This window comes from Streptomyces sp. NPDC001222, from assembly GCF_042896945.1.
GTDB lineage: Bacteria > Actinomycetota > Actinomycetes > Streptomycetales > Streptomycetaceae > Streptomyces > Streptomyces gibsoniae.
In genome coordinates this window covers 226,434-307,715 of record NZ_JBIAXT010000004.1, presented here as the reverse complement: position 1 = coordinate 307,715, position 81,282 = coordinate 226,434, and the positions used below count along the sequence as shown (strand labels likewise).

The 81,282-nt window shown below is 72.3% G+C and carries 71 protein-coding genes and 1 pseudogene; 33 read left to right on the top strand and 39 right to left on the bottom strand.

Features of this window, described 5'->3' with window-relative positions; all coding sequences use genetic code 11:
* Window positions 1–322: 322 nt before the first annotated feature.
* A complete protein-coding gene (locus tag ACFY2Z_RS08830) occupies window positions 323–1,120 on the bottom strand; it encodes an IclR family transcriptional regulator (RefSeq protein ID WP_390743466.1) in 798 nt (265 codons plus the stop codon).
* 223 nt (window positions 1,121–1,343) lie between these two features.
* On the opposite strand from ACFY2Z_RS08830, the gene fae reads away from it, so the two are divergent.
* The 5 genes from fae to ACFY2Z_RS08805 all read left to right on the top strand — a co-directional run bounded on the left by fae (window position 1,344) and on the right by ACFY2Z_RS08805 (window position 6,750).
* On the top strand, window positions 1,344–1,907 hold the full coding sequence (gene fae, locus ACFY2Z_RS08825; protein WP_390743465.1) for a formaldehyde-activating enzyme: 564 nt from the start codon (window positions 1,344–1,346) through the stop codon (window positions 1,905–1,907).
* Window positions 1,904–3,016, top strand: coding sequence for a mandelate racemase/muconate lactonizing enzyme family protein (locus tag ACFY2Z_RS08820; RefSeq protein ID WP_390743464.1), 1,113 nt, complete (start codon window positions 1,904–1,906; stop codon window positions 3,014–3,016). The genes fae and ACFY2Z_RS08820 overlap by 4 nt, the downstream gene beginning before the upstream one ends.
* Entirely contained in the window at window positions 3,013–4,533 is a 1,521-nt protein-coding gene (locus ACFY2Z_RS08815; RefSeq protein WP_390743463.1) for an aldehyde dehydrogenase family protein, read from the top strand. The genes ACFY2Z_RS08820 and ACFY2Z_RS08815 overlap by 4 nt, the downstream gene beginning before the upstream one ends.
* Before the next feature lie 62 nt (window positions 4,534–4,595).
* A complete protein-coding gene (locus ACFY2Z_RS08810) occupies window positions 4,596–5,534 on the top strand; it encodes an NAD(P)-dependent oxidoreductase (protein WP_390743462.1) in 939 nt (312 codons plus the stop codon).
* A gap of 31 nt (window positions 5,535–5,565) precedes the next feature.
* Window positions 5,566–6,750, top strand: a complete 1,185-nt coding sequence (locus ACFY2Z_RS08805) for an iron-containing alcohol dehydrogenase family protein (RefSeq protein WP_390743461.1) — start codon at window positions 5,566–5,568, stop codon at window positions 6,748–6,750.
* A 67-nt stretch (window positions 6,751–6,817) separates the two neighbouring features.
* Here ACFY2Z_RS08805 and ACFY2Z_RS08800 read toward each other — a convergent pair whose 3' ends face one another.
* From ACFY2Z_RS08800 to ACFY2Z_RS08790, 3 genes are all read right to left on the bottom strand, one after another.
* Window positions 6,818–8,197 carry a M1 family metallopeptidase gene (locus tag ACFY2Z_RS08800; RefSeq protein WP_390743460.1) on the bottom strand — a complete coding sequence of 460 codons (1,380 nt, stop codon included), beginning with the start codon at window positions 8,195–8,197 and terminating at the stop codon, window positions 6,818–6,820.
* Window positions 8,198–8,265: 68 nt separating this feature from the next.
* On the bottom strand, window positions 8,266–12,150 hold the full coding sequence (locus ACFY2Z_RS08795; RefSeq protein WP_390743459.1) for a Pls/PosA family non-ribosomal peptide synthetase: 3,885 nt from the start codon (window positions 12,148–12,150) through the stop codon (window positions 8,266–8,268).
* A gap of 308 nt (window positions 12,151–12,458) precedes the next feature.
* Window positions 12,459–12,830 (bottom strand): winged helix-turn-helix transcriptional regulator, encoded by a 372-nt coding sequence (locus tag ACFY2Z_RS08790; RefSeq protein WP_390743458.1) that lies wholly within the window; start codon window positions 12,828–12,830, stop codon window positions 12,459–12,461.
* Window positions 12,831–12,969: 139 nt separating this feature from the next.
* Between ACFY2Z_RS08790 and ACFY2Z_RS08785 the strand changes: the two genes are divergently transcribed.
* Window positions 12,970–13,620 carry an FMN-dependent NADH-azoreductase gene (locus ACFY2Z_RS08785; protein WP_390743457.1) on the top strand — a complete coding sequence of 217 codons (651 nt, stop codon included), beginning with the start codon at window positions 12,970–12,972 and terminating at the stop codon, window positions 13,618–13,620.
* A 31-nt stretch (window positions 13,621–13,651) separates the two neighbouring features.
* Here the strand turns inward: ACFY2Z_RS08785 and ACFY2Z_RS08780 are convergent, their stop codons facing one another.
* Window positions 13,652–14,575, bottom strand: a complete 924-nt coding sequence (locus ACFY2Z_RS08780; protein ID WP_390743456.1) for a DMT family transporter — start codon at window positions 14,573–14,575, stop codon at window positions 13,652–13,654.
* A gap of 221 nt (window positions 14,576–14,796) precedes the next feature.
* Window positions 14,797–18,174, bottom strand: a complete 3,378-nt coding sequence (locus ACFY2Z_RS08775; protein ID WP_390743455.1) for a pyruvate carboxylase — start codon at window positions 18,172–18,174, stop codon at window positions 14,797–14,799.
* Window positions 18,175–18,779: 605 nt separating this feature from the next.
* Here ACFY2Z_RS08775 and ACFY2Z_RS08770 point away from each other — a divergent pair.
* Window positions 18,780–19,385 carry a hypothetical protein gene (locus tag ACFY2Z_RS08770; RefSeq protein WP_390743454.1) on the top strand — a complete coding sequence of 202 codons (606 nt, stop codon included), beginning with the start codon at window positions 18,780–18,782 and terminating at the stop codon, window positions 19,383–19,385.
* 17 nt (window positions 19,386–19,402) lie between these two features.
* On the opposite strand, the gene ACFY2Z_RS08765 is transcribed toward ACFY2Z_RS08770, so the two are convergent.
* From ACFY2Z_RS08765 to ACFY2Z_RS08750, 4 genes are all read right to left on the bottom strand, one after another.
* Complete coding sequence (locus ACFY2Z_RS08765; protein WP_390743453.1) at window positions 19,403–20,908, bottom strand: glycosyltransferase 87 family protein; 1,506 nt, start codon at window positions 20,906–20,908, stop codon at window positions 19,403–19,405.
* Window positions 20,905–21,672 (bottom strand): class I SAM-dependent methyltransferase, encoded by a 768-nt coding sequence (locus ACFY2Z_RS08760; protein ID WP_390743534.1) that lies wholly within the window; start codon window positions 21,670–21,672, stop codon window positions 20,905–20,907. Before ACFY2Z_RS08760 ends, ACFY2Z_RS08765 begins: the two co-directional genes overlap by 4 nt.
* 95 nt (window positions 21,673–21,767) lie before the next feature.
* On the bottom strand, window positions 21,768–22,424 hold the full coding sequence (locus ACFY2Z_RS08755) for a DUF2064 domain-containing protein (protein ID WP_390743452.1): 657 nt from the start codon (window positions 22,422–22,424) through the stop codon (window positions 21,768–21,770).
* Complete coding sequence (locus tag ACFY2Z_RS08750; RefSeq protein WP_390743451.1) at window positions 22,421–23,191, bottom strand: glycosyltransferase family 2 protein; 771 nt, start codon at window positions 23,189–23,191, stop codon at window positions 22,421–22,423. Before ACFY2Z_RS08750 ends, ACFY2Z_RS08755 begins: the two co-directional genes overlap by 4 nt.
* 167 nt (window positions 23,192–23,358) lie before the next feature.
* Between ACFY2Z_RS08750 and ACFY2Z_RS08745 the strand changes: the two genes are divergently transcribed.
* Both ACFY2Z_RS08745 and ACFY2Z_RS08740 read left to right on the top strand, forming a co-directional pair.
* A complete protein-coding gene (locus ACFY2Z_RS08745; protein WP_390743450.1) occupies window positions 23,359–24,093 on the top strand; it encodes a response regulator transcription factor in 735 nt (244 codons plus the stop codon).
* Entirely contained in the window at window positions 24,083–25,195 is a 1,113-nt protein-coding gene (locus tag ACFY2Z_RS08740; protein WP_390743449.1) for a sensor histidine kinase, read from the top strand. The genes ACFY2Z_RS08745 and ACFY2Z_RS08740 overlap by 11 nt, the downstream gene beginning before the upstream one ends.
* A 23-nt stretch (window positions 25,196–25,218) precedes the next feature.
* Here ACFY2Z_RS08740 and ACFY2Z_RS08735 read toward each other — a convergent pair whose 3' ends face one another.
* From ACFY2Z_RS08735 to ACFY2Z_RS08720, 4 genes are all read right to left on the bottom strand, one after another.
* Window positions 25,219–26,271: an NAD-dependent epimerase/dehydratase family protein gene (locus tag ACFY2Z_RS08735; protein ID WP_390743448.1), complete on the bottom strand. Its 1,053-nt coding sequence runs from the start codon at window positions 26,269–26,271 to the stop codon at window positions 25,219–25,221.
* Window positions 26,272–26,400: 129 nt separating this feature from the next.
* On the bottom strand, window positions 26,401–26,805 hold the full coding sequence (locus ACFY2Z_RS08730; RefSeq protein WP_390743447.1) for a hypothetical protein: 405 nt from the start codon (window positions 26,803–26,805) through the stop codon (window positions 26,401–26,403).
* Window positions 26,802–27,938 (bottom strand): molybdopterin-dependent oxidoreductase, encoded by a 1,137-nt coding sequence (locus ACFY2Z_RS08725; RefSeq protein ID WP_390743446.1) that lies wholly within the window; start codon window positions 27,936–27,938, stop codon window positions 26,802–26,804. Before ACFY2Z_RS08725 ends, ACFY2Z_RS08730 begins: the two co-directional genes overlap by 4 nt.
* A gap of 105 nt (window positions 27,939–28,043) precedes the next feature.
* A complete protein-coding gene (locus ACFY2Z_RS08720; protein WP_390743445.1) occupies window positions 28,044–28,988 on the bottom strand; it encodes a LysR family transcriptional regulator in 945 nt (314 codons plus the stop codon).
* A 105-nt stretch (window positions 28,989–29,093) separates the two neighbouring features.
* On the opposite strand from ACFY2Z_RS08720, the gene ACFY2Z_RS08715 reads away from it, so the two are divergent.
* A complete protein-coding gene (locus tag ACFY2Z_RS08715) occupies window positions 29,094–29,741 on the top strand; it encodes a LysE family translocator (protein ID WP_390743444.1) in 648 nt (215 codons plus the stop codon).
* 92 nt (window positions 29,742–29,833) lie between these two features.
* Here the strand turns inward: ACFY2Z_RS08715 and ACFY2Z_RS08710 are convergent, their stop codons facing one another.
* The 6 genes and pseudogenes from ACFY2Z_RS08710 to ACFY2Z_RS08685 all read right to left on the bottom strand — a co-directional run bounded on the left by ACFY2Z_RS08710 (window position 29,834) and on the right by ACFY2Z_RS08685 (window position 34,813).
* Window positions 29,834–30,283, bottom strand: coding sequence for a DUF6114 domain-containing protein (locus ACFY2Z_RS08710; RefSeq protein WP_390743443.1), 450 nt, complete (start codon window positions 30,281–30,283; stop codon window positions 29,834–29,836).
* A gap of 83 nt (window positions 30,284–30,366) precedes the next feature.
* Window positions 30,367–30,990 (bottom strand): DUF6230 family protein, encoded by a 624-nt coding sequence (locus ACFY2Z_RS08705; RefSeq protein ID WP_390743442.1) that lies wholly within the window; start codon window positions 30,988–30,990, stop codon window positions 30,367–30,369.
* Window positions 30,991–31,676: 686 nt separating this feature from the next.
* Entirely contained in the window at window positions 31,677–32,753 is a 1,077-nt protein-coding gene (locus tag ACFY2Z_RS08700; protein ID WP_390743441.1) for an enoyl-CoA hydratase/isomerase family protein, read from the bottom strand.
* Between the two features lie 110 nt (window positions 32,754–32,863).
* A complete protein-coding gene (locus ACFY2Z_RS08695; RefSeq protein ID WP_390743440.1) occupies window positions 32,864–33,253 on the bottom strand; it encodes a hypothetical protein in 390 nt (129 codons plus the stop codon).
* A 168-nt stretch (window positions 33,254–33,421) separates the two neighbouring features.
* Window positions 33,422–33,538 (bottom strand): annotated as a pseudogene (locus ACFY2Z_RS08690) (deaminase); the annotation flags it as partial.
* Between the two features lie 417 nt (window positions 33,539–33,955).
* Window positions 33,956–34,813 carry a GNAT family N-acetyltransferase gene (locus ACFY2Z_RS08685; protein WP_390743439.1) on the bottom strand — a complete coding sequence of 286 codons (858 nt, stop codon included), beginning with the start codon at window positions 34,811–34,813 and terminating at the stop codon, window positions 33,956–33,958.
* Between the two features lie 431 nt (window positions 34,814–35,244).
* Between ACFY2Z_RS08685 and ACFY2Z_RS08680 the strand changes: the two genes are divergently transcribed.
* The 5 genes from ACFY2Z_RS08680 (at window position 35,245) to ACFY2Z_RS08660 (ending at window position 41,397) form a co-directional block, all read left to right on the top strand.
* Window positions 35,245–36,513: an SGNH/GDSL hydrolase family protein gene (locus ACFY2Z_RS08680; protein ID WP_390743438.1), complete on the top strand. Its 1,269-nt coding sequence runs from the start codon at window positions 35,245–35,247 to the stop codon at window positions 36,511–36,513.
* A 284-nt stretch (window positions 36,514–36,797) separates the two neighbouring features.
* Window positions 36,798–37,214 carry a DUF3224 domain-containing protein gene (locus ACFY2Z_RS08675; RefSeq protein ID WP_390743437.1) on the top strand — a complete coding sequence of 139 codons (417 nt, stop codon included), beginning with the start codon at window positions 36,798–36,800 and terminating at the stop codon, window positions 37,212–37,214.
* Between the two features lie 722 nt (window positions 37,215–37,936).
* Window positions 37,937–39,010 carry an alkene reductase gene (locus ACFY2Z_RS08670; RefSeq protein WP_390743436.1) on the top strand — a complete coding sequence of 358 codons (1,074 nt, stop codon included), beginning with the start codon at window positions 37,937–37,939 and terminating at the stop codon, window positions 39,008–39,010.
* Window positions 39,011–39,423: 413 nt separating this feature from the next.
* Window positions 39,424–39,702 (top strand): hypothetical protein, encoded by a 279-nt coding sequence (locus ACFY2Z_RS08665; protein WP_390743435.1) that lies wholly within the window; start codon window positions 39,424–39,426, stop codon window positions 39,700–39,702.
* 309 nt (window positions 39,703–40,011) lie between these two features.
* Window positions 40,012–41,397: an MFS transporter gene (locus ACFY2Z_RS08660; protein WP_390743434.1), complete on the top strand. Its 1,386-nt coding sequence runs from the start codon at window positions 40,012–40,014 to the stop codon at window positions 41,395–41,397.
* A gap of 117 nt (window positions 41,398–41,514) precedes the next feature.
* Here the strand turns inward: ACFY2Z_RS08660 and ACFY2Z_RS08655 are convergent, their stop codons facing one another.
* The 4 genes from ACFY2Z_RS08655 to lnt form a co-directional block, all read right to left on the bottom strand.
* Window positions 41,515–43,440 carry a helix-turn-helix domain-containing protein gene (locus ACFY2Z_RS08655; protein WP_390743433.1) on the bottom strand — a complete coding sequence of 642 codons (1,926 nt, stop codon included), beginning with the start codon at window positions 43,438–43,440 and terminating at the stop codon, window positions 41,515–41,517.
* A 68-nt stretch (window positions 43,441–43,508) separates the two neighbouring features.
* Complete coding sequence (locus ACFY2Z_RS08650; protein ID WP_390743432.1) at window positions 43,509–44,309, bottom strand: 3-hydroxybutyrate dehydrogenase; 801 nt, start codon at window positions 44,307–44,309, stop codon at window positions 43,509–43,511.
* Window positions 44,310–44,363: 54 nt separating this feature from the next.
* Complete coding sequence (locus ACFY2Z_RS08645; RefSeq protein WP_390743431.1) at window positions 44,364–44,843, bottom strand: NUDIX domain-containing protein; 480 nt, start codon at window positions 44,841–44,843, stop codon at window positions 44,364–44,366.
* A 9-nt stretch (window positions 44,844–44,852) separates the two neighbouring features.
* Window positions 44,853–46,514, bottom strand: a complete 1,662-nt coding sequence (gene lnt, locus ACFY2Z_RS08640; RefSeq protein WP_390743430.1) for an apolipoprotein N-acyltransferase — start codon at window positions 46,512–46,514, stop codon at window positions 44,853–44,855.
* A 308-nt stretch (window positions 46,515–46,822) separates the two neighbouring features.
* Between lnt and ACFY2Z_RS08635 the strand changes: the two genes are divergently transcribed.
* The gene (locus tag ACFY2Z_RS08635; protein ID WP_390743429.1) at window positions 46,823–47,812 is read left to right on the top strand and encodes an O-antigen ligase family protein; all 990 of its coding nucleotides are present in this window, start codon (window positions 46,823–46,825) and stop codon (window positions 47,810–47,812) included.
* A gap of 73 nt (window positions 47,813–47,885) precedes the next feature.
* Here the strand turns inward: ACFY2Z_RS08635 and ACFY2Z_RS08630 are convergent, their stop codons facing one another.
* Together ACFY2Z_RS08630 and ACFY2Z_RS08625 are read right to left on the bottom strand one after the other, a co-directional pair.
* A complete protein-coding gene (locus ACFY2Z_RS08630; protein ID WP_390743428.1) occupies window positions 47,886–48,431 on the bottom strand; it encodes a hypothetical protein in 546 nt (181 codons plus the stop codon).
* Between the two features lie 98 nt (window positions 48,432–48,529).
* Window positions 48,530–49,315, bottom strand: a complete 786-nt coding sequence (locus ACFY2Z_RS08625) for a glutamate racemase (RefSeq protein ID WP_390743427.1) — start codon at window positions 49,313–49,315, stop codon at window positions 48,530–48,532.
* Between the two features lie 57 nt (window positions 49,316–49,372).
* On the opposite strand from ACFY2Z_RS08625, the gene ACFY2Z_RS08620 reads away from it, so the two are divergent.
* Window positions 49,373–50,548: a glycosyltransferase gene (locus ACFY2Z_RS08620; protein WP_390743426.1), complete on the top strand. Its 1,176-nt coding sequence runs from the start codon at window positions 49,373–49,375 to the stop codon at window positions 50,546–50,548.
* Window positions 50,549–50,578: 30 nt separating this feature from the next.
* Here the strand turns inward: ACFY2Z_RS08620 and ACFY2Z_RS08615 are convergent, their stop codons facing one another.
* Window positions 50,579–51,901: a TerD family protein gene (locus ACFY2Z_RS08615; protein WP_390743425.1), complete on the bottom strand. Its 1,323-nt coding sequence runs from the start codon at window positions 51,899–51,901 to the stop codon at window positions 50,579–50,581.
* Window positions 51,902–52,190: 289 nt separating this feature from the next.
* Here ACFY2Z_RS08615 and ACFY2Z_RS08610 point away from each other — a divergent pair, with 289 nt between their 5' ends.
* From ACFY2Z_RS08610 to ACFY2Z_RS08595, 4 genes are all read left to right on the top strand, one after another.
* Entirely contained in the window at window positions 52,191–52,631 is a 441-nt protein-coding gene (locus ACFY2Z_RS08610; protein WP_390743424.1) for a DUF6643 family protein, read from the top strand.
* A 48-nt stretch (window positions 52,632–52,679) separates the two neighbouring features.
* Window positions 52,680–53,504, top strand: coding sequence for an MOSC domain-containing protein (locus ACFY2Z_RS08605; RefSeq protein ID WP_390743423.1), 825 nt, complete (start codon window positions 52,680–52,682; stop codon window positions 53,502–53,504).
* Window positions 53,505–53,780: 276 nt separating this feature from the next.
* Window positions 53,781–54,386 carry a hypothetical protein gene (locus ACFY2Z_RS08600; RefSeq protein ID WP_390743533.1) on the top strand — a complete coding sequence of 202 codons (606 nt, stop codon included), beginning with the start codon at window positions 53,781–53,783 and terminating at the stop codon, window positions 54,384–54,386.
* Window positions 54,387–54,509: 123 nt separating this feature from the next.
* The gene (locus ACFY2Z_RS08595; RefSeq protein WP_390743422.1) at window positions 54,510–56,948 is read left to right on the top strand and encodes a right-handed parallel beta-helix repeat-containing protein; all 2,439 of its coding nucleotides are present in this window, start codon (window positions 54,510–54,512) and stop codon (window positions 56,946–56,948) included.
* Here ACFY2Z_RS08595 and ACFY2Z_RS08590 read toward each other — a convergent pair.
* Window positions 56,918–59,305, bottom strand: a complete 2,388-nt coding sequence (locus ACFY2Z_RS08590) for a hypothetical protein (RefSeq protein ID WP_390743421.1) — start codon at window positions 59,303–59,305, stop codon at window positions 56,918–56,920. The genes ACFY2Z_RS08595 and ACFY2Z_RS08590 overlap by 31 nt on opposite strands.
* A 294-nt stretch (window positions 59,306–59,599) precedes the next feature.
* Between ACFY2Z_RS08590 and ACFY2Z_RS08585 the strand changes: the two genes are divergently transcribed.
* Entirely contained in the window at window positions 59,600–60,427 is an 828-nt protein-coding gene (locus ACFY2Z_RS08585; RefSeq protein ID WP_390743420.1) for a DeoR/GlpR family DNA-binding transcription regulator, read from the top strand.
* An 82-nt stretch (window positions 60,428–60,509) separates the two neighbouring features.
* Complete coding sequence (locus ACFY2Z_RS08580) at window positions 60,510–61,028, top strand: SRPBCC family protein (protein WP_390743419.1); 519 nt, start codon at window positions 60,510–60,512, stop codon at window positions 61,026–61,028.
* Here the strand turns inward: ACFY2Z_RS08580 and ACFY2Z_RS08575 are convergent.
* Window positions 60,996–62,120 carry a PLP-dependent cysteine synthase family protein gene (locus tag ACFY2Z_RS08575; protein WP_390743418.1) on the bottom strand — a complete coding sequence of 375 codons (1,125 nt, stop codon included), beginning with the start codon at window positions 62,118–62,120 and terminating at the stop codon, window positions 60,996–60,998. The two genes, ACFY2Z_RS08580 and ACFY2Z_RS08575, sit on opposite strands and share 33 nt — an antisense overlap.
* A gap of 403 nt (window positions 62,121–62,523) precedes the next feature.
* Here ACFY2Z_RS08575 and ACFY2Z_RS08570 point away from each other — a divergent pair, with 403 nt between their 5' ends.
* The gene (locus tag ACFY2Z_RS08570) at window positions 62,524–62,847 is read left to right on the top strand and encodes a hypothetical protein (RefSeq protein ID WP_390743532.1); all 324 of its coding nucleotides are present in this window, start codon (window positions 62,524–62,526) and stop codon (window positions 62,845–62,847) included.
* Window positions 62,848–63,089: 242 nt separating this feature from the next.
* Complete coding sequence (locus tag ACFY2Z_RS08565) at window positions 63,090–63,614, top strand: ATP-binding protein (protein WP_390743417.1); 525 nt, start codon at window positions 63,090–63,092, stop codon at window positions 63,612–63,614.
* 74 nt (window positions 63,615–63,688) lie between these two features.
* Here the strand turns inward: ACFY2Z_RS08565 and ACFY2Z_RS08560 are convergent, their stop codons facing one another.
* Window positions 63,689–63,976, bottom strand: coding sequence for an SHOCT domain-containing protein (locus tag ACFY2Z_RS08560; protein WP_390743416.1), 288 nt, complete (start codon window positions 63,974–63,976; stop codon window positions 63,689–63,691).
* 171 nt (window positions 63,977–64,147) lie between these two features.
* Here ACFY2Z_RS08560 and ACFY2Z_RS08555 point away from each other — a divergent pair, with 171 nt between their 5' ends.
* Window positions 64,148–64,723: a TetR/AcrR family transcriptional regulator gene (locus tag ACFY2Z_RS08555; protein WP_390743415.1), complete on the top strand. Its 576-nt coding sequence runs from the start codon at window positions 64,148–64,150 to the stop codon at window positions 64,721–64,723.
* A gap of 190 nt (window positions 64,724–64,913) precedes the next feature.
* Here ACFY2Z_RS08555 and ACFY2Z_RS08550 read toward each other — a convergent pair whose 3' ends face one another.
* Window positions 64,914–66,158, bottom strand: a complete 1,245-nt coding sequence (locus ACFY2Z_RS08550; protein ID WP_390743414.1) for an ROK family protein — start codon at window positions 66,156–66,158, stop codon at window positions 64,914–64,916.
* Window positions 66,155–66,844: an alpha-ketoglutarate-dependent dioxygenase AlkB family protein gene (locus ACFY2Z_RS08545; protein WP_390743413.1), complete on the bottom strand. Its 690-nt coding sequence runs from the start codon at window positions 66,842–66,844 to the stop codon at window positions 66,155–66,157. Before ACFY2Z_RS08545 ends, ACFY2Z_RS08550 begins: the two co-directional genes overlap by 4 nt.
* 154 nt (window positions 66,845–66,998) lie before the next feature.
* On the opposite strand from ACFY2Z_RS08545, the gene ACFY2Z_RS08540 reads away from it, so the two are divergent.
* Window positions 66,999–68,135 (top strand): methyltransferase, encoded by a 1,137-nt coding sequence (locus tag ACFY2Z_RS08540; protein ID WP_390743412.1) that lies wholly within the window; start codon window positions 66,999–67,001, stop codon window positions 68,133–68,135.
* A gap of 46 nt (window positions 68,136–68,181) precedes the next feature.
* On the opposite strand, the gene ACFY2Z_RS08535 is transcribed toward ACFY2Z_RS08540, so the two are convergent.
* Together ACFY2Z_RS08535 and ACFY2Z_RS08530 are read right to left on the bottom strand one after the other, a co-directional pair.
* On the bottom strand, window positions 68,182–69,054 hold the full coding sequence (locus ACFY2Z_RS08535) for a ketose-bisphosphate aldolase (RefSeq protein ID WP_390743411.1): 873 nt from the start codon (window positions 69,052–69,054) through the stop codon (window positions 68,182–68,184).
* Window positions 69,055–69,066: 12 nt separating this feature from the next.
* The gene (locus ACFY2Z_RS08530; RefSeq protein ID WP_390743410.1) at window positions 69,067–70,041 is read right to left on the bottom strand and encodes an SIS domain-containing protein; all 975 of its coding nucleotides are present in this window, start codon (window positions 70,039–70,041) and stop codon (window positions 69,067–69,069) included.
* Window positions 70,042–70,178: 137 nt separating this feature from the next.
* Between ACFY2Z_RS08530 and ACFY2Z_RS08525 the strand changes: the two genes are divergently transcribed.
* Together ACFY2Z_RS08525 and ACFY2Z_RS08520 are read left to right on the top strand one after the other, a co-directional pair.
* Window positions 70,179–70,958, top strand: coding sequence for a DeoR/GlpR family DNA-binding transcription regulator (locus ACFY2Z_RS08525; protein WP_390743409.1), 780 nt, complete (start codon window positions 70,179–70,181; stop codon window positions 70,956–70,958).
* 240 nt (window positions 70,959–71,198) lie between these two features.
* The gene (locus ACFY2Z_RS08520) at window positions 71,199–73,034 is read left to right on the top strand and encodes a glycoside hydrolase family 15 protein (protein ID WP_390743408.1); all 1,836 of its coding nucleotides are present in this window, start codon (window positions 71,199–71,201) and stop codon (window positions 73,032–73,034) included.
* A 58-nt stretch (window positions 73,035–73,092) separates the two neighbouring features.
* Here the strand turns inward: ACFY2Z_RS08520 and ACFY2Z_RS08515 are convergent, their stop codons facing one another.
* Window positions 73,093–73,824, bottom strand: a complete 732-nt coding sequence (locus ACFY2Z_RS08515) for a CBS domain-containing protein (protein WP_390743407.1) — start codon at window positions 73,822–73,824, stop codon at window positions 73,093–73,095.
* Between the two features lie 295 nt (window positions 73,825–74,119).
* Between ACFY2Z_RS08515 and ACFY2Z_RS08510 the strand changes: the two genes are divergently transcribed.
* Entirely contained in the window at window positions 74,120–75,406 is a 1,287-nt protein-coding gene (locus tag ACFY2Z_RS08510; RefSeq protein ID WP_390743406.1) for a cytochrome P450, read from the top strand.
* Window positions 75,407–75,458: 52 nt separating this feature from the next.
* On the top strand, window positions 75,459–76,199 hold the full coding sequence (locus tag ACFY2Z_RS08505; RefSeq protein WP_390743405.1) for a maleylpyruvate isomerase family mycothiol-dependent enzyme: 741 nt from the start codon (window positions 75,459–75,461) through the stop codon (window positions 76,197–76,199).
* Window positions 76,200–76,211: 12 nt separating this feature from the next.
* Here the strand turns inward: ACFY2Z_RS08505 and ACFY2Z_RS08500 are convergent, their stop codons facing one another.
* Window positions 76,212–76,607, bottom strand: a complete 396-nt coding sequence (locus tag ACFY2Z_RS08500) for a MarR family winged helix-turn-helix transcriptional regulator (RefSeq protein WP_390743404.1) — start codon at window positions 76,605–76,607, stop codon at window positions 76,212–76,214.
* Window positions 76,608–76,693: 86 nt separating this feature from the next.
* Here ACFY2Z_RS08500 and ACFY2Z_RS08495 point away from each other — a divergent pair, with 86 nt between their 5' ends.
* Together ACFY2Z_RS08495 and ACFY2Z_RS08490 are read left to right on the top strand one after the other, a co-directional pair.
* Window positions 76,694–78,196: an MFS transporter gene (locus tag ACFY2Z_RS08495; protein ID WP_390743403.1), complete on the top strand. Its 1,503-nt coding sequence runs from the start codon at window positions 76,694–76,696 to the stop codon at window positions 78,194–78,196.
* Window positions 78,197–78,265: 69 nt separating this feature from the next.
* Entirely contained in the window at window positions 78,266–78,577 is a 312-nt protein-coding gene (locus ACFY2Z_RS08490) for a DUF6332 family protein (RefSeq protein ID WP_390743402.1), read from the top strand.
* Here the strand turns inward: ACFY2Z_RS08490 and ACFY2Z_RS08485 are convergent.
* The 3 genes from ACFY2Z_RS08485 to ACFY2Z_RS08475 form a co-directional block, all read right to left on the bottom strand.
* Window positions 78,538–79,203 (bottom strand): response regulator, encoded by a 666-nt coding sequence (locus ACFY2Z_RS08485; protein ID WP_390743401.1) that lies wholly within the window; start codon window positions 79,201–79,203, stop codon window positions 78,538–78,540. The two genes, ACFY2Z_RS08490 and ACFY2Z_RS08485, sit on opposite strands and share 40 nt — an antisense overlap.
* Window positions 79,200–80,474 carry a sensor histidine kinase gene (locus ACFY2Z_RS08480; RefSeq protein ID WP_390743400.1) on the bottom strand — a complete coding sequence of 425 codons (1,275 nt, stop codon included), beginning with the start codon at window positions 80,472–80,474 and terminating at the stop codon, window positions 79,200–79,202. The genes ACFY2Z_RS08485 and ACFY2Z_RS08480 overlap by 4 nt, the downstream gene beginning before the upstream one ends.
* A 99-nt stretch (window positions 80,475–80,573) precedes the next feature.
* Window positions 80,574–81,266 carry a TetR/AcrR family transcriptional regulator gene (locus ACFY2Z_RS08475; protein ID WP_390743399.1) on the bottom strand — a complete coding sequence of 231 codons (693 nt, stop codon included), beginning with the start codon at window positions 81,264–81,266 and terminating at the stop codon, window positions 80,574–80,576.
* Window positions 81,267–81,282: the final 16 nt, after the last annotated feature.

Below are 81,282 nucleotides of genomic sequence, written 5' to 3'. Positions count from 1 at the left end.
GCCCACGGGCACCCGCGCCGGCTCAGGCAGGGGTGGGCGCTGCCGGGGCCGCTCAGGTCGGCCCGGTCCTGGCCGGTAGTGCGCGCCGTGGTTCCCGGCCCAGCAGCGCCGAGACGCGGGCCACGGGCGGTGCGGGCCCACGGGCACCCGCGCCGGCTCAGGCAGGGGTGGGCGCTGCCGGGGCCGCTCAGGTCGGCCCGGTCCTGGCCGGTAGTGCGCGCCGTGGTTCCCAGCCCAGCAGCGCCGAGACGCGGGCCGCGGGCGGTGCGGGCCCACGGGCACCCGCGCCGACTGAGGCAGGCGTGGGCGCTGCCGGGGCCGCTCAGGTCGGCCCGGTCCTGGCCGGTAGTGCGCGCCGTGGTTCCCAGCCCAGCAGCGCCGAGACGCGGGCCGCGGCGCGGGCCGTCGTGCGGCCGGCTTCGTCGAGGCGGCCGCCCAGCCGGATCTTGGGCGCGGAGATGTTGAGGGCCGCGACGACCCGGCCCCGGAAGTCGCGCACCGGGGCGGAGACCCCGACGAGACCCTCCTCGAACTCCTCGCTGACCCGCGCGTACCCCTGCTTCCTGGCCTCCTGGATGAGCCCCCACAACTCGGGCACCGGCATATCGCCGGTCGTGCCGAAGCGGACGTACAGCTCGTCCGGGGTGGCGTCGGCCAGCAGGACGCGGCCGGCGGACGTCTGCCAGGCGGGTACCCCGCGGCCCTCCCAGCCGTGGACGCGGAAGGAGTGACCGGAGACCGACAGCAGGGTGAGGACCTCCTGGTCACTCAGCACGCACAGATGGCTGGTCTCCTCCAGGTCCGCGGACAAGGCGTGCATCAGCGGCTCGGCCACCCGCACCAGTCGGCTCTCCGAGGTGCGGGCCACCAGGGAGAACAGGCGCCAGCCCAGGCGGTACTCCAGCGTGTCGGGGTCGCGCTCCACGATCCCCTCGGCGGCGAGGGCCTTCAGGGCGCGGGAGACCTGGGTCTTCTCGCGTCCCACCAGGCAGGCGAGACGTACGACGCCGAGGCCGCCGGCGGTCTGTGCCTCGTCGGAGGCGAGGGCCTCCAGCAGGTCGATGTCCCGGCGCAGGCCATGCCCCCGCGAGGCCGAGGAGGTGTCCGTCACGCGCGTCATCCTAGGCCCGCGAGACCAGGAGGGAGCCCCAGGTCAGCCCATGAGTTGTCAGGAGAGCAACCGGCGTTTCGATTCCCGTGACCGCCTTGCGAGGGGGTGACTGCCGACCTAGATTCGCCGCATCAGCACGGATGAACTGCACCGAATGCGAGGTTCATCCCCCACTCACGTCGCATCCGGGTTCCCCCAGGGAGCCCCCGCCACCAACGGTCCAGGAGTTCCGATGCCCTCCCCCTACGCCGCCACGGCGCTGATCGGCGAGTCCTTCGTCGGTGACGGCGCCGATGCGGCCCACACGAACGTGGTGATCGGCCGCAAGGGCGGCCCGGTCGAGACCGCGTGGGCCACCGCGCTGGCCACGCCGAGCGGCGGACATGTGCCGTTCATGACGGTCGTACGCCCATCGGTGCCGATCAGGCCGCTGACGCTGTTCGTGAACAAGGCCGCCGTCGGCAGCGATCTACACGAGCGCGCCACCTGGGGGAGCGCCCAGGCGGGCCTGGCCCAGGGCGTGCTGGACGCGGTGGCGCAGGACCTGATCCCGGCCGGGGAAGCCGACCACCTGCTGATCATCGCCGCGGTGTGGGTCAATCCGGCGGTCCATGACCTCGACGCCTGCTTCCGCAACCAGCGGGCCGCCGCGCACGGCGCGATCCGCGCGGCCGTGACGGGTACGCCCACGGTCTTCGACGCCCTGGCCGCCGCCGAGGAAGGTCCGGCGAACCCGTTCTACACGCCCTCCCCCGAGGTGCTCGCCGCATCGGCACCCGAGGCGGCCGCCCGATGAAGATCACCGACATCACCCTGGACCGGCTCCGGCTGGAACTGGATCCGCCCTTCCACGCCGCCTGGGACCCCGAGCCGCGCCGCCACTTCGACGCCACGATCGTCCGCGTGCACACCGACGAGGGAATCACCGGCCTGGGCTCCGGCGACCTCATGGACGGCTTCGGCACCTACAAGCATCTGTTCGTCGGCGAGGACCCGCTCGACATCACCCGGCATGTCAGGGCGATCGAGACCGCGAACTTCCACGGCGCCTCCTACTGGCCGCTGGAGGCAGCCCTGTGGGACGTCATCGGCAAGGTGCACGGCCGGCCGGTCTCCGAGCTGTTCGGCAACGCGGCGAAGAAGCTGCCCGCCTACGCCTCGTCCGGAGAGCTGAAGTCGCCGCGGGAGCGGGTCGCGACGGCCCTGAAGGTGCGCGAGGCGGGCTTCAGGGCCATGAAGATCCGCATCGACCGGGACCACGTCGACGAGGGCATCGCGGCGGTACGCGCCGTACGCCAGGAACTGGGCGACGGCTTCGAGATCATGGTCGACCTCAACCAGTCCTGGCGGATGGCGGGTGACACGGCGAACGCCTCCGACCTCGCCAAGACCCGCAAGGTCGTCGCCCGGCTCGCCGAGCTCGATGTGTTCTGGGTGGAGGAGCCGCTGCCGTACGCGGATCTGAACGGCTTCAAGCGGCTGCGGGCCGAGAACCCGGGCGTACGGATCGCGGCCGGCGAGATGCACCACTCCCCCACCGAGCTCCTGCGCTACCTCGAAGAGGACGCCCTCGACGTCTACCAGATGGACGTGGTGCTCGCGATCGGCATGCACCGCGCCCGTACCCTGGCCGAACTCGCGCAGCTGAAGCACCGCCAGTTCACCCCGCACAGCTGGACGAACGGCATCGGGGTGCTGGCCAATCTGCATGTCGCGGCAGGCGTCGGCGGCGGTCCCTTCTTCGAGTTCCCCTACGATCCGCCCGGCTGGACCCCCGAGCGCCGCGACTTCATGCTCGCCGAGCCCGTGCAGGTGGACGCCGACGGCTGCCTCGAAGTACCGGACAGGCCCGGTCTCGGCATCGAACTGGACGAGGACGCGATCGACCGCTGGAGGGTCGAGTGACCGACACCATCGAGGAACTGCTGACCCGCTCCCACGACGAGTGGCGGGCCGCGGCCGCCAAACTCACCTTCGAGACCCGCCCGTACATCGACGGCACCTTCACCGACGCCACCTCCGGTGAGAGCTTCCCGAGCGTGTCGCCCCGCGACGGTTCGGTCCTGTGCGAGGTGCAGGCCGGGTCCGCCGAGGACGTCGACCGGGCCGTCCGGTCGGCCCGTACGGCCTTCGAGGACGGACGCTGGCGCGACCTCGCGCCCAAGGAGCGCAAGCACGTCCTGCTGCGCTGGGCGGAGCTGATCCGCGCGAACGCCGAGGAGCTCGCCCTCCTCGACACTCTGGAGATGGGCAAGCCCATCACAGAGTCGCTGCGCGTGGACGTGGCCAAGGCCGCGGAGACCGTCGCCTGGTACGCCGAGGCCGTCGACAAGACATACGACGAGGTCGCACCGACCCCCGGTGACGCGCTCGCGCTGATCACCCGCGAGCCCCTCGGCGTGGTCGGCGTGGTCGTGCCCTGGAACTACGCGCTGCTGATCGCCAGTTGGAAACTGGGGCCCGCCATCGCCACGGGCAACAGCGTGGTGCTGAAGCCGGCCGAGCAGACCTCGCTCGCCGCCCTCCGGCTGGCCGCACTCGCCACCGAGGCGGGGCTGCCCGACGGTGTCCTCAATGTGGTCCCGGGACGGGGGGAGGTCGCCGGGCAGGCACTCGGCCGCCATCCGGACGTCGACAAGATCGCCTTCACCGGCTCGGCGGCGGTGGCCCGGCTCTTCCAGGTGTACGCGGGCGAGTCCAACGGCAAGCAGGTCGCCGTCGAGGCGGGCGGCAAGTCGCCGCAACTCGTTCTGGCCGACGCGGACATCGAGGCAGCCGCCGCGGCCGTGGCCTGGGGCATCTTCTACAACGCGGGGCAGACCTGCAACGCGGGATCCCGCGTCGTCGTGCACGCCGGTGTCAAGGACCGGCTGCTGGACGCCGTGCGCCGGATCACCGCCGAGACCTTCCGCGTCGGCGACCCCCTCGACCCGTCCACCGTCATGGGGCCGATCGTCGACGAGAACCAGCTCGCCAAGATCCTCGGCTATGTCGAGCGCGGCACCCAGGACGGCGCGACCGTACTGCTCGGCGGCGGCCGCACGCTGGCCGAGCTCGGTGGCAGCTATGTCGAACCCACCATTCTCGACGGAGTCGACAACACCTCCGTCGTAGGCCGGGAGGAGATCTTCGGGCCGGTCCTGGCGGTGGTGTCCTACGACGGAGACGTCGACGAGGGCGTACGGCTCGCCAACGAGAGCGACTACGGTCTCGTGGCCTCGGTGTGGACCCGGGACGTCACCGTGGCCCACCGCACCGCGAGGCGACTGCGGGCCGGCACGGTCTGGATCAACACCTTCGACGCCAGCGATGTCATCACGCCGTTCGGCGGCTTCAAGGCCACCGGCGCGGGCCGCGACAAGTCCCTGCACGCTCTGGACGCCTACACCGCGCTCAAGACCACCTGGATCAATCTCGCCTGATCCGCGACCCGTTCGGGTCGGACACCCCCTTCGTCTCATCTCCGACAGCATCGAGGACACTGATGAGGATCGGTTTCATCGGCCTGGGCAACATGGGACACCCCATGGCCCGCCATCTGGTCCAGGCGGGACACCTGGTCACCGTGCACGACACCCGGCCCGAGGCCGCCGCCGGCCATCTCGCACTCGGCGCCCGCTGGGCCGGCTCCCCCGCCGAGTGCGCACGCGACGCCGAGTTCCTGATCACCATGCTGCCCACCCCGCGCATCGTCGAGGATGTGCTGCTGCGCGGAGGGGCGGCCCAGGCCCTGCCTGCGGGCGCGCTGTGGATCGACATGTCCACCTCGACGCCGGCGGCGGCGGAGCGGGTCGCGGCCGAGGTCCTGGACGCCCGGGCCGTGCGCCGGCTCGACGCGCCGGTCAGCGGCATGGCCCGGGGCGCCGAGGCCGGCACCCTCCAGATCTTCGTGGGCGGCCGCGACGACGACTTCCGCCTCGCCCTGCCCGTCCTGGAGGCGATGGGCGACCCGCAGCGCATCCTGCACGTCGGGCCGCCCGGCGCGGGCTATACCGTCAAGCTGATGATCAATCTGCTCTGGTTCAGTCACCTGGTCGCCACCTCGGAGGTACTCGCCATGGGCGTGAAGGCCGGTGTCGACCTGGGGGTGCTGCGCGGCGCACTGTTGGCGAGCCCGGCCGCCTCGCACTTCCTGCAGAACGACATCATGTGCGTGCTCGCCGACGGCGACTACGACGACTCCTTCGCCATGGCCCTCGCCTGCAAGGACCTCGGGCTCGCCGTCGACCTCGGCCGCGAACTGGGCGTGTCCACCGAGCTGTCTGCCCTCGTCGAGCAGATCTACCGCCGCGCCAGGGCCCAGCACGGCGACCTCGCGGGCGAGATGAGCCCGGTCCGCCTCTATGAGGCCCTCGCGGGGCAGGATTTCCGCCTGCCCGCCCCAGCGGCAGTCGCGCCGGACACCACGGCAGTCACGGTCTGAACCGGTACGCAGCACTCAGGAGCCCCATCCCATGACCTCTCCCCAGCGCGACAGCCTCGCCACCGCGTCGCTGAGCATCGAACCCCTCTGCCGGGTCGAGTTCGGTCCCGGTCGCATCGCCCTGCTGCCCGAGCTGATCGCGACGACCGGCCACGCCCGCGCCTTCGTCGTCACGGACCGGGGGCTGCGCGCCGCCGGCGTCGTCGAACGCGTCCTCAAGACCCTCGACAGCGCAGGCATCGAGTACACCGTCCACGACGAGGTGGCGCCCAACCCGTCCACGCGCGATGTCGACGCGGGCGCCACGCGGGCCCGCGCCTTCGGCCCCGCCGCGGTCGTCGCGCTCGGCGGCGGCTCGGTCCTGGACGCGGCAAAGGGCGTCTCCCTGCTGGTCGGCAACCCGGACGCGGTGGCCGCCGACGCCGATCACCTGTGGGAGGCGGCGCAGGGACTGCCGGTCGTCGCCGTCCCCACCACCTCCGGTACGGGCGCGGAGACCAATGGCTTCGGCGTCATCGAGGACACCGAGACCTGCCGGAAGGTCTATATCGGTCACCCCTCGGTCAAGCCGCGCATCGCCCTGCTGGACCCGGAGCTGACGCTCGGCCTGCCCGCCCCGGCCACCGCCGCGACCGGCCTCGACGCGCTGGTCCACGGCATCGAGTCGCTTGCCTCGCGGGGCGCGAACCCGTTCTCCGTCGCATACGCCACCCAGGCCGTGGCCATGGTGAGCCGCGCCCTGCCCGTCGCGTACCGGGACGGCTCGGACCTCGACGCACGCGCCGAGCTGATGATGGGCGCCCACCTGGCGGGGCAGGCCCTGACCCTCTCCGGGCTCGGCCTCGTGCACGGCATCGGCCACGCGATCACCGCCCACACCGGCACCCCGCACGGAGTGGCCCTCGCCGCCGTTCTCGAGGAGGTCATGGAGTTCAGCGCACCCGCCGCGCAGGGCGCTTACGAGCGGGTGGCCCGGGCGATGCGCCTCGCACCGCCCGCCGACGGCGACTGGGCCGGGGCCGCCGTGGCGGCCGTACGGAAGATCTCCGGGGCGCTGGACATCAAGCGGCCGCTGCGCGAGCTGGGCGCCGACCGCGCACTGCTGCCGGCCATCGCAGCCGGCGCGGTGGCCGACGCCGTGACCAAGAACGCGCCGCGGCTGCCGGTCGAAGCCGAGGTGCTGGAGATCCTCACGCTGACGTACGAGCGCCGCTGACTCAGGGAGCCGGGCGCTCCTCGGGCCGGTGTCCGTTCATCCGGCCCGGCGGGCGCGGCCCCGTGGGTCACTTGGACCTCGCGTTGCTGGGCGGATAGGACGGCCGCATCGGCACCGCGGCCACCTGGGACGGCAGCGGCGGCAACGCCGCACCGTCCACCCAGGCGGTGAACAGATCGTCCAGGGGCCGGCCCGCGTAGCGCGCGGCGTGCTTGGTGAAGGCGGCGGTCGTCACGGTCGCGCCCCGGTGGACGGCAGCCCAGCCGCGCAGCATCCGGTGGAAGGCCTCGTCGCCCAGCGCGCAGCGCAGGGCGTGCAGCACGAGGCCGCCGCGCTCGTAGAGCCGGTCGTCGAACATCCGCTTGCGGCCCGGGTCGGACAGCCGCAGGTCCTGCGGCAGCGCGGACAGCTTCCGGTGTGCCGTCGCGGCCAGTTGGGCGGCCGCGGGGCCGCCCGACCGTTCCGACCAGAGCCATTCCGCGTACTTCGCGAAGCCCTCGTTGAGCCAGATGTGCCGCCAGTCCGCGACGGACACGCTGTTGCCGAACCACTGGTGCGCCAGCTCGTGCGCCACCAGCCGCTCCGAACCCCTGGCGCCGTCCACATGGTTGGAGCCGAAGAGCGACAACCCCTGTGCCTCCACGGGGACGTCGAGCTCCTCCTCCGTGACCACCACCGCGTACTCGCCGAACGGGTAGGGGCCGAACAGCTCCTGGAACAGCTCCATCATGGCGGGCTGACGCGCGAAGTCCCGGGAGAACTGCGGCAGCAGGCGCGCGGGAAGGTGCCCGTACTGCGGCACACCGCCCTCGCCCGGGTCGCCGAGCAGGACCGTGTGGTACCGGCCGATCGCCAGTCCCACCAGATAGCTGGAGGTCGGTACCGACTGCTCGTACACCCAGGTGGTCGTCGACGCCTTCGTCGTGCGGGTCAACAGGCGCCCGCCCGTCACCACCGAGTACGCCGAAGGCGTGGTCACCGAGATCTGGTACGACGCCTTGTCCGCCGGGCGGTCGTTGCACGGGTACCAGGACGGCGCCCCGACGGGCTGGCTCGCCACCAGTGCCCCGTCCTCCAGTTCCTCGAACCCGATCCCGCCCCAGGGGCTGCTGACCGGCTTCGGATTGCCCGACCAGTGGACCTCGACGGTGAACGCGGCACCGGCGCGGATCGGCTTCGACGGGCGGATGCGCAGCCGGCCGCCGCGGTGTGTGTAGTGCGCCGCCCGGTCGTCGACCTTGATCCGGCCGATCCGGAAGTCGGCCAGGTTGAGCTGGAACTCGGTGAGCGGGGCGCCGCCCGCTATGGCGCCCAGCCGGGCCGTCCCGGCGAGCCGGTTGGGGCCGGGACGGTAGTCCAGCGTGAGCTCGTAGCGGTTGACCCGGTAGCGGGGATCGCCGTTGTCGGGGAAGTACGGGTCCGCTTCCACATTCTGCTGAGGGCTCACTGCCGAGTCTGCTCCCTGCGCTGTGCTCGTACGTCGTGCCGGTGCCCCGTCCTCGGTCCCGGGCCGAGTCACGTCGCTCGCTTCCGGGGACGCCATGCCTCGATCGGGTTGCCCAGCCAGCGGGTGTCGTCGGGCACCGACTCCGCCGCCATCACGAGCGAGGCGGGACCCAGCGTGGTGCGGGCCCCGACCGTGCTGCCGGGCAGGACGATTCCGCCTGGGCCAAGTGTCGCGCCCGCACGGAGGATCACAGTATCGGTCCGCAAGATCCGGTCGTGGAAGAGGTGGGTCTGCAGCACACAGCCGCGGTTGACCGTGGCGCCGTCCTCCAGCGTCACCAGATCCGTCTCCGGCAGCCAGTAGCTCTCCACCCAGACACCCCGGCCGATCCGGGCGCCGAGTGCGCGCAGCCACAGCGTCATCAGCGGTGTGCCCGGCACCGCCCCGGCCAGCCAGGGCACGGCCACGACCTCGACGAAGGTGTCCGCCAGTTCGTTGCGCCAGACGAAGGAGCTCCACAGCGGGTGCTCGCCGCTGCGGTGCCGGCCCACGAGCAGCCACTTCGCCACGACGGACAGGGCGGCGCCCGCCAGTCCGGCGGCGAGCAGCACCAGCCCGCTCAGCAGCCAGGCCCAGACCCCGAGCGCGCTGAGCGCCGCCACCGTCAGCACGGCGAGCCCCGCCGAGCAGAACACGGGCACGATCCGGCACAGCTCCACCAGCCCGCGCGCCACAAGCAGCCGGGCCGGCGGCTCATAGGTGCGGCTCTGGTCGCTGTCGGAGGCGGTGCGCGGCAGCTTCACCGGCGGCAGCCCCAGGTAGGAGCTGCCCTTCTTCGCCTTCTTCGGGGTCGCGGAGAGCACGCCGACCAGACCGCCGTCCGGCACGCTGCGGCCCGGCGCGGTCATCCCGGAGTTCCCGAGGAACGCCCGCCGTCCGATCTCCGCGCGGCCGATCCGCATCCAGCCGCCGCCCAGTTCGTACGGCGCGGTCAGCGTGTCGTCGGCCAGGAACGCGCCGTCGCCGACCGTGGTCAGACTCGGCAGCGCCAGGACGGTCGACACCTCTGCGCCCCGGCCGATCCGCATCCCGAGCAGACGCAGCCATACCGGGGTGACCAGCCCGGCGTACAGCGGGAACAGGGTCTCGCGCGAGCGGTCCATCAGCTGGGTGACCGTCCAGGCCTGCCAGCCGGTGCGGCTGTGGGCCGGGTAGGTGCCCTCACGCAGCCCGAGACTCATCAGCCGTACGGCGACCAGGAGCAGCAGTGCGTACGTCAGCCCGTACGCGAGCGTGGCGGGAACGAGCGCCAGGGCGGCCCCTCGCAGGGCGGCGCCGAGTCCGGCCGCCGGATCGACGAAGAGGTGCGCCACCAGCAGCGCGGCCACGCCCGCCGGGACCGGCAGGGCGGTGAGCGCGAGCCCGTTGACGCCGTACATCGTCCGCCACCAGGTACCGCGCCCCGGTCGCTCCTTGGGCCAGTTGCGCTTGGCCTTGCCCAGCTTGACGGCGGGCGCGCCCGCCCAGCGCTGGCCGGTCGGGATCTGTCCGACGACGGCCGAACCGGGGGCCACCTCGGCACGCTTGCCGACTCGCGCGCCCGGGAAGAGCATGCTGCGCGTGCCGACCACGGCGTGCGCGCCCACCTTGACCGGGCCGACCTCCAGCCGGTCGCCGTCCAGCCAGTAGCCCGCCAGGTCCACCTCGGACTCGACGGCCGCGCCCCGGCCGAGCTTGAGCATGCCGGTCACCGGCGGCAGCGAGTGCAGATCCACGTCCGGGCCGATCTTGGCGCCCAGTGCCCGGGCGTACCGCTGGAGCCAGGAGCCCGTCAGCGAGGTCGCCCCGCTGTACTCGGCGAGCCGTTCCGCGGTCCACAGCCGTAGATGCACGCCGCCCCCGCGCGCGTAGCGGCCGGGTGTGACCCCGCGCAGCAGCAGCCGGGCGCCGCCCGCCGCGATCGCGAGCCGCCCCGGCGGGCTGTGGAACAGCAGCGCGCCGACGGCCACGGCCCACCAGGAGGTGACCGGCGCCCACGGGTACGGACCGAACCAGTGCAGTACGTTGCCGAGCGCGGCCAGCGCCACGGTCCAGCGCAGCCCGAGCACCGTGAAGAGGGGCACGAGCAGGAGGAGCTGGAGTGCTCCCGCGCGCTTGGGCACGGGTGCGACCACGCGCTCCGCGCCGTCGTCCTGGGCCGACTCGTCCAGATGGCGGGCCAGCTTGCGCAGCGTCGGCTGCTGGTAGATGTCGAGGACGGCCGCGCTGGGGTAGCGGGTGCGCAGCCGGGTGGTGAGCTGGGCGGCGGCCAGGCTGCTGCCGCCGATCGCGAAGAAGTCGTCGGAGGCGTCGGCCACGGGGATGCCGAGGACCTCGGTCCACTGCTCGGCGAGCCAGGCCTCGGTGCCGTAGAGCTGCGCGGCGGGGCCTTCCAGGCCCTCCAGCGGCCAGGGCAGCGCATTGCGGTCGACCTTGCCGGACGTGCGGGTCGGCAGGTCGTCGACCGGCGCGAGCAGCGGGACCAGGGCGGCGGGCAGTTCGGCGCGCAGCCGCTCGACGGCCGCCGCGTGGTCCCAGTCCTCCTGGGTGACGACATAGCCGACGAGAAGCTGGTTGCCGCTGCGGGCGGTGCGCACCGCGGCGGCCGCACCGGCCACCCCGGGCAGCGCCTGGAGTGCGGCGTCCACCTCGCCCAGTTCGATCCGCCGCCCGCCGAGCTTGATCTGTTCGTCGGCGCGCCCGAGGAAGATCAGCCCTTCGGGCTCGGCCCGGACGAGGTCCCCGCTGCGGTAGGCGCGCTCCCAGCCGAGGGACGGCAGGGGCGCGTACTTCTCCGCGTCCTTCTCGGGGTCGAGATACCGGGCGAGTCCGACCCCGCCGATGACCAACTGGCCGCTCTCGCCCATCGCGACCGGCTGCCCGGCGTCGTCCACGACGACCAGCTCCCAGCCGTTCAGGGGCAGCCCGATCCGGATGGGCTCCTCGCCGGTGAGCAGTGCGGCGCAGGCCACCACGGTCGCCTCGGTCGGCCCGTAGGTGTTCCATACCTCGCGTCCCTCGGTGACCAGCCGCTGCACCAGCTCGGGCGGGCAGGCCTCGCCGCCGAAGATCAGCAGGCGGACGTCGTTGAGGGTCTCGGGCTCCCAGAGCGCGGCCAGGGTCGGCACGGTGGAGACGACGGTGATCTCCTGCTCGACCAGCCAGGGGCCGAGATCGGCGCCGCTTCTGACCTGCGAGCGCGGTACGGGCACCAGGCAGGCCCCGTACCGCCAGGCCAGCCACATCTCCTCGCAGGAGGCGTCGAAGGCCACGGAGAGGCCGGCCATGACCCGGTCGCCGGGCCCGATCGGCTCCTCCTGGAGGAAGAGCGCCGCCTCCGCGTCCACGAACGCGGCGGCGCTGCGGTGGCTGACGGCGACGCCCTTGGGTTTGCCGGTGGAGCCGGAGGTGAAGATGATCCAGGCGTCGGGCTCGACGTCGGGACGGGCGGCGGGGACGTCGGACGGCTCGTCGACGGTGATCCGGTGCCCGGCGCCGATGACCGCGCGCACCTGAGCCTCGCCGAACACCAGCTCGGCCCGCTCGTCCGGGTCCTCGGCGTCCACCGGGACATAGGCGGCTCCCGCCGCGAGTACGGCCAGGATCGCCACGTACAGGTCGTTGGTGCCGGACGGGACGCGTACGCCGACGCGGTCGCCGCGGCCCACTCCGGCGCCGGCGAGGCGGCGCCGGAGGGTTTCGACCTCGGCGGCCAGGGCCCGGTAGGTCAGGCTGCGGCGGCCGTCGTCGAGGGCGGGCTCGTCGGGGTGCGCCCGTACCGTGGCGTCGAAGACGTCCACGAGGGTGCGCGGTGATGCGGCGGGGGCGGCGAGGAAGCGCGCGCGGTCGCCGAACTCGGCGCGCAGCTCCGCGTCGGACAGCGCGAGTGCGGGGCCTTGCTGGAGGGCTGCCATCGGGTCCTCACGTGTCGTTCCCGGATCGCTCCGGGCGCTGGGGGGCCGCAGGGATGCCTGGGGATCTTCCGGTCCAGCTCCAAACAAGCGGACAATCTTAGTACGAGGGTGGACACGGACGGCCCCGTCCGCCGTTCGAGGGCCTGTTCAGCGCGTCCGGAAGCAGTAATTCCGGTGCGCTGACATGGGGATGTGTCAGCGTGACGAGATATGCCCCACACACCCGGAGTTCGGTCCCGCCGAACAGCGAAAGCCCATGACGAGGCCCGGCCGGGGCCGATTGCGCCGCCCCACGCCGGTCTCAGGTGTCACTCCACGCACGGCTCCGTACAGGGCCCGCCGCCCGGCAGATGCTCGCTCGCCCACTGCCCGAGTTCCTTCAGCGCGGGCTCCAGCGCGGCCCCCGCCTGGGTGAGGCGGTAGGAGACCCGCAGCGGCGGGCCCTCGTCGACCTCGCGCACCACGAGTCCCGCGGCGCCGAGTTCGGTGAGGCGGTCGGAGAGCATCCGCTCGCTGAGGCCGGGAACGGCGCGGCGCAGGGCCGCGAAGTTGGCCGGCTGCTCGACGAGTACGGCCACGATCGGGCCGGTCCAGCGCTTGCCGAGCAACTGGAAGACCCGGGTGATGCCCTCGTCCACCTGCTTGCAGGCGCCGGGGTCGTGGCTCTGTTCGACCGTCATGCCCCCAGGATACCGCCCTCCTGTACGGAGGTGAAAAAAAGTAAGTACCTGTGCTATCTATAGTCCAGTACGAAAACTTAGCGCTGAGCGGCCGCCTCCCCGGCGGGCGCCCTCGGACACCCTTCTTTGGAGACCCCCGATGGCCACCCTCCTGCACCTCGACTCGTCCGTGTTCCCGACCTCCGCCTCCGCCTCCCGGTCGGTGACGGACACCTTCCGCAAGGCCTGGGAGGAGCAGCACCCGGAGGGCACGGTGATCTACCGTGATCTCTCCGCTGAGCCCGTGCCGCACATCACCGCCGACGCCCACTCGGCCGGGTTCGCCGATCCCGCCACCCACACCCCGGAGCAGGCGGCCGCCTTCGCCGAGCGCGTGCGGCTGATCGAGGAGCTGGAGCAGGCGGACGCCGTGCTGATCGGCGCCCCGATGTACAACTTCGCGATCCCGTCGACCCTCAAGGCCTGGCTGGACAACGTGATCCTGATCGGCCGCACCGCGGGCGAGACCCCCTCCGCCAAGGGCACCCCGGTCACCGTGGTCGCCAGCCGCGGTGGCTCCTACGCGCCGGGCACGCCGCGGGAGTCGTTCGAGTACGTGCAGAACTACCTGACGGCGGTCCTCGGCGACGCGCTCGGCCTCGACCTCGACTTCATCGTGCCCGAGCTGACCATGGCCCCGCACAACCCGGCCATGGCCGAGCTGGTGCCGCTCTTCGAGGCCTCCCGTGAGCGCGCCCTGCAGGAGGCGGCCGCCAAGGCCAAGGCCCTCGCCGGGCGCCTCGCCGCCTGAGCGAGCCGGACCCGGGAGCCGCGGTCCCGTCTCAGTCGGCCGTCGCAGGGTGATGGCCGGCCGAGGCGGGCCGCGCTCCGCGCCGTGGTTCCTCGGGTTCCGGGTTGACGCACCCCGCGAGGCACGGGGTGCGCGAGAGCGCGAAGACGCCGTAGCAGAGCAGGACGACGCCGAGGAACGCGGGCAGCATCCACAGTCCATGGCGCGGCGACTCCGCGTAGAGGACGACGCCCAGGCAGAAGCTGACGGCCGCGTCCCCGAGCGTGAGGGCCGGCTGGGACGCGATCAGTGGGCCCGCCTGCATGGCGTAGCCCAGCAGCAGGATGGAGAGCGAACCGGCGACCGCGAAGCCGTAGGTCTGCCAGGCCAGGAAGAACCCCGTCGCCCCCTGCTCGGACATGACGTTCATGGCGGACTTGACGAGCGCCGCCGTCAGCGCGTTGCCGATCGCGGCCGCGGCGGCCAGGCAGGCCGCACGCGCCGGTCCGCGGGGGCGGCGCAGCCCGGCCAGGACGAGCAGGACCCCGGCCCCGCCCACCACGGCGAGGGCCGGCACCCACCACAGTCCGGGGACCTGGGAGCGTCCGCCGGAGGGGGCGGCCGAGAACAGGCTGACGGCCAGACCCACGAAGATGCACAGCACGCAGAACCACGCCTTGCGTGACACCCGCACCCGGAACAGCACGTTGCCGGCCACGAGAGCCAGCGGAAGCTCCAGGATGAAGAGGGGCTGGACCACGGCCAGACTGCCCGCGTTCAGGGCCAGGGCCTGGAAGAGCGCGGCGAAGACGACGCCCAGGATGCCCCCGAACCAGAGCGGGCTGTGCAGCAGCTGCCGGACGAGCCCGAACCGCGCCGTGGAGTCGGGCGCCGCCACCGCCGCACGTCGTTGCAGCACCGTTCCGACCGCGTTGCTGCAAGCGGCCAGCACGGCGAACACGACCGCAACAATCATCTGGTTCGTACCGCTTCCGCGTCGTGCACTGCCCACTGCGGGTACCGCACTCCGGTCCCGCTGCCCAGTCGGTTCCGGCTCGCGTTCCACGATGGCACCCATCGGCGGCGGCTTCCACCGGCGGCTGCGAGAGCTCGCCGTCGGCCGCGTGGTCAGGAGGGACGGGCCGGTCCCCCGCGCGGCCTTCCTGGCCGGGCGGGGGACCGGGGACGCCCTGCGGACTAGCCGATGACCATCAGGAGATCTCCGCCCTCCACCTGCTGGACGGAGTCGACGGCCAGGCGGCCCACCGTTCCGGCGACGGGCGCCGTGATGGCGGCCTCCATCTTCATCGCCTCGATCGTCGCCACCGTCGCACCCGCCTCCACCCGGGCGCCCGGCTGCACGGCCAGGGTGACCACCCCGGCGAACGGGGCGGCGACATGCCGGGGGTCGGACTTGTCGGCCTTCTCGGCGGGCGGCAGATCCGAGGCGACCGAGCGGTCACGGACCTGGACCGGCCGGAGCTGGCCGTTGAGCGTGGCCATCACCGTGCGCATGCCGCGCTCGTCCGCCTCGCCGATCGCCTCCAGAGCGATGAGCAGGCGTACACCGGGTTCGAGGTCGACCGCGTGCTCCTCGCCCGGCCGCAGCCCGTAGAAGAAGTCCTTGCTGGGCAGGACGCCGGTGTCCCCGTAGGCGTCGCGGTGTGCCTCGAACTCCTTGGCCGGTCCGGGGAACAGCAGCCGGTTGAGCGTGGTCCTGCGGTCCTTCTCCAGGCCCTCGCGGTCCTCCTCGGTCAGTTCGGCGACCGGCTTGGCCTCGGCCCGGCCCTTGAGGGCCTTGCCTCGGAAGGGCTCCGGCCAGCCGCCGGGCGGATCGCCCAGCTCGCCGCGCAGGAATCCGATCACCGAGGCGGGAATGTCGTACGCGCCCGGCTCCGCCGCGAACCGGGCCGGGGTGACACCCGCGCCGACGAGGTGCAGCGCGAGATCGCCGACCACCTTGGACGACGGGGTGACCTTCACCAGACGGCCGAGGATGCGGTCGGCGGCCGCGTACATCGCCTCGATCTCCTCGAACTGGTCACCGAGGCCCAGCTCGCGCGCCTGGACACGCAGGTTGGACAGCTGTCCGCCGGGGATCTCATGGTCGTAGACCCGCCCGGTGGGCGCGGCCAGACCGGCCTCGAAGGGGGCGTAGATACGGCGTACGGTCTCCCAGTACGGCTCCAGATCGCAGGCCGCCCGCAGGCTCAGCCCGGTGGGCCGCTCGGAGTGGTCGGTCGCGGCGATGATCGCGGACAGGGACGGCTGGGACGTCGTGCCCGCCATGGAGGCGACCGCCCCGTCCACGGCGTCGGCGCCCGCGCCGATCGCGGCCAGATAGGTGGCGAGCTGCCCGCCGGCCGTGTCGTGGGTGTGCAGATGCACCGGCAGGTCGAACTCCCGGCGCAGCGCCGTCACCAGCCGTGCGGCCGCGGGCGCCCGCAGCAGTCCGGCCATGTCCTTGATCGCCAGGACGTGAGCCCCCGCTTCGACGATCTCCTCGGCGAGCTTGAGGTAGTAGTCCAGGGTGTAGAGCTTCTCGGCCGGGTCGGACAGATCGGCGGTGTAGCACAGGGCGACCTCGGCCACGGCCGTGCCGGTGGCCCGTACGGCGTCGATCGCGGGCCGCATCTGCGTGACGTCGTTGAGCGCGTCGAAGATGCGGAAGACGTCGATGCCGGTACGGGCGGCCTCCTCGACGAAGGCGTCGGTGACCTCCGTCGGATAAGGGGTGTAGCCGACGGTGTTGCGGCCGCGCAGCAGCATCTGCAGACAGATGTTGGGCACCGCCTCGCGCAGCAGGGCCAGCCGCTCCCAGGGGTCCTCGGCCAGGAAGCGCAGGGCCACGTCGTAGGTGGCGCCGCCCCAGCATTCCAGGGACAGCAGCTCGGGGAGGGTGTGCGCCACAACGGGGGCGGCGGCCAGCAGGTCCTTGGTGCGCACGCGCGTGGCGAGCAGGGACTGGTGGGCGTCGCGGAAGGTGGTGTCGGTGACGGCGACGGTGGGCGCCTCACGCAACGCCCGGGCGAACCCCTCCGGGCCGAGTTCGGTCAGCCGCTGCTTCGAACCCGCGGACGGGAGTGCGCCGGAGGGGACGTGCGGCAGCTTGGTCGTGGGGTCGACCAGGCGGGGGCGCGCACCGTGCGGCTTGTTGACGGTGACGTCGGCGAGATAGTTCAGCAGTCGGGTGCCGCGGTCCGCGGAGTGGCGGGCGGTCAGCAGCTGGGGGCGTTCCTCGATGAACGAGGTGGTGACACGGCCCTCCCGGAAGTCGGGGTCGTCCAGCACCGCCTGCAGAAACGGGATGTTGGTGGCCACACCGCGGATCCGGAACTCGGCGACCGCGCGGCGGGCGCGGTGCACCGCGGTGGCGAAGTCACGGCCCCGGCAGGTCAGCTTCACCAGCATCGAGTCGAAGTGGGCGCTGATCTCGGAGCCGACGAACGCGGTGCCGCCGTCGAGCCGGATGCCGGAGCCGCCGGGCGAGCGGTAGGCGCTGATCGTTCCCGTGTCGGGGCGGAACCCGTTGGCCGGGTTCTCACTCGTGATCCGGCACTGGAGGGCCGCGCCGCGGACGTAGACCGTGTCCTGGGACAGGCCGAGGTCGGCCAGCGACTGCCCCGAGGCGATGCGCAACTGCGCCTGGACCAGGTCCACATCGGTGACCTCCTCGGTCACCGTGTGCTCGACCTGGATACGCGGGTTCATCTCGATGAAGACATGCCGGCCGTCGCGGTCGACCAGGAACTCGACGGTGCCGGCGTTGCGGTAGCCGATGGTGCGGGCGAAGGCGACGGCGTCGGCGCAGATGCGGTCCCGCAGCACCGGGTCGAGACCGGGAGCGGGGGCCAGTTCGACGACCTTCTGGTGCCGCCGCTGTACCGAGCAGTCGCGCTCGTAGAGGTGGATGACGTCGCCCTGGCCGTCGGCGAGGATCTGCACCTCGATATGGCGCGGGTCCACAACGGCCTTCTCCAGGAACACGGTCGCGTCCCCGAACGCGGACTCGGCCTCACGGGACGCCGCCTCGATGGCCTCCCGGAGCTTCTCGGGCTCCTCCACCCGTCGCATACCGCGCCCGCCACCGCCGGCGACCGCCTTCACGAACAGGGGGAACCCGACCTCCTCGGCTGCCGCGAGCAGCTCACCGACATCCGTCGAGGGACGCGAGGAGCCGAGCACCGGCACCCCGGCGGCACGAGCCGCGGCGACGGCGCGGGCCTTGTTGCCGGTCAGCTCCAGCACATCGGCGCTCGGACCGATGAACGTGATCCCGGCCTCCTCGCAGGCCCGGGCCAGATCCGGGTTCTCCGACAGAAACCCGTACCCGGGATAGACGGCGTCCGCCCCCGCCCGGCGTGCCGCCGCCACGATCTCCTCGACCGACAGATAGGCGCGCACCGGGTGGCCCTTCTGCCCGATCTCATAGGCCTCGTCGGCCTTGAGACGGTGCAGCGAGCCGCGATCCTCGTACGGGAACACCGCCACGGTCCCGGCGCCCAGTTCATAGGCCGCGCGGAACGCACGGACGGCGATCTCACCCCGGTTCGCGACAAGTACCTTGCGGAACATCAACGGTCCCTTCTGATGGGTGCGCCGGATCAGGCGCCTGGCGAGCGTTGGTGTCTTAGTCAGGGCCTGTCGTCAAGCTCCCGCCTGCCCCGCGACGCCATGCACGTACTCTCGCCGCATCGTGCGAAACCCCACGTACATCCAGTACGAGGGCTTCCGCCCGGCACTCCCCCGAGCTCTTCGAGCAGGGGGTACCCCCAGAGCACGCACCTGACGCCGCAGGGCCGCCCTTCGGGCGACGACGCGAGTTTGACGACAGGCCCTAGCACCGGCGCCGGACCGGGCCGCGCCCGGACCGCGACCGGCCGGTCCATCATCTGCCCGCCATGGGCGCTGACGTATGCATCTTCGCCCCCGGTGTGACGACCTCCACGCGGCCGGAACGCTCCGGGGACGCGGACGGCCGCCCACGCCTCGTCCTCCGTGGTCCGACGGCGACTCCGGGCGGGAAGCGCCCGCACCCCGTACGGATGCGGGAACCACCACAGTGACGAGATTCCGCGCTGACAGACGTCTTGGAAGTGGTCCGCCGCCCCCGGGGGAGACGCGTCCGGTGGTTCTTCGCCGGACTCGGGGCGGCAGGGGCGATTCTGGCGGCGCTGCGCATGGCCCACCGGGGCACGGTCCTCGACGCAGGGGCGGGCCTCGGTCTGCTGCTCACGCTCGGGGGCCTCGCGTCGCTGTACGGAGTCATGGCCCGGGGTGAGCGCCGGCACTCCGGCCTGCAGGTGCGAACACTGCTGTGCCGCCGGAACGTGCGGCGCGACATCGCAGATCTGCGCGTACGCCTGAAGTACGCGCACACCTTCCGATCCCAGGAGACCCGTCGCGTCGTCCTGGTGCTGCGTGACGGGCGCAAGCTGCTGCCCCTGCCGAAGAGCTGGTCGGCCGACGACCCGGACTTCGACGCGCAGCTGGAGGCACTGCGCGCGCTGCACCGCCGCCACGGGACTCCGGAGCCGGGCCACGTCCTGGTCGTCACCCCACCCCACCCCGGCCCGGGCCGGGGTGGGGTGGGGCGAAACGGATACCGGTGGAGCGGCTCACCGCCGGGACGGCGCGGCGCCCCCGGGGCGACGAGGGCGACACCGTCCCCGCGAGCCGGCACATCGCCGAACTCGACGACGTGGGCCGGGCGGTCCGCCTCGCCGCCGCCCCCGCCGATCCGACCCGCATCCTGCGCGCACCGGACTCGGCCAAGGCCGCCGTGACCGCCGCGGCCCCCGAATCACGACCGCCTCCCGGCGGCCTGCGTCCGGGCGGCGAGCCATGGCAGGCCGCTGCCTGGCGCCTGCCGGCGCCGGGCCCGGCCGGCGCGCAGACAGGCTCCGGCCGTGATGACCGCGGCGGCCACCCCGTACGCCCACGCCTGGAGCGGGAAACCGGGCAGCAGCCGGCCGCCGAGATAGAGGGCGGTGCCGGCCAGGGTGACGGTCAGCCATTCCCAGCGGCCGTCCAGGGCGACGAGGGCGATGACGAGCAGGGAGTACCAGGGGTAGTTCGGCGAGAACAGGAGCAGCGCGGTGCCCGTGAGCAGCAGGGCACCGCTCCAGGGCCGGTTCGGGTCGCCGCGGCGCCACACGTACAGGGCGACCAGCGCGAGCAGCACGGCCGCCGTCACTTCGGCGGCGGCGTCCGGCAGCAGCAGCCGCAGCAGCGCGAAGCGGCGTACGTCCCCGGGTTCGTAGCCCTCCTCATGGAGGTAGCCGGGCAGATAACCGAGGACGCCCGTGCCCGACATGGCCACGTAGGGAACGTAGGCGAGTGCGATCGCCACGACGGCAGCCGCGCCCAGCCGCAGGATCCGCGCCGGGCTCCGCTGCCCGGACAGGGCTCCGGGCAGCGCCAGGACCGGCAGCAGTTTCACGGCGATCGCGGCGCCCAGCAGCGCGCCCCGGCGGGCACCGGCGGTCGCGGTGCCGAACGCCAGGACGGTGAGCAGGACGCCGAGGGTGTCGACATGCGCGTTGTCGACCGCTTCGAAGGGCACGGCCGGGCACCAGGCCCACAACGCGGCCCGGGCCGGGGCCCGTTGCGGGTCCCCGCGCCGACGCTGCACCGCGAGCAGGGCCACGGTGGTGCCGAACGCGAGTGCCGCGCCGCCGACTTGGAGCGGCTTGTGGCGGCTGTCCGACGGGGAGACGGTGTGGACGGCGAGGAACCAGCCCTCGGCGACCGGGGGGTAAATGGTGGGGACGGTGGGACGGTTGATACGGACGCACAGACCGCTGTCGGTCCGATGGAGTCCCCAGCCCTCGCACGCCTCCCGGGTGGGGAACAGCCAGTCGTCGCGCAGCGGGGCCAGTTCGGGTGCCGCGGGCGGGTGGGCGTAGGGGGAGACACCGGCCGCCTGGACCCGGCCGTCCCAGGCATAGCGGTACATGTCGTCGCTGGTGCGGGGCGGCGTGGCGAGCCCGGCGAGCACCACGGCTGCCGCACCGGCCAGCACGAGCCCGGTCGCGGCACGCGCCGGAACCTTCCGGACGGTCCACACCGCGGCGGCGAACAGGGTCCAGGCGACGCCGTAACCGGTGAGCAGACGGCCGGGGGCGCCGATGTTGTCGCCGGCGCGGAGGGTGCCGACGACCACCGCGGTGAGCGCGGCGAGGAGAACCACGGTGACGCCGATACGGATCCGGACCGCCCTGCGGTTCGCCGGTGCGGCGGGGCCGGGGAGCGGGTGCCGCGCGGATGTCAGGGCGTCGCGCGGGGATGCGGGGGCGGTGTCGGTCATCGGTGGTCGGGCCCTTCCGTGGCCGTGGGACCTGCCTCCGGCCGGCCCGGTCCGGGGCGGTGGAGTTCCACGAAAGGGCGGCCGTCAGCCGTCCAGCGGCCGGTGAGGATCCAGCCCGTGGCCTCGGCGCAACGCGCGAGCGCGGTGGTGCCGAGGCGGGCCCAGGCGAAGGGACGGCCGTGGCGGCCGCGGGCGTCCTCGACGCGGACGGTGAGACGTTCGTCCACGTCCTGCGGGGCCGCCTCGGCCAGCAGCCGCCCGCCGGGACGGACCAGGTCACGCAGTCGGGCCAGCAGTACGGCCGGGTCGCCGCCGATGCCGACGTTGCCGTCCATCAGCAGGACGGTGCCCCACCGGCCCTCCTTCGGCAGGCGATCGAAGACGGATCGCCGCAGCGCGGATCCGCCGAGGCTCCGGGTCCGGGCGACGGCGGCCGGGCTGACGTCCACGCCCAGCGCCGGCAGGCCACGGGCGGCCAGGGCGGCGACCAGGCGTCCGGGGCCGCAGCCGACGTCCAGCACCGGGCCGGTGCAGCGACGGAGCACGCTCGTGTCGGCGGCGTCGGGTGCGGCGCACCAACGCTCCACGTCCAGGAGCAGCAGCTCCTGCCGCGTGCCCTGGCACATGCGGCGCAGATACAGCGGGCCGCGGCCCGTGCGCAGGGCGTGGGCGTAGGGGTCGTCCGTCCAGGGTTCGCCCGGCGGCACGGGGGCGCGCCGGGTGGTGTCGGGCGTGGGTGTACGGGGCGGGGCGGGCTGCGGAATGAGGGGTTGGGGAGTCAGGGGGCCCGCGGGGGCCGGCCCCGGCCACTGGGCGGCGGTGGACTCCGCGCGGGACGCCGCGCCGGTTGCCGTGGCGCTCACCGTACGGCCTCCGTCAGGCGGTCCAGAGTGGTGACGAAGCGGGAGCCGGGTGCGCAGCGGACGGCGGCCTCGACCGCGTCGGCGGCGGTGTCCACGTCACGCAGCACCGGCAGATCGCCCACCGACAGCCCTGCCGCCGTGAGACGGTCTCGCTGGATCGCGCCGGTACGGGCGGTGGACATGGGCACGCCCCGCACCAGGGCCCCGGCCCGTGCCGGATCGGCCAGGCCCAGCGCCCAGAACCCGCCGTCGGCGGCCGGTCCGAACCAGGCGTCGTGGCCGTCCCCGCCGACATCGGCGAGAAGACCGGGGGTCAGCTGGGGAGTGTCCATGCCGATCAGGAGCGCGGGACCGTCGGCGCAGTGGGCGAAGGCGGCCGCGATCCGCTCGTCCAGGCCGCCCGGTGTCTGGGGTACGACGTCGAACCCGGGAGGCAGCCAGGCGCCGGGAGCGCCGTCCAGCACGAGGACACGGCGCCGGGCAGGGGTCCGGAGCACCGTGTGGAGGGTGTCGGCGAGGGCGGCCTCGGCCAGCGCGGCCGCCTGCTGCGGCGTGTACGGCGGGGTGAGCCGGGTCTTGACCCGCCCGGGTACGGGCTCCTTGGCGATGACCAGCAGCGTGGCCGGCCCCGCGGCCGTGCCCCGGGCGCTCATCGTCCGGCTCCAGTGACACCGGTGACGCGCGCGCTGTCCGCGGCCCCGACGGCGGTTCTCCGCGCCGCGTCCGCGGTGGGCGGTTCGGTGAGGACGGCGCTCATGTCCCGTACCGCGTGCCAGGTGCCGCGCCAGGTGCCGGTCACCTTGGAACGGCCGGTGCGCGGGTGGTAGGGCACGTCCGTCTCCCGGACCCGCCAGCCGGCGTCGGCGGCGCGGACCACCATCTGCAGCGGATAGCCGGACCGGCGGTCGGCCAGGTCCAGGGCGAGCAGCGCCTCCCGGCGGGCGGCACGCATCGGGCCGAGGTCGCGCAGGCGCAGTCCGGTGCGCCTGCGGATCAGCCGGGCCAGCTCCAGATTGGCCAGCCGGGCGTGCAGGGGCCAGGCGCCGAGGGTGGTGGGCCGCCGCCGGCCGAGGACCAGGTCGGCGGAGCCGTCGAGGACCGGCCCGGTGAGGGCCGGCAGCAGCGCGGGGTCGAGGGAGGCGTCGCAGTCGCAGAAGCAGACCACGTCGGCTGTGGCGGCGGCCAGCCCGGCGTGGCAGGCGGCGCCGAAGCCACGGCGCTGCTCCCGGACCACAAGGGCCCCGAGGGAGCGGGCCACGTCCGCCGAGCCGTCGGTCGAGCCGTTGTCGACGACGATCGCGCGCCAGCCCGGCGGGATCCGGTCCAGCACCCAGGGCAGGGCCTCGGCCTCGTCGAGGCAGGGCAGCACGACGTCGACCGGCGGAGGCGAGGAGGGAGAGGAGGGGGATGTCTCGATCACCTCACTCACCTTACGAACACACAGCGGACAAAAGGGATTTGGCGACCTTACGGATCGCTGACGTCCGTCCTGCGCACGGATCGCCCGCCTTCTCCCTGTCTTACGGATCTCTGACGTCGCCCGCCGCTCCCGGCGGCCGGCCGAACGGTGGTGCGAGACTCGGGGGCGTGAAACGCGTACTCGTCGTGGACGACGACCCGACCGTCTCGGAGGTCGTCGCCGGCTATCTGGACCGGGCGGGCTTCGCCGTCGAGCTGGCGGCCGACGGCCCCGCCGCCGTGGCCCTCGCCGCCGCCCGGCCGCCCGACCTGGTCGTACTGGACCTGATGCTGCCCGGCATGGACGGTCTGGAGGTCTGCCGGCGCATCCGCGAGGACGGCCCCCTGCCCGTGATCATGCTGACCGCACGAGGCGACGAGGAGGACCGCATCCTCGGCCTGGAGGTCGGCGCCGACGACTACGTCACCAAGCCGTTCAGCCCCCGCGAACTCGTGCTGCGCGTGGAGTCCGTCCTGCGCCGCGCCGGAACACCGGTGGCGGCCCGTACCGAACCCGCGGAGTCCTGGCTGCGGGCGGGACCGCTCGCCCTGGACCCCGTCGCCCGGCGCGCCACCCGCGACGGCACGGAACTCGCTCTCACCATCCGGGAGTTCGACCTGCTGGAGTTCTTCCTGAGCCACCCGGGCCGGGCGACGACCCGCGAGGACCTCATGCGCCAGGTGTGGGGCTGGGAGTTCGGCGACCTGTCGACCGTCACCGTTCATGTGCGGCGTCTGCGCGAGAAGATCGAGAACGACCCGGCGCACCCCCATCTGATCAGCACCGTATGGGGAGTCGGCTACCGCTTCGACCCTCCGCGGCCGAACGGCCCCGACGAGAACGGAGCCGGACATGCTCGGTGACACACTGCTCATCGCCCTGTACGCGTTGATCGGCGCGGTAGCCGCCGGCCTGGGCGGCACGGTCGTGCTGCGGCTGCTGCGCCGCCGCTCGGTCGCGCTGTCGCTGGCCGTCGTCGCGGCCGTCACGGTCGCGGCGATGCTCGGCGGCACCCTGCTGGTGGCCTGGGCGATGCTCCTGTCCGACCACGATCTGTGGGTCGTGACGACCGTGTGCGCCATGGCGGCGGTCGTCTCTCTGGTGGTCGCGCTCGTCCTGGGCCGCAGCGTCGTCAGGGGCAGCCGGGCCCTGGCCGAGGCCACCCGGGCCCTCGGTGACGAGGGGAGCTTCACCCCGCCCAGCACCGCCCCCACCGCCGAACTCGCCGAGCTGAGCCGTCAGCTCGCCGCCACCAGCGCCAAGCTCACCGCCTCCCGGGAACGGGAGCGGGCCCTGGAGGCCTCGCGCCGTGAACTGGTCGCCTGGATCTCCCACGACCTGCGCACCCCGCTGGCCGGGCTGCGGGCGATGACCGAGGCCCTGGAGGACGGCATGGTCGAGGACCCCGCCGTCTACCACACCCGTATCGGCGCCGAGGTCGAGCGCATGAGCGACATGGTCAGCGATCTGTTCGAGCTCTCCCGCATCCAGGCCGGGGTCCTCGCCCTGTCGCCCACCCGGATGTCGGTCTACGACCTCGTCGGCGACGCCATAGCGGGCGCCGACGCGCTGGCCAGGGAGCACAAGGTACGGCTCGTCGACGACGGGGTCGAGCCCGTGCCGGTCGAGGTCGACGGCCGTGAGATGTCCCGTGTCCTGGCCAATCTGCTCGTCAACGCCATCCGTCGCACCCCTGCCGACAGCACGGTCGCGGTCTCCGCACGCCGGGATGCCGACAGCGTCGTGCTCTCGGTCACCGACGGCTGCGGCGGCATCCCGCCGGAGGACCTGCCCCGCGTCTTCGACACCGGCTGGCGCGGCACCCACGCCCGCACCCCGCCGGCCGGGGCCGGGCTCGGCCTGGCCATCGTGCGCGGCATCGTGGAGGCCCACCGCGGCCAGGCCGCCGTACGCAACGTCCCGGGCGGCTGCCGCTTCGAGGTCCGCCTGCCTGCGGCGAGCTGAGGGTCTCGTGCGGCCACGGAACGTCAGCCGTCACGCAGCGGCGCCCGCGCGAACTCCGCCATTCCCTCGGCGAAGGCGACCTGCGGCTTCCAGCCCAGTTCCGCGCGGAGCCGCTCCGCGGAGGCGGTGATGTGGCGGACGTCGCCGAGCCGGTACTCCCCCGTGACGACCGGCGGCGGACCCCCGTACGCCCCGGCGAGCGCGGCCGCCATCTCCCCCACCGTGTGGGGCTCACCGCTGCCCACGTTGTACGCCCGCAGGGTCCCCTCCGGCAGCCTGTCCACCGCGTCCAGCGCCGCGAGGTTGGCGGAGGCGACGTCTCGTACGTGGACGAAGTCCCGCCGCTGGCCGCCGTCCTCGAAGACGCGCGGGGCCTCGCCGCGCTCCAGCGCGGAACGGAAGAGCGAGGCGACGCCCGCGTAGGGGGTGTCGCGCGGCATTCCGGGCCCGTACACGTTGTGGTACCGGAGGACCGCCACCCGCCCGCCCGTGGCCCGTGCCCACGCGGCCGCGAGGTGCTCCTGGGCGAGCTTGGTCGTGGCGTACACGTTGCGCGGGTCGACGGGCGCCTCCTCGTCCACCAGCCCGGCGGCGAGCGGTTCACCGCAGTGCGGGCAGGGTGGTTCGAAACGTCCCGCGTCCAGGTCCGCCACCCGGCGGGGCCCCGGCCGGACGAGTCCGTGGGCCGGGCAGATGTAGCGCCCCTCGCCGTACACCACCATGGAGCCGGCCAGCCCCAGTCGGCGTACCCCGGCCGCCGCCATACCGGCCAGGAGCACCGCGGTGCCCAGGTCGTTGCAGCTCACGTAGTCGGGCGCGTCGGCGAAGTCCTTGCCCAGTCCGACCATGGCGGCCTGATGACACACGGCGTCCACTCCGCGCAGTGCGTCGGCCACGGCCTGCGCGTCACGGACGTCCGCGTGCCGCCATTCGGCCCCTGGGGGCAGGGACGGCGCGGTGCGGTGGGCGGCGGGCAGCACGGCGTCGAGGACGCGCACCGTGTGCCCGGCGCCCATGAGGGAAGGGACGATGTGCGAGCCGATGAAGCCCGCGCCTCCGGTGACCAGGATCAACATGCCACCGACCGTACGGCCGCACACCCGGCGGCGGAGCGTTCGCCGCCCGGACGTCAGGGGTTCGTAAGCCTTCCGCGCGCCGAGGACACCCCCGGCCACAGCCCTGACCGACAACCCCCACGACGGACTTCAAGAAGAGGGCGGCCGTCGGCGACGCACAAACCCACGAGCGGCCGTCAGCAGCGCCGTCACCGTCGCCACGGCAACGAGCGTGAGCAGCCAGTTGCGCGGGTAATCCAGCGGCAGCACCGAGGAGTTTGCGGTGGGCCCGGGACGCAGCAGCACCGGCAGCGCCACCGCCGTCAACGCGCCCGCGACCATCAGCGCCCCCCGCACCGGGCCCCGCCCGGCGCCGCGCACCAACAGCAGCCCGACGGCCAGCACCAGTGGGGCGATCACCGCGTCATGGAGCAGCAGGGCTCCGCCGAGCCAGAGCAGTACCCCTCTCAGGTCGCCCGCGTCCGACAGAAGGGACACGCCGACACCCATGAGCGCCGCACCGGCCAGGCCCGCCAGGATCCGCATCACCTTCATGACAGCACCTCCAGCCGCCCGACCCACTTGGTCTGGAGCACACCGGGCCGGTCGGGGGCGATGACACGGGCCGGGTAGCCGTGGTCGGGGGTGAGTTCCCGCCCGTTCAGACGCAGCGCGAGCAGGGTCAGCGGGTCGCGGGCGTACTCGTGCCCCATCTCCGACACGCGGTATCCGCCCCGGAGTTGCAGCGACACCACCCGCACCCGCGCGTGCGGCGGGGCACCCGCCAGCTCCAGCAGATCCCTGATCCGCACGCCCGTCCAGCGGGCGGACCTGCTCCAGCCCTCCACGCAGGCGATCGGCAACTCCACCTCGTACTGTGGCAGGGCACGCAGCTCGTCCAGCGTGAGGACGTAGGGGCGCGGGCCGGAGACCACCAGCCGGTAGCGCTCGGCGGGGACCCGGCCGACCCCGGCCTCGGCGGCGGTCCGGTTGACCGGCAGTCCTTGCGGGCCGTGGTCCGGATGGCGCGGCGCGAGCAGGTCGAGGTCCTTCAGCGGGGTGAAGGACTGGCCCACCGTGGTCAGTGTGACCGCTCCGACCGCCGCACCGACACCGGCCAGCAACGAGCGCCGGTCGACGGCGTCCTGCTCGGGCAGGGCGAGCGTCCCGGGCGACCGCCCGGTCCAATGGTTCCGGATCTCCGGTGCCTTGACCGCCAGGTGCAGCACCAGCGCCCCGGTGATCAGCCACGCCATCGCGTAGTGCACCGGCACGAACGAGAACGGCCAGGGGTACCACTGCACGGTGTTCAGCAGCCCGGTGACCACCTCGAACACGGCCGCCGCGACGAGCACGCCCACCGACAGCCGCTCCAGGGCATGACGGAGCGACCGTACGGGTGGCCATGCGAACAGGCGCGGATACACCGTCCACAGCTTGGCGAGCAGCAGCGGGATCGCCGCGATGCCGGAGGCGACATGGAGTCCCTGGGTGAGCCGGTAGCCCCACGCCGGGCGGCTCGGCAGCTCGTCGGCGGCCCAGGACGGCGGATGCTGCAGGACATGGCTGACCAGGCCGGTGACGAAGCACACCGCGAACGCCAGGCCCAGCCACCGGCCGATCACGGTCGCCGTGCGGGCGTCGTGCAGCCTGCCTCTGAACACGGGTGGAGAGAAGCGCTGTTCCATGTTCCCATCCCAGCCGCAGCGACGCCGCCTCGGAATGCCCGAACCCCTTACGGAACAGGGACATCCGCACCGAGCGGGTCGCCGCCCGCCTCAGTCGGCGGGGCGTCAGCCGTCCACTGGGGCCTCCTGCCAGGTGGCGGTCCGTTCGCGCGCGACGTCGCGCAGCAGCCCGAGGAACACCTCCACCAGCGGGGTGAGCGTCGGGTCGGCCCGGGTCACCGCGTGGATGTCGCGGTGGAGCCTCGGCCTGACCAACTCGCGATGGGTCGTGCCCGGGACATGCGTCAGAGCCAGGCGCGAGACCAGGGCCACCCCGCTGCCCGCGCCGACGAGGGCCTGCGCGACGTCGTAGGACTCGGTCTCGAAGCGGACGTCGGGGGTGAACCCCGCCGCACTCGCGGCCCGGTCGAACTGCTGTCGGGCGAGATGGCCCGCCACGATCGTGACCCATGACGCGTCGCGGAGCTGGTCGAGGCGCAGCGGGACATCCGGCGGTGAGCCGACGGCAAGCGGATGGTCGTCGGGCAGGACCACGACCATCGGGTCGTGCAGCAGCCGGTGGGCGGAGGCCTGCGGGGGCGAGGTGAGGGTGTCGCTCCAGGAGGCGATGACCGCCATGTCGAGCCTGCCGGCGACGATCTCGTCCGGTCCTCGATCGGACGCCACGTCGACCACGGTGACATCGGCGTCCGGATGACGGTGGCGCAGGGCGGTCAGCGCCGGTGGAACCAGATGCAGGGCCGCGGCCTGGAACGCGCCGATCCGCAGCCGTAGCGACAGATGGCCCAGCAGCGCGGCCATGTCCGCCGCGGCCTTCTCCGCCGCCTCGTCGACGGTCCGTCCGTGCGTGGCGAGCAGGGCACCGGCCTCGGTGAGCGTCGCTCCGCGCGGCCCGCGTCGGACGAGGGGCACCTGCCACTCGCGCTCGGCTCTGACCACCTGCTGCGTCACGGCGGCGGGGGTGAGCCTCAGCGCATGTGCCGCCCCGGTCAGCGAGCCGTACTCCCCGATCAGGGCGAGCAGCCGCAACTGTGCGGGATCCACGAGCATGAATTCAGCTTAATGCTGTTCCCGTCATCCTTAACTTCTCTTAAACCAACTGCTCAGGAGAGTCTGAGGGGGTTCCCGACGAAGCCACCCCCGGAGGGCCGCCCTGTGCCCAGCCATCTGCCCGCGTTCCTGGTCACCACCTGGCTCCTGGCCATGCTCCCGGGCGCCGGCCAGGCCGTCATGATCCGTCAGGTGCTGGCGGGCGGTCTGCGTACGGCACGCGGCACGATCGCCGGCAACGCGGCCGGGCTGCTGCTCTGGTCCATGGCCGCGGCGGCCGGTCTGTCGGCGGTCCTGCTGGCGAGTCCTCGGGCGTACGCCGCCGTACGGATCCTGGGCGGCGTCGTGCTGGTGGTGCTCGGGGTACGGACCTTGACGGCCGCACGCCCGGCCGCCTCATCCAGCTCGTCCGCCGGGGACGCCGAGTCACCGACGGGCGAGGGAAGGACCCGCACCGGTTTTCCGGGGGGCTTCGTCATGGGGCTCGGCACAAGTCTCGGCAACCCCAAGGCGGGTGTGTTCGCCGTGTCGATACTGCCGCAGTTCGTCACGGCGACCGGCCCGGTCTTTCTGTCCAGCGCCGCTCTGGGTGGGGTGTGGGCGCTGGTCAACGCCTGCTGGTATCTCCTGTTCACCTGGCTGGTCCATCGGGGGCGCGCGCTGGTGACCAGGCCGGCCGTGCACCGGGGGCTCGGGGTGGTCACCGGCGTCGTCCTGCTCGTGCTGGGCGTGGCGGTCGCGGCGGGCGCCTGAGGCGGGCGGCTGCGAGCCCTCGCGGCCCGGCTCCGGCGAGCCGACCACGGGGCCGAACGCCCCCTCGGACCGATCGCCCCCCGGAAGCAAGGTCATCCCCCGGTACGCACGTTCTCCCGGGACAACGGCTCGGCGGCGTCCTCGGGCGGAATCCAGGCGCAGGCCAGGGACCCGCCGATCAGGCCGCAGGACAGGCCGATGAACAGGCCCCCGAAGTTCGCGAGGGGGAACGAGACGAGGGAGAGCAGCAGGGTGGCGATCCCGGCGAACACGCGCACATGCTGCTGGAACCACAGGGATACGCCCAGGACCACCAGCAGCACCCCGATGATCAGGGACGCCGCCCCCGACGTGGTCGACAGGGCCAGCGCGATGCCCTGCAGATTCAGATGCGTATAGGGGAAGTACATGATGGGCAGCCCCGCCACGAGCGTGAACAGCCCTGCCCAGAAGGGCCGTTCCCCTCGCCACTCGCCGAATCCGTACCACGCTTCGGCGGCGGTCGCGCGACGTGACAGGCGTCTGTGGAAGTCCAGGAACACGTCTCTCCCTGTGGTGAGGGCTCACGGAGGCATACGGCGGGAGGACGCCACGGCGCGCGCGCCGTCCGTGGGCCGGAGGCATGTCAGAAACACCTGTGACTGCCCTGCTCGATCTGCAGGTCGAAGCCCGGGACGCTCAGGGTGCCGGCCGTGGAGGCGACCGAGATCGCCCGCACGTTCGTCAGGACGACCGTGTTCGCCTGTGAGGCGAAGACGTTGGGGTCGAAGAACCTCGAGTTCCTGTCGCCCGGATTGATCGGCCCCTTCCGGATGGCACCCGCCGCCACACCGATGTCGATGTCGTGTTCATCGGCCTGATCGGCTTTCACGGAGGTCGTGTCGATGAACAGGTTCGACGCCTCCACGGTCTGCTGGTCGGAGCTGGTGAGCATCAGGGTGTAGGGGCCCAGCACCGGGATCGGAAGCACCACCGACAGGCACAGTCTCTTGATGTCCGCATGGTTGAACCCCAGAACCACCACCGGCACCAGCGTGCCGCTCCGCGTCACGTCGACCACCGGGTAGATGCTCACGCCACGGCCGGCCAGCCGGTCCGCGGCGAGCTGGAACTTCTGATCCGAGATGAAGAACGACGCGGCCAGCGCTCCTTGTGCCATGCCGATACCCAGGGCCGCTGCGGCGGCGACGGCCGGGAGGAGGACCGTGGCGAAGCGCTTCCAGCACGTTCTGCCGGAGCGGTACAGCATGGCGCCTCCTCCGTCGCGCGGGCGGCCCCACCCGTGCCGGACCGGGGCAGGCGAAGTACTGGTGGCTGATGTCGGAGTCTAGACTTCCGGGCCCGGCAGCCGACGGCACGTCAGCTCGGCCGGTCGGGTGATATGCCCGCCGCAGGCACCATCCGGGTGCCCGTCCCGGTGCCGGCCGGCCGTGTCGCACCCTGCCCACAGGGAACGACGTGACGTTCAGGGAACGGGGTCGGTGCCGGGACACGGGATACGCGCAAGACCGTCCTCCGCTCCCGATGGTGCAGGCAGGGCTGCCGGCCGTAGGACCGGCCGGGCGTTCCACACATTCGGCCAGGGCTGAGTGCCTGGCACGGCCGGGCTGGGGGCCCGGGCCCCCCGTCTGCGGCAGCGCGAGCCGGCGACGCACGCAGGGGAAGGGCGGGAAGTGCGCGTGCGCGGTTCCCGCCCTCGCCCCGTCCCGCGTACGACGACCCCGCGTCAACTGCGTGTGCCACCTCACCATCCGCATGCCGGACGTGCACGACCGCGACCCCGAACGGCCCCCTAGGCTGACCCGTGCAACTGGTTCGCCCCGTCCGCCAGGCGGGAGCGTCGCAAGAGGGAACCCGGTGGGCATCCGGGACTGCCTGGCCGAGACCGCCTCTGGCGTGATCTTCCGCTCTACGCCAGGCGGACGAGCAGTTCGCTCACGAGGCCGTCTCCGTGGCGGTGCCGGGTCCGGCGAGCCCCAGTTCGCGGTCGCCGAGGGGGGTGAAGAAGCGCTCCACGTCGGCGTCGGACACCTCGGCGAGGGTCGCCGGGGACCAGCGCGGGTTGCGGTCCTTGTCGATGATCTGCGCGCGGACGCCCTCCACCAGGTCGTGGGTGCGCAGGGCGGCGCAGGAGACCCGGTACTCCTGGTCGAGGACCTGTTCCAGCGTGCCGAGGCGACGGGCACGGCGCAGGGCGGCCAGGGTGACCTTGAGGGCGGTGGGCGACCGGGAGAGCAGGATCTCCGCGGTCTCCTTGGCCGTCTGACCGCCGTGAGCGAGAAGCCGGTCGAGGATCTCCTCGACGGTGTCGGCGGCGTAGCAGCTCTCGATCCACTCCCGCTGTCCGGCCAACTCTCCCGGCGGCGCGGGCTGTACACGGCGAGCGACGGCGTCTCGTACGGGCATCTCGGCGAGGTCGTCGAGGAGTTCGGCGACCGAGGTGGACGGTACGTAGTGGTCGGCGAGGCCGCACAGCAGGGCGTCGGCGGCACCGACCTGCGCGCCGGTGAGGGCGAGATGGGTGCCCAGCTCACCGGGGGCTAGGGCGAGCAGACAGGTACCGCCGACGTCGGGGACGAAGCCGATGCCGGTCTCGGGCATCGCGACCCGGGACCGCTCGGTGACGACACGGACGCTGCCGTGCGCGGAGACGCCGACCCCGCCACCCATGACGATGCCGTCCATGATGGCGACGTACGGCTTCGGGTAGCGGGCGACATGGGCGTTGAGACGGTACTCGTCGCGCCAGAACGCGGCCGAGGCGGAACCGTCCCCGTCGCGGGCGTCGTCGTGGACGGCCCGGATGTCGCCACCCGCGCACAGACCACGCTCCCCCGCTCCGGTGATGACCACGGTCTGCACGGCCGGGTCGTGTTCCCAGGCGGTCAGGGCCTCGTCGATACGGCGGACCATCGCATGGTTCAGGGCGTTGAGTGCCCGCGGCCGGTTGAGGGTGATACGGGCGGCCCGTCCGGCGATGTGGAAGAGGACGGGTTCCTCACTGCCGGTCATCCGAACGCCTCCGTCAGACCGCGGGCCACGACGACGCACATGATCTCGTTGGTTCCTTCCAGAATCTGGTGACACGCAGGTCAGGTCACGGACGATCTTCTGGCGCCCACCTACATCCTCGCTCCGCACGGCACCGGCGTCGAATCGCACGTCGCCGCTCGCAGCAAAGGAATGCAGGACGCCAGGACGAACAGGCCGAAGAGCGTGATGGGGGTCAGCCCCACCGGTTGCAGCAGGCGTGCCGGATCGGCGTTCACCGAAGGCCAGTTACTGATCCAGTTCGCGGCCACGTCCAGCGTAATCACCACGCTCCCCAACCAGATGCCGCTTCGCCGCACGACTCCCACCAGCACCGCGACCAGTGGGTCGAGGACGACAAGGCTCAAGAAGTAGGCCCGAATCGACGTGTGCGGAAACGCCGCATAGGCGTGGATGCCGCCACGAACCAGATCACTGATGTGAGCACATGTGCCTTCAGCGAAACCGATCAGGTAGACCACGAGAGTCCATCGTGCCCACCGCGGCAGTCCTCTCCACTTGTCCCGCACGCTCACCCCCATGCAGGGAGCCTATCCGCGACCGTTCACGCAACCGAACGCGGCCACCGGCTTCACCCAGGCCGGCGGAGCGCTCCGTGACGTGGCTGCGGCAGCCCCGGTGCCCTCGTGTCACTTTCGCCAGAACAAGTGGTGCGTCACGCCGCTCGGGCTGGGCACGACGTCCCGATGGGACCGGTCGAGCAACTCGTCGGGGGACTCCCAGAGTCGCAGCCCGGAGCCGAGCCCCGTCCTCCGTCCCGCCGGGTGGGAAGTCTGTCGAGGACCGTACGATGCGGCGCATGATCGAGAGGTTCTCGGCCTCGCGCGCGGTTGTGGTCGGCGGGTGTCTCGTTGAGCGGCAGGGATTGCACCGATAGGTGTTCCGGTGACTCCGCCTCGGCCGGTGGATGCCGTCTCGGTGTTTCCCGAGCCGACTGATCACGCAGGGCACATCGACGGCCAACTGCCCAAATGCGTCGGGTACTTGCCGGTTGCATCGCGCCGAAGTCGGCGAAGGGCAGCAGCAGCGGGACGCCGCCGAGGTCCTGCAACAGGGCGATGAGGTGGGTCCGTACGCCGGTGATGCGCGGGCCGCACGACCGGTCCACGCGCTGCCGGGGCGTCCTGCCGATGGGCCCCTCGGCTCCGCCGATCGCCGGTGGCTCACGACCGTGCTGGTTGGTTGGCGATCAGAAGGGTGGTGTCGGCGGGGCGGAAGCCCAGGCGTGCGTAGATGCGAGCGACGGCGTCCTCCGCGTAGGCGAGGAAGACGGTGTGCACCCCGTGAGCGCGGGCATGGGTGGCCAGGGCCGTCGTGACGGCGGCGGCGAGGCCCTGACGGCGGGCGGTGGGGAGGGTGCCGATGCCTCCGATCTCGGTGGTGCCGTTCGCAGGGTGGTGGTGGCCGACGGCCAGCGGTGTGCCGTCAGGGGCGACGGCGGCGATGAGTGTCTTGTGTCCGGCGCGCAGCGTGGGCCGAGTCGTTTCGACCGTTCCGTCCGCGACCAGTTGCTGAGCCACCGCCGCCAACTCCGTACGCCCGGTCGCGCCCACCGCGGTGCCCGTCGCGGCGAAAGCCAGGCGAGGGAGGGCGAGGGCCGCGGGCAGGGCTGGGTCGTCGGCCGTCAGTGCACGGAGCGTGACACCGTCCGGCAGGGGATGCTGGGGCAGCGGGTGGTGCGGGTCGAGCACCATCAGAGGACGTTCTTGCACCGAGAGACCGGCCGCCTCGATCCGGGCGCGCAGCGTCGGCGCCGCCTCGGCGAGCCACTCGAAGGCCTCCGGCACTCCCAGTTCACGCTGCCGGGCGCGTACTCGGGCGATGTCAGCGGCAGTGACGGCCGCTGAGCCGGCCGCGGTGGGTTGGGCGTGGCTGGGGCCCCCGTAGTACGGGGCGCCTGGTTCCTTGCGTACGAACAACCGCAACGGGCCGAACTCTTCGGCGACGGCGAACAGCAGCGGCACGGCGGCGTAGAACTGCTCGATACAGGCGCGCAGCGGCGGAGCACTCACGCGGCGCATCCCACCATGGGGCGGCACCCCGCCGCATCCCATATTCGACTTGACCCCGAACCGCACTTGCCTCCGCTGAGCCCGCTGCTTCGCGGTCAAGAAGCCCCTGCGATCGACCGATCAACTGATTGACCGATCTGCGGACACGGGGTCCGGCTCTCACGCCCGCCCGAGCGTCTGCACCCATGCTCGATGGATCGGACCAATAGATCGGACCTATTGCTGAGGTGAATATCGCCATCCATCCTGCCCGTCGCTGAAATCGAGGGCAATCTGACCGGAATTGACCTATCCACCTGGCATCATAAGGGAGGTTGCGTACAGGGCTGGTGTCTGATGCATTGACACATCCGATGAATGGGTGGTTGCCTTCGAGACGCTCAGCCTCCGGTCGACTCCGCGCACCCTCATGGCCACGGACCACTGGAAAGGCGACCCCCATGACCAAGAACCGGCACCTTCTCGCCACCCTGGTGGCTGCGTTGGCGATCGCCCTCCCGGGGACGGCAGGCGCCCCGGCCGCCAGAGCCGACGCGGGGACTGCCCCCGCCACCCGCAGCGGCTGGACGGGCACCTGGGAGGCGGCTGCCTCCGGCACCGTCCCGGCCCTGCCCGGCACCTCCATCCGCAATGTCGTCCACGTCAGCGTCGGCGGCCACGCCGCGCGCGTCCGCATCTCCAACCGGCTCGGCACCTCCCCGCTCGAACTCGGCTCCGTGACCGTGGCACTGCAGGAGAGGGGCGCACCGAAGAGCCCGAACGCCGTCGCGGGAACGATGCGCACCGCCACGTTCCACGGCGCCGGCTCGGTGACCGTCCCGGCCGGCGAGGACGCGGTCAGCGACCCCGTGTCCCTCGACGTACCCGACGGCACCAACCTCCTGATCACCGTGTACACACCGGTCGACTCCGGCCCGGCCACGTACCACCGCTCGGCCCTGCAGGCCAATTTCCTCGCCCCATCGGGCAACCACGCGGCGGACGAGGACGGAACCGCCTACTCCGGGACCACGGGCTCCTGGTACTACGTGACCGGCGTGGACGTGTTCGACCCGCACACCGCCGGCAGCGTCGTCGCGCTCGGCGACTCCATCACCGACGGATCAGGATCGACATCCAGCGCCAACCACCGCTGGCCCGACCGGCTCGCCGAGCGGCTGCGCGCGCTGCCGTCGCACCGCCGACCGGGCGTCCTGAACGCCGGGATCGCCGGCAACCGCATCATGCTCGACGGCACCGGCCCCAGCGCTCTGTCCCGCCTCGACGCCGACGTCCTGTCCCGTACGGACGTACGCACGGTGATCGTCATGGAGGGCATCAACGACATCAAAGGCAGCCCCAACCAGTCCGACCCGGCCGCCTTCGAGAACGCCTACCGCCAGATCGTGCAGCGCACCCACGCACGCGGCATCCGCGTCATCGGCGCCACGATCACCCCGTACGGCGGAAACGGCGGTTACACCGAGGCCCGTGAAGCCGTCCGCCAGTCGGTCAACGCATTCACCCGGACCAGCGGCCCCTTCGACGCCGTCGTGGACTTCGACGCCGTGGTCCGCGACCCCGCCGACCCCCACCGCATCCTGCCCGCCTACGACTCGGGCGACCATCTGCACTTCAACGACGCGGGGCTGAAGGCGATGGCCGAAGCGATCGACCTGAACGACCTCAGCTTCACGGCCGAACGGGTCCCCGAACGCAACGCCGCCTGAACCTCGTTCTCCTTCCCCCTTCCGGAGCCCGGCCGGGGTTTCTCCTCGAGCCGATCCTCAGGCTCACAGCCGGACCGTGAGCACTGCCGCATGTTGCTCGGTGCGAGCGGCCAGAGCGGCCTGCCAGACATCTGTCAGGTGTGGAGGGATCAGGCCGGGCTCCATGGCGTCCGGCGGACAGAAGGTGCCGGGTGGGGTGGGCGGCGGAGATGAGCCGGCAGATCCCGACCCGGCCGTCCGCCCAGACGGAGAGCGGTGTCAGACCCCGCCGGTACGGTCGTGCCATGAGAGCTACAGGCACGTTCACTGTCAAAGCGTTCGTCCCGACCGAGCTGAAGCCGGACCCGGCTGTGTCCACTGGGCTTCCGGTGGGTGTCGCGACGATGGAGAAGCACTTCGAGGGCGAGGTCGCCGGCCGCTCGGCGACCTTGTTCACCGCTGCGTTCGACCAGACGACCGGCGTGGGCACCTATGTGGCCATGGAGTCGTTCGAGGGCTCGCTGTGCGGCCGGTTCGGCGCCTTCAACTTCGTGCACTCGGCGACGACGTCCGGCAGCGATCGCACAGCGGAGTTCTTCACCATCGTGCCCACGAGCGGCACCGGCGAGCTGGCCGGGATCTCCGGTGCCGGAGGAATGGCCGTCGACACCGACGGGACGCATCGGATCTGGTTCGACTACGAGTTGGAAGCGGGCCGATGACAGATGAAGCGCATGAGGCCAGGGTGGTCGGTCTGCGTAAGTGCGAGGCATTCCATGGACGGGACCTGTCTGCCCCGGAGACGATCCTCGCGCCGGACTTCATCAGCCATGCGCCGAGGTAGATCGTCCTGCATGACACGCATACAACCGGCCCACGGCGAAGGGCAGTTCATCGGGTCGTGCCTGCCCATCGACAGGTACGACCCGTAGCCCGAGCGATTGCGGCAGCAGCTGAGCGAGGCCGACACCACGGTCAGCACGCGCCGCGGCAGCCACCACGGATGCGGCGCCCCCTCTCGTCAGCGCCCACCTCACCACGCCCCGCAGAAAAGGCTCCACCCGAGGGCCATCAACACGGCCTCCCCACGCCTGCGTGCGCCTGCGATACCCGGCACGCGCGGGCACCAAGCCCGGGTGGCGGTTCATCCCGGCAGTTGGTAGGCGACTTGGGCGCCGTCGTCGTACTGCCCCGCAGAAGCGAGTTCGCGGAACCAGGGCCCGTCTTCCATCGCGACGTGATCCACCATCTGGCGATCCTTGAAGACGGACCTTGGCGCCGTTCGCCGCACGCCGGAGTCGGTACGCGCCGCGAGCTCACCGAATGCACGACCGCCTCCCCTCGTGAACCACGCCACATCGCTTGCCTCTGACATTCATGTCAGGTTTTAGCGTAGCGCTGTGCCCGGCAACCGGGCACAGATGTACGGACGGAGGAGCCCGATATGACGACGTTGTTCAGCAGCTACCGACTCGGCGACCTGATCCTGCCCAACCGGATGGTGATGGCCCCGATGACCCGCGTCAGGGCCGCGGCCGGAGGCCTCGCCACACCGTCGATGGCGACGTACTACGCGCAGCGCGCGACGGCCGGAATGATCGTGTCCGAGGGTGTGCAGCCCAGCCTCGTCGGGCAGTCCAACCCGGGCACGCCCGGACTGCACACCGCGGAGCAGGTCGCCTCGTGGCGTGCCGTGACCGACGCCGTGCACATCAACGGCGGACGGATCTTCGCCCAGCTCATGCACGGCGGCCGGGTCTCGCACCCCGACACGACCGGCCACCAGCCCGTCGCCCCCTCGGCGATCGCCGCAGTGGGCGACGTCTTCACCCCGACCGGCCCGCAGCCCGCACCCCTGCCCCGCGCGCTGGACACCGCCGAGGTGCCCGAGCACGCCCACGCGTATGCCGAGGCAGCCGGCCGCGCGATCGACGCGGGCTTCGACGGAGTCGAACTCCACGGCGCCAACGGCTACTTGATCTCCCAGTTCCTGTCCTCCAACGCCAACCGGCGCACGGACCGCTACGGCGGTACCATCGCGGGCCGGATCCGGTTCGCCGTGGAGGCCGTGACTGCGACCGTGGACGCGATCGGCGCGGCCAGGACGGGCATCCGCCTCTCCCCGGGGGGTGGCTTCTGGGGCGTCGAAGAGACCGACGCGCTCGCCCTCAACACCGCGTTGCTGACAGAGCTGTCCCGCCTCGGACTTGCTTACGTCCACCTGGAAGCGACCACGGACGAGGACGTGCTCACGGGTCTACGCCGCGCCTGGCCCGGGGCACTGATCATCAACCCGGTCCTCCCGATGGGCCCCAAGCAGACCGGCCGTGAGGAAGCGGACCACTGGCTGGACCTGGGCGCCGACCTGATCAGCTTCGGCCGCGGCTTCCTGGCCAACCCCGACCTCGTCGAACGCCTCCGCGTCGGCCTTCCGATCGCTCCCATCGACGAGACCACGTACTACCAGGGCGGCGACGCCGGCTACCTCACCTATCCGGCCTATCAGCACACGGCGTGACGCCCGCGCGGCGGTCTGGCCCACCGGACCGCCGTGACAGGGATCGGGGACGCCGGGGCAGCAGCTCGGACACGGAACGCATGCGTGACGGGTGAGACCGTGGAGCTTGGTCGCGCTCGGTGGCCCCTTCCACGAGGACCTGTCCGTGCGTACTGATGCCCCCTCGGTGGAAGCTTGCCTGGAGCGCTGCCTGCCGCAGCCGCGTGCCCGGGGTCCGGTCGTCCCTGAGCAATCGCGACTCTGCCATCTCGCCGCTCCGGCCCGTGCCGTGCCGTGCCGCAGGGCATACGACGTCAGATCGCTGACGACGGCAGCGGCGTCGGTGCGCAGCTCATCGGTACGTCCAGGACGACGGCTGTCCGACCTGGCCGTAGCACGTTGAGTGCGCACGCGAGCTGATTATGATCTTGGTCATGTCTGTGCAGAACTCTGACAAAATCCTTTCCCGCAAACAAAGGCTTCAGGAGAAGCAGCGCCGCCAGCTGGCGGTGGTCGACACCGTGGACAAGGCCGAGGCCAAGGTCCGCAAGGCAGAGGTTGAACTGGCCTTGGCCGTCGCCGAGGCAGTGCAGGTGTTCGGCAACGAGCAGGCCGCGTCCGAGGGGCTCGAGATGCCGGTCGAAGCGATCCAGCGCTTCCTCGGCATAGCCCAGGACGAAGCGACCGGCGCCGAGATCGCAGACAGATCCTGAGCCTGGCGTGATCCAGTGATCGCGTCGACCAAGCCCGGCCGCCGCCTCTCCAGGCGGCGGCCCTCATCCTTCTCGAATCAGCCGCCTGTCCACTGCTCAACTGCTGTGCTGCCGACCCGAGTACCCTCGGCACCCGCCACGGCCGAGTCCATCAAAGCGGCCCAGCCATCCCTCTGTGAGCGGGCATGGTGGCCGAATGCATAGCTGGCCCTCGAACTATGTTGCCCCGCCACATGTGCGCCTGACCTGCATGTTTCTACGGTGTGCCGACACGTACCCGTCCCCACCGCACACGAGGAAGTGGCGCACATGGCATCCCCGAACACCGCTCCCCCACCCCCGGCGAACCTCCCCCGCATCGTCGCCGCCAGCCTCATCGGTACCACCATCGAGTGGTACGACTTCTTCCTGTACGGATCCGCCGCCGCGCTCGTCTTCAACAAGCTGTTCTTCCCGGACTCCGACCCGCTGGTCGGCACCCTGCTGTCGTTTCTGACGTATGCGGTGGGGTTCGCCGCGCGTCCGATCGGTGCTCTGGTCTTCGGGCACTACGGTGACCGGCTCGGACGCAAGAAACTGCTGGTGCTCAGCCTGCTGTTGATGGGCGGGGCGACCTTTGCCATCGGTCTGCTGCCGACGCACGCGACGGTCGGCGCCGCCGCTCCCGTGCTGCTCACCGTACTGCGCTTGGTGCAGGGGTTCGCGCTCGGCGGTGAGTGGGGCGGTGCCGTGCTGCTCGTGTCGGAGCACGGTGACGCGCGGCGCCGCGGCTTCTGGGCCTCCTGGCCGCAGACCGGTGCGCCGGCCGGACAGCTCCTTGCCACGGGGGTGCTGTCCCTGCTCACCGCCACGCTCTCCGACGACGCCTTCGGGTCCTGGGGATGGCGCATACCGTTCCTCCTGTCCGGAGTGCTGGTGGTCATCGGTTTGTGGATTCGTCTGTCTGTCGATGAATCACCCGTCTTCCAGCAGGCGTTGGCGCAGGCCGAGGCCCGCAAGGCGGCCGGCGACTCCGACACGGAGAAGCTGCCGCTGGTGTCCGTCCTGCGTCACCACTGGCGGGACGTGCTGGTCGCGATGGGCGCGCGGATGGCGGAGAACATCAGCTACTACGTGATCACCGCCTTCATCCTCGTCTACGCCACCACGTCGGCCGGCGTTTCCAAGCAGACGGCTCTGAACGCCGTACTCATCGCCTCCGCCGTGCACTTCGCCGTCATCCCGGCGTGGGGTGCGCTGTCGGACCGGATCGGCCGTCGGCCGGTCTATCTGCTGGGTGCGGCCGGAGTCGGTCTGTGGGCGTTCCCGTTCTTCGCGCTCATCGACACGGGCAGCTTCGGCAACCTCGTCCTCGCCGTGACCGTGGGCCTGGTGCTGCACGGGGCGATGTACGCGCCCCAGGCGGCGTTCTTCGCGGAGATGTTCGCCACCCGCATGCGGTACTCGGGTGCGTCCATCGGTGCCCAGTTCGCCTCCGTGGCGGCCGGGGCCCCGGCGCCGCTCATCGCCACCGCTCTGCTGTCGGACTACGGAAGCTCGACGCCGATCGCGCTGTACGTGATCGCGGCGTCCCTGCTGACCCTGGTCGCGGTGGGTGTCGCGAAGGAGACGCGCGACCGTGATCTGGCACGGGTCGAGGCCTCCGCCGACACCGCGTCCGTGGAGACCCGGGCCGCGGATGCCCCTACCGCCTGATCTCCGGTTCCTTCCGCCGGTCCCGGGCGTCAAGGCGCCCGGGACCGGTGTGCGTCCGGCTTCGTTCGGGCGGTTCCGGGGTCCGCCGGGGTGGCGCGCCGCGGCCACGGCTCGGGGTCAGTGCCGAGCCGACGACGACAACCGGTGCAGGCGCAGGGCCAGTTGTATCTCCAGGGCACGGGCCGGGCTCTGCCAGTCGTCGCCCAGCAGACGGCTCACCCGCTCCAGGCGCTGTGCCACCGTGTTCACATGGACGTGCAGCCGGTCCTTGGTGCGTGCGGGGCTCATCCCTGAGAGGAAGTAGGCATCGAGGGTGCGGACGAGATCGGTGCCGCGCCGTTCGTCGTAGGCGACGACCTGGCCGATCGTGCGCTCGACATACCCGGAGATGTCCCTGTCCCCCGCGAGCAGCAGCCCCAGGAACCCGAAGTCCTCGGCGGCGGCGCCGTCTCCCGCCCGCCCCAGCAGGTGCAGGGCCTCCAGACAGCGCTGCGCCTCCGTGTAGGCCGCGGCCACCCGGTCCGGGCGGGCGGCGAGGTCCTCGAAGGGGGCGGAGGCGCCGACGGTGACCGCCTCGTGCACGGCGGTGCCCAGATGCCGGGCGGTACGGCGGGCGAGGTGTGTCGCGGTGCCGCCGCGTTCCAGGGGCAGCAGCAGGACCGTACCGCCGTCGCGCACGGCGGCGAGACCGTGCCGGGTGGCCGCGAGATGGAAGGCGGCGGACCCGAGACGGCGGCGGGCGGCGGCCTCCTGGTCGGCGTCGTCCGCCGTGCCGTCGAGGCGGGCGGCGAGCAGCACATGGGTGGCGTCGAGATCGGCGCGCAGCCGCGCGGCCCGTTCGCGCAGGACGCGCGGGTCGCGGTCGCGGGCGTCGAGGAGGTCGTCCAACAGCTCGCCGCGGACGCGTTGTTCGGCCTCCGCCGCCGAGCGGCGGGCGAGCAGCAGCAGGGAGGTCACCATCGCGGCGCGCTCCAGGGTGCGCTGGTCGACGGGGTCGAGCCGCGTATGGCCGCGCAGGACGAGGGCGCCGAGCAGTTCACCGCCGGCCGCCACCGCGGCGACCCAGTCGTCGTCGTGCCGCACGGCGTGGCCTTCGGCGCGGGAGGCTTCCAGCGCAGCGGCGGGGGCGGCGTCCGCCTCGGCGAACTCGACCGTGCCGTCGAGGACCTGGGAGACGGCCGCGGCCACGTCGTGCACACCGCCGCCGCGCAGGACGAGTTCGGCGAGCCGGTCATGCACGTCCGAGGCCCGCTCGATGACCGCGCTGCCGTCACGGATGATCTCGTTGGCCCGCGCCAGCCGGGCGAGGGCCGAACGGGTCTCGGTGAGCAGGTTCGCGGTGTCGATGGCGGCGGCGGCCAGCGCGGCGAACGAGCCGAGAAGAGCGATCTCCTCCCGCTCGAAGACGCGGGCCCGCCGGTCGGCGGCGAACAGCACCCCGATGACCTGCGGACCGATCATGAGCGGCACGCCGAGGATCGCCACGAGTCCCTCGTCACGGACACCGGTGTCGATCGTCCGCGTGTGCTGGAAGCGGGCGTCCTGGAAGTAGTCGGGTGTCACATAGGGGCGGGCGGTCTGGGCGACGAGTCCTCCGAGCCCCTCGCCCATGCCGAGACGCAGTTGCTGGAACCGGGCGGCGACCGAGCCCTCGGTGACCCGCATATAGGTATCGCCGGCGGCCTCGTCGTGCAGGGTCAGATACGCCACGTCGGTGCTGAGCAGCGAGCGGGCGCGCTGGACGATCGCTTGGAGGACGGCGTCGAGGTCACGCAGCCCGGCCAGATCGTGGGCGGTCTCGAAGAGCGCGGACAGCTCCGCCTCCCGGCGGCGTCTGCCCTCCATCTCGGCACGCACGCGCAGCGCGAGCCGCTTCGCCCGGTCGAGGGCGTCGATGTGCTCGGGCGGCAGGCCCTCGGCCCGGGCGAGGAGCACCGGCTGCTCGTAGGCGTCGGCCGATGCGCGCCGGGCCAGGAGCTCCAGGAACGGGGCCTCGGCGTGGGTGCCGAGGGGTGCCGCGGGCTGTGCGTGATCGCGTGACATGCCCCCAGGATGGCCCACCTCCGGGCCGGGCCCACCGGCCTTGTGGACAACTTCTGGCATGTTCCCGCTCAGTGTGCCGTCCAGCCGCCGTCGAGGACCAGCGAGGTGCCGGTGATGAAGGAGGCCGCTGAGCTGCAGAGATAGGCCACCGCCTCGGAGACGTCCGCCGGTTCGATGAGCCGCTTGACCGCCGTGTCCTGGAGCAGCACCTCGGTCAGCACGCGCTCCTCGGGGATTCCGTGCGCCTTCGCCTGGTCGGCGAGCTGCTTCTCCACGAGGGGCGTGCGTACATAGGCGGGGTTGACGCAGTTCGACGTGACGCCGTGGGGGGCGCCTTCCAGGGCCGCGGTCTTCGAGAGTCCTTCGAGGCCGTGCTTGGCGGCGACGTACGCGGACTTGAAGGCGGAGGCGCGGAGCCCGTGCACCGACGACACGTTGACGATGCGGCCCCAGCCCTGGCCGTACATATGGGGCAGTGCCCCGCGGATGAGCCGGAACGGCGCCTCGAGCATCACCGTCAGCACGGTGTGGAAGACGTCGGGCGGGAACTCCTCCAGGGGCCGCACCAGTTGGAGTCCGGCGTTGTTGACCAGGACATCGGTGCCGTCGGCGGCGAGTTCGGCCGCGTCCAGGTCGGTGAGGTCGAGGACGTACGGCTCGACGCTGCCCGGGAGACCGTCGGCCGCGCCTGCCAGGGCCTCGAGTCCGGCGGCGTCCCGGTCGACCGCTCGTACCTTCGCACCGGCGGCCGCCAGCCGCAGCACGCAGGCACGGCCGATGCCGCCGGCGGCGCCGGTGACAAGGGCAGTGCGTCCGCCGAGATCGAGCGAGGGAGCGTGGGGGGCCGACAGCGGGCTGGGCTCGGTCATGCGGAAACCCTAGGCTGCGCCCCGTCCCCTCCGCATATGGTCACCACCCACACTTCACAGCAGATTAGTGGGGTCGAACCATGTGGGTGCCTCCGACAGTGCCTGCTTGATCCGCAGCAGCGCGAACTCGCTCAGCGCGGGCAGCGCATCCACCGAGAACCAGCCCACCTCCAGCGACTCGTCGTCGTTGACACGCGCCTCGCCGCCGATCGCACGGCAGCGGAACGTGATGTCCATGTACTGGCACCGGTCGTCGTTCGCGTAGGTCACCGGAGCCAGCGCCTGGACGAGGACGACCCGCTCGGGGACACATCGCACGGCCGTCTCCTCGTACACCTCGCGGACGGCGCAGGCGGCGGGCTGCTCCCCCGGGTCCGGTATGCCCCCGATCACCGACCACTGCCCGTTGTCGGCCCGGCGCCCCAGCAGGACCCTGCCGTCGTCGTCGAGGACCACGGCGGTGACGCCGGGGAGCCAGAGCAGTTGATGGCCCGCGGAGGCGCGGATGGTCGTGATGAAATCGGGAGTGGCCATGGACGGACCCTATCGGGCCGATTCCGCGGCCTCAGGGTCTCCGAGAGGGGTGTCCTGGACGGTACGGTCACGGCGACCGCGCGCCGCCGACGCCACCGCCCAGCCGAGCCCGCCGACCGCGACGAGCACGAGCAACGCCTCGGGCAGGGTGCCCAGCCGCGTGGCCGGGGTCGCGGAGGAACGCAGCGGCACCTTCTGGACGAGCGAGTCGGCCACAAACATCCCGGTCCGCTGGGTGATCTTTCCGTCCGGCATGATGATCGCGCTGACACCGCTGGTCACCGGGACGGTGACGGTCCGGCTGTGTTCCACTGCGCGCACCCGGGACATGGCGAGCTGCTGGTAGGTCATCTCGCTGCGATCGAAGGTCGCGTTGTTGCTCGGCACGGAGATCAGCTGGGCGCCGTCCGTGACGGTGGAGCGCACCGTCCAGTCGAAGGCGGCCTCGTAGCAGGTGACCAGTCCGACCTTGGCACCCGCCATGGTGAACACGCCCGGCTTGCGTCCCCGGCTGAAGTCCTGGCGCACCATCGACGTCCAGTTCTTGTTGATGGCGCCGAGCAGCGGGCGCAGCGGGAGGTACTCGCCGAACGGCTGGATCTGCCGCTTGTCGTAGGTGTCGACCGGGCCCTTGGCCGGGTCCCACAGGATCTGCTCGTTGTAGAGCTTGCCGTCCCGCTCGACGACACCACCCACCGAGAGGGGTGCGCCGATCGCCCGGGCGGCCCCGCTGATCACCACTGCGGCATCGGGGTTGGCGAAGGGGTCGATGTCGGAGGAGTTCTCCGGCCACAGCACCAGATCGGGCCGCGGGGCCTTGCCCGCCCTGACCTTCTCGGCCAGTCGCAGGGTCTCGCGCGCGTGGTAGTCGAGAACGGCACGCCGCTGGGCGTTGAACTCAAGGCCCGAGCGCGGCACGTTGCCCTGGATGACGGCGACGGTCGTGGTGCCGTTCTCGGCCTTGTCGCTGACCAGGGAGCGCGCCGCGACGGCGCCCACCACGGGAGCCGCGATGCTCAGCAGGGCCGCGACGGCCGCTCCGCGCCGCAGGACGCCCCCGTTGCGCCGGCCGTCCACGACCACGCGCGCGATCTCGTAGAGACCGAAGCCGCACAGCACGACGGCGAAGCCGAGCACCGGGGTGCCGCCCACCGCCGCGAGCGGCAGGAAGACACCGTCCGCCTGGCCGAAGGCGATCTTTCCCCAGGGGAAGCCGCCGAAGGGCGCACGCGCGCGTGCCGCCTCGCCCGCGATCCACAGGGCGGCCGCCCACACCGGCCAGACGGGCAGTCGGGAGACCAGTGTGATGCCCGCACCGACGAGCGCGACGAAGAGGGCCTCCACCGCGACGAGCGCGATCCAGGGGCCGGGACCGACCTCCACGCCGGTCCACACCAGCAGCGGCAGCAGGAAGCCGAGGCCGAACAGATAGCCGAGGCCGAGGCCGGCCTTCCAGGTGCGGCCGCGCAGGGTCCAGCTGAAGAGGGCGAAGGCCGGGACGGCCAGCCACCACAGGCTCCGGGGCGGAAAACTGACGTAGAGCAGCACTCCGGAGAGTGCGGCCGCGGCGGCCGGAAGGAGGCGCTTTGCCCGGCGGACACCGCGGCGTGCGGGTGCGGCCTGGGGTTCGAGCTGTTCCGGCTCGCCCACGGGAGTTGCGGTGACGGTCACCCGGGGAGTGTACGGCGCGTGACCATGCACCGGACAGCGCGGTCGATTCGGGCCCCCGGGGCTTCCGCCCGTGATTCGACCGTTTTGCTCCGCCTTTCTGCAGCAACGTTCCTGCGCAACTCGTCCACAAACCGGCGCATCACCGTTACGGTGTGCGCGAGCCTGTGACGTGCAGCCGGACACAGCCGGGACGGTGGGGCCCGGCTCAGGGGGGCGGCGGAGTGGGATCCACGGGTACGGAGTCCGCGGCCGGGGCCGCGGATGCGGAAGACGAAAGACGAAACGTTTCGGATGCGACGGGCGTCCTCATGCTCGGCGCGTGCGCGGCCTGGTCGCTGATCACGGCCGCCGCGCACGGCGGGCGGCCTGAGGGCGTTCTGCTCGCTGTGCTGGCGGTTGCCGCGGGGTACTCATCGGGACGCATCCTCGGGGCGCTGCTGCCGGTCACCGCACCCGCGGTCGGCGCCCTGTGCGGAGTCGGGTTCGCGGTCGCCGCGCCCTACGCGACGCCGGGCCCGCCGTCCCCCGCCCCGCTCGGCTCCACCGGTGCGATCGCCGCGCTGCTGGCGCTCTCCTCGGGTGCGGCGTGCTGTGCGGCGTGGGCGGCCCGGGACCCGGCGCCACGGTTCGCGCTCCGCCTGTCGGTCGTGGGGATCGCGGGGGTCGCGGCGGCGCTGGACTCGACCGCGGGCCTTACGGCGTCCATCGGCCTGTTGCTGTACTCACTCGCCGCGGACCGGACACGCCACCGCGCCGGCGTACTGGCCGCCTTCGCCCTCATGGTGACGGCGGTGACCGCGGCGACCTGGGCGATGGCCGGGAACATGACGCCCGGCGGCCCCTCGGCCGTTGTCGGGGCCCCGTTCGGCGGGCACCGCGTCCAGTTGTGGCACGACGCGCTCAGCCTGGTCCGGGAGCATCCGGTGCTCGGTGCGGGGCCCGGACGCTTCGGTGAACTGAGCCCCGTGTCCGCGCAGTCGCTCCTGCCCGACGACAAGCCCCATTCGGCGTCCCTGCAGCAGGCGGCGGAACAGGGCTTGATCGGGCTGGCACTGCTCGCGGGGGTCTTCTGCTGGTTCCTCCACGCTCTGTGGCGCACCCGGCGACCCACGCCGATCGCCCTCACGGCGGGCGCTGCCCTGACGGCGCTGGCGGTGATCGCGTCGACCGGTGACGCGCTCAGCTTCACCACGGTGACGGCGGGCGCGGGCCTGCTGGCCGGGATCGCTACGGCACGCCCGCTGTGGGAGGGCGAGGGTGCCGCACGGCCGGACGGGAAGAGCGGTTCGCCGCGATGACCGTCGCCCGTCATGACGGTGTGGCGAGAGGCCGTAGTAAATAAGGAGTAAGAGGACGGCTGAGGGTCGCCGGTCAGTGCGTGGCGCCCGGCAGGCTCGGGTGCAGCCGGGCCCGGATGACCCGCACCGCGGACTCGGCGTTGTCCACGGTGATCGTGAAGGTGTGCCCGTCCCACAGGCGCAGGACGACACCCTCTCCACGCCGCACGATCACGGCCGTGCCCTTCTCGGGGCGCCAGCGGTAGCCCCAGCCGCCCCACTGGCGTGGCGTGACCCGGGGGGCGAATTCGGCTCCGGCGACGAGCGAGAGGGGGATGCGGCGACGCGGCAGACCGATGTGGCCGCAGCGCACCTCAAGGCACTCCTTGTCGACCTTGACCGCGACATGCACGAACGCGAGCGTGCCGAAGAGGACCAGCAGACCGGCGGCGATACAGCCCACGACGGACATGACCAGGGGGACGAGGCCGGACGACCACGCGGAGTCGACGGCGAGCTCGATACCGAGCGCCATACAGGCGGCACCGACGAGCGCCGCGAGCCACTGGGCGTGGTTCGTCGCCCGTCCGGTCCAGATCTCGGGCTGCGGAGCCCTGTCACGGTCGAGGTGCTCCCTCATGCCCTTGAGGGTACCCATGTTTCGGAACGCGGGCATGGTGTTGCGCAGCGTCACCTGCCCGGGTGACGACCCAAGGACACGGGCGGATGGGCGGGTCCTCAGCCGGTCGTGCTGACCGACTGCAGGAGCTTGCCCTCGTCGTACGACAGCGCCGCGGTCGGCAGCACACCCTCGCGTCCGCTGAGGAGCACCGTCACAGCGGCGCTCGCGGAGGCCCCCGGAGCCACGTCCGCACCGATACGGCGCAGTGCCTGCGCGGCGACGGCGCCGGCGGAACCGTGCAGGACGAGCGGCGGCCGGCCGGGCTGCTGCACGGCGGCGCGGATCCGTTCGGCGACCAGTTCGTAGTGGGTGCAGCCCAGGACCAGGGTGGTCACCTCGGCCGGTGTGCGCGCGGCGGCCGCGGCGACGGCCGCGTCGATCGCCGCGTCGTCCGCCTTCTCCACGGCGTCCGCGAGCCCGGGGCACGGGACCTCGGCGACGTCCACGCCGTCCGCGAACTCCCGGATCAGGCCGCGCTGGTAGGGGCTGCCGGTGGTGGCGGGCGTGGCCCAGATGGCGACCGGTCCGCCGCCCGCCGCGGCCGGCTTGATCGCCGGGACGGTGCCGATGACCGGCAGACCGGGTTCGAGGAAGGCCCGCAGGGCGGGCAGCGCGCGCACGGTCGCGGTGTTGCAGCCGACGATCAGGGCGTCGGGCCGCTGTGCGGCGGCGGCCTCGGCGACGGCCAGGGCCCGCTGGGTGACGTCCTCGGGAGTGCGCGGCCCCCAGGGCATCCCGTCGGGGTCCAGTGAGAGCACGAGATCTGCGTCAGGCCGCAGACGCCGCACCGCCGCAGCGGCCGGCAGAAGTCCGATTCCGGAGTCCATCAGCGCGATCTTCACCCCGCAACCATAGACGATGAGCCTTCAAGCACCTCCTTGTGGGGCAGACTGCGGCAGGTGACTGCCCTCGTGTGGATCGCTGTCGTGTCGCTGGCCTCCTGGTTGTGGCTGCTGGTCGGTCAGGGCTTCTTCTGGCGTACGGATCTGCGGCTGCCGCCCCGCCGGGAGCCGGAGTCGTGGCCGTCCGTCTGTGTCGTCGTACCGGCGCGGGACGAGGCCGCGGTCCTTCCCCACAGCCTTCCGTCGTTGCTCGCACAGGACTACCCCGGACGGGCCGAGGTCTTCCTCATCGACGACGGCAGCTCGGACGGCACCGGAGAACTGGCCCGGGCGCTGGCCGAGCGGTACGGCGGACTGCCGCTCACGGTCGACTCCACCGGTGAGCCCCCCGCGGGCTGGACGGGCAAGCTGTGGGCCGTACGGCACGGAATCTCTCTCGCACGCGCGCGTACCCCCGAATACCTGCTCCTGACGGACGCCGACATCGCACATGCGCCCGACAGCCTGCGGGAGTTGGTGGCGGCTGCGCGCACCGGCGGTTTCGATCTGGTGTCACAGATGGCCAGGCTCCGGGTGGACAGCGTCTGGGAACGGCTCGTCGTGCCCGCCTTCGTGTACTTCTTCGCGCAGCTCTACCCCTTCCGGTGGATCGCGGTCAGGGGATCGCGGACGGCGGCCGCCGCGGGCGGCTGTGTCCTGCTGCGTACGGAGGCGGCCGAGCGGGCGCGGATCCCCGATGCCATCCGGCAGGCGGTGATCGACGACGTGGCGCTCGCGCGGGCGGTCAAGGCCGGCGGTGGCCATGTCTGGCTGGGGCTGGCCGACCGGGTCGACAGCGTCCGTCCCTATCCGCGGCTGCACGACCTGTGGCGGATGGTCTCGCGCAGTGCGTACGCGCAGTTGCGGCACAGCCCGCTGCTGCTCCTCGGCACGGTGCTCGGCCTCACCGTCGTCTACCTGGTGCCGTCCCTGACGATCGTGGCGGGACTCGTCAGCGGGAACACCACCGCGATGGTGGTCGGCGGGCTCGCGAAGCTGGTGATGACGGTGACGTACATCCCGATGCTGCGGTACTACCGGCAGCCGTGGTTGCTCTCGGTGCTGCTGCCCGTCACCGCCTCTCTGTATCTCCTGATGACGGTCGATTCGGCCGTGCAGCACTACCGCGGGCGCGGTGCGGCCTGGAAGGGCCGCACCTATGCCCGCCCCGACGCGGCGCTGGACGAGCAGTGAGCGGACCGCTCCCGCGGGTGGGCGGAGCGGTCACTTTCTGCCGGGGGTCCAGTTCATGCCCCACCCGTAGGCGCGGTCGATCGTGCGTTGGGGGCTCACCCCCCGCTCGGGGACCAGGTAGCGGGCCTCGCGCTGGACGACCAGGTCGCCGCCGGTGTTCGTGATGAGGGCGAGGGCGCACACGGTCGAGGGCACCGTGCACTCGTCGAGGGAGAACTCGATGGGTGCGCCGTGCTCCGGCCGGAGCGTGACCGTGGCGTGCAGGTCGGCGAAGGAGCAGGCGCCCTCGTAGATGGTGACGAAGATGAGAATGCGCCGGAGGCTCTGCTTGTGGTCGAGGTTGACGGTGAGGTTCTCACCGGTCTCCACGGCCCCGGTGCGGTCGTCGCCGTCGAGGTGGATGTACGGCGGGCGGTGCAGCGCCCCGAACGCGTTGCCGAGGGCCTGGACGACCCCCTTGCTGCCGTCGGACAACTCGTAGAGGGCACACAGGTCCAGGTCGAGGTCCGGGTTCGAGGTCGCCGCCCGGCCGCGCCGGCCGCCCCAGCGCGAGAACTGTTCACGTGTCTGCCAGTTGAGGTTCACCCGCAGGGCACCGGAGGTGCCGCCCTGCTTGGTCAGCGAGACCGACGGGGCCTGTTTGGTGAGCGTGACCTTGGTGAGGCGGACCGGGGTGGACGGGACCGACGACGGGTTCTGGGGCGAGAGCGGCGCCCCGTACGCGCCCGTGGGAGCCGGGGCGGCCGGCGGCGGGGGCATGGGCGGGACCGGTGCGTTGACCGGCGGCACGGGAGGCGCAGGCATGGCGGCGGCGGGCGGCTGGGCGTGCTGCGGCTCGTCCACCGTGATCCCGTAGTCCGTGGCCAGCCCCTCGAGTCCGCTGCTGTAGCCCTGCCCGACGGCGCGGAACTTCCAGGCCCCCTGACGGCGGTAGAACTCCCCGAGTACGAACGCGGTCTCCACGGTCGCGGTGGGATCGAAGCGCGCCAGCTCCGTGCCCTGCCCGGCGTCGAGCACCCGGATGCAGAGGCCGGGCACCTGCCCGAACGTTCCGCCGTCGGCGGAGGCGGCGAGCACCACCGTCTCGACCGCGGGCTCCACGCGCGCGAGGTCGACGAGGAGCGTGTCGGTCACCTGGCCGCCCAGGTCCCGCTTGCCCTCGTGCCGCACGGCTCCGGAGGAGTGGGCCGGCTGGTTGTAGAAGACGAAGTCACCGTCGGTGCGGACCTTGCCGGAGAGCAGCAGCAGCGCCGAGGCGTCCGCGTCTGGGACACCCGGTCCGGAACGCCAGCCCAGTTCGACCCGCAGGGCCGTTGTCGGCACCTGGAGGTTGGATCCTTTCGCCATTGACATGTCCGCCCCCATCACCTGTCGCTCCGCCGGGAAGGGATCCGGGCGGTCCGTGCATCCGTTCCGGCCAACCTATTCTCCCGGGCTCCGAAGTCCCATCAACGGCACCGAAGAGCGGTGGTCAACCGCCGGTAACCCGCTGGGAACTCGGCCTTTACGCGATCCAAACCCCGATTGCTGCCCTTTTTTGACAAGTTCGCTCGCATTGGGGATCCCACGTCACCCCGGGCACGGAAAACAACCCTCTTATCGGTCTCCCCAACCAGCACATCGTGGGCTTAACTTATGTGCCATGACCTCCCCCCGCTCCACCTATGGCGGCGGTTACTACTCCGCGTCGCCCTTCCCGGACACTCCGATCTACGACAGGCTCGTCGCCGAGCGGGGCACCCCGCAGATCGCTCCGATCCGGGTCCCCTCCGCTTACGAGACGCCGGGCAGCAACCTGCCCGCACTGCCGTCGGCGCTTCCCGCGCTGCCGGCCGGGCCGTCCCATGCCCCGGCCTACGGCTACCCCCAGGTTCCGCAGCCCGCGCACCTGCAGCAGCCCCCCACCGCGTACATCCCGCAGCAGGCGGGCCCGCGCGGCTACCCCGGCCCCCAGCAGATGCAGCAGCCCCGCCCGATGGCCGCTCCCACCGGCTACGAGGCGATGCGCCCCGCGGCGCCGCGTCCCGGCCCCGCCCCGTACCAGGATCCGTACAACAACGGACAGCAGTACCGCGGGTACTGATCCATCCCGTGACGTGAGGCCATCGGTGCGCAATGGCACGATGGCCTCATGCCGACACCAGTGCTGCACTCGATTCACGTCCACCCGGTCAAGGCACTGCGGGCCCAGCAACTCAGCGAGGCCGTGGTGGAGCCATGGGGGCTGTCCGGGGACCGGCGCTGGGCCCTCGTCGACGAGACGGGCAAGGTCGTCACCCAGCGCGAGCAGCCACGGCTCGCGCTGGTCACCGCCGAGCCCCTGTCCGACGGCGGTGTCCGGTTGTCCGCCTCCGACCGGGAGCCGCTGAGCGTGCCCGTGCCCGAACCGGCCGGCACGACCACCGCGAGGTGGGCGGGAGAGAAGATCGAGACGGTTGCGGCCGCTCCCGGGGCAAGCGCGTGGTTCAGCGCGTACCTCGGCCAGCGGGTGACCCTCGTCCATCTCGACGATCCCGCACACCGCCGCCCCATCGACCCGCTCTTCGGGCGCCCGGGCGAGACCGTCAGCCTGGCCGACGGCTTTCCGCTCCTGGTCACCACGCTCGCTTCCCTGGACGCCCTCAACTCCCTGATCGCGCAGGGCGATCACCCCGACGAGGGCCCGCTGCCCATGAACCGGTTCCGGCCGAACGTCGTCGTGTCCGGCACGGCACCCTGGGCCGAGGACGACTGGGAGCGGATCGCGATCGGCGAGGTCGGGTTCCGGGTCGCCAAGGGGTGCGGGCGCTGCGTCGTGACGACCACGGACCAGGCCACCGCCGAACGCGGCAAGGAGCCCCTGCGCGCGCTCGGCCGCCATCGGCGGATCGGCGGCCGGTTGATCTTCGGCCAGAATCTGGTACCGCTGACGCGCGGCACGATCCGCGTCGGCGACCCGGTCGAGATCCTCGGCTGAGCCACGCCGCGATCGTCCGCCTTCCCCTCCCCTCTCCTCCCCCGGATCGCGACGCGGCTGCCGCACCGAGGACCTCCGTCTCGCCGTGCCGAGCCAGGCCACGATTCGCCCCGTGCGCGGGAACCCGGACAGCGCACGCGGTCGTTGAGTGTGCGTGAGAAGTTCATGAGGGGCTCATGAGACAGAAGAGAGGTGTTTTGGCTCTCTCTTCACCGATTCCGCACATGAACGGGCGGATGCGGGGATTATGACGGAGGCGGAAGGGGGTGGGTGACGGTGCGAGCACTCGTCGGCCTGTGGCGCTGGCGGCGCAATCCGCTGCGCCGTACGACCGATCTGGTCGAGGCCTGGCTGGCGCTGGCCGCCATGGTCCTGGTCCTCGTCGCAGCGCCGGTGGCCGGCGCCGTGATCGGCGCGGTCGCCCAGAACTCCCTGCAGCGAGCCGTGCGGGACCAGCAGCGCACCCATCACCAGGTGGCGGCCACCGTCGTGAGGCGGCTCAGGCACGCTCCGGTGGAGCCGGATCCGGAATCCCCCGCGTCACGGCAGAGACAGAGCCAGGTACTCGCCGACTGGGCCGCCCCCGACGGCACCGCGCGGCACGGCACGGTACTGACCGCCCTCGACTCCCCGCACCGGGGCGACCAGTTCGTCGTCTGGACCGACGACCATGGCCGAATAGTGGCGCGTCCGCTGGACGGTGAGACCGCGACGACACACGCGGTACTGGCCGGGATCGGTGCGGCCGTGATGGCCGGGGGGCTGATAGAGGCCGGCCGTCGCATGATCGTGTGGCGCATGCTCCAGCGCCGCTACGCCCGCTGGGACCAGGCATGGGACAAGGCGGGCCCGGACTGGGGCCGTACCGGGGCGGGCAGTTGACGGCCTCCGGCCTCCGGTCAACCAGCGGCGTCCGCGCACGCTACGGTGGACCGACCGGGCTGTTCGGCTGTCCGGCTTCTTCGCGAGAACCCGCGTGAGCAGAGGTGGGGGCACAGCAGCGCCATGGCACAGGGCACGGTCCAGGTGACGCACACCGGCACATCGCGGTGGCGGCGCCGCACAGGTGAGTACGCATCGCTCGCCGCCGCCCTGGAGGCCGCGGGCGACGGAGACGTCCTCACCGTGGCCCCCGGCACCTACCGGGAGAACCTCGTCGTGCAGCGGGCGGTGACGCTGCGCGGACCCGAGGGTTCCCCCGGCTCCGTGCGGATCGCGCCGGTGGACGGCGTGCCGCTGACCGTGCGGGCCTCCGCCGTGGTCCAGGATCTGCATGTCGAGGGCCAGGACGCGGCCGCGCCGGCGGTGCTCGTGGAGGCGGGCACCCCGGAGCTGGTCGATCTGCGGATCATGACGCGGTCCGCGGCCGGGATCGAGGTCCGCGGCAACGCGCGCCCCACGGTCCGCCGGTGCACGGTCGACAACCCGGCCGGCCTCGGCATCGCCGTCGTGGACGGCGGTGGCGGGGTGTTCGAGGAGTGCGAGGTCGTGGCGGCCGGCCAGTCCGGCGTCGCGGTCCGTGGCGGCGCCCACCCCCGGCTGGAGCGCTGCCGAGTGCACCACACCTCGGGCGCCGGTCTGTCGGCGACCGGTGAGAACTCGGCGCTGGAAGCGGTCGGTTGCGAGGTGTACGAGGTCCGGGGCTCCGGGGTGCAGGTCACGGGGCGGGGCACCGCGCATCTGACGGACTGCGATGTGCACCGGACGACCGCGGACGGCATCACCCTGGACACCGACGCGGTGCTGACCCTCGCCGACTGCCGCATCCACGACATCCCGGAGAACGCGGTCGACCTGCGTTCCCGTTCGGTGCTCACGCTCACCCGGACAACGGTGCGGCAGTTCGGGCGCAACGGCCTGTCCGTGTGGGACCCGGGCACCCGTGTGGACGCCAACCAGTGCGAGATCTTCGACAGCACCGGCGACTATCCGGCGGTGTGGGTCAGCGACGGGGCCACCGTGGTCCTCGAGGCGTGCCGGGTGCACGACGTGCCCGACGCCCTGTTCGTCCTCGACCGCGGTTCGCGCGCGGACGTCGTGGACAGCGACCTCACCCAGGTGCGCAACACCGCGGTGTCGGTGAGCGACGGGGCCACCGCGCAGCTTGACGACTGCCGGATCCGGGACGCGGCGACGGGCGCCTGGTTCCGCGACCACGGCAGCGGCGGCACGCTGTCGGGCTGCACCGTCGACGGCACCCAGACAGGAGTGATCGTCACCAAGGGCGCCGACCCCACCATCGAGCGCTGCACGGTCACGTCACCGTCGGAGGCCGGCTTCTACGTCTCCGCGGGCGGCCGGGGCAGCTTCCTGAACTGCCGGGTCACGGACAGCGGCGGCTACGGCTTCCATGTCATCGACGGCTGCCGGGCGACACTGCGGAAGTGCCGCACGGAACGCTGCAACCGCGGGGGCTACGAGTTCGCGGACGGCGGCCCGGGCGCGCCCGGAGGCGGCGCCGCGATCGTCGAGGACTGCACGAGCGACGAGAGCGCCGGGCTGCGGCCGGCGGTGGCCCATGAGGCCGCCGTCCAGCCGTCGACCCAGTCGGGCGGTCTGCTCGGCGCGATCCCCGGCCAGCGCACCACCGAGCAGGAGCCCCTCGCCACCACCCCGAAGCCGCAGGAGCCGGCGCGTACGTCGACGGCCGTGCTCGGGGAACTCGACGCGCTGGTGGGCCTGGAGAGCGTCAAGCGCGAGGTGCGCGCGCTCACCGACATGATCGAGGTGGGGCGCCGTCGGCAGCAGGCGGGCCTCAAGGCGGCCTCCGTGCGACGGCATCTGGTGTTCACGGGCTCCCCCGGCACCGGCAAGACGACGGTCGCGCGGCTCTACGGCGAGATCCTGGCGTCGCTCGGTGTGCTGGAGAAGGGTCATCTCGTCGAGGTGTCCCGGGTCGACCTGGTCGGCGAGCACATCGGCTCCACCGCCATCCGCACCCAGGAAGCCTTCGACCGGGCGCGCGGCGGAGTGCTGTTCATCGACGAGGCGTATGCGCTGTCCCCGGAGGACTCCGGGCGCGACTTCGGCCGTGAGGCGATCGACACGCTGGTGAAGCTGATGGAGGACCACCGGGAGGCGGTCGTGGTGATCGTCGCGGGCTACACCGCCGAGATGGAGCGGTTCCTGTCCGTCAACCCCGGTGTGGCCTCCCGCTTCTCGCGCACCATCACCTTCGGTGACTACGGGCCCGAGGAACTGCTGCGGATCGTGGAGCAACAGGCGGAGGACCACGAGTACCGGCTGAGCCCGGGAACCGCCGAGGCGCTGCTCAAGTACTTCACGGAGATCCCGAAGGGCCCGACGTTCGGCAACGGGCGTACCGCACGCCAGACCTTCGAGGCGATGGTGGAGCGGCATGCGGGCCGGGTCGCCCAGCTCTCGGAGCCGAGTACGGAGGACCTGAGTCTGCTCTACCCGGAGGACCTGCCCGAACTGCCCTGACCCGCACCCCCGGAGCCCTTGTCGCGCGACCCGGGGGGCGTGCCCGCGGGACGCGGTCCGGGGAGTCCGGGCCGCAGCCGCGCCAGCAGCCGGGCGCGCTCCTCGGCGAACGCCGGGTCCGCCTGGTAGTCCCCGTGCCCGAGGATCGGCGCGGGCAGCGGATGACGGGGCGTACGACCGTAGGCGAGCGGGTCCCTCAGCGGTGCCCGGTCCACCTGTGGGCCGCAGTCGCCGGGCAGCCGGATCGGCCCGCCGATCGGATCGGTCGGACGGTGGAGGTTGCGCCAGCAGTCGACCTCGCGGTGCAGGGAACTGAGCGCGGCCGGGCCGAAGTACGCCGGGAACCAGCGCCCGTAGAGCCGCTCAAGGGGTGAGCCGTACGTCAGCAGGCCAACTCGTCGGCGCACGGAGGGCGTCAGCTGCCAGGCCGCGGCGGCCGCCAGCACGCTCCCCTGGGAGTGGCCGGACAGCACGATCCGTCCGCCGCTCCCGCGCGTCCAGGTGGCCATGCGCCACGTCAGGTCGGGTACGGAACGTTCGGCGTAGCACGGCGGGGCGAAGGGGTGGGCGGCACGCGGCCAGAAGGTGCCGACGTCCCACAGGATGCCGACAGTGCGGCGCGCGGAGGCGTCCTTGTAGGCGCGGCGGCCCCAGGTGACGAAGACGAGGAAGCCGACACCGATCAGCCAGGATCCGAGCGTCTGGACGGTCTCGGCCAGGCCCCGGACGACGGGCTGTGCGGCCTGTGCGGCACCGGTCGGCGTGTCGTCGGTGGCGACGGCCGCCACCAGGGCGGCCGCCCCGAGCAGCAGGGTCATGGCGGATGTGACGCCGACGACGAGCGGGGCCCGGTCGGTGAGGGTGGCCATCGCGCGGGTGCCCGCGATACGCGCGGTACGGGCCGTGTCCGTGGGCTCGCCCGGGTGGTCGCGTTCGACCTCGGCCGCCTCGGCGCGCCGCAGCAGCCAGGTGCGCCTGGCCAACCGGGCGGCGAGGACCAGCAGGACGAGCAGCAGTGGCGGGATGGTGGACGCCTGCCAGGTGAGCAGGACCGGCGGGCCGGCCGGCGAGTGGCCCGTGCCGTCCAGCCAGTCGGCGACCCGTTGCGCCACGCCGCCGGACATCACCCCGCCGAGCGCACAGGCGAGCAGTGCGACGGCGGGTCCGGCCTGTCCGCGCAGTGCCGTGCGTGAGTCGGGGTGGGCGCGGTACAGGACGTGCGCGACGACAGCGAGCGCGAGGACGAGCAGCCCCTGCGCCAGGGTCAGCGCACTGAACGTCCAGGCACCCGGCAGCCGCCCCTCGGACCGGCGGCCGGAACGTGACCAGCCCGCGTAGATCATGGCCGCGACGACGAGTGCGAGCGCGCCTGCGGGCAGCAGGCGCACCACCGTGCGGTCGAGTTGCCGGTCGAGCAGGTTCTCGGTGCGTCCCCGTCGGCACACCACCGCCACCACCAGCACCGCGACCACCATGAGCACGGTCTCCAGCAGCAGACCGATCAGGTGCAGCGTCGTCGCGCCGTGGCGGCGGTCGTCGAGCACGGCGGAGCCGGTGAGGACCGCGGCGACGGTGAGGAAGCCGGCGGCGGTGTGGGCGGCGCGCAGCCGGGCCACGAGGCGGCGCCCGTACCAGAACCCGGGGCGGCCGAGCGCGGGGCGGTGCGGTTCCTCTTCGGGCTCCGGCGGCCGGGGGATCGGCTCCTGGGACTCGTAGGCGCACCAGGTGCGGTGGGAGAGATACCAGAGCAGGCCGGTCAGGGCGGTGGGCACCACGGCGGCCAGGGCCAGGCGCCGGCCGGGTGGGCTCCACCAGCCCGCGCCGGAGCCCACCGGGGAGAGAAATCCGAGCCAGGCGTGGCGCCGGGCACAGGCGTGGGTGCCCGCGCACTGCCAGGCCGCGAGGTCCATGGCCACCTCGCAGGCGGCGGCGACCAGCAGCACGGTGAGAGTGAGCCCGATGAGCCGCACGATCAGGCCGTAGAGACGGACGGTCTGCCGACGGCCTGTCGTCGTGGGCCGCATCCAGTGGGCGAGGTTGGCCACCATGAACGGCAGCAGCAACAGCCACAGGGCACGCGCGGCGTTCCCCGAGGTCAGGTTGCACCAGACATACGCCTCGGGCACCGGGCGGCCGTGCCGGTCCGCCGCGTGCCGCTCCGCGTCGGCGTCGTCGGCGCGCCGGTACACGGCCGCCGTGTCGTCACCGGTGATCCGGACCGTGCGAGGGTCCCCGAGCATCTCCCCGGGTGTGGTGCCGCCGACGCCGTGGACCAGGAGCTCCAGGGCCGTCGCGGCCTCCGCGGACGCCTGTCCGGCGGCGCCGTGGTCTCTGTCCTGTTTCGGTGCACGCTCCACTGTTTCGCACTTCCCCGGTGCCGCGTACGGTGTGTCGTCGCAGGCAAAGGATCGCCTCCGGCGCGCCGGTGCACACTCGTTGTCACGGAATCTCCCCGATATGTGTGACGACGCGGACTGCGGACAGGAAGATCCCGGCCTGCGGTCGGTGGCGCCGCGTGAGACGACCCGTGCGAGGATGAGACGTCCTCGGCGCCGGTGACGGGACAATGGCCTCGTGGATGCCGGTGCGAACAGCCTGCGAGAATTTCGGGTGAATTCAGGATGAAGGGGATAATTGGGAATGGAGCCGACGTGAGTGAGAATCAGAACCTCCTCGCGGAGCAGCGCCGTGCCCTGATCCTCGACGAGGTACGACGACGCGGCGGCGTCCGCGTGAACGAACTGACACGCAAGCTCGGTGTCTCCGACATGACGGTCCGTCGTGACCTCGACGCGCTGGCCCGCCAGGGCGTCCTGGAGAAGGTGCACGGCGGTGCCGTCCCGGTGGTGGAGGCGAGTACCCACGAGCCGGGGTTCGAGGCCAAGTCGGGCCTGGAGCTGACGGCCAAGGAGGACATCGCGCGCGCGGCGGCCGAGCTGGTCATGCCGGGCACGGCGATCGCCCTCTCCGGGGGCACGACGACCTACGCGCTGGCCCATCACCTGGTCGACGTACCGGAGTTGACGGTCGTCACCAACTCGGTGCGGGTTGCGGACGTCTTCCACTCGGCGCAGCGCACCTCGGGTCCGCGCCAGGGGGCCGCCACGGTCGTGCTGACCGGCGGGGTGCGCACCCCGTCCGACTCGCTGGTGGGGCCGGTGGCCGATCAGGCGATCGCCTCCCTCCACTTCGATGTGCTGTTCCTCGGGGTGCACGGCATATCGGTGGAGGCGGGCCTGTCGACGCCGAACCTCGCGGAGGCCGAGACCAACCGGCGGCTCGTGCAGTCGGCACGGCGTGTCGTGGTGGTCGCCGACCACACCAAGTGGGGGACGGTGGGCCTGAGTTCGTTCGCGGCGCTGGAGCAGGTCGACACGCTCGTGACCGACGCGGGGCTGCCGCCCGAGGCGCGCGCGGAGATCTCCGAGCATCTGCGGCTGATGGTGGCCGGGGAGACCGAGGACGCTGCAGACATCTGACGGTCCGCCAGCTAGGGTGACGCCGACCCGGCGCCGACCGCGTGCGCCCGGGGCACCGTTGTCCCCGAGGAGGTCGTCGTCCATGGCACGCCGTCTGCGCCCGGTGGAGCTCGACTTCACACGGACCGCCCCCGTGCGGCTCGTGTTCGCCCGGGAGGTCGCGGCGCCTCCGGAGCGGGTCTTCCGGGCACTCGCGCAGGACGTCTCCGGCTGGAGCGAGTGGTTCGCCGCGGTGGCCTCCGCCCGCCCGCTGGACGGGGGTGCCGGGCGCGAGGTGCGCCTCATCGGCGGCACCCGCTTCCGGGAGACGGTCGTCGCGGCCGTACCCCACGAGGTGTACGCGTACCGGGTCGACGAGTCGAACACGCCGGGGCTCCGCGCGCTCCTCGAGGAGTGGCTGCTGACGCCGGCGGGCTCGGGAACCCGTGTGCAGTGGACCTTCGCGGCGGACGGGCCGGGTGTTGTGCTGTTTGCGCTGAGACGGGCACGCGGGGGCCTCGGGCGGGCGTTCCGGGGCGCGGTGACGGCCCTGGAGGCGCGGCTCGCGGGCGAGGACGCCGGGCCCGGATCAGCCCGGCCACACCCCGGTCGCCAGAAGTGAGGTGATCGCCGCCGAGTACGGCGCGATGTCGAGGCGCTGCTCGGCGAGCCACGCGTCCGAGTAGTACTTGTCCAGGTAGCGGTCGCCCGGGTCGCACAGCAGGGACACCACGCTGCCTGTGCGTCCCTCCGTCACCATCTCGGCGACGATCTTCAGCGCGCTCCACAGCCCGGTGCCGGTCGACCCGCCGGCCCGGCGGCCGATGGCCCCTTCCAGGGCCCGTACCGCGGCGACGGCGGCGGCGTCCGGGACCTTCATCATCCGGTCGATGGCTCCGGGTACGAAGCTGGGTTCCATCCGGGGTCGGCCGATGCCCTCGATCCGCGAGCCGCTCTCACAGGTGACGTCCGGATCGCCCGTGGTCCACCCCGCGAAGAAGCACGAGTTCTCCGGGTCGGCGACGCAGATGCGGGTGTCGTAGCCCATGTAGTGCACATACCGCGCGATGGTCGCCGAGGTGCCGCCGGTGCCGGCCGTGGCGACGATCCACGCGGGCTCCGGGAACCGCTCCAGCTCCAGCTGGCGGAAGACGGATTCGGCGATGTTGTTGTTGCCACGCCAGTCGGTCGCCCGTTCGGCGTAGGTGAACTGGTCCATGTAGTGGCCGCCGGTCTCCGCCGCGAGGGCGGCCGAGGCCTCGTACATCTTCCGGGGGTCGTCCACGAAGTGGCACCGGCCGCCGTGGAACTCGATGAGCCGGCACTTCTCGGCGCTCGTCGTGCGGGGCATGACCGCGATGAAGGGCACGCCGATGAGCCCCGCGAAGTACGCCTCGGAGACGGCCGTCGAACCGCTGGACGCGTCGATCACCGGGCGGCCCGGACGGATCCAGCCGTTGCACAGTCCGTACAGGAACAGCGAGCGGGCGAGGCGGTGCTTGAGGCTTCCGGTGGGGTGGGTCGACTCGTCCTTGAGATACAGGTCGACGCCCCAGCGCTCGGGCAGCGGGAAGCGCAGCAGATGAGTGTCGGCCGAGCGGCCCGCCTCGGCCTGCACCTTGCGGACGGCCTCTTTGAGCCACGTGCGGTACTCGGCGTCGCTGCGGTCGACGTCAAGCGTCTCGCCGGGGCGGGTGATCTGGGGGATGCTCACGGCGGGGCTCCTTACCGGGATGTGCCGAGGCCGGTTTCACGCGCTCGGACGCCCCGCATCATAAACACCTTTCACAGACGTTCCCACCTGCATAAACGCTTCTTTGGGCCGCTCAAAGGCGTCCCTTGCGCAGCGGCGGAAAACGGTGGGGGCGCATCCACGCGACTGCGCCGGTTGCCCGGCGCGCCCTCACCCTGTGCACTGGTGCCAGGCGCCGGGTGCGGGCAGACTGCACGGCGAGGAACGCCGGTCGGTGCAGCCTGGCGTCACCGGGGCACCGGCCTGCGCGGAATCGGTTACTCGATCACGACCGGACTCGACCAGCGCCACCGGATCGCGCGCCGCGCGGATCCGGACGGGATCCGGTACGGGCACAGGCGGACGCGCGAGGGGGCGGGGCATGATGGCGGAGCCGGAGTTCACGGCCACGGGTGTGCGGATCGGGAAGAGACTGCGGTCGCTCACTCGGGCCGGAGAGGTCCGGATCAGTGACGGCCGGCTGCGGCTGCTGACCAGTTACGGCAGCGAGATCGACAGCGCGCCGGTGCAGGCCGTGCGGGCGTCGAGGCCCTGGTTCGCGCCGGAGGGCCGGGCGTCGGCGGACCTCAACGGCACCCGCTACTCGCTGACGCTCGGCGACCGCGACCCCGCTCCGGGGCAGCCGGGGCCGCCGTCGGCGCGGCGGTTCATCGAGGCGGTGCGCAGGGCCTCCGGGCGGGGCGGCTGAGCGGAGCGCGAGTTGCGGTAGGTCCCCCCTTGGGTCACGCTGGTCTCACATCACTCTGGGTTTACCGGCGATCACGCTGAAGAACCAGCCCGCCGGTAGAACAGCGGGCGGCCCCCGTACGAAGCCGTACCGCACCAAGCGGCCGGAGTACTCCGCCGCACAGCAGGCGGCAGGTACACCCAGCCCTCCTGCTGGATCCGATCTCCGTCTTCTTCCGGACCTCAATTCGGGGAGTCGCAGCCGTGATCAGCCAGCCAAGCAGGCACTGCACGGTGGAGCTCCAAGCCCTGCCGTCGCGGATCGGCCAGGTCCGCAGAATCGTATCGGCGCAGTTGCGCTACTGGCACCTCGATCTCTTGATAGACCGGGCGTCCCTGGGTGTGACGGAACTGTTGACCAACGTCCACCTGCACGCACAGCCCGACAAGACGTGCACCGTGGAGATGGAACTGCTGCTCGACCGGCTCACCGTCTCGGTGCACGACCACGATCCGCGCCTGCCGGAACTGCGCGCGCCGGATCCCACCGCCACCAGCGGACGCGGTCTGGCGATGGTCGCCGCGCTGGCCGACAGCTGGGGTGTACGGCCGAACGGCGACTCGGGCAAGGTCGTCTGGTTCGTGCTGCCCGCGCCGTCACCGGCGCCGGCCGCCCCGGTCCCCGCCCTCACGCCGTACGAGAAGGCCCTGGAGGCACCGACCCGCGCGCTCGCGGTCGACGAGCGCCGGACACGACACGCTCCCGCCCGGTCCGCCGTTGCCGGCTGACCGGGCGGTGACCCCTGTCCCGCAGCGCAGGCCGCCCTTCCCGGCGGCCGGGGTCCGGACGGCGGCCGCACCGCTCACGCGGCGCCCTGCCTGCCCACGCGCCCGAACTGCTCGTCCAGGACCGACAGTCGGCGCCAGTACTCGTCCTCGTCGATCTCGCCGGAGGCGAAACGGCGGCCGAGCACCGCGATCGGCGAGTCACCCGCCGGACGCCCGTCCACTCCGCGCCACGGGCCACCGCGGCCGCGCCGGGCGGAGCGGCGGAGGACGGTCACGACGCCGAACACGACGGCCGCCCAGACCAGCGGGAAGAACAGGATCCAGGGGCCGGGACCGCCGTAGCCATGAGCCAGGGTCTCCATCTCCGTCATCTCCTCGGTGAGTTCTCGGTCAGTTCTCGGTGATGCCCCAAGGTTCGCTCCGGGAAGGGTTCGAGGTCGTCGTACGGCCGGCGGCAGTGCGCCTACCTCTTCAGGAGTACGGGGTGGTCGGCGGCTGCTCCTTCGGACCCCTCGATCTCTGTACCTACTGGTATGTACAGTGCCGCCGTGAGCGCCCAGGAGCGACTGATCGAGTCCACCCGCGAACTGCTGTGGGACCGCGGCTACGTGGGCACCAGCCCCAAGGCGATCCTGGAGCGCTCCGGCGCCGGCCAGGGCAGCATGTACCACCACTTCAAGGGCAAGCCGGACCTGGCGCTGGCCGCCATCCGCCGTACGGCCGAGGAGATGCGCGCCACGGCGCAGGCCGTGCTCTCCGGCCCCGGAACGCCGTACGAACGCATCGAGGCCTATGTGCGGCGCGAGCGCGACGTGCTGCGCGGCTGCCCCGTGGGCCGTCTGACGATGGATCCGGACGTGATCGCCAGCGACGCTCTGCGGGCCCCCGTCGACGAGACGATCGACTGGCTGCGCGAGCAGCTCGCCCAGGTCGTCGAAGAGGGCAAGGAGCAGGGGCAGTTCGCTCGGTCCCTGGACGCGGAGGAGATCGCCGCGACCGTCCTCGCGAGCGTCCAGGGCGGCTATGTGCTGGCCCGCGCCTCGGGTTCGCCGGCCGCCTTCGACACTGCGGTTCGGGGCCTGCTGTCCCTTCTCCGGCCGGCCTCCTGAGAGAGGTTCGAGGTCCGGCCCACACCGCCTCAGGAGGCATCCGATCACGCCACGCAGTACGAGCTGACCCGGAACTCGCCCTAGAACCCGAGTACGTCCCGTACGAGGGTCCGAGCCCGGCCCGTCGGGAGCACGTACCTGACGCCGCAGGGCCGCCGTCCGGGCGACGACGCGAGTCTGACGACAGGTCCTAGACCTCGGCCAGGGCCGCCGGCGGGTCGTCGAGCACCGGCTGCCATGCCAGTTCGGCCGCCCCCACCAGGCTGTTGTGGTCGAGCGTGCACGCGAGGATGGGGACGCCGCCGCTGCGGCCCCACAGACTGCGGTCGGCGACGACGGCGCGCAGCCGCTCGGGGTCGGCGTCGAACAGGGTGCGGTGCAGTCCGCCCAGGATGATCCGGTCCGGGTTGAGGATGTTGACCAGCCCGGCGAGGCCGAGGCCCAACCGGTCGATCAGGACCTCGACGGCGGTGCGCACGGCGGGGTCGGCGGGGTAGCCGCCACGGATCAGGTCGTTGGCCTGCTGGAGCTGTGACACCTCGGGGCCCGCGTCACGGCCGGCCGCCGTCAGAAAGGCCAGCGGGTCCGCCTCCACATCCAGACAGCCACGGCTGCCGCAGTGGCAGGGGCGGCCCTCGGGGTTGACGGTGAGGTGCCCCACCTCGAGCGCGAGCCCCGAACTTCCGGTGTGCAGCCGCCCGTCCAGCACCAGCGCACCCCCCACGCCCCGATGACCGGTGGCCACGCACAACAGGTCCCTGGAGCCGCGTCCCGCGCCGTGCCGGTGTTCGGCGAGCGCTGCGAGGTTGATGTCGTTGGCGGCGAAGGCCGGTCCGGTGATGCCCGCGGCGCGCACCTGTTCGGCGAAGATCTCCCGCACGGGCGCGCCCGCCGGCCAGGCCAGATGCAGCGGGTTGAGCGCGAGACCCTCGGGTTCGGCGACCGCGGACGGCACGGCGAGCCCGGCACCCACACAGCGCCGGCCGGTCTCACGCAGCAGCCGGGCGCCCTCCTCGACCACCGAGCCGAGCACCTTCGCCGGGTCGGCGTCGACGGTCTCGCAGCCGGGGGCGGTCGCGACGATCCGGCCGCCCAGCCCGACGAGCGCGGCCCGGAAGCCGTCCGCGTGCACCTGGGCGGCGAGCGCCACGGGCCCGTCCTCGGCGACTTCGAGCCGGTGCGAGGGCCGGCCCTGCGCTCCGGCGGCGGCGCCGGGATGCGCGTCGACCCGGATCAGCCCCAGGGCCTCCAGTTCGGCGGCCACGGCTCCGGCGGTGGCCCGGGTGACGCCCAGTTCGGCGGTGAGCACGGCACGCGTCGGCGCACGTCCGGTGTGCACCAGCTCCAGCGCGGGGCCGAGCGCACCGCGACCCCGGTCCAGCCGCGTCCGTGTGTTCGCTTCCCCTGCCGTCCGGGGGGCCTCCTTGCCAGTCATGAGGGCGAGTCTCCCATGATCCGCTCCGGGTCCGGCCGGAAGCCGCCGACCCTCAGCGTGATGTTCAGCCGGCCCGTCAGCCCGAGCGAGGGCGGCGCCGTACCGGGACACACCCGAGGCACTCCGTGGTACGCGAGCCGCGCGGGACCGCCGAAGACGAACAGATCCCCGCTGCGCAGCTCCACATCCGTGTAGGGGCGCGCTCTGGTCTCGGTGTTGCCGAAGCGGAAGACACAGGTGTCGCCGAGGCTCAGGGACACCACGGGGGCAGCGGACCTCTCGTCGCTGTCGCGGTGCATGCCCATGCGGGCGTCCGCGTCGTAGTAGTTGATCAGGGCGATGTCGTAGGGCTCCGACGGGACGGCCTCCGGGCCGAGGGCGGTCGCGACCGCCTCGCGGGCCAGCGTCGCGAGCCGGTCCGGGAGCGGCTTGACGGGGGCGCCGTCGCCGTCGACGGCCGTGCGGGCGTAGCCGTACGGGTACCAGTGCAGACCTAGGCACACCTGGCGGGCGGTCATGGTGCCGCCGCCGGGGGTGCGCACGGTCCGCAGTCCCGCGGGCGGCCGGGCCCACTCCCGGCAGGCGCCGAGCAGGCGCCGCTGCCGGTCCGCGTCCAGCCAGTCGGGCACATGGACGGCGCCGGGTGCGATCCGCACAGGGCTGCGCGGGAACAGCTCGGCCTCCATGGCCCCATCATCACGTATCCGGCCGGACGGGCGGAGCCGCGCAAACCCGGGGCTCGGGACGGGGCCGACACCTCATCCCCGGGTTCGTCGCCGACGGACGAGGACAGGGGCTGAGCAGCGCCTCGGCTAGCCTGGACGCACGATGAACGACCGTATGAGCACGCCCTGGGGCACCCACGCGCTGACCCGTTTCCCCGAGGATCCCCGCGACCGGCTGCGCGCCTGGGACGCGTCCGACGCGTATCTGCTGCGGCACCTCGCGGCGAGCGGTACGTCGCTCGACGGCACGGTCGTGGTCGTCGGCGACCGGTGGGGCGCGCTCGCCACCGCGCTCGCGGCGCACCGCCCGACGCCGATCAGCGACTCGTTCCTGGCCCGCGAGGCGACCCGGCTGAACCTGGCTCGCAACGGCGTCGACGCGGCGGCCGTACGCCTCCTGACCACACAGGACGCCCCGCCGCCCCGGATCGACGTCCTGCTCGTGCGGGTGCCGAAGAGCCTCGCTCTGCTGGAGGACCAGTTGCACCGGCTGGCGCCCGCTGTCCACGAGGGCACGGTGGTCGTGGGCACCGGGATGGTCAAGGAGATCCACACCTCGACCTTGACGCTGTTCGAACAGATCCTCGGCCCGACCCGTACCTCGCTCGCCGAGCAGAAGGCCCGGCTGATCTTCTGCACTCCCGACCCGGCGCTCGAACGGGGCGCCAACCCGTGGCCGTACCGGTATCGACTCCCCGACGGTATCGGCTCGTTGTCGGGCCGGACCGTCACCAACCACGCCGGTGTCTTCTGCGCGGACCGCCTCGACATCGGCACCCGGTTCTTCCTCGGACATCTGCCGAGGGGCCGGGACGCCGAGCGCATCGTGGACCTCGGCTGCGGCAACGGGGTGGTCGGTCTGGCGGCCGCGCTGGACGCGCCCGGCGCCGAGGTGCTGTTCGTCGACGAGTCGTACCAGGCGGTGGCCTCGGCGGAGGCGACGTTCCGGGACAACGCGGAGGGGAAAGCCGAGTTCCGGGTGGGGGACGGTCTGTCCGGGGTGGCCGCCGGAAGCGTGGACCTCGTCCTCAACAACCCGCCGTTCCACTCCCATCAGGCGACGACGGACGCCACGGCCTGGCGCATGTTCACCGGGGCCCGGCGCGCCCTGCGGCCGGGGGGCGAGCTGTGGGTGATCGGCAACCGTCATCTGGGCTACCACGTGAAGCTGCGCCGTCTGTTCGGCAACAGTGAAGTGGTCGCGAGCGACGCGAAGTTCGTGGTCCTGAGGGCCGTCAAGAAGGGCAGTTAGCGGTGGATCCCCGGGGCCCACGCCGACGGGGACCCACCACGCGGGGCTAAGAAGCCTCGGGCGCGACGCCGTCCTTGAGCACGGTCATCAGCCGGGCCACGGTCCGGACCATCGCCTCCCGTCCCACTCCCAGATAGCCCCGTGAGTCGGCCGCCTCGGGGTGCGCGGCGAGGAACTCCCTGATCGCGCCGGTCATCGCGACGTTCAGCGCGGTCCCTATGTTGACCTTCGCGATGCCGCCCGCGACGGCCGCCGTCAGCTCTCCGTCCGGCAGTCCGGAGGAGCCGTGCAGGACGAGGGGTATGTCGAGCGCGGCACCCAGCCGCTTGAGCAGACCGTGGTCGAGCGCGGCCGTGCGCGTGGTCATCGCGTGGGTGCTGCCGACGGCGACGGCGAGGGCGTCGACGCCGGTGTCCGCCACGAAGGCGGCGGCCTCCCGGGGATCGGTCCGGGCGCCGGGGGCGTGCGGGTCGGGCGGCGGGTCGCCGCTCTTGCCGCCGACCTGCCCCAACTCCGCCTCGATCCAAAGCCCTTGGGCGTGCGCCCAGTCGGCAGCGGCGCGGGTGGCGGCCAGGTTCTCCTCGTACGGCAGCCGGGCCGCGTCGTACATCACCGAGCTGAACCCGGCGCCGGGCGCCTGCCGGAGCAGGCCGTCGCTGTGGATGTGGTCGAGGTGGAGGGCGACGGGCACGTCCGCGCGCTCGGCGGCCTCGGCGGCGGCCCGGGCCAGGGGAAGCAGACGTCCGTAGCGGTACTTGACCGCGTTCTCGCTGACCTGGAGCACCACCGGGGCGCCCGCGTGCTCCGCGCCCGCGATGACGGCCTCGACGTGTTCGAGGGTGATGACGTTGAACGCGGGGACGGCATGACGTGCGGCGGCGGCAGCGGCGATCAGGTCGCCGGTGGCTGCGAGCGGCATGGATCCTCCCGCTCAACGGGAACGCGGGTCGGGGCCGGGGCTCCCGCCAGGGTTCGGGCCGGGGTTCGCGGTCGCGTTCGGGTTCCCGTCACGGGCCGGATCCGCGCCCGCAGTGAGGATCACCGAGCGGGTCAGATGGCGCGGCCGGTCGGGGTCGAGCCCTCGGGCGGTGGCGACGGCGACCGCGAGCCGCTGGACGCGTACGAGTTCGGCGAGGGGGTCGAGTTCACCGGCGACCCACAGCCCGCCCGTGTCCCGCACCTGCCGGGCGAGCCCTTCGGGCGCCTCCCCGAGCATCCAGGTGGCGGTGCCGTGTGTGGTGATGCTGATGGGGCCGTGCCGGTACTCCATCGCCGGATAGGCCTCCGTCCACGCCCGTGCGGCCTCCCGCATCTTGAGTCCGGCCTCGTTGGCCAGTCCGACCGTCCAGCCGCGCCCCAGGAAGGTGAACTGTGTGCGGTCGGCGAGACCCGTGGGCAGCGGGGTCTCCAGTGCGGTACGGGCGTCGGCGACCACCGCGTCCGAGTGCAGGCCGAGGTGGGCCCGCAGCAGGGTGAGCGCGGTGGTGGCGAAGCGGGTCTGGACGACGGACTGCTCGTCGGCGTAGCCGAGCACGACCACCTCGTCGGCGCGGTCCATGACGGGTGTGCCGGGGTCGGCGGTGATCGCGGTGGTCCGGGTCCGCCCGCGCAGCCGGCCGAGGAGTTCGAGGACCTCGGTGGTGGTGCCGGACCGGGTGAGGGCGACGACCCGGTCGTACGAGCGCCCGTGGGGGAACTCGGAGGCGGCGAACGCGTCCGTCTCGCCCTGTCCGGACCGCTCACGCAACGCGGCGGCGGACTGCGCCATGAACCACGAGGTACCGCATCCGACGATCGCGACCCGCTCCCCCGCCGCCGGAAGGGCCCGTGTGTGGTCCGCCGCGTCCTCGGCGGCGCGGCTCCAGCACTCGGGTTGGCTGCTCAGCTCATCCTCGACATGGGTCATGTTCCACCCTCCCCACTGTGCGATTTCCTGCAAGATATAAGCGCCTTTCAATCAGGATCAAGCATTCTGACGGAGGTGGGGCGCGTTAGGGTCGCCGCAGCGGCCGAGGAACGCAGGCCGGGGAACGGAGACTGCGGATGTCGCGGGACGCCCGCTGGAAGGCGCTGCTGGAACTGCTCGTCGAGCGGGGCCGGCTGGATGTCGAGGAGGCGGCGGCCGAGCTGGGGGTGTCGGCCGCGACCATCCGCCGCGACTTCGACCAGCTCGCGGAGCAGCAGATGCTGGTGCGCACGCGGGGCGGCGCCGTGGTGCACGGCGTCTCCTACGAGCTGCCACTGCGCTACAAGACGGCCCGCCACGCCTCCGAGAAGCAGCGCATCGCCAAGGCGGTGGCGGATCTGATCGCCCCCGGGGAGGCGGTGGGCCTCACCGGCGGCACGACGACGACGGAGGTGGCGCGCGCCCTGGCGGTGCGTGGCGATCTGGCGACGGGCTCCCCCGCGCTGACCGTGGTCACCAATGCGCTCAACATCGCCAATGAGCTCGCCGTGCGGCCGCAGTTCAAGATCGTGGTGACGGGCGGCGTCGCGCGCCCGCAGTCGTACGAGCTGATCGGCCCCCTCGCGGACGGGGTGCTCGGCCGGATCACCCTGGATGTTGCCGTGCTCGGTGTGGTGGCCCTCGACGTCACCCATGGCGCGGCGGCGCACGACGAGGCGGAGGCCGCGATCAACCGTCTGCTGTGCGAGCGCGCCGAGCGAGTGGTCGTCGCGGCGGACTCCAGCAAGCTGGGGCAGCGCGCGTTCGCGTGGATCTGCGGGGTGGAGTCGGTGGACACACTGGTCACGGACTCGGCGGCCGGGGCGGACGTGGTGCGGCGGTTCGAGGAGGCGGGTGTGCGGGTGGTCGTGGCCTGACACCCGGCCCGAGGCGGGTGGCCGCGGCGTCACGCACGGCCCCGAGGCGGGTGCCCCGGGCCTCACGCACGGCCCCGAGGCGGGTGCCCCCGGCCTCACGCACGGCCCCGAGGCGGAGCGAGGCGCGATCGACGGCCTGCCCTGTGCGATCGGCGATGCCCCGCTCCCCATGCTCCCGGCCGCGCCCGCGCCTAAGCTGGGAGCTGCGGTGGGGCGTGCCGGGTGCTCAGGGAGGCTGTGATGGCCGAAACGCCGTGCGATGCATTTGTGTCCGGAAGCTCCCGGTACCTGTCGATCGCCGACCACGGGCTCATCGGAGACCTCCGCACCGTGGCCCTCGTGGGCACCAACGGCACCATCGACTGGTACTGCTGCCCGGCCTTCGACCACCCGAGCGTGTTCGGGTCGATCCTGGACGCCGACGAGGGCGGGTCCTTCGAGCTGACGGCGACCGTGCCGGCCCGTACCAAACAGTTCTACTTCCCCGACACCAACGTGCTGATCACGCGGTTCTTCACGGAGGACGGGGTCGGCGAGGTACAGGACTTCATGCCCATCGGCGAGGGGTGCGTCGAGAGCGAACGCCATCGGCTGATCCGGCGGTTGCTGTGCGTACGTGGTTCCATCCCGTTCCGGGCCCGGATCGCCCCACGGTTCGGGTACGGCACGGAACCACACACCCTCCGGCTGCTCGGCGACGTGGCGGTCTTCGAGTCCACCGACCTGACGCTGGCCCTGACCGCCACCATGCCCCTGGAGGGCGACGACTCCGATGTGTGGACGGACTTCAAGCTGGCCGAGGGTGAGACGGCGGTGTTCGCGCTGGACCAGCTCTGTGAATCGATGCCTCCGCGCATGTGCGCGCGCGCGGAGGCGGAGCGGCAGTTCGCCACCACGGTGGCGTACTGGCGCCGCTGGCTGGCCGCCTCGCGCTACCGCGGCCGGTGGCGGGAGATGGTGCACCGCTCCGCCCTCACCCTGAAGCTGCTCACCTACGCCCCGACCGGCGCGATCGTCGCCGCCCCGACCACCAGCCTGCCCGAGCAGCTCGGCGGCGAGCGCAACTGGGACTACCGCTATGTCTGGGTGCGGGACGCGGCCTTCTGCGTCTACGCCCTGCTGCGGCTGGGCTTCACCGGCGAGGCCGAGGCGTTCATGAGCTTTGTGACCCGGCACGTCATCCCGGGGGACGGCGGACCGTCCGGCCCGCTGCAGATCATGTACGGGATCGACGGCCGCACCGATCTGCCCGAGCGGGAGCTCGACCATCTGGAGGGCCACCAGGGCTCCGCGCCGGTGCGGATCGGCAACGGCGCCGCCACCCAGCTCCAGCTCGACATCTACGGGGCCCTCATCGACTCCATCTACCTCTACGACAAGTGGGCGCAGCCCATCTCCAGCGACCAGTGGGACCAGGTCTGCGCCCTGGTCGACTGGGTCCGCGACCACTGGGACCAGCCCGACGAGGGCATCTGGGAGACCCGTGGCGGCCGAAAGAACTTCCTGTACTCGCGGCTGATGTGCTGGGTGGCGATCGAACGGGCCATCCGGCTCGCCAACCGCCGCGGCCTGCCCGCCGACCTGCTCCGCTGGCGGCGGTGCCGGGACGCGATCTACCGGCGGATCATGGAACACGGCTGGTCCCCGGAGCGCCGGGCCTTCGTCCAGTACGAGGACGGCGACGTGCTCGACGCGGCGCTGCTGATGATGCCGCTGGCCAAGTTCGTCGCGCCCACCGATCCCAAGTGGCTGTCCACCCTGGACGCCCTCACCCAGGACCTGGTGTCCGACTCGCTGGTCTACCGCTACGACCCGCAGGCGGCGCCGGACGGCTTGCGCGGCGACGAGGGCACGTTCTCCATCTGCTCGTTCTGGTACGTCGAGGCACTGGTGCGGGCCGGCCGTCTCGACGAGGCACGGCTCGCCTTCGAGAAGATGCTGACCTACGCCAATCATCTGGGCCTGTACGCCGAGGAGATCAGCCGCACCGGTGAACAACAGGGCAACTTCCCGCAGGCGTTCACCCACTTCGCGCTGATCAGCGCGGCGTTCAATCTGGACCGGGCGCTGGGCTGAAGGGGACTTCGCCCCCGGCCGGAGGCCTTCACCCCACCCGGCCGGAAGACACGTCCGCTCAGGGGTCGCGCAGCCAGTCACCGGCGGTGCCGTGCGACGACCGCTCGTGGTGCGGCAGACGGGAGTCGTCGAAGCGGTACGTGAGCTGGTCGATCACCGCGACCACTCCGTCGATCTGCTTGGTCATGGAGACGGCGACCCCCGTCTCGGTCCTGCGTACCAGCTGGCCGGTGAGCGTGACCACGCCCTCGACCACGAAGACATCGATGCTCCGGGGTGCCAGCCGCAGGGTGCGCATCAGCACCTCCTCGATCACTTCGCGGCGGATCTCCGCGTCGGACCGCAGAAAGACCTGGAGCAGGTCCCGGCGGGTGACGATGCCGACGAGCCGGTCCTCCTCGTCCAGCACGGGCAGCCGTTCCACATGCCGCTGCGCCATGGTCCGCGCCGCCTCGGCGATGGTCTCCTCGGCGTGCACGGTGACGGGCGGTACGGTCATGAGCTGGCCGGCGGTGAAGGCCGCGGACTTGGCGACCTGTCTGCGCGCCCTGGGCGTCAGCGGGGCGAACCGGAAGCGGCGCCTGGGTTCACCCGCGTCGAGGGCTTCCGACTGCCTGGCCACCAGGTCCGTCTCGGAGACGACGCCGATGACCTTGTCGTCGTCGTCCACGACGGGCAGTCCGCTGATGTGGCGGTCTGCGAGGAGCCGCGCGACCTCCTTGAACGGAGTGCGGTACTCGGCGCGGATGACATCCGTGGTCATCACCGAGCCGACCTTGTTGTGCTTCATGCCCTTCCCTCCTCGGCGGAGTGGGCGCAGACATGGGTCCTGGGGCCCGCGCGGCAGCAGACGTACGCACGCGGGCGTCGAGCACGGTGCCCCGTGCCTCTCGCTTCTTCCCTTGCCTCTCGACACGTCCCTTGCTTCTGCTCTTCGAGCATCCAGCGGTTCCGGGGCGATTCCATGGGCTGGCCGGGGGTGGACCGGGGGCCGTTCGGCCCTGATATCGAGCCGGGCGGCCGTCGGACGGCCGTGAAACCGGGATGAAACCGCCGTGAAGGCGGCCGCCCGCATGCTCTGCGGCATGACCTCGCACACCGGAACCGCCGATACCGCCCCCGCGACCACAGGCTCCTGCCCCGTCCGTCTGACCCCCGAACTCGTCGAGGACCCCGTAGGCGCCTACGCCGGCTTCCGCACCCGGCCCGAGCTCCCCGAAGTGGTGCTTCCGGGCCTGCAGACCCCGGCACGGCTCGTCACCCGCTATGCCGAGGTCAAGGCCGCCCTGACGGAACCCCGGCTCGTCCGGGACCGCTCCAGGGTGCCCGGCGGGGCCGACGGAGCCGACCCACAGGCCGAACTGATGGAGGCCGCGCTCGGCGGCTTCCCGGCGGAGTACGCCCGCTATGTCGCCGGTCATCTGGCGCTGCTGGACGGCCCGGCGCACGCCCGGCTGCGCACCCCCCTGACCCGGGCGTTCACCGCCGGGCGCATCGCGGCCCTGCGGTCGTTCGTGGAACGGACGGCCGATGATCTGCTGCGCGCACTCGCGGCGCGGGGCGAGGCGGATCTGCTGGGCGAGTTCGCGTACCCGCTGGCCACCGTCGTCGTCTGCGAACTCGTCGGTGTGGAAGAGGACGACCGGGACCGGGTGTGCGCATGGATCCACGACTTCGCGTGCGGCGACGGCAGCCGCACTGTGGACGGGCTCGCCGGCATCGTGGACTACACCAAGGAGCTGATCGCCCGGCGGCGGGCCGCCCCCACCGAGGACCTCGTCTCCGCACTGATCGGGGCGGGCCGCGACGGCGGGGAGCCGCTGACCGAGGACGAACTGGTGTCGGTGGTCTTCCTGCTGATCAGCACCGGGATCACCCCGCCCGCCCTGTTCCTCGCTCATGCGGTCCTCGCCCTCTTCGACCACCCGGAGCAGCTCGCCGCGCTGCGGGCCGATCCCGCGCTGCTGGGGCGCGCGGTGCCCGAACTGCTGCGTCGCGTCAGCCTCGTGCGCATCGGTGCCTCGATGTACGCCACCGAGGACTTCGAGTTCGCCGGGACCACCCTGAAGAAGGGGGAGACGGTGACCGTGGCGCTGCTCGCCGCCAACCATGACGCGGAGGAGTACGGCGAGACGGCCGACCGGCTCGACATCACCCGGGAGTTCGGTCGAGGCGACGGCCATCTCGCCTTCGGCCACGGCGCCCACTACTGCCTGGGCGCCGCCCTCGGTCGTCTCGTCACCTCGGTCGTGCTCGACCAAGTACTGGTCCGCCGTCCCGGCACCGCTCTCGCCGTGGGGCGGGACGAGCTGGAGTTCGGGCACTGGCCGGGCGACGGGTTCCACCTGCTGCGGCTGCCGGTGCGGTTCTGAGGGATGTGCGTAACGCTCACGCACCGATCACCGGTGCGGCACACTCGACCTCATGGAGAATGCCGAGTTCATCGGGGTCCTGGACCGGGAGGGGCGGTTGCTGGCCGCCGCGGCGGAGGAGTCGGGTACCGCCGCACAGGTGCCGACCTGCCCGGACTGGCTGGTGCGGGATCTGCTGCGGCACACGGGCATGGTGCACCGATGGGCGGCGGCCTTCGTCACCGAGGGGCACACCGCGTACCACCCCGACGGCGGGCTGCCGGATCTCGACGGCTCAGCGCTCCTGACCTGGTTCCGCGAGGGGCACCGACACCTCGTCGACACCCTGTCCGGTGCCGCGCCCGATGTACGGTGCTGGCACTTCCTGCCGGCCCCCTCGCCGCTCGCCTTCTGGGCCCGGCGGCAGGCGCACGAGACGGCCGTGCACCGGTTCGACGCGGAGTCGGCGCGTGGCGGGACGCCCACCGCGGTCGGCACGGACTTCGCGCTCGACGGCATCGAGGAACTGCTGCACGGCTTCCACGCCCGCTCCAGGAGCGGGGTCCGCAGCGAGGAGCCTCGGGTGCTGCGGGTGCGGGCTACGGACGCCGACGACGCCGTGTGGAGCGTACGGCTGTCGGAAGGGCCGCCCGTGGCCGAGCGAGGGGAGGCAGGGGACGCCGACTGCGAAGTGGCCGGGCCCGCCGGGCGTTTGTACCTGTCGCTGTGGAACCGGCTGCCGTTCCCGGAGGTGACCGGTGACGCCTCGGTCGCCGCCCTGTGGCGCGAGAGGTCCGCCGTCACCTGGAGCTGAGCGACCGGGGCCTCAGCCCGCCAGCATCCTCGCCAGCACCCCTCGGTGGATCGGCAGCACCTCGCGGTGCAGATCGCTCCCCTTGGAAGTGAGGACCACGCGCACGCCACGCCGGTCCTCCGCACACATGACCCGCTCGACCAGTCCGTCCTTCTCCAGGCGGGCGACGAGCCGCGACAGCGCGCTCTGACTCAGATGGACCCGCTCGGAGATCTCCTGAACGCGGTAGGCACCCGAGTCGTCCGGGGCGGTGCGCTCGGACAGCAGGTCGAGCACCTCGAAGTCACTGGCGCACAGGCCGTGCGGGTGCAGGGCTCGGTCGAGTTCGCACTGGGTGTGCGCATGCAGCGCCAGGATGTCGCGCCACTGGTCCACGAGCGCCCGCTCGGCCTTGTTCACCGCCGCCATGGCCGCACCGTAGCAAAGAACCCGCTTTGTTGCATCCGAATTAAATGCGCTTGCATTCAATGCATGCGCATGTAAGTCTCTGGGGCATGACCTCTCCGCTCCCCAACACCGCGTCCGAGGGACGCTGGACCCCGCGGCTGTGGGGCACCCTGCTGGTGCTCTGCGCCGCGATGTTCCTGGACGCCCTGGACGTGTCGATGGTCGGCGTCGCCCTGCCGTCCATCGGTTCCGATCTCCATCTGACGACGTCGACGCTGCAGTGGGTCGTCAGCGGCTACATCCTCGGCTACGGCGGCCTGCTCCTGCTCGGCGGACGCACCGCGGACCTGCTCGGCAGGCGCCAGGTGTTCCTGGTGGCCCTGGGCGTCTTCGCGGTGGCCTCACTGCTGGGCGGGCTCGTCGACTCGGGTCCGCTGCTGATCGCCAGCCGCTTCATCAAGGGCCTCAGCGCCGCGTTCACGGCGCCCGCCGGACTGTCCATCATCACCACGACCTTCGCCGAGGGCCCGCTGCGCAACCGCGCCCTGTCGATCTACACCACCTGCGCCGCCACCGGCTTCTCCATGGGCCTGGTGCTCTCGGGTCTGCTCACCGAGGCCAGCTGGCGCCTGACCATGCTGCTGCCCGCGCCGATCGCGCTGATCGCCCTGCTCGCGGGCCTCAAGCTGCTGCCCCGCAGCGAACGGGAGAAGGACCACAACGGCTACGACATCCCCGGCGCCGTCATCGGCACCGCGTCGATGCTGCTGCTCGTCTTCACCGTCGTCGAGGCACCGCAGGCCGGCTGGGCGTCCGCCCGGACGCTGCTGTCCTTCCTCGCCGTCGCCGTGCTCCTGACCGCGTTCGTCGCCGTCGAGCGGCGCTCGGCCGGCCCGCTGATCCGGCTGGGCGTGCTGCGCTCCGGCACCCAGATCCGCGCCCAGCTCGGCGCGATGGCCTTCTTCGGGTCCTACGTCGGCTTCCAGTTCCTGGTCACGCTGTACATGCAGTCGCTGCTGGGCTGGTCGGCGCTGCACACGGCGCTCGCCTTCCTGCCCGCCGGGGCCCTGGTGGCCGTCTCGTCGACGAAGGTGGGCGCGATCGTCGACCGCTTCGGTACCCAGCGGCTCATCGCGGTGGGCTTCGCGTTCATGGTCGTCGGCTACGCACTGTTCCTGCGCGTCGGCCTCGACCCCGTGTACGCGGCCGTCATCCTGCCGAGCATGCTGCTGATCGGTGCGGCCTGCGCACTGGTCTTCCCCTCGCTCAACATCCAGGCCACCAGCGGTGTCGAGGACCACGAGCAGGGCATGGTCTCCGGTCTGCTGAACACCTCGGTCCAGGTGGGCGGCGCCGTCTTCCTGGCCGTGGTGACGGCGGTGGTGACCGCGCACACGCCCGCGCACCCCACGCCGCAGGCCGTGCTCGACAGCTACCGCCCCGGGCTGATCGTGGTCACCGGCATCGCCCTCGCGGGCCTGCTCGTGACCCTCACAGGACTGCGCGCCCGCCGGTCGCAGCACTCCCTGGTGGTCGCCGGGTCCCTGCCGCAGGAGGTCGGGGCCCTTGCGCAGGAGGCGGACGCGGAGCGCGTGGCGGTCCGCGACTAGGGGGTCGCCTCCATGTGCGCCCGGCGGAGCTTCCTTGCTCCGCCGGGCGCACGCCTGTTTGATCGGCGCATGGAGAAGCACGGGGGACGTTCACCTGGCGGCCGGCGACGGCGCACCCAGGCCGAGCGGGACGCGATCACGGTCGAGATCGGTTACGCGCTGGGCACTGCCGTGTTCGCGGCGGCCCTGCTGCTCGGTGCCGTCGTGGGACCGGTCTTCGTGTTCCACCTGGCCGGCGGCGCGCGGCGCGCCCTCCTCGTCTCGGGGGCCGTCGGGGCCGTGGTGCTCTTCGCCGTCCGGGTCGTCAGCGTGCTGGTGCGCCTCGGGCGCGGCGCCGGGGGTCAGCCCAGCCATCCGGGTCGTACCAGCCCCGACTCGTAGGCCAGGACCACCAGTTGAGCCCGGTCACGGGCGCCCAGCTTGACCATGGTGCGGCTGACGTGGGTCTTCGCCGTGAGCGGGCTGACGACCAGCCGTCGGGCGATCTCGTCGTTGGACAGACCGATCCCGACCAGGGCCATCACCTCCCGCTCCCGCTCGGTGAGCGCGGAGAGCGAGGCAACGGCGGCGGGCTGTTTGGAGCGGGCGGCGAACTCGGAGATCAGCCGCCTCGTCACACTCGGCGAGAGCAGGGCGTTGCCCTCGACCACGGCCCGGACGGCTCGCAGCAGTTCCTCGGGCTCGGTGTCCTTGACCAGGAAGCCGGAGGCTCCGGAACGGATCGCCTCGAACACGTACTCGTCGAGTTCGAAGGTGGTGAGCATGACCACCTTCACCGTCTGCAGATCCGGGTCGTCGGTGATCCCGCGGGTCGCCGCGAGCCCGTCGACCCGCGGCATACGGATGTCCATCAACACGACGTCGGGCCGCAGTTCGCGCACCCTGGACAGTGCCTCCTCGCCGTCGGCCGCCTCCCCCGCCACCTCGATGTCGGGCTGGGCGTCCAGCAGCGCCCTGAACCCGGCCCTGACCAGCGACTGGTCGTCGGCGAGCAGTACACGGATCATCGGCCCTCCCGGCGCTCGACGGACTCCTCGGACGACGCCCTCAGCGGCAGCAGGGCGAGCACCCGGAAGCCCCCGTCGTCCCGCGCGCCCGCCTCGATCGTGCCGCCGAGGGCGGCGGCACGCTCCCGCATCCCGGCCAGCCCGTTGCCGCTGCCGCCCGCGTCGGCGCCGGTCGCGGGCCCGTCGTCGTCGATACGGAGGCGGAGCGCCCCCGCCCCGGTCTCGACGTGCACGCGCGCGTGCCGCGATCCCGAGTGCCGTACGACATTGGTGAGCGCCTCCTGCACGATGCGGAAGGCGGCGAGATCGGCAGCGGGGGCGAGCCGGGGCGCCGCGCCCTCGACGGTGACCGCCAGTCCGGCGCTCGCGGCCTGTTCGACCAGCTCCGGCAGCCGGCCGAGCCCGGGCGCGGGCGCGCGGGGCGCGTCACCGGGCGTGCGCAGGGTGTCGAGCACCTGACGCACCTCCCCCAGCGCCTCCTTGCTGGCGGCCTTGATCGTGGTGAGCGCCGTGCGCGCCTGCTCGGGGTCGGCGTCCAGCAGCGCGAGACCGACCCCCGCCTGGACGTTGATCACGGAGATGCTGTGGGCGAGGACGTCGTGGAGTTCACGGGCGATGCGCAGCCGCTCCTCGTCGGCACGCCGACGCGCTGCCTGCGCCCGTTCGGCCCGCTCGCGCGCCCACTGCTCGCGCCGGACCCGCACCAGTTCCGCGACCGCCAGGAACGCCACCACCCAGGCGGTGACGACCAGTTCCTGCCCCCAGGAAGCGGCCGAGTCCCCGGACGGCGGCAGCCAGCGGTACAGCCGGTGCGCCACAAGGACATGTCCGGCCCAGAACACCCCGACGGCCGTCCACGCCGCCGTGCGGCGCCCGGCGACGAGCGCGCCGAAACAGCCGACGGCGACGGTGAGGAACACCGGGCCGTAGGGGTATCCGGCGCCCAGATACACGGTCGCGGCCACGGACGTCACGAACGCGACGGTTACGGGATGCCGCTGCCGCCACAGCAGCGCCCCCGAGGCCACCAGCAGCAGCGCATGGGCGAAGACGTCCAGGGGCGCGCGGCCCTGCTGCCGGTCGAGTGCCGCGGCATGCGTACCGACGATCACCAGGACGGTGAGCAGCAGGGTGGAGCGCCAGGGCAGACGGGAGCCGCGGACCTCGTCGCCCCCACGGTTCCACCACGGCGGTCCGGGCCGCCATGACGGGCCGGGCGGCCGCAACGGCGCGGGCCACCGCCCCGGCCGCGCTGTGCTCTGCTCCTCCATGACGTTCACGCTAGACGCAGCCTGCCACGGGTGGCGTCAGCCGGGTGAGGTGATCAGCCGTACTCCCCGGGGAGTACGGCATGGGCCGGTGAGGGCTGGTTACGGGAAGACGATGCCCACGCCGTGCGCCAGTTGGGCCGCCGCGTGCCGGAAGAACGTCTCCCGGTCCTCCACGACCCTGTTGAACTGCCCGAACAGCTCGAATCCGACCAGCCCGTACAGCTGCGCACAGGAGGCGACCAGGGCCGTGACCACCTCGGGCGGCAGATCGGGGGCCAGGTCGGCGGCCATACGGCGGGCCTCCGGCTCCAGTTCGGCGGGCACCGGGGTTCGGGCCACGCCGCGCTCTCGGTGGGCCCGGCGCACGATGCCGAGCAGCACGACCCATACCCGGGAGGCGGACGGGACGGTCGTCTCGGGCGCGGAGTATCCGGGCACCGGTGTGCCGTAGATCAGGGCGTACTCGTGCGGGTGCGCGAGCGCCCATCCGCGTACGGCCTCGGCCACGGCGACCCAGCGCCGCGCGGGGGCGAGGTCGCCGCCCCGCGCGGCCGCGGCCTCGGCCGCCTCCCCCAGAGCGTCGTAGGCGTCGATGATCAGCTCGGTGAGCAGGTCGTCCCGGCTGGGGAAGTAGCGGTAGAGCGCGGAGGAGACCATGCCCAGCTCCCGGGCGACGGCGCGCAGGGAGAGCCTGGCCGCGCCTTCCTCGGCGAGTTGTCTGCGGGCCGCGTTCTTGATGGCGGCGGTGACCTCGATCCGGGCTCGGGCGCGGGCTCCTTGGGGGGTGCTCATGTCCGCAGTGTGCCAT

Coding starts and splice junctions, on each gene's coding strand:
- ACFY2Z_RS08505 (WP_390743405.1), top strand. CDS start 75,459: ATGGAGAATGCCGAGTTCATCGGGGTCCTGGACCGGGAGGGGCGGTTG.
- ACFY2Z_RS08700 (WP_390743441.1), bottom strand. CDS start 32,753: ATGACCGGCAGTGAGGAACCCGTCCTCTTCCACATCGCCGGACGGGCC.
- ACFY2Z_RS08580 (WP_390743419.1), top strand. CDS start 60,510: ATGGCACGCCGTCTGCGCCCGGTGGAGCTCGACTTCACACGGACCGCC.
- ACFY2Z_RS08490 (WP_390743402.1), top strand. CDS start 78,266: ATGGAGAAGCACGGGGGACGTTCACCTGGCGGCCGGCGACGGCGCACC.
- ACFY2Z_RS08645 (WP_390743431.1), bottom strand. CDS start 44,843: ATGGCCACTCCCGATTTCATCACGACCATCCGCGCCTCCGCGGGCCAT.
- fae (WP_390743465.1), top strand. CDS start 1,344: ATGCCCTCCCCCTACGCCGCCACGGCGCTGATCGGCGAGTCCTTCGTC.
- ACFY2Z_RS08485 (WP_390743401.1), bottom strand. CDS start 79,203: ATGATCCGTGTACTGCTCGCCGACGACCAGTCGCTGGTCAGGGCCGGG.
- ACFY2Z_RS08775 (WP_390743455.1), bottom strand. CDS start 18,174: ATGTTCCGCAAGGTACTTGTCGCGAACCGGGGTGAGATCGCCGTCCGT.
- ACFY2Z_RS08500 (WP_390743404.1), bottom strand. CDS start 76,607: ATGGCGGCGGTGAACAAGGCCGAGCGGGCGCTCGTGGACCAGTGGCGC.
- ACFY2Z_RS08630 (WP_390743428.1), bottom strand. CDS start 48,431: ATGAGGGAGCACCTCGACCGTGACAGGGCTCCGCAGCCCGAGATCTGG.
- ACFY2Z_RS08685 (WP_390743439.1), bottom strand. CDS start 34,813: ATGCGCCGCGTGAGTGCTCCGCCGCTGCGCGCCTGTATCGAGCAGTTC.
- ACFY2Z_RS08785 (WP_390743457.1), top strand. CDS start 12,970: ATGGCCACCCTCCTGCACCTCGACTCGTCCGTGTTCCCGACCTCCGCC.
- ACFY2Z_RS08670 (WP_390743436.1), top strand. CDS start 37,937: ATGACGACGTTGTTCAGCAGCTACCGACTCGGCGACCTGATCCTGCCC.
- ACFY2Z_RS08555 (WP_390743415.1), top strand. CDS start 64,148: ATGTACAGTGCCGCCGTGAGCGCCCAGGAGCGACTGATCGAGTCCACC.
- ACFY2Z_RS08635 (WP_390743429.1), top strand. CDS start 46,823: ATGCTCGGCGCGTGCGCGGCCTGGTCGCTGATCACGGCCGCCGCGCAC.
- ACFY2Z_RS08545 (WP_390743413.1), bottom strand. CDS start 66,844: ATGGAGGCCGAGCTGTTCCCGCGCAGCCCTGTGCGGATCGCACCCGGC.
- ACFY2Z_RS08720 (WP_390743445.1), bottom strand. CDS start 28,988: ATGCTCGTGGATCCCGCACAGTTGCGGCTGCTCGCCCTGATCGGGGAG.
- ACFY2Z_RS08755 (WP_390743452.1), bottom strand. CDS start 22,424: ATGAGCGCCCGGGGCACGGCCGCGGGGCCGGCCACGCTGCTGGTCATC.
- ACFY2Z_RS08605 (WP_390743423.1), top strand. CDS start 52,680: ATGCCGACACCAGTGCTGCACTCGATTCACGTCCACCCGGTCAAGGCA.
- ACFY2Z_RS08525 (WP_390743409.1), top strand. CDS start 70,179: ATGTCGCGGGACGCCCGCTGGAAGGCGCTGCTGGAACTGCTCGTCGAG.
- ACFY2Z_RS08680 (WP_390743438.1), top strand. CDS start 35,245: ATGACCAAGAACCGGCACCTTCTCGCCACCCTGGTGGCTGCGTTGGCG.
- ACFY2Z_RS08665 (WP_390743435.1), top strand. CDS start 39,424: ATGTCTGTGCAGAACTCTGACAAAATCCTTTCCCGCAAACAAAGGCTT.
- ACFY2Z_RS08615 (WP_390743425.1), bottom strand. CDS start 51,901: ATGTCAATGGCGAAAGGATCCAACCTCCAGGTGCCGACAACGGCCCTG.
- ACFY2Z_RS08515 (WP_390743407.1), bottom strand. CDS start 73,824: ATGAAGCACAACAAGGTCGGCTCGGTGATGACCACGGATGTCATCCGC.
- ACFY2Z_RS08730 (WP_390743447.1), bottom strand. CDS start 26,805: ATGAAGGTGATGCGGATCCTGGCGGGCCTGGCCGGTGCGGCGCTCATG.
- ACFY2Z_RS08735 (WP_390743448.1), bottom strand. CDS start 26,271: ATGTTGATCCTGGTCACCGGAGGCGCGGGCTTCATCGGCTCGCACATC.
- ACFY2Z_RS08770 (WP_390743454.1), top strand. CDS start 18,780: ATGGCCCACCGGGGCACGGTCCTCGACGCAGGGGCGGGCCTCGGTCTG.
- ACFY2Z_RS08795 (WP_390743459.1), bottom strand. CDS start 12,150: ATGGCAGCCCTCCAGCAAGGCCCCGCACTCGCGCTGTCCGACGCGGAG.
- ACFY2Z_RS08475 (WP_390743399.1), bottom strand. CDS start 81,266: ATGAGCACCCCCCAAGGAGCCCGCGCCCGAGCCCGGATCGAGGTCACC.
- ACFY2Z_RS08550 (WP_390743414.1), bottom strand. CDS start 66,158: ATGACTGGCAAGGAGGCCCCCCGGACGGCAGGGGAAGCGAACACACGG.
- ACFY2Z_RS08810 (WP_390743462.1), top strand. CDS start 4,596: ATGAGGATCGGTTTCATCGGCCTGGGCAACATGGGACACCCCATGGCC.
- ACFY2Z_RS08820 (WP_390743464.1), top strand. CDS start 1,904: ATGAAGATCACCGACATCACCCTGGACCGGCTCCGGCTGGAACTGGAT.
- ACFY2Z_RS08595 (WP_390743422.1), top strand. CDS start 54,510: ATGGCACAGGGCACGGTCCAGGTGACGCACACCGGCACATCGCGGTGG.
- ACFY2Z_RS08510 (WP_390743406.1), top strand. CDS start 74,120: ATGACCTCGCACACCGGAACCGCCGATACCGCCCCCGCGACCACAGGC.
- ACFY2Z_RS08520 (WP_390743408.1), top strand. CDS start 71,199: ATGGCCGAAACGCCGTGCGATGCATTTGTGTCCGGAAGCTCCCGGTAC.
- ACFY2Z_RS08610 (WP_390743424.1), top strand. CDS start 52,191: ATGACCTCCCCCCGCTCCACCTATGGCGGCGGTTACTACTCCGCGTCG.
- ACFY2Z_RS08780 (WP_390743456.1), bottom strand. CDS start 14,575: ATGATTGTTGCGGTCGTGTTCGCCGTGCTGGCCGCTTGCAGCAACGCG.
- ACFY2Z_RS08495 (WP_390743403.1), top strand. CDS start 76,694: ATGACCTCTCCGCTCCCCAACACCGCGTCCGAGGGACGCTGGACCCCG.
- ACFY2Z_RS08560 (WP_390743416.1), bottom strand. CDS start 63,976: ATGGAGACCCTGGCTCATGGCTACGGCGGTCCCGGCCCCTGGATCCTG.
- ACFY2Z_RS08650 (WP_390743432.1), bottom strand. CDS start 44,309: ATGACCGAGCCCAGCCCGCTGTCGGCCCCCCACGCTCCCTCGCTCGAT.
- ACFY2Z_RS08725 (WP_390743446.1), bottom strand. CDS start 27,938: ATGGAACAGCGCTTCTCTCCACCCGTGTTCAGAGGCAGGCTGCACGAC.
- ACFY2Z_RS08530 (WP_390743410.1), bottom strand. CDS start 70,041: ATGACCCATGTCGAGGATGAGCTGAGCAGCCAACCCGAGTGCTGGAGC.
- ACFY2Z_RS08740 (WP_390743449.1), top strand. CDS start 24,083: ATGCTCGGTGACACACTGCTCATCGCCCTGTACGCGTTGATCGGCGCG.
- ACFY2Z_RS08535 (WP_390743411.1), bottom strand. CDS start 69,054: ATGCCGCTCGCAGCCACCGGCGACCTGATCGCCGCTGCCGCCGCCGCA.
- ACFY2Z_RS08655 (WP_390743433.1), bottom strand. CDS start 43,440: ATGTCACGCGATCACGCACAGCCCGCGGCACCCCTCGGCACCCACGCC.
- ACFY2Z_RS08570 (WP_390743532.1), top strand. CDS start 62,524: ATGGCGGAGCCGGAGTTCACGGCCACGGGTGTGCGGATCGGGAAGAGA.
- ACFY2Z_RS08705 (WP_390743442.1), bottom strand. CDS start 30,990: ATGCTGTACCGCTCCGGCAGAACGTGCTGGAAGCGCTTCGCCACGGTC.
- ACFY2Z_RS08790 (WP_390743458.1), bottom strand. CDS start 12,830: ATGACGGTCGAACAGAGCCACGACCCCGGCGCCTGCAAGCAGGTGGAC.
- ACFY2Z_RS08540 (WP_390743412.1), top strand. CDS start 66,999: ATGAGCACGCCCTGGGGCACCCACGCGCTGACCCGTTTCCCCGAGGAT.
- ACFY2Z_RS08675 (WP_390743437.1), top strand. CDS start 36,798: ATGAGAGCTACAGGCACGTTCACTGTCAAAGCGTTCGTCCCGACCGAG.
- ACFY2Z_RS08660 (WP_390743434.1), top strand. CDS start 40,012: ATGGCATCCCCGAACACCGCTCCCCCACCCCCGGCGAACCTCCCCCGC.
- ACFY2Z_RS08805 (WP_390743461.1), top strand. CDS start 5,566: ATGACCTCTCCCCAGCGCGACAGCCTCGCCACCGCGTCGCTGAGCATC.
- ACFY2Z_RS08830 (WP_390743466.1), bottom strand. CDS start 1,120: ATGACGCGCGTGACGGACACCTCCTCGGCCTCGCGGGGGCATGGCCTG.
- ACFY2Z_RS08480 (WP_390743400.1), bottom strand. CDS start 80,474: ATGGAGGAGCAGAGCACAGCGCGGCCGGGGCGGTGGCCCGCGCCGTTG.
- ACFY2Z_RS08765 (WP_390743453.1), bottom strand. CDS start 20,908: ATGACCGACACCGCCCCCGCATCCCCGCGCGACGCCCTGACATCCGCG.